This window comes from Acinetobacter sp. T_3_1 (assembly GCF_025377055.1).
In the GTDB taxonomy this organism is placed as follows: Bacteria; Pseudomonadota; Gammaproteobacteria; order Pseudomonadales; family Moraxellaceae; genus Acinetobacter; species Acinetobacter kookii.
Genome location: NZ_JACHVD010000001.1, coordinates 265,943 through 381,285, shown reverse-complemented (window position 1 = coordinate 381,285; position 115,343 = coordinate 265,943). Strand labels below are relative to the sequence as shown.

Annotated in this window: 104 protein-coding genes, 5 tRNA genes, 1 rRNA gene and 1 riboswitch (1 of these 111 cut by a window edge); of the genes, 54 read left to right on the top strand and 56 right to left on the bottom strand. The window is 44.8% G+C overall.

Going from position 1 to position 115,343, the window contains the following annotated elements; translation table 11 throughout:
• On the bottom strand, nucleotides 1–282 hold the 5' portion of the coding sequence (locus H4I94_RS01655) for an exodeoxyribonuclease V subunit gamma (RefSeq protein ID WP_261181169.1). 3,411 nt of this gene lie to the left of the window's left edge; 282 of the gene's 3,693 nt are visible here — the first part of the coding sequence; it begins with the start codon at nucleotides 280–282; its stop codon lies beyond the left edge, outside the window.
• Between the two features lie 183 nt (nucleotides 283–465).
• On the opposite strand from H4I94_RS01655, the gene H4I94_RS01650 reads away from it, so the two are divergent.
• Nucleotides 466–972 (top strand): hypothetical protein, encoded by a 507-nt coding sequence (locus H4I94_RS01650; protein WP_261181334.1) that lies wholly within the window; start codon nucleotides 466–468, stop codon nucleotides 970–972.
• Nucleotides 973–1,016: 44 nt separating this feature from the next.
• On the opposite strand, the gene H4I94_RS01645 is transcribed toward H4I94_RS01650, so the two are convergent.
• Nucleotides 1,017–2,435, bottom strand: coding sequence for a phosphate--AMP phosphotransferase (locus H4I94_RS01645; RefSeq protein ID WP_261181168.1), 1,419 nt, complete (start codon nucleotides 2,433–2,435; stop codon nucleotides 1,017–1,019).
• A 205-nt stretch (nucleotides 2,436–2,640) separates the two neighbouring features.
• Between H4I94_RS01645 and H4I94_RS01640 the strand changes: the two genes are divergently transcribed.
• The 16 genes from H4I94_RS01640 to H4I94_RS01565 all read left to right on the top strand — a co-directional run bounded on the left by H4I94_RS01640 (nucleotide 2,641) and on the right by H4I94_RS01565 (nucleotide 21,383).
• Nucleotides 2,641–3,342, top strand: a complete 702-nt coding sequence (locus H4I94_RS01640) for an FFLEELY motif protein (RefSeq protein ID WP_261181167.1) — start codon at nucleotides 2,641–2,643, stop codon at nucleotides 3,340–3,342.
• A 171-nt stretch (nucleotides 3,343–3,513) separates the two neighbouring features.
• Nucleotides 3,514–4,458: a bifunctional demethylmenaquinone methyltransferase/2-methoxy-6-polyprenyl-1,4-benzoquinol methylase UbiE gene (gene ubiE, locus H4I94_RS01635; protein WP_092819155.1), complete on the top strand. Its 945-nt coding sequence runs from the start codon at nucleotides 3,514–3,516 to the stop codon at nucleotides 4,456–4,458.
• 11 nt (nucleotides 4,459–4,469) lie between these two features.
• On the top strand, nucleotides 4,470–5,156 hold the full coding sequence (locus H4I94_RS01630; protein ID WP_261181166.1) for an SCP2 domain-containing protein: 687 nt from the start codon (nucleotides 4,470–4,472) through the stop codon (nucleotides 5,154–5,156).
• A gap of 12 nt (nucleotides 5,157–5,168) precedes the next feature.
• Entirely contained in the window at nucleotides 5,169–6,788 is a 1,620-nt protein-coding gene (locus tag H4I94_RS01625) for an ABC1 kinase family protein (protein WP_092819157.1), read from the top strand.
• A 202-nt stretch (nucleotides 6,789–6,990) separates the two neighbouring features.
• Nucleotides 6,991–8,454 carry a hypothetical protein gene (locus H4I94_RS01620; RefSeq protein ID WP_092819158.1) on the top strand — a complete coding sequence of 488 codons (1,464 nt, stop codon included), beginning with the start codon at nucleotides 6,991–6,993 and terminating at the stop codon, nucleotides 8,452–8,454.
• Between the two features lie 64 nt (nucleotides 8,455–8,518).
• Complete coding sequence (locus H4I94_RS01615; RefSeq protein ID WP_261181165.1) at nucleotides 8,519–9,619, top strand: hypothetical protein; 1,101 nt, start codon at nucleotides 8,519–8,521, stop codon at nucleotides 9,617–9,619.
• Nucleotides 9,620–9,758: 139 nt separating this feature from the next.
• A complete protein-coding gene (locus H4I94_RS01610; protein ID WP_131272950.1) occupies nucleotides 9,759–10,838 on the top strand; it encodes a patatin-like phospholipase family protein in 1,080 nt (359 codons plus the stop codon).
• A 230-nt stretch (nucleotides 10,839–11,068) separates the two neighbouring features.
• Entirely contained in the window at nucleotides 11,069–11,851 is a 783-nt protein-coding gene (gene hisIE / locus H4I94_RS01605) for a bifunctional phosphoribosyl-AMP cyclohydrolase/phosphoribosyl-ATP diphosphatase HisIE (protein WP_261181164.1), read from the top strand.
• A 15-nt stretch (nucleotides 11,852–11,866) separates the two neighbouring features.
• Nucleotides 11,867–13,372, top strand: coding sequence for a UvrD-helicase domain-containing protein (locus tag H4I94_RS01600; RefSeq protein WP_261181163.1), 1,506 nt, complete (start codon nucleotides 11,867–11,869; stop codon nucleotides 13,370–13,372).
• Nucleotides 13,373–13,402: 30 nt separating this feature from the next.
• Entirely contained in the window at nucleotides 13,403–14,770 is a 1,368-nt protein-coding gene (locus H4I94_RS01595; protein ID WP_261181162.1) for an ATP-binding protein, read from the top strand.
• A 388-nt stretch (nucleotides 14,771–15,158) separates the two neighbouring features.
• A complete protein-coding gene (locus H4I94_RS01590; RefSeq protein ID WP_261181161.1) occupies nucleotides 15,159–17,996 on the top strand; it encodes a monovalent cation/H+ antiporter subunit A in 2,838 nt (945 codons plus the stop codon).
• A 1-nt stretch (nucleotide 17,997) separates the two neighbouring features.
• Complete coding sequence (locus tag H4I94_RS01585; protein ID WP_261181160.1) at nucleotides 17,998–18,363, top strand: Na+/H+ antiporter subunit C; 366 nt, start codon at nucleotides 17,998–18,000, stop codon at nucleotides 18,361–18,363.
• Nucleotides 18,363–20,171 (top strand): monovalent cation/H+ antiporter subunit D, encoded by a 1,809-nt coding sequence (locus H4I94_RS01580; RefSeq protein WP_261181159.1) that lies wholly within the window; start codon nucleotides 18,363–18,365, stop codon nucleotides 20,169–20,171. The genes H4I94_RS01585 and H4I94_RS01580 overlap by 1 nt, the downstream gene beginning before the upstream one ends.
• 2 nt (nucleotides 20,172–20,173) lie before the next feature.
• Nucleotides 20,174–20,695: a Na+/H+ antiporter subunit E gene (locus H4I94_RS01575; protein ID WP_261181158.1), complete on the top strand. Its 522-nt coding sequence runs from the start codon at nucleotides 20,174–20,176 to the stop codon at nucleotides 20,693–20,695.
• Nucleotides 20,692–20,967 carry a monovalent cation/H+ antiporter subunit F gene (locus tag H4I94_RS01570; protein WP_131272956.1) on the top strand — a complete coding sequence of 92 codons (276 nt, stop codon included), beginning with the start codon at nucleotides 20,692–20,694 and terminating at the stop codon, nucleotides 20,965–20,967. The genes H4I94_RS01575 and H4I94_RS01570 overlap by 4 nt, the downstream gene beginning before the upstream one ends.
• An 11-nt stretch (nucleotides 20,968–20,978) precedes the next feature.
• Nucleotides 20,979–21,383 (top strand): Na+/H+ antiporter subunit G, encoded by a 405-nt coding sequence (locus H4I94_RS01565; protein WP_261181155.1) that lies wholly within the window; start codon nucleotides 20,979–20,981, stop codon nucleotides 21,381–21,383.
• A 70-nt stretch (nucleotides 21,384–21,453) separates the two neighbouring features.
• Here H4I94_RS01565 and H4I94_RS01560 read toward each other — a convergent pair whose 3' ends face one another.
• The 12 genes from H4I94_RS01560 to tpiA form a co-directional block, all read right to left on the bottom strand.
• Nucleotides 21,454–21,945: an SHOCT domain-containing protein gene (locus H4I94_RS01560; RefSeq protein WP_261181154.1), complete on the bottom strand. Its 492-nt coding sequence runs from the start codon at nucleotides 21,943–21,945 to the stop codon at nucleotides 21,454–21,456.
• Between the two features lie 148 nt (nucleotides 21,946–22,093).
• Nucleotides 22,094–22,501: a ribosome-binding factor A gene (locus H4I94_RS01555; RefSeq protein WP_092819170.1), complete on the bottom strand. Its 408-nt coding sequence runs from the start codon at nucleotides 22,499–22,501 to the stop codon at nucleotides 22,094–22,096.
• Nucleotides 22,501–25,206: a translation initiation factor IF-2 gene (infB, locus tag H4I94_RS01550; protein WP_261181153.1), complete on the bottom strand. Its 2,706-nt coding sequence runs from the start codon at nucleotides 25,204–25,206 to the stop codon at nucleotides 22,501–22,503. Before infB ends, H4I94_RS01555 begins: the two co-directional genes overlap by 1 nt.
• 10 nt (nucleotides 25,207–25,216) lie before the next feature.
• Nucleotides 25,217–26,701 (bottom strand): transcription termination factor NusA, encoded by a 1,485-nt coding sequence (gene nusA / locus H4I94_RS01545; RefSeq protein WP_092819172.1) that lies wholly within the window; start codon nucleotides 26,699–26,701, stop codon nucleotides 25,217–25,219.
• A 40-nt stretch (nucleotides 26,702–26,741) separates the two neighbouring features.
• The gene (gene rimP / locus H4I94_RS01540; protein ID WP_092819173.1) at nucleotides 26,742–27,266 is read right to left on the bottom strand and encodes a ribosome maturation factor RimP; all 525 of its coding nucleotides are present in this window, start codon (nucleotides 27,264–27,266) and stop codon (nucleotides 26,742–26,744) included.
• A gap of 211 nt (nucleotides 27,267–27,477) precedes the next feature.
• Nucleotides 27,478–27,554, bottom strand: a tRNA-Met gene (locus H4I94_RS01535).
• Between the two features lie 184 nt (nucleotides 27,555–27,738).
• Nucleotides 27,739–27,815: transfer RNA gene (locus tag H4I94_RS01530), tRNA-Met, on the bottom strand.
• Between the two features lie 184 nt (nucleotides 27,816–27,999).
• Nucleotides 28,000–28,076: transfer RNA gene (locus tag H4I94_RS01525), tRNA-Met, on the bottom strand.
• Nucleotides 28,077–28,260: 184 nt separating this feature from the next.
• Nucleotides 28,261–28,337 (bottom strand) — tRNA-Met (locus H4I94_RS01520).
• A gap of 46 nt (nucleotides 28,338–28,383) precedes the next feature.
• Nucleotides 28,384–28,468, bottom strand: a tRNA-Leu gene (locus tag H4I94_RS01515).
• A 53-nt stretch (nucleotides 28,469–28,521) separates the two neighbouring features.
• Nucleotides 28,522–28,851: a preprotein translocase subunit SecG gene (gene secG / locus H4I94_RS01510; RefSeq protein WP_092819174.1), complete on the bottom strand. Its 330-nt coding sequence runs from the start codon at nucleotides 28,849–28,851 to the stop codon at nucleotides 28,522–28,524.
• Nucleotides 28,852–28,864: 13 nt separating this feature from the next.
• Nucleotides 28,865–29,656 (bottom strand): triose-phosphate isomerase, encoded by a 792-nt coding sequence (gene tpiA / locus H4I94_RS01505; protein WP_261181150.1) that lies wholly within the window; start codon nucleotides 29,654–29,656, stop codon nucleotides 28,865–28,867.
• A 281-nt stretch (nucleotides 29,657–29,937) separates the two neighbouring features.
• Here tpiA and pilB point away from each other — a divergent pair, with 281 nt between their 5' ends.
• From pilB to coaE, 4 genes are read left to right on the top strand one after another with little or no spacing between them, the layout of a single operon-like run.
• Nucleotides 29,938–31,650: a type IV-A pilus assembly ATPase PilB gene (gene pilB / locus H4I94_RS01500; RefSeq protein WP_261181149.1), complete on the top strand. Its 1,713-nt coding sequence runs from the start codon at nucleotides 29,938–29,940 to the stop codon at nucleotides 31,648–31,650.
• Between the two features lie 26 nt (nucleotides 31,651–31,676).
• Entirely contained in the window at nucleotides 31,677–32,903 is a 1,227-nt protein-coding gene (locus H4I94_RS01495) for a type II secretion system F family protein (protein WP_261181147.1), read from the top strand.
• The gene (locus tag H4I94_RS01490) at nucleotides 32,903–33,763 is read left to right on the top strand and encodes a prepilin peptidase (RefSeq protein ID WP_180042611.1); all 861 of its coding nucleotides are present in this window, start codon (nucleotides 32,903–32,905) and stop codon (nucleotides 33,761–33,763) included. The genes H4I94_RS01495 and H4I94_RS01490 overlap by 1 nt, the downstream gene beginning before the upstream one ends.
• A gap of 15 nt (nucleotides 33,764–33,778) precedes the next feature.
• Nucleotides 33,779–34,369: a dephospho-CoA kinase gene (gene coaE, locus H4I94_RS01485; protein WP_261181146.1), complete on the top strand. Its 591-nt coding sequence runs from the start codon at nucleotides 33,779–33,781 to the stop codon at nucleotides 34,367–34,369.
• A gap of 19 nt (nucleotides 34,370–34,388) precedes the next feature.
• Here coaE and H4I94_RS01480 read toward each other — a convergent pair whose 3' ends face one another.
• From H4I94_RS01480 to H4I94_RS01470, 3 genes are all read right to left on the bottom strand, one after another.
• A complete protein-coding gene (locus tag H4I94_RS01480) occupies nucleotides 34,389–35,306 on the bottom strand; it encodes a DMT family transporter (RefSeq protein ID WP_261181145.1) in 918 nt (305 codons plus the stop codon).
• 44 nt (nucleotides 35,307–35,350) lie between these two features.
• Nucleotides 35,351–36,100, bottom strand: a complete 750-nt coding sequence (rlmB, locus tag H4I94_RS01475) for a 23S rRNA (guanosine(2251)-2'-O)-methyltransferase RlmB (RefSeq protein WP_131272963.1) — start codon at nucleotides 36,098–36,100, stop codon at nucleotides 35,351–35,353.
• 141 nt (nucleotides 36,101–36,241) lie between these two features.
• A complete protein-coding gene (locus H4I94_RS01470) occupies nucleotides 36,242–36,565 on the bottom strand; it encodes a pyrimidine/purine nucleoside phosphorylase (protein WP_261181144.1) in 324 nt (107 codons plus the stop codon).
• A gap of 523 nt (nucleotides 36,566–37,088) precedes the next feature.
• Between H4I94_RS01470 and recN the strand changes: the two genes are divergently transcribed.
• Entirely contained in the window at nucleotides 37,089–38,750 is a 1,662-nt protein-coding gene (gene recN, locus H4I94_RS01465; RefSeq protein WP_261181143.1) for a DNA repair protein RecN, read from the top strand.
• A gap of 64 nt (nucleotides 38,751–38,814) precedes the next feature.
• Here the strand turns inward: recN and H4I94_RS01460 are convergent, their stop codons facing one another.
• From H4I94_RS01460 to H4I94_RS01445, 4 genes are read right to left on the bottom strand one after another with little or no spacing between them, the layout of a single operon-like run.
• The gene (locus tag H4I94_RS01460; RefSeq protein ID WP_409976734.1) at nucleotides 38,815–39,798 is read right to left on the bottom strand and encodes a CsgG/HfaB family protein; all 984 of its coding nucleotides are present in this window, start codon (nucleotides 39,796–39,798) and stop codon (nucleotides 38,815–38,817) included.
• Between the two features lie 50 nt (nucleotides 39,799–39,848).
• Complete coding sequence (gene lpoB / locus H4I94_RS01455) at nucleotides 39,849–40,448, bottom strand: penicillin-binding protein activator LpoB (RefSeq protein ID WP_086174116.1); 600 nt, start codon at nucleotides 40,446–40,448, stop codon at nucleotides 39,849–39,851.
• A gap of 13 nt (nucleotides 40,449–40,461) precedes the next feature.
• The gene (locus tag H4I94_RS01450) at nucleotides 40,462–40,869 is read right to left on the bottom strand and encodes a DUF1425 domain-containing protein (protein ID WP_228143249.1); all 408 of its coding nucleotides are present in this window, start codon (nucleotides 40,867–40,869) and stop codon (nucleotides 40,462–40,464) included.
• A gap of 15 nt (nucleotides 40,870–40,884) precedes the next feature.
• Nucleotides 40,885–42,240, bottom strand: a complete 1,356-nt coding sequence (locus tag H4I94_RS01445) for a hypothetical protein (protein ID WP_261181140.1) — start codon at nucleotides 42,238–42,240, stop codon at nucleotides 40,885–40,887.
• 382 nt (nucleotides 42,241–42,622) lie between these two features.
• Between H4I94_RS01445 and H4I94_RS01440 the strand changes: the two genes are divergently transcribed.
• The 3 genes from H4I94_RS01440 to H4I94_RS01430 all read left to right on the top strand — a co-directional run bounded on the left by H4I94_RS01440 (nucleotide 42,623) and on the right by H4I94_RS01430 (nucleotide 44,524).
• Nucleotides 42,623–43,177, top strand: coding sequence for a YqgE/AlgH family protein (locus H4I94_RS01440; RefSeq protein ID WP_261181138.1), 555 nt, complete (start codon nucleotides 42,623–42,625; stop codon nucleotides 43,175–43,177).
• On the top strand, nucleotides 43,170–43,613 hold the full coding sequence (ruvX, locus tag H4I94_RS01435; RefSeq protein ID WP_092819185.1) for a Holliday junction resolvase RuvX: 444 nt from the start codon (nucleotides 43,170–43,172) through the stop codon (nucleotides 43,611–43,613). Before H4I94_RS01440 ends, ruvX begins: the two co-directional genes overlap by 8 nt.
• 134 nt (nucleotides 43,614–43,747) lie before the next feature.
• A complete protein-coding gene (locus H4I94_RS01430; protein WP_261181137.1) occupies nucleotides 43,748–44,524 on the top strand; it encodes an IclR family transcriptional regulator in 777 nt (258 codons plus the stop codon).
• A 182-nt stretch (nucleotides 44,525–44,706) separates the two neighbouring features.
• Here the strand turns inward: H4I94_RS01430 and H4I94_RS01425 are convergent, their stop codons facing one another.
• On the bottom strand, nucleotides 44,707–45,339 hold the full coding sequence (locus tag H4I94_RS01425; protein ID WP_261181136.1) for an alpha-ketoglutarate-dependent dioxygenase AlkB family protein: 633 nt from the start codon (nucleotides 45,337–45,339) through the stop codon (nucleotides 44,707–44,709).
• Nucleotides 45,340–45,486: 147 nt separating this feature from the next.
• On the opposite strand from H4I94_RS01425, the gene H4I94_RS01420 reads away from it, so the two are divergent.
• Complete coding sequence (locus H4I94_RS01420; protein ID WP_261181135.1) at nucleotides 45,487–47,289, top strand: ABC transporter ATP-binding protein; 1,803 nt, start codon at nucleotides 45,487–45,489, stop codon at nucleotides 47,287–47,289.
• A gap of 129 nt (nucleotides 47,290–47,418) precedes the next feature.
• Here H4I94_RS01420 and H4I94_RS01415 read toward each other — a convergent pair whose 3' ends face one another.
• The 4 genes from H4I94_RS01415 to H4I94_RS01400 all read right to left on the bottom strand — a co-directional run bounded on the left by H4I94_RS01415 (nucleotide 47,419) and on the right by H4I94_RS01400 (nucleotide 52,259).
• On the bottom strand, nucleotides 47,419–48,375 hold the full coding sequence (locus H4I94_RS01415; RefSeq protein WP_261181134.1) for a hypothetical protein: 957 nt from the start codon (nucleotides 48,373–48,375) through the stop codon (nucleotides 47,419–47,421).
• A complete protein-coding gene (locus H4I94_RS01410; RefSeq protein ID WP_261181133.1) occupies nucleotides 48,372–49,709 on the bottom strand; it encodes a glycosyltransferase in 1,338 nt (445 codons plus the stop codon). The genes H4I94_RS01415 and H4I94_RS01410 overlap by 4 nt, the downstream gene beginning before the upstream one ends.
• A 386-nt stretch (nucleotides 49,710–50,095) precedes the next feature.
• Entirely contained in the window at nucleotides 50,096–50,812 is a 717-nt protein-coding gene (gene phoU, locus H4I94_RS01405; RefSeq protein ID WP_092819188.1) for a phosphate signaling complex protein PhoU, read from the bottom strand.
• A 94-nt stretch (nucleotides 50,813–50,906) separates the two neighbouring features.
• On the bottom strand, nucleotides 50,907–52,259 hold the full coding sequence (locus H4I94_RS01400) for a TolC family outer membrane protein (RefSeq protein WP_261181132.1): 1,353 nt from the start codon (nucleotides 52,257–52,259) through the stop codon (nucleotides 50,907–50,909).
• A gap of 277 nt (nucleotides 52,260–52,536) precedes the next feature.
• On the opposite strand from H4I94_RS01400, the gene H4I94_RS01395 reads away from it, so the two are divergent.
• From H4I94_RS01395 to H4I94_RS01365, 7 genes are all read left to right on the top strand, one after another.
• Nucleotides 52,537–53,604, top strand: coding sequence for a hypothetical protein (locus H4I94_RS01395; RefSeq protein WP_409976730.1), 1,068 nt, complete (start codon nucleotides 52,537–52,539; stop codon nucleotides 53,602–53,604).
• A gap of 88 nt (nucleotides 53,605–53,692) precedes the next feature.
• Nucleotides 53,693–53,825, top strand: a riboswitch (TPP riboswitch).
• A gap of 111 nt (nucleotides 53,826–53,936) precedes the next feature.
• Nucleotides 53,937–55,832 carry a phosphomethylpyrimidine synthase ThiC gene (thiC, locus tag H4I94_RS01390; protein ID WP_261181130.1) on the top strand — a complete coding sequence of 632 codons (1,896 nt, stop codon included), beginning with the start codon at nucleotides 53,937–53,939 and terminating at the stop codon, nucleotides 55,830–55,832.
• A gap of 77 nt (nucleotides 55,833–55,909) precedes the next feature.
• Nucleotides 55,910–56,530, top strand: coding sequence for an NUDIX domain-containing protein (locus H4I94_RS01385; protein WP_131272973.1), 621 nt, complete (start codon nucleotides 55,910–55,912; stop codon nucleotides 56,528–56,530).
• A 10-nt stretch (nucleotides 56,531–56,540) separates the two neighbouring features.
• Complete coding sequence (cpdA, locus tag H4I94_RS01380; RefSeq protein ID WP_261181129.1) at nucleotides 56,541–57,350, top strand: 3',5'-cyclic-AMP phosphodiesterase; 810 nt, start codon at nucleotides 56,541–56,543, stop codon at nucleotides 57,348–57,350.
• A 209-nt stretch (nucleotides 57,351–57,559) separates the two neighbouring features.
• Nucleotides 57,560–58,087 carry an RNA polymerase-binding protein DksA gene (dksA, locus tag H4I94_RS01375; protein ID WP_092819193.1) on the top strand — a complete coding sequence of 176 codons (528 nt, stop codon included), beginning with the start codon at nucleotides 57,560–57,562 and terminating at the stop codon, nucleotides 58,085–58,087.
• Nucleotides 58,088–58,089: 2 nt separating this feature from the next.
• Complete coding sequence (gene gluQRS / locus H4I94_RS01370; protein WP_261181128.1) at nucleotides 58,090–59,022, top strand: tRNA glutamyl-Q(34) synthetase GluQRS; 933 nt, start codon at nucleotides 58,090–58,092, stop codon at nucleotides 59,020–59,022.
• A 55-nt stretch (nucleotides 59,023–59,077) separates the two neighbouring features.
• Entirely contained in the window at nucleotides 59,078–59,311 is a 234-nt protein-coding gene (locus tag H4I94_RS01365; RefSeq protein WP_261181127.1) for a zinc ribbon domain-containing protein, read from the top strand.
• 15 nt (nucleotides 59,312–59,326) lie between these two features.
• Here H4I94_RS01365 and ftsW read toward each other — a convergent pair whose 3' ends face one another.
• The 5 genes from ftsW to H4I94_RS01340 form a co-directional block, all read right to left on the bottom strand.
• On the bottom strand, nucleotides 59,327–60,523 hold the full coding sequence (gene ftsW / locus H4I94_RS01360; RefSeq protein WP_092819196.1) for a putative lipid II flippase FtsW: 1,197 nt from the start codon (nucleotides 60,521–60,523) through the stop codon (nucleotides 59,327–59,329).
• Between the two features lie 21 nt (nucleotides 60,524–60,544).
• Nucleotides 60,545–61,891 (bottom strand): UDP-N-acetylmuramoyl-L-alanine--D-glutamate ligase, encoded by a 1,347-nt coding sequence (gene murD, locus H4I94_RS01355; protein ID WP_261181126.1) that lies wholly within the window; start codon nucleotides 61,889–61,891, stop codon nucleotides 60,545–60,547.
• Nucleotides 61,892–62,068: 177 nt separating this feature from the next.
• Nucleotides 62,069–62,320: a DUF6587 family protein gene (locus H4I94_RS01350; protein WP_131272979.1), complete on the bottom strand. Its 252-nt coding sequence runs from the start codon at nucleotides 62,318–62,320 to the stop codon at nucleotides 62,069–62,071.
• A gap of 30 nt (nucleotides 62,321–62,350) precedes the next feature.
• Nucleotides 62,351–64,207, bottom strand: coding sequence for a ferrous iron transporter B (locus H4I94_RS01345; protein ID WP_092819199.1), 1,857 nt, complete (start codon nucleotides 64,205–64,207; stop codon nucleotides 62,351–62,353).
• On the bottom strand, nucleotides 64,204–64,464 hold the full coding sequence (locus H4I94_RS01340; protein ID WP_092819248.1) for a ferrous iron transport protein A: 261 nt from the start codon (nucleotides 64,462–64,464) through the stop codon (nucleotides 64,204–64,206). Before H4I94_RS01340 ends, H4I94_RS01345 begins: the two co-directional genes overlap by 4 nt.
• Nucleotides 64,465–64,635: 171 nt before the next feature.
• On the opposite strand from H4I94_RS01340, the gene xerD reads away from it, so the two are divergent.
• The 4 genes from xerD to thrC all read left to right on the top strand — a co-directional run bounded on the left by xerD (nucleotide 64,636) and on the right by thrC (nucleotide 69,095).
• The gene (gene xerD / locus H4I94_RS01335) at nucleotides 64,636–65,553 is read left to right on the top strand and encodes a site-specific tyrosine recombinase XerD (RefSeq protein WP_261181125.1); all 918 of its coding nucleotides are present in this window, start codon (nucleotides 64,636–64,638) and stop codon (nucleotides 65,551–65,553) included.
• Between the two features lie 95 nt (nucleotides 65,554–65,648).
• Complete coding sequence (locus H4I94_RS01330) at nucleotides 65,649–66,464, top strand: DsbC family protein (protein WP_092819201.1); 816 nt, start codon at nucleotides 65,649–65,651, stop codon at nucleotides 66,462–66,464.
• A gap of 124 nt (nucleotides 66,465–66,588) precedes the next feature.
• Complete coding sequence (locus H4I94_RS01325) at nucleotides 66,589–67,893, top strand: homoserine dehydrogenase (RefSeq protein WP_092819202.1); 1,305 nt, start codon at nucleotides 66,589–66,591, stop codon at nucleotides 67,891–67,893.
• A 62-nt stretch (nucleotides 67,894–67,955) separates the two neighbouring features.
• Nucleotides 67,956–69,095 carry a threonine synthase gene (thrC, locus tag H4I94_RS01320; protein WP_131272982.1) on the top strand — a complete coding sequence of 380 codons (1,140 nt, stop codon included), beginning with the start codon at nucleotides 67,956–67,958 and terminating at the stop codon, nucleotides 69,093–69,095.
• Between the two features lie 100 nt (nucleotides 69,096–69,195).
• On the opposite strand, the gene H4I94_RS01315 is transcribed toward thrC, so the two are convergent.
• Entirely contained in the window at nucleotides 69,196–70,242 is a 1,047-nt protein-coding gene (locus tag H4I94_RS01315; RefSeq protein WP_261181123.1) for a serine hydrolase, read from the bottom strand.
• Nucleotides 70,243–70,461: 219 nt separating this feature from the next.
• Between H4I94_RS01315 and H4I94_RS01310 the strand changes: the two genes are divergently transcribed.
• Genes H4I94_RS01310 through H4I94_RS01300 form a run of 3 tightly spaced genes read left to right on the top strand, consistent with a single transcriptional unit; the run spans nucleotide 70,462 to nucleotide 74,122 of the window.
• Entirely contained in the window at nucleotides 70,462–71,097 is a 636-nt protein-coding gene (locus tag H4I94_RS01310) for a response regulator (RefSeq protein ID WP_092819249.1), read from the top strand.
• Between the two features lie 27 nt (nucleotides 71,098–71,124).
• Nucleotides 71,125–72,690, top strand: a complete 1,566-nt coding sequence (locus H4I94_RS01305) for a sensor histidine kinase (protein WP_261181122.1) — start codon at nucleotides 71,125–71,127, stop codon at nucleotides 72,688–72,690.
• A 19-nt stretch (nucleotides 72,691–72,709) separates the two neighbouring features.
• The gene (locus H4I94_RS01300) at nucleotides 72,710–74,122 is read left to right on the top strand and encodes a sigma-54-dependent transcriptional regulator (protein ID WP_261181333.1); all 1,413 of its coding nucleotides are present in this window, start codon (nucleotides 72,710–72,712) and stop codon (nucleotides 74,120–74,122) included.
• A 25-nt stretch (nucleotides 74,123–74,147) separates the two neighbouring features.
• Here H4I94_RS01300 and H4I94_RS01295 read toward each other — a convergent pair whose 3' ends face one another.
• The 4 genes from H4I94_RS01295 to lptF form a co-directional block, all read right to left on the bottom strand.
• Entirely contained in the window at nucleotides 74,148–75,329 is a 1,182-nt protein-coding gene (locus tag H4I94_RS01295; protein ID WP_261181121.1) for a S41 family peptidase, read from the bottom strand.
• A 26-nt stretch (nucleotides 75,330–75,355) separates the two neighbouring features.
• Nucleotides 75,356–76,903, bottom strand: a complete 1,548-nt coding sequence (gpmI, locus tag H4I94_RS01290) for a 2,3-bisphosphoglycerate-independent phosphoglycerate mutase (RefSeq protein ID WP_092819208.1) — start codon at nucleotides 76,901–76,903, stop codon at nucleotides 75,356–75,358.
• A gap of 121 nt (nucleotides 76,904–77,024) precedes the next feature.
• Nucleotides 77,025–78,095: an LPS export ABC transporter permease LptG gene (gene lptG, locus H4I94_RS01285; protein ID WP_261181120.1), complete on the bottom strand. Its 1,071-nt coding sequence runs from the start codon at nucleotides 78,093–78,095 to the stop codon at nucleotides 77,025–77,027.
• 1 nt (nucleotide 78,096) lies between these two features.
• Entirely contained in the window at nucleotides 78,097–79,197 is a 1,101-nt protein-coding gene (gene lptF, locus H4I94_RS01280) for an LPS export ABC transporter permease LptF (RefSeq protein ID WP_092819210.1), read from the bottom strand.
• A gap of 159 nt (nucleotides 79,198–79,356) precedes the next feature.
• Here lptF and H4I94_RS01275 point away from each other — a divergent pair, with 159 nt between their 5' ends.
• Genes H4I94_RS01275 through H4I94_RS01265 form a run of 3 tightly spaced genes read left to right on the top strand, consistent with a single transcriptional unit; the run spans nucleotide 79,357 to nucleotide 81,866 of the window.
• Complete coding sequence (locus H4I94_RS01275; protein ID WP_261181118.1) at nucleotides 79,357–80,805, top strand: leucyl aminopeptidase; 1,449 nt, start codon at nucleotides 79,357–79,359, stop codon at nucleotides 80,803–80,805.
• A complete protein-coding gene (locus H4I94_RS01270; protein ID WP_131272989.1) occupies nucleotides 80,798–81,205 on the top strand; it encodes a DNA polymerase III subunit chi in 408 nt (135 codons plus the stop codon). Before H4I94_RS01275 ends, H4I94_RS01270 begins: the two co-directional genes overlap by 8 nt.
• Nucleotides 81,206–81,230: 25 nt before the next feature.
• Nucleotides 81,231–81,866 (top strand): hypothetical protein, encoded by a 636-nt coding sequence (locus H4I94_RS01265; protein ID WP_261181116.1) that lies wholly within the window; start codon nucleotides 81,231–81,233, stop codon nucleotides 81,864–81,866.
• A gap of 397 nt (nucleotides 81,867–82,263) precedes the next feature.
• Here H4I94_RS01265 and H4I94_RS01260 read toward each other — a convergent pair whose 3' ends face one another.
• From H4I94_RS01260 to glnK, 7 genes are all read right to left on the bottom strand, one after another.
• A complete protein-coding gene (locus tag H4I94_RS01260; RefSeq protein ID WP_261181113.1) occupies nucleotides 82,264–82,809 on the bottom strand; it encodes a VTT domain-containing protein in 546 nt (181 codons plus the stop codon).
• Nucleotides 82,810–82,921: 112 nt separating this feature from the next.
• Nucleotides 82,922–83,581, bottom strand: coding sequence for a riboflavin synthase (locus H4I94_RS01255; protein ID WP_261181112.1), 660 nt, complete (start codon nucleotides 83,579–83,581; stop codon nucleotides 82,922–82,924).
• A gap of 27 nt (nucleotides 83,582–83,608) precedes the next feature.
• Complete coding sequence (locus H4I94_RS01250) at nucleotides 83,609–84,901, bottom strand: DNA adenine methylase (RefSeq protein ID WP_261181103.1); 1,293 nt, start codon at nucleotides 84,899–84,901, stop codon at nucleotides 83,609–83,611.
• Nucleotides 84,898–85,998: a bifunctional diaminohydroxyphosphoribosylaminopyrimidine deaminase/5-amino-6-(5-phosphoribosylamino)uracil reductase RibD gene (gene ribD, locus H4I94_RS01245; protein WP_261181102.1), complete on the bottom strand. Its 1,101-nt coding sequence runs from the start codon at nucleotides 85,996–85,998 to the stop codon at nucleotides 84,898–84,900. The genes H4I94_RS01250 and ribD overlap by 4 nt, the downstream gene beginning before the upstream one ends.
• A 24-nt stretch (nucleotides 85,999–86,022) precedes the next feature.
• Complete coding sequence (gene nrdR, locus H4I94_RS01240) at nucleotides 86,023–86,481, bottom strand: transcriptional regulator NrdR (RefSeq protein WP_086174158.1); 459 nt, start codon at nucleotides 86,479–86,481, stop codon at nucleotides 86,023–86,025.
• A 138-nt stretch (nucleotides 86,482–86,619) separates the two neighbouring features.
• Nucleotides 86,620–88,026: an ammonium transporter gene (locus H4I94_RS01235; protein ID WP_261181101.1), complete on the bottom strand. Its 1,407-nt coding sequence runs from the start codon at nucleotides 88,024–88,026 to the stop codon at nucleotides 86,620–86,622.
• A gap of 59 nt (nucleotides 88,027–88,085) precedes the next feature.
• Nucleotides 88,086–88,424 (bottom strand): P-II family nitrogen regulator, encoded by a 339-nt coding sequence (gene glnK / locus H4I94_RS01230; protein ID WP_086174160.1) that lies wholly within the window; start codon nucleotides 88,422–88,424, stop codon nucleotides 88,086–88,088.
• Between the two features lie 279 nt (nucleotides 88,425–88,703).
• On the opposite strand from glnK, the gene H4I94_RS01225 reads away from it, so the two are divergent.
• The 3 genes from H4I94_RS01225 to H4I94_RS01215 all read left to right on the top strand — a co-directional run bounded on the left by H4I94_RS01225 (nucleotide 88,704) and on the right by H4I94_RS01215 (nucleotide 91,000).
• Nucleotides 88,704–88,931 (top strand): accessory factor UbiK family protein, encoded by a 228-nt coding sequence (locus H4I94_RS01225; protein WP_131272995.1) that lies wholly within the window; start codon nucleotides 88,704–88,706, stop codon nucleotides 88,929–88,931.
• Between the two features lie 68 nt (nucleotides 88,932–88,999).
• Complete coding sequence (locus H4I94_RS01220; RefSeq protein WP_261181099.1) at nucleotides 89,000–90,487, top strand: YifB family Mg chelatase-like AAA ATPase; 1,488 nt, start codon at nucleotides 89,000–89,002, stop codon at nucleotides 90,485–90,487.
• 6 nt (nucleotides 90,488–90,493) lie between these two features.
• The gene (locus tag H4I94_RS01215; protein WP_261181098.1) at nucleotides 90,494–91,000 is read left to right on the top strand and encodes a GNAT family N-acetyltransferase; all 507 of its coding nucleotides are present in this window, start codon (nucleotides 90,494–90,496) and stop codon (nucleotides 90,998–91,000) included.
• 115 nt (nucleotides 91,001–91,115) lie between these two features.
• Here H4I94_RS01215 and H4I94_RS01210 read toward each other — a convergent pair whose 3' ends face one another.
• Nucleotides 91,116–91,853, bottom strand: coding sequence for a TorF family putative porin (locus H4I94_RS01210; RefSeq protein WP_261181087.1), 738 nt, complete (start codon nucleotides 91,851–91,853; stop codon nucleotides 91,116–91,118).
• Nucleotides 91,854–92,247: 394 nt separating this feature from the next.
• The gene (locus tag H4I94_RS01205; protein WP_261181081.1) at nucleotides 92,248–92,457 is read right to left on the bottom strand and encodes a hypothetical protein; all 210 of its coding nucleotides are present in this window, start codon (nucleotides 92,455–92,457) and stop codon (nucleotides 92,248–92,250) included.
• Between the two features lie 872 nt (nucleotides 92,458–93,329).
• Here H4I94_RS01205 and H4I94_RS01200 point away from each other — a divergent pair.
• Complete coding sequence (locus tag H4I94_RS01200; RefSeq protein WP_261181079.1) at nucleotides 93,330–94,628, top strand: OprD family porin; 1,299 nt, start codon at nucleotides 93,330–93,332, stop codon at nucleotides 94,626–94,628.
• A gap of 90 nt (nucleotides 94,629–94,718) precedes the next feature.
• Here H4I94_RS01200 and ppa read toward each other — a convergent pair whose 3' ends face one another.
• Nucleotides 94,719–95,255 carry an inorganic diphosphatase gene (gene ppa, locus H4I94_RS01195; RefSeq protein WP_005233448.1) on the bottom strand — a complete coding sequence of 179 codons (537 nt, stop codon included), beginning with the start codon at nucleotides 95,253–95,255 and terminating at the stop codon, nucleotides 94,719–94,721.
• 124 nt (nucleotides 95,256–95,379) lie between these two features.
• Nucleotides 95,380–95,781, bottom strand: coding sequence for an MAPEG family protein (locus tag H4I94_RS01190; protein WP_092819223.1), 402 nt, complete (start codon nucleotides 95,779–95,781; stop codon nucleotides 95,380–95,382).
• Nucleotides 95,782–95,886: 105 nt separating this feature from the next.
• Between H4I94_RS01190 and H4I94_RS01185 the strand changes: the two genes are divergently transcribed.
• Complete coding sequence (locus tag H4I94_RS01185; RefSeq protein WP_092819224.1) at nucleotides 95,887–96,267, top strand: hypothetical protein; 381 nt, start codon at nucleotides 95,887–95,889, stop codon at nucleotides 96,265–96,267.
• Between the two features lie 47 nt (nucleotides 96,268–96,314).
• On the opposite strand, the gene H4I94_RS01180 is transcribed toward H4I94_RS01185, so the two are convergent.
• The 6 genes from H4I94_RS01180 to H4I94_RS01155 all read right to left on the bottom strand — a co-directional run bounded on the left by H4I94_RS01180 (nucleotide 96,315) and on the right by H4I94_RS01155 (nucleotide 104,814).
• Entirely contained in the window at nucleotides 96,315–97,991 is a 1,677-nt protein-coding gene (locus H4I94_RS01180; RefSeq protein ID WP_131272999.1) for an AMP-binding protein, read from the bottom strand.
• Between the two features lie 148 nt (nucleotides 97,992–98,139).
• Nucleotides 98,140–100,359: a DNA topoisomerase IV subunit A gene (gene parC, locus H4I94_RS01175; RefSeq protein WP_092819226.1), complete on the bottom strand. Its 2,220-nt coding sequence runs from the start codon at nucleotides 100,357–100,359 to the stop codon at nucleotides 98,140–98,142.
• A gap of 164 nt (nucleotides 100,360–100,523) precedes the next feature.
• Nucleotides 100,524–101,843 (bottom strand): MFS transporter, encoded by a 1,320-nt coding sequence (locus H4I94_RS01170; protein WP_092819227.1) that lies wholly within the window; start codon nucleotides 101,841–101,843, stop codon nucleotides 100,524–100,526.
• Nucleotides 101,844–101,978: 135 nt separating this feature from the next.
• Nucleotides 101,979–102,623, bottom strand: coding sequence for a trimeric intracellular cation channel family protein (locus tag H4I94_RS01165; protein ID WP_261181073.1), 645 nt, complete (start codon nucleotides 102,621–102,623; stop codon nucleotides 101,979–101,981).
• A 60-nt stretch (nucleotides 102,624–102,683) separates the two neighbouring features.
• Complete coding sequence (locus H4I94_RS01160; RefSeq protein WP_261181071.1) at nucleotides 102,684–103,151, bottom strand: YchJ family protein; 468 nt, start codon at nucleotides 103,149–103,151, stop codon at nucleotides 102,684–102,686.
• Nucleotides 103,152–103,236: 85 nt separating this feature from the next.
• Nucleotides 103,237–104,814, bottom strand: a complete 1,578-nt coding sequence (locus H4I94_RS01155) for a TerC family protein (protein WP_261181070.1) — start codon at nucleotides 104,812–104,814, stop codon at nucleotides 103,237–103,239.
• A gap of 341 nt (nucleotides 104,815–105,155) precedes the next feature.
• On the opposite strand from H4I94_RS01155, the gene H4I94_RS01150 reads away from it, so the two are divergent.
• From H4I94_RS01150 to H4I94_RS01125, 6 genes are all read left to right on the top strand, one after another.
• Nucleotides 105,156–105,776, top strand: coding sequence for a TIGR00730 family Rossman fold protein (locus H4I94_RS01150; RefSeq protein ID WP_092819252.1), 621 nt, complete (start codon nucleotides 105,156–105,158; stop codon nucleotides 105,774–105,776).
• Between the two features lie 292 nt (nucleotides 105,777–106,068).
• Nucleotides 106,069–107,460, top strand: coding sequence for a multidrug transporter subunit MdtD (mdtD, locus tag H4I94_RS01145; protein ID WP_261181068.1), 1,392 nt, complete (start codon nucleotides 106,069–106,071; stop codon nucleotides 107,458–107,460).
• Nucleotides 107,461–107,540: 80 nt separating this feature from the next.
• Entirely contained in the window at nucleotides 107,541–108,326 is a 786-nt protein-coding gene (locus H4I94_RS01140) for a glycoside hydrolase family 25 protein (protein ID WP_261181064.1), read from the top strand.
• Between the two features lie 61 nt (nucleotides 108,327–108,387).
• A complete protein-coding gene (locus H4I94_RS01135) occupies nucleotides 108,388–109,410 on the top strand; it encodes an MBL fold metallo-hydrolase (protein ID WP_261181062.1) in 1,023 nt (340 codons plus the stop codon).
• A 47-nt stretch (nucleotides 109,411–109,457) separates the two neighbouring features.
• Nucleotides 109,458–110,513, top strand: coding sequence for a DNA polymerase IV (gene dinB, locus H4I94_RS01130; RefSeq protein WP_261181060.1), 1,056 nt, complete (start codon nucleotides 109,458–109,460; stop codon nucleotides 110,511–110,513).
• 512 nt (nucleotides 110,514–111,025) lie between these two features.
• Nucleotides 111,026–111,385: a RidA family protein gene (locus H4I94_RS01125; protein WP_092819235.1), complete on the top strand. Its 360-nt coding sequence runs from the start codon at nucleotides 111,026–111,028 to the stop codon at nucleotides 111,383–111,385.
• A gap of 44 nt (nucleotides 111,386–111,429) precedes the next feature.
• Here H4I94_RS01125 and H4I94_RS01120 read toward each other — a convergent pair whose 3' ends face one another.
• The 3 genes from H4I94_RS01120 to rrf all read right to left on the bottom strand — a co-directional run bounded on the left by H4I94_RS01120 (nucleotide 111,430) and on the right by rrf (nucleotide 115,213).
• The gene (locus H4I94_RS01120; protein ID WP_092819236.1) at nucleotides 111,430–111,975 is read right to left on the bottom strand and encodes a DUF2726 domain-containing protein; all 546 of its coding nucleotides are present in this window, start codon (nucleotides 111,973–111,975) and stop codon (nucleotides 111,430–111,432) included.
• A gap of 351 nt (nucleotides 111,976–112,326) precedes the next feature.
• The gene (locus H4I94_RS01115) at nucleotides 112,327–114,729 is read right to left on the bottom strand and encodes a YgiQ family radical SAM protein (protein ID WP_092819237.1); all 2,403 of its coding nucleotides are present in this window, start codon (nucleotides 114,727–114,729) and stop codon (nucleotides 112,327–112,329) included.
• Between the two features lie 369 nt (nucleotides 114,730–115,098).
• Nucleotides 115,099–115,213, bottom strand: a 5S ribosomal RNA gene (rrf, locus tag H4I94_RS01110).
• Between the last annotated feature and the right edge of the window lie 130 nt (nucleotides 115,214–115,343).

Sequence of the window (115,343 nt, the reverse complement as noted above, 5' to 3'; positions counted from 1 at the left end):
CGGAATATTGGCTTTACGTACCTGTTCTTTTTGATCGACCAGTACCCATTGATAGGCGGACCACTGGAAACCGCGAATCCGGTGATGAAACTGGGTATTGGCACTGATGCCTTTTTGTTCGGCCAGTTTCTGGGTCAGCCAGGCTTCAACCGCATGCGAAGGCACAATAAAATGTTGGGTTTGCAGCACCTGAAAAGGCGTGGTGGCAGGCTTATTCACGGTCGTCAGCATGGCGTGCACCAGCACATCAATACGCTGACTTTGAATCACATGAATGGCCATTATTGAATTACCCCAATATTTTTTAAAAATGAAACGCCTACAAAAGCATAAAGATTATTTACTATACAATGGCATCTGTCTATGTCACTTTTAGGTGGATGCTGAATTTAAAAATGCTTTGAAATTCACACCTTAATGATGGTTGAATAGAACAAATAACACGAAATTTAAGGTATTTACATGATGAAAACAGACAAAACTCCAGACACAATCGACCCTAATTTAAACTTGGAAAGCATTCGGGCAGAATGCCTAGAACTTGTCAAAAAACGTGCTTACTGCTCTGCAGGAGCAGCCATCATTCCGGTTCCATTTCTGGATGTGGTCATCGATGTCGGAATTTTGTCACAACTCATTCCGGAAGTGAATGCACGTTTTGGTTTGGCTCCGGAACAAATCAGTGTCTATGATCCCAAAACCAAACAAGTGCACTGGCAGGAACTGCGTAAACGCGGGGTAGAATTTTCCGGCCTGGTGGTAGCCCGTACCGCGGTCAAAAAATCCCTCAACAATGTGGTAGCCAAGGTCATCACCAAACAGGTGACCAAATTTATTCCTCTGGGCGGTCAGATTGTTGCTGCAAGTTTAGGCTATATTGTGATGAAAAAAGTCGCAGGCGCTCACGTAGAAGACTGTTACAAAATTGCCAAAGGCATTCAACAAAAACAGCAAGCCCAGATGGCGAGTTAATCCCCCTCTCGATTTAATAAAAAATTCATCCTGCAGCTGAGAGCCTAATTGGCTCTCAGCTGTTTTAAAATGGCTCTTAATATTTCTAAGCGCGCGGTATTTTTGTCATCGTTGGCAATAATATGCCACGGTGCATAATCGGTGCTGGTACGTTCAAACATGTCGGCGGCTGCATCCAAATAAGCATCCCATTTTTCCCGATTGCGCCAATCCTCCGGAGTGATTTTAAAGCGCTTGTTTGGGGTCTCTTCACGGGCTTTAAAACGGGCGGCCTGTTCGTCCTTGCTAATCGCCAGCCAGAATTTGATCACCACGGTTTGACTATTGACCAGATCCTTCTCAAAACGGTTAATTTCCTCATAAGCACGCTGCCACCCATGCTCGCTGATCAGCCCTTCTACGCGCTCTACCAGCACCCGCCCATACCAGGAACGGTCAAAAATCCGGATGTCTTCATTGGTCTGCAACTTGGTCCAGAAACGCCACAAATACGGATGACGTTTCTCATACCGTTCTGGGGCTGCAATACTGTGAATATCATATTCACGCGGATCCAGATTTTTCACCAGCCGTTTAATGGCTCCGCCCTTTCCTGCCGCATCCATGCCTTCAAATACAATAATGGCTTTGCGGTCATCAAAACGTAGCGCCTCGGCTACTTTTACCGACAGTTCTTTCAGTTCTTTTTTATAGTCTTCCTTGGTCGTGGGCTGATTTTCAGGATGCAAAAGCAGCTCGGGAACAGCCGCCGGTTTCCATTTGCTTTTCACTTCGCTCACATGCTCTGGACAGTTTTTCATCGCCGCCAAAATAATCTGTGCAAATTGTTGATTACGGGCTTTTTCATCCTCACAATCAATGATGTTCCAATCCTTGATAAAACGCTGGCTGAGCTTTTGCAAACTGTCGTACTGCTTTTTATTACGCCAGTCCAGACCATGTAATTTATGCCAGCGCACTTCATGGGGATCCAGGTTATCCATTCGCTTCTGCAAGGACTTCCAGGACAGGTCAAACCAGACTTTTACCACATCAACATGATTATTTTTCAAGTCCTGCTCAAAAGCCTGCATATCGGCAATATAAGCATCAAACTGCGACTCATCCAGAGGCTTGGACACATGCAAAGCTGTGGCCAGCAAATCGCTATACCAATTGCCAAATAACACCATGAGCTGGCCTTCGGCAGGAATAGAGTTTGCATACGGCTGCCAGTAGGTCTGTTGATTGTTGAACATGTTGGCGGCATCGGCCTTGACCAGCAAATAACGCGGATCGACCCATTCACGCAGCTGCTTCACTGCCTCGCCCTTTCCAGCCAGCTCAATGCCATTGACCAGCACCAGCACACTTTTGGCATTATTCTGACCCCGGGTATTTCTTAGCAGGTATTGGGCTTCAATCAGATTCAGGGAAAGCTCATCTTCATCCAGCAGCGGATTTGTTGTTTTTTTCAGTGTCATCTGTTCCCCGTCCTTTATTCTAAATCTCAGTCTATTCAAGCATAATCCAAGGCTGAATTTGAACACATAGTGTTTATGTTGCTCATAATTGCTGCATTTTCTAGCAAACTGACTTAATTTAAATCATTTTTCTGGCTGTTTGTCATAGCGACTTTGTCCGTCTCGCTCTAATATTTAGCCATCTAAAAAATAATAGAGACACAGCATGTCTAAACTGGCTGCATTAGATGATCTTTTAGAATTGTATTATCAATTGAATTATCATCAAAACCCTGAAATTTTTCGGCGTCTGCAAGATGTACAGGCCTGGCAAAAACAGCGTATGCAGGCCACCCATAGCAAACAGTTTACTGAAAAGCAGAATGTGTTGATGTCGGAGTATTTCCTGAACCGTCTGTATGGTGGTCCGGATTTTGATGCACTGGCTGAGCAGATTGCCCGTTTGATGAAATATGCGCACAAGGCTGAAAAGCTGATTCCTGAAAATGCAGTGAAAACAGGAACATCAGGCGTATCTTTGGCCATTTTGGCGGTGCAGCTGGATGAACAGGTGGCGATGCAGCTCCTTGAAGATTATCATCCGCACGAAACTTTAAACGATGAGATGATGCGTTTGACTTATCTTAAACTCGATCAGGGGCAATCCCGTTTAAAACAGCTGGATTTACTCGACCAGCTGGGTTATAGCCTGGATAAGTACATGCGCTCGTTTATGGTTCAGACTGCATTTAAAATGTGTAAAGGTGCAGCCAGCAAATATAATTTCGACATTATGTATGAATTTATGCAGGATGGCTTTTTGGCCATGAAACCGTTAAAGTCAGCTGAGAAATTCGTGAAGGATTTTACCGCGGTTGAACGTCAGATTATCCATAAAGTTCATGCCGGCGATCCTCACCCGTTTTAGTCAATTATGTTGTGATGGAAATAACAAATTGAGCAGTGAATAAAAAATACAGAGCAGATTTCTGTATATTATTCATAACAATTGCATGCTGATTGCTGTACAACGTCCTAGAATCTGTCATCATGCAAGCACTGCAACATTAACCCTATTTTTATGTTAGGAGTGACTCTAATGTCTAACGAAAAGCAAACGCCTACCTCTGCCTCTGAGCTGGCACAAAATACAGACAAAGTGAGTCCTTTCTTAACTGAGCCTCTTCCACAAGGCACTGCCCAAGGTCAGCAACAATCTTTACAACAACAGTTGACCGATACGCCAGTGACCGGTTCAGTACCCAAATACAATCTGCCGCGTGGTGCCAATACCGGGAATGTCGGTCCGACCACCCACTTCGGTTACCAGACTGTCAGCAGTGAAGATAAAGCCCAGAAAGTCGCTGAAGTATTCCACTCGGTTGCCAGCAAATACGACATCATGAATGACCTGATGTCCTTCGGTATTCACCGTTTATGGAAACGCTTTGCCATTAATATGTCAGGCGTACGCCGTGGTCAGCACGTACTCGATATTGCCGGCGGTACTGGTGACCTGGCCAAAGTCTTTAGCCGTGAAGTCGGCCCGACCGGCCATGTGGTTCTTTCAGACATCAATGAATCGATGCTGAATGTCGGCCGTGACCGTTTAATTGATGCCGGCTGTACCAATGTGGACTTCGTTTTGGCCAATGCGGAAACACTGGAGCCATTTGCAGACAACAGTTTTGACCTGGTGACGATCAGTTTCGGTTTACGTAACGTGACCGATAAAGATGCTGCGCTGGCTGCCATGTATCGTGTACTTAAGCCAGGCGGCCGTTTATTGGTGCTTGAATTCTCTAAACCTGTATTCGAGCCATTTTCTAAACTGTATGACCTGTATTCGTTCACCGCTTTACCGATCATGGGTAAAATTATTGCCAACGATTCTGAAAGTTACAAATACCTGGCCGAATCCATCCGTATGCATCCTGACCAGCGTACGCTTAAAGGAATGATGGAAAATGCCGGCTTCCAGAACTGTGATTACCACAACCTGACGGGTGGTATCGTTGCCGTTCACCGTGGTTTTAAACTTTAAGGTTCCCATTCATGTGGTCAATTCTGGCACTGGGTGCCGTTGAACGTGTGATTCACCATTTCATTGATCTGGATGTGATTACCCGTATCCAGTTAAATGCATTGGCTGGCAAAATGCTGCGTGTGGTGATTGCCTCACCGCAGCTTTCTGTAGATGTATTCTTTGATGATGGCAAGGTTCGCCTAGAGCCAACAGCCACTGGACATACTGAAGCTGCTTCGATTTTTGAACAGCGGCCTTATGAAGCCAACAGCTCACAGATTTCTGAAGCCACTGCGACTTTACAAGTCGGCAATGTCGTTGAACTGCTGAAACTGCTGGTTTCAGATGAAATCGGCAATATTCCGCTGCAAGGGGACTACAAGTTATTACAGGAAATCCAACGTATCATGCAACAGGCTGAACCGGATTTGGCTTCGCATTTAAGTCCGTGGGTTGGCCCTGCCCTTGCCCATGAACTGGGCAAAATCCAGCTGGCACCGAAACATTTAAAACGTTCTTTAGAAAGTTATTTATTCTTTGCTGAAGATGCGTTAAAAGAAGATACAGGCTTATTTGCTGCACGTTGGCAAATGGATGATCTGCAACAAGATACCCGAATTTTCAATCAAAATTTAGACCGTGCTGAAGCCAAAATTCAACAGCTTCAGGCACAGATTGATGCTTTAGATACACCTCCTGCTTCACCTCAAGATTAGGTAATGAGATTTATGATTCCGCACGTTTCACGTTTACTCGAACTTTGGCGCATCGCCGCGCACTATAGACTCGACACGTTGTTTCCTGCGGAAGAATTACCGGAAAAAGCCCGTCATGCTTTAAATTTTATTCGCATGCACCCTGCGGCATGGTCAAGCCGTGAACGTAAAAATCCGCTCAAGCTGAAAGAAGCTCTGGAAGAAATGGGGCCGCTGGCGATTAAATTGGGACAGCTGCTTTCAACCCGCCGTGACCTGATGCCACCTGAAGTCTTACAGCAGCTGGTCTTATTGCAAGACCGGGTCAAACCCTTTGACAGCAATGTGGCTAAAACACGAATTCAGCAATCGCTAAAAGCCGATGTCAATACGCTGTTTGCCCGCTTCGATGCCCAACCGCTGGCCGCTGCTTCAATTGCGCAGGTGCATACTGCGGCACTGCATGATGGTCGCGAAGTGGTGGTGAAAGTTACGCGTCCCGACATTCGCACGCAAATTCTGCAAGATTTTAAAATTCTGGAATGGCTGGGTGCAGCGTTGGAAAAACGCCTGGAAGCCGCACGTGCCCTGCATTTATCGGAGATTATTCAGGACTATCGCCAGATCATTCTGAATGAACTGGATTTGACCCTGGAAGCCGACAACACCCGTCGTATGCGCCATTATTTCACCGGCTCAAGCATGATGTATGTGCCTGAAGTCTACATGGACAGCAAAGATGTGATGGTGGCTGAACGCATCACGGGGGTTCCGATTTCCGATACGGCGACTTTTGACCAGATGGGCATGAATCGTGCGGATCTGGCGGAAAAAGGCCTGACCATTTTCTTCACCCAGGTGTTCCGTGACAACTTTTTCCATGCCGACATGCATCCGGGTAACGTATTTGTCGAAACCATCAACCCGGCCAATCCGCGCTTTATTGCGCTGGACTGCGCGATCATGGGTGAGCTCTCCAAGCATGACCAGATGACTGTCGCGCGCATGTTACTTGCGGTCATGAACAGCAACTTTATGCAGCTGATTCAGATTGTGCACCAAGCTGGCTGGATTCCACCAGGCACCGACCAGGATGCCCTGGCACGTGAAATGCGTCGTACCGTAGGTCCAATGGTATCAAAACCCATGAGTGAGCTGGATTTTGCTGGCATTCTGATTCAGGTGATGGATATCGCCCGCCGTTTCCATCTGGAAATTCCTCCGCAGCTGATGTTATTGCTGAAAACTCTGGTGCATGTAGAAGGTTTGGGTACCGACCTTTACCCGGATCTTGATATCTGGAAACTGGCGAAACCGATTTTAACGGACTGGATCAAGGCCAACATGAATCCAGTGAAAAACATGAAGGAAATCGGCCAGCAGATTCCTGACCTTCTGCTGGGTGCACAGGATTTACCAAGTTTGATGATTGACAGCCTGAATGGTTTAAAAAACCAGTCCGCCTGGCATTCCAAACAATTGCATGAACTGCAAAGCATGCGTCTGCAAATGGAACATCAGCAAAAACGCAGCTGGATTTTTGGCAGCATTATGGCCATTTTGCTATCGATTGCGATTATTGCACCGTGGTATGTGTCTATTATTCTGATCATGCTGGCGAGCTTGCTGGCTGTCTGGCGAATTGCGAAATAAGATTCCCTATTCAAAAATAATATCAGTCCGTTTATGATGGGCTGATTTTTTCATAATATCTAAAGTGATTATTCAATTATTATTTATAATGATTTGTTGCATTTAGTTCAATTTAGATGTTTTTTTCACTTATTTTTTAACCATTTTTTTGTTATAAAGTTAAGCATCACTCATAACTAAAACTTAGGCTTTAGGGAATACTATGTTCAATCAGACTTTTAAACTAACAACATTAGCAATTGCAACTTCATTATTAGCGGCTTGTGGTGGGGGCGGTGGTGGTGGGAGTTCTGAAGCACCTTTTGCGCCGAAAACTATTTCTGGTACAGCTGTGGATTTTTATGTAGCTGGCGCAGATGTTGATTTTACTAACCCTGCTTGTCAAGAAGCCTATCCAGATCTGAAAACAGATGAAAACGGTAAATTTACTTTCAACACAACAGAAAACTGTCAGGAAACGGGTTTCATTATCACTGGCGGTATTGATACGGTTACCAAACTTCCATTTGATGGTCAATTGAAAGTTAAAGAAATCAATTATCAAGCTAATTCAACTAATGAAATTGTGGCGAGCCCACTTACCACCTTACAAGCTGAATTACCCGATGCAGAATTTAAAGCCATTCTTACAAATTTGGGTTTTGCTAACGATAAAAACGGACAGGGAATTACAGATATAACGACATTTGATCCAATTACCGAAGGATCGAATCAACAAAAAGCCGCTGTATTTATCTTGCAACAAATCTTAACTCAGCTTGAGAATGCCGGTTTAACTACAACTGAAGCAGCTAAGTCCGTTCAAACCACCATCGCGACAACTCCTCTACTGACTGGTTCAGGCGTAGACTCTGCTGTTATTACAACTATCTTTAATAATGCAGCAACTTCTTCACCTAGTCTTCAAGCAGAAATTCAAGCTAATCAAACCAAAGTAGAAAATGTAACAACCACTATTAATACCAGTTTGACTACAGCAGGCTCTTCTACTCTAGAACAATACTTAGCAGGCAATCCTACGATTGTGAGTGAAATTCAAGAGCAAGTTACTCCTGCCCTGTATAACAACTTTGAAATAGCAGGCTATAACATTACAAGTATTATCAATTCCGATAATACTCAACGTCTGGCGATTAATAAGACTTCAATTGATTCATTAGCACAAGTGAAATTCAATTTAAATAAAGCAGCTACAGGTACCGATTCTATTAAATTAGGCTTCCAGGCTACTGCTGCAATTGGTCAAAATGGCCAGCCTGAAACCTTGACCGCGTATATTAGCGAGGTAAATGTTTCGTTTGATAATACTACTGCTATTAACAAAATCATTATCCCTGCAGGCACTATTATTGAAATTGAAACTACGCTAGCAAATGCACCGAAAGGCTCATTTGAAGTTGCGGAAGATACAGAATTCCTAGGTGATTCAATTGCCCTAACAGATCTGGTCGCAGCTTTCCCGATTTTAAGTCAGCCGTATAATAATTATAAAAACTTGATCGTCTCAAGCAACCAGGTAAACGCTGAGGTATCTGTTTTTGTAGCTCCAACTACTTATCCAGTCTCTGCAACCTTAGGGTTGAACCTGGGTACATTTGGTCTTCCAAATAAAGCTGCAACTGTCTTTAGTGGATTTACTTCTACAGGCTACTTTGTCATCCAATAATCATAATTAAAAAAGCCAGTGATCATCACTGGCTTTTCTCTCACTTCCTATTGGGTAATTCAAGTTGAAAAATCAATCATTACTTTTTATTTCTGCAGCATTCATTATTTCTCATACTTATGCCGCACCCGATGATTTGTTTTTACAAGCCACGCCTGCTAAAAATAAGCTTACGACCAATGCAAGCCTGGATTTGGTTAACGATACTGTCGACTTTTTAGATTTACGAGAAAGCGAAGGTGTTCAAGGAGACGCAGGAGATTATATCGGTGCGCATATAAGTGCCCAATATCAATTTCATCCTGAATGGTCTATCAGTGCTAGCTATTGGCGTCGAGAAATTGAGTTCAGAGAAGATACCAATAAGTTAAATTCTGGAGCTTTAGGTATTACCTACTTTCCGGAAAGTCTTTCGACCGATCGATCTAATCTTGCTTTTAAACTGTCTTTCTGGGGCAACCAAGCGGATGAGTTAGCAAAAACCTCCCCTACCAATGTGAATGGCCGTACAATTAATGAGGTCGTTGTTTCCAATCCTCGTGACACTCAAATTCAGCTAGATACTATTTATACCCATAAAATTGACTTTATGAATCAAGTGAATTTATTTGGTTCTTTAGGATATAGCAAAGTCAAAGTGGATGAATTGGACTTGATGGTTCATTTGACCGGCAATGGACGCGATTGTAAGGCCAATATCAATATTGACTCGAACAATCAATTAACCGGAACACCCAGTGGTCGCTGCCTGATTGACGGTCTAATCGTACGGGATATTGATATTGCAAACTATGCTGATCGATTTGATCTTGATGTCCAAAAAGATCTTAACTATGATGCTTATTATGCAGGCTTGGGCGGTTCATGGAACTGGCGCTATAAACAATTTGAAAGCCAGCTTGCCTATCACTACCAACGCCTGTGGCGCGACAATATTGATGACCGTGTTGCTAATTTTGGCAATCAGGCGATTAAAGACAATCATACCATTGGGGCCAAGTTCAGTTATGACTTTACCCCTAAATTGACAGCTTACCTACAAGGTCAGATTTTCCAAAATAACTTAATTGGCTATGTACCCTTCTTATATAATGGGGTCACTGCTTCCCGTTTAGACAAACGCTATGGATTGGCTTCTATTGGCATTCAATACCGCGCCTTCTAAGCCTCAAAAAAAGCCTGAGCCCTTCAGGCTTTTTTATTGCCTATATGACTCCAAAGTCACCTTTGGACACTTCTCGCCATTGGGATCACTTGGCTTTCGCTTAAAATGAGTAGACATTTGTATATTTTAATGAGAAGCCATGACGCAAATCTTGCATAAACGCCCTGCTTCATTAAATATCCGTGCCGGCAAATTGGCACGTCAACTGATTGAAAAAGAAGGCTTGCAGGCAAATTTTGTCGATATTGTTCCCGGTGCTGCAGGTGGTCCCAAAGGCATAGGCATTCAAGGCCTCGATCAAGCCATTTTTGGCAATTTCCTGGCACAAGCACCACAGCGCAGAACCCTGATTGGCTCATCCATTGGCAGCTGGCGTTTTGCCAGTATTACGGCCTGGGGCGCAAAAGAAGGGACGGAGCGCCTTGCAGAGCTTTATACCAACCTGTATTTCCATAAAAAAATGTCTCGTCAGGAAGTCGGTAAGATTTGTCGCGACATGCTGCTCAATCTGGTGCAAGGCAAAGAACAGCAACTGGTTGAGCATCCCGACTATCACCTGACCGTCATCTCGGTCAAAGCCCAGCACATTTTCCAGAGTGACAAATCCCTGCCGTTAATGGCATCGGTGGCCGGAATCATCAGCAGCAATGCTTTGGCACGCAAACACAACCGTCTGTTTATGCAACGGGTGATCAGCCAGCCGGAGATGGGAACACAATTTAAAGTCAATGATGAATTTACCACGCATTATCAGCCCCTAAATCTCAGCAATGTTACCTCCTGGCTAATGGCTTCCGCTTCTATTCCCGGCGTGATGGCAGCCATCCGCGATATTCCCGATGCCCCGAAAGGCAGTTACCGTGATGGAGGGTTAATTGACTATCACCTTGACCTGCCGTTTCAGAGCCAAGGCATTGTGCTGTATCCGCATTTTAGCGACAGCATTACTCCGGGCTGGTTTGACAAGATGTTGAAAAAACGCAAGGCCAATCCGGAAAATCAGGCACGCACCTTATTGCTTTCCCCTTCTGCCGAGTATTTAGCGTCCCTACCGCTCGGTCGCTTGCCGGATCGTAAAGATTTCACTTTAAAAGGGCTGGACCAGAAACAGCGAATTCAGATGTGGAATCAGTCGGTAGCAGAAAGCCAGCGCTTGGGAGACGAGTTTTTGGAAATGGTGGAGAAACAGAATTTTCCGCAGTTTATGCAGGACTTATAAAATCAAGTAGAGGAAAAGCTATAGGTGCTAGATGAGTGAAGCAGCTGATTTTCCTAGGATTGGAATATTATAAAATTCTTGGTGAATAAAGCACATGAACCTTTTGAGTCAGAAATCAAAAGGTTCATGCGTATATTTTTTTCTCAAACAGCCGCTAATCACGTACACTATACAGCTGCGATTTTTTATTCGCTGTTTTCCATTTTGAACATATTTTTGGTGAAATTCTCATGAACAACGCGCAATGGCTCGATGAAGTAAAATTTAACGAACAAGGTCTGATCCCTGCCATTGCCCAGCATCATCAAAGCGGCCGTGTGCTAATGGTGGCCTGGATGAACCGTGAGGCTTTAGCGCTCACTGCCGAGAAAAATCAGGCGGTATATTTCTCCCGTTCACGCAACAAGTTATGGCACAAAGGTGAAGAATCCGGTCATTTCCAGTCTGTGCATGAAATCCGTCTGGACTGTGATGCCGACGTGATTATTTTGCAGATTGAACAGCATGGTGGTATTGCCTGCCACACCGGTCGTGAATCGTGTTTCTATCGCAAATTGACTGCGAATGGCTGGAAAATTGTCGATGCACAATTAAAAGATCCAAGCCAGATTTATGCTGGAAAATCAACCAACCCGCATACCCTGGCCATGAATGCCTCGACTGCCCGTTCGGAACAGGTTGAAGTACTGGACTATTTGGGCCAGATGATGGCAGAGCGCAAGAAAGCCGACCCGGATTCATCTTATGTCGCCAAGCTGTATCACAAAGGCTTGAATAAAATTCTGGAAAAAATTGGTGAAGAAAGCGTTGAAACCATCATCGCAGCCAAAGATTTTAAGTCTGAAGCCAATGCAGACAATAAAAACGACCTGATTTATGAAGTTGCCGATTTATGGTTCCACACCATTGTGATGCTGGGTTATTTCGACCTTGACCCACAACTGGTATTAAACGAGCTGGCTCGTCGCCAAGGCCTGTCTGGCCTGGTGGAAAAAGCCAATCGTCAGCATTAATTCAGTCTTTTTACCGTGTCAGTAGCCAAAAAGCCCAATCCCACCTATGAGCAAGCACTTGCCATAGATAATGCGCGTCTGGGCAATTCCTTCAAGGTAATTGCCTATGCTGGCACAGGTAAAACCACCACCCTGCAAATGATCAGCGATGCCATGCCCGAGCGCCGTGGCATGTATCTGGCGTTTAACAAGGCCATTGCAGCAGAAGCACAAAGCAAGTTTCAGCGCAATGTCGACTGCCGAACCTTTCACTCGCTGGCTTTTCGCAGTGTGCCACGCGGTGTCACCGACAAACTTCGCCTGCCGCGTTTAAGTCCGAGTTTTATCGCCAAGGAATACCGGCTGCAACCGATTACCCTGCGCCGGATGATGGGCGGCCGTTATGAAAAATATGTCATGATGCCGTCGCGTCTTGCCAGTCTGGTGGCCAATGCCGTCAGCTATTTCTGCTCGACCAGTTCGCAATATCCGGCACCGCGACATCTACAGGCACCGAGCTGGCTGCATCCGGACGATATTGAAGAACTCCAGAAGCATCTTTATCCCGCCATTGAACGGCGCTGGCTGGAGTCGATTGATCCCAATCATCAGGCCGGTATTGGGCATGATATTTATCTGAAACTCTGGGCGCTGTCTGAACCCAATATTCCAGCAGACTATGTACTGTTTGATGAAGCACAAGATGCCGACCCATTAATGCTCGGAATTTTGCTGCGTCAAAGAAATACCCAGGTGATTTATGTCGGCGATGCCCATCAACAGATTTATGCCTGGCGTGGTGCGGTCAATGCCATGCAACAACTGCCGCTGCCGGAATCACGCCTGACCACCTCGTTCCGTTTTGGTGAAGAAATTGCCTTGAATGCCAACGCCATTTTGGGTGCGTTAAATGAAACCGTGCCCTTGCTTGGCAATCCGCAACTGAATTCCAAAGTGGTGAATAAACCGCATACCAAACAGCGCGATGCGATTTTGTGCCGTACCAATGCCCGTGCAATGGAACTGCTGCTTTCCGGACTGGTGCATGGCGACAAAGTCAGCTTGCAGGCCGATCATGTCAAATTAAACCGTTTTGTCGATGCCGCGAGCATGCTGAAACAGGGCCGCCGCGTGACCGACGTGCCGGAACTGGCCTGGTTTAATTCCTGGCACGATGTACATGAATACTGTGAAACCAATGATGGCAGTGACATTAAACCCTTAGTGAAACTGGTGGATGATCACGGTACCGATCCACTCAAAAGAGCCTTGGCCAAAATCACCCCGATTGAACAGGCCGACTACATTATCTCGACCGCCCACAAAGCCAAAGGCCTGGAATGGGACCGCGTGCACATCGAAGATGACTATCAGTTCAAGGTGAATGAAAGAGACCATAAAATTAGTGACGAAGAGTTAAGATTGCTTTACGTAGCCTGCACACGTGCTAAAGTAAGTTTAAATATTCACCACATTTACGATCTGGTACAACAGCTGAAAAAGCAAATGCCGGTATCGCTGCGTAAAGCGGTGGGAGAATAATTTTAGCTTTAGCTGCAAGGCAGGTGTTTTATGAAAATTGACTCTATTCAACTCAAACACGCGCTTCATTTTGCCGATCTCAAGCTGAAATTTAATGACAAGCCCATCACCCTGATTCTGGGCGATCAAAGCTCCGGCAAAACCGGTATTTTAAAGTTTACCTATCAGGCACTCACCTGGTTTGCAGCCCGCTATAAAGACCTGCGCGCTGCCGGTGTGGTGATGCTGGATCAGGACATCATGTTCACCCGCCTGCAATCCAAAATTGATATTCGGGTTCATATTCCTCCCGATATCGGGACTTTAAATGCCGCTAGCGAATCTGGCGACAAGACCCTGACAACCTGTGACTGGCAAATTTATAAAACTTTAAACAGTCATGGCATTGGTACCAGCAAGGCCGAAACCCAGCAATTAGACAATCTGGTGGAACTCTATCATAACGCGCTGAAGCACGATCAGCAGCAAGGCTTGCCCCTGATTGCCTATTACCCGGCAGAACGCTTTGTCCATGAAATGAATATTCAGAGCAAAAATAATCCGGTGCTGTTTCAGACTTCACATGCCTATGAAATTTCCAGCATTCCCTATACCACCTTTAGCCGTTTCTTCGAGTGGTTTCGTGAAATCAGCGATATTGAAAATGCCCAGATTGCGCAGCTGTTTCAGCAGCTCATTACCAATTCGTCCATCCAGAAAAATAAAGACAAAGATTTTTTACAGCACTTGGTCAATGCCCAGAAGCAAATGAACGCGCCAAGTCTGGATGCCTTAAAACAGGCTCTCAGCACCGTTCTTCCCAATTTTGAAGATATTTATGTGCAGTATCAGCCCAAATTGCAGCTGATGGTGAGTTATGCGGGAAAAACCATGCTCTATCAGCAACTTTCCATTAGTGTTAAAAACTGGATCGCCCTAGTGGGCGATATTGTACGGCGTTTGTGCCTGCTCAATCCCAAAAGTTTATATCCCTGTCTGGAAGGCGACGGCATTTTGCTGATTGACGCGATTGATCACCAACTCGATCAAAATACTTCGCAAGTGATTTTACAGCGCCTGCATCAGGCGTTTCCGCGCCTGCAAATTGTTGCCACTGGCAACCGCATGGAATTACTGGAACATGCAGCCGAATATCAGTGTTTAAAACTGGAACATAAGCAGCTGTTTGATATGCAATTGCAACCGCTCAAGGAAGAATTTGATTCAATTTATGAAAATCTGGTGTTTAATGAGGAAGTAATTGAAGCCGATGACTTAAATGAGCCTGCATCAGAAAGTATTACCCCGCAAAGCCTGTTAGAGCAGATCCAGCAACATTTAACGCCAGAACAACAAGCAGAATTATTGCACTTAATTCAACAACAGGATGACACCTCTTCCTCTCATCCTATTTCCTGACACAAAAGATTGAAAGGTGTTAAAAATACCCGGTATGTTTAAAAGATTCAGTTTCAGCATTGCATCTGGCTAAACACGCTACGCCCCTCAAGCATAGAGGGGCGTATAATAAGTCGGGCAAGTATTTATGAAATGTCAACCAACCCGAGTGTGTGCGCAAAAATAATCGATGTTGTTTTACTCATGCAATAAGATCATGTATATTTAAAGTTTAATAGTAAAATCCGATTCTACTATGACTTTTTTACAGGTTGCGCAACACAGCTTGTTTTTCATTTTTTAACTCAAACCGGCTTTCAAGATTGAGAAGTTTGGATTGTTCTTTGCAGTCCTGTAATCCTTGAAAGATAAGATTCACGCTTAGGTGTTTATAGCCTAACTCACGACTTTGGATATGAGTGTGCTACCGATTATTATCTTGTTACCGTTAGTACTAGGCACAACCCTTGTCTCGTGGCTGAAATTTTCACGCGGGGTGACGGCTTTAGCGGCTCTAGGGGTCAGCCTGAGTAGTCTGACCCTGTTACTGCTGCAAGCTAAAGAGGTGTTTAATGGCGGAACAGTCACACAAACCTGGGCCTGGTTACCCCAGTTAGGCATCGATTTAAGCTTTCGTCTGGATGCCTTGGGCCTGTTATTTTGCTTGCTGATTAGCGGGATCGGAACGCTGATTTATATTTATGCCTATTATTATTTAAATCCTAGAAACTCCCTAAGCAAACTCTATCTTCTGCTGATGCTGTTCATGGCTTCCATGCTCGGCATTTCTCTTTCTAACAATTTAATTTTATTGCTTATTTTTTGGGAACTCACCAGTATTTCCTCTTTCCTGCTGGTTGGCTACTGGAGCAATTACGAGGCGGCACAACGTGGTTCGCGTATGGCTCTGACCATTACCGGCATGGGCGGTCTGGCCATGCTGGGCGGCTTCATTCTGCTCGGTCAAATCACCGGAACCTATCAGATTGACCAGATTTTGACGATGAAGGATCAAATTCAAAGTCACTCACTCTTTGTTCCAAGCTTGCTGCTAATTTTACTGGGTGCCTTTACCAAAAGTGCACAGTTTCCATTTCATTTCTGGCTGCCGAATGCCATGGCTGCACCAACACCGGTCTCTGCCTATTTGCACTCTGCCACCATGGTCAAAGCCGGTATTTTCCTGCTGGCACGTTTTACGCCAATTTTTGTCGGTGCAGCGCTGTATCACAATATCGTGACTTTTGTGGGCCTGTTCACCCTGTGTATGGCTGCCTTCTTTGCCATTTTCAAGGAAGACTTAAAAGGCTTGCTGGCGTATTCCACCATCAGTCATTTGGGCCTGATTGTGTGCTTACTGGGGATCGGATCCCCCCTAGCCGTTGCAGCAGCCATTTTCCATATTATTAACCATGCGACCTTTAAAGCTGCCCTGTTCATGCTGGCCGGGATCATCGACCATGAAACCGGAACCCGGGATTTGCGTAAGCTTAGCGGCATCTGGCAACTCCTGCCCTTTACGGCCACACTGACCATGATCACCGCCGCCTCTATGGCCGGTGTGCCCCTGACCAATGGCTTCCTGTCCAAGGAAATGTTCTTTACCGAACTTTTGGCCAACCTCTCTGGTCCGGTGCTCATTGTTTCCGCCATTATGGCAACGCTGGCCGGAATTTTTGCCGTGGCTTATTCGGTGCGTTTGGTGCATGGGGTATTTTTCGATGGTCCGATTGGCTTAGAGGTACCCAACCGACAAGCCCATGAACCGCCGCTGGGCATGCGCGTACCTGCAATCCTGCTGGCAGTTTTATGTATTTTGGTTGGCCTGTTACCGGCGCTGCTGGTGGAAAATATTGTCAATGCAACTGCACGTGCCAGCACTCAAATGCCTGACTTTGCCGGTAGCCATTTAGCCATCTGGCATGGTTTTAACCTGCCTTTGCTGATGAGTATTGTTGCACTCTTGGGTGGGGTAATTTTCTATTTTTCTTTGGCCAAAGGCGGTCGCATCCGGGAAATTGATCTTGATCCTATCTTGGGCAAATTCCAGGGCAGAGTGCTGTTCGATTTATTTTTAAAACATCTGTTACTGAGTTCACGCAAGTTCAAACGGCAAACTGAAAATGGTTCACTGCAAAGCTATCTGATGTGGATTGTGCTGTTCAGTGGCGCTTTGCTGAGCATTCCCTTTATCAATCAAGGCCTGAGCACAGGCACACGTGAACTTGTCCATGCTCCCGCGCTTGCCATTGTGTTGTGGCTGCTGTTGTTCTCAGCCTGCTGGATGATGCTGTGGTTTCACCATGAACGGATCAAGGCTGTGCTGATTAGCGGTGCGGTCGGACTTGTCGTGACTCTGGTGTTTGTGACCTTATCTGCACCCGATCTGGCCCTCACCCAAATTACGGTCGATGTGGTCACGACAGTATTGCTGCTGATGAGCCTTTCCCTGCTGCCACAGCTTACCCCTTATGAATCCAGTGTTTCACGGCGCTGGCGCGATGCCCTGATTGCCATTGGCGGTGGTCTGGGCATCGGCTGGATTAGCTGGCTGATGCTGACCCGTGACCACAACTCGATTTCATGGTTTTTCATGCAGCAGTCGCTTCCGCTCGGTGGCGGTTCCAATGTAGTCAACGTAATTCTGGTCGACTTCCGTGGTTTCGATACCTTCGGGGAAATTACCGTCTTGGGTATTGCTGCGATTGGCGCACTGTGTCTGATGGATGGCATGCGTGCACACGGCACCACCATCACCCAGGGACTGACCTACCGCTTTAACCCCTCTCCGCTGATGTTCCGTATTACCGCATCCTGGGTATTGCCTCTGGCTCTGGTGGTAAGCCTGTACATCTTCCTGCGTGGCCATAACCTGCCCGGCGGTGGTTTCATTGCCGGCCTCATTACCTCTTTGGCCCTGGTGATCCAGTACATTGCCTTAGGGCAGGATCAGGCTGAACAGATGCTGAGAGCCAAATCAGGCCGTTTATATGAAATCTGGATTGGTTCAGGTCTAAGCATTGCGGGGCTGACCGGACTCGCTGCCTGGTTCTGGGGACGTCCATTCCTGACCAGTGCCCATGTGCATATCGCTCCGCCCCTGTTGGGTGATATTCATTTGGCATCTGCAGCATTATTTGATGTCGGTGTCTATGTCACAGTCGTGGGTGCCACCATGTTGATGATTTCAGTTCTGGGTGACTCGCGCCACTCCAGCATGTCTGGTCCTGTATTGAAGGGGGAATAAAATGATCAGCCTAGAATTTTTACTTGCCTCTGCCATTGGCCTACTGGTTGCTACGGGAATTTACCTGATCCTGCGTGCACGTACTTTTCCTGTGGTTTTAGGGCTGGCCATGATTGGCTATGCAGTCAATTTGTTCCTGTTTGCCATGGGAAGAATTCAGGTCAATGCACCCGCTGTACTCACGGAAACCACAAAAGCGACCGATCCTTTGCCTCAGGCTCTGGTCTTGACGGCCATTGTGATTGGCTTTGCCACCACGGCTTTTATTGTCCAGCTGGCTTTGCGCAGCCGTTATGAAAGCGGTACCGACCATGTCGACTCAAAAGAAGAAATCAACCCGATTGACCCGCGCGAGGATGAGCCTTAATGAATGCCATCATCCAGTTCTGGACTGAACACACCCCAATATTCAGCATTTTAATTCCGGCATTTACCGGTTTTTTACTGGTGCTTTTGGGCAATCCCGGCAAAGGTTCATTAGCGCACGACTGGCGGCAGCCTTGGCGTCGTGGCATCAGTTATGTTTCTTCAATCCTGGGTTTAGGCACTGCCGTACTGTATTTAATTTTGGCCAGCAGCGGGCAAGTCACGACCTATAACCTCAGTGAATGGGCGGCACCGTTCGGTATTGTGCTGGTTCTGGACCAGCTTTCCGCACTGATGCTGGTGCTGACCTATGCCCTGGCAACACCCATCTTATGGTTTGCCAGTCACGCATGGGATACTCAAGGGCGTTATTTCCATGCCATGTTCCACTTTTTGCTCATGGGCTTGTGCGGTGCCTTCCTGACCGGCGATTTATTTAATTTATTCGTATTCTTTGAAGTCCTGTTGATGGCCTCTTATGTCCTGCTGCTACACGGACAAGGCAAGGCCCGTTTCCAGCTCGGCATTCACTATGTCACCATCAACCTGCTGGCCTCTGCGCTGTTTCTGATTGGTCTGGGCATGATCTACGGCAGTGTCGGCAGTTTAAATATGGCCGATGTCGCACGTTTAATTCCGCTGTTAGAACCGGACCAGCATATCCTGGCCGTTGCAGGCGGCCTGCTGTTATTTGTGGTCTTTGGCATCAAGGCTGCCATGTTGCCGGTCGGCTTTTGGCTACCGAAAACCTATGCAGTTGCCACCACTCCGGTGGCTGCCATTTTCACCATTATGACCAAAGTGGGGATCTATGCCATTCTTCGAGTCAATGGCACGATTTTTGATGACCGCTTAAGTCAGGGCATTCTGGCAAACTGGCTGCTTCCGATCGGTTTGATCACCTCGGTGTATGGGGTGATTGGTGCCATTGGCGCCGAGCGTTTACGCCGTTTTGTCGGTTTTATGATTTTATCTTCCATTGGCACCCTGCTGATTGCCATTTCATTATTCAATACCTTGGCCTGGGCTGCAGGACTGTACTATCTGGTACATAGCACTATTATTGGCGCCGCATTTTATCTGCTCTGCGGCTGGATTACCTCGCAACGCGGTACATTCAAAGACCATTTCAACATCGCCCCGCAAATGAAACAGCACAAAGCGGTGTCACTCACCTTCTTTTTCATTGCCTTGATGATGGCGGGCTTACCGCCTTTTAGTGGCTTTTTAGGCAAGGTTTTTATCTTGCAGGCCACTTCACATTCCCCTTATCAGGGTGTGATTATTGCGGTGGTGCTGCTGGTGAGTTTACTCAGCATTCTCGCCTTTACCCGGGTGGGGTTCATTCTGTTCTGGCGTGCCAGCAAACCTGAAAGCCAACCGGAAACCGAAGCCTTCAAAGCGTATCAAGCCATACCCAATCATGCACCAACACGCAATGACCAAACCATTTATCTGCTGTTGTCAGGCCTGGTGCTGTATATGGTTTGCGCAAATCCAATTCAGCAGTACATGTTCAAGACGGCGGAACAGATCCAAAATAATGCTGTGTATGAAGACGCGATTTTGCACCGGGATGACTTGAATCAGGTGATTAGCGTACAGCCCTTCAATCCTGAAAATTTACCTGAAACCAAATATGGTGGTGAAACCGTCGATCCGAATGCGCATCTGATTCCTTACATCATCTCTAAAGAAACTTTAGAAGGTGAGCACATTTCAGAATATAAGCAACGCCAGATCAGGCAGCAGCAAGATCAGCAAGCTGCTGATCCGGATGATGCCAAACTCAAGCCTATGGAGCCTTAAGCATGCAAAAAACATCGTTTTTGGACCGCTGGCTGCCGCATCCCTTCGTGTCCGTGATTGTGGCCTTAAGCTGGATCATGCTGGCACATAGTCTTGATCCGGCAACCTTGCTGATGGCCTTATTGCTGGGCATTGCCATTCCACGTCTAGTCAAACCGTTTATTGGCAACACACCCAATATTCACTGGATTCTGGCCATAAAATTATTCTTTGTGGTGTTATGGGACATTATTGTTTGTAATATTAAAGTGGCCAAACAGGTGCTTGGTCCCACCCATAAACTGCATCCGAAATGGTTTCGCGTGCCTTTGGAAACCCAGCATGAACAGGTCAATGTATTGCTGGCCCTGATCATTACCACTACGCCGGGTACCGTGACTGCCGGGATCGATCATGATCGTGGCGATATTCTGGTTCATGCCCTGAGTACCGATAATGCCGAAATCGATATTATCGAAATTAAAAACCGCTATGAAAAAGCACTGATCGAAATCTTTGATGTGGAATTAGGAGAAGATTCATGAGTATTTTGCCTTATGCACTGGGTCTGTGTATGGTCGCAATCACCATTTCCATGTTTCTTTGCCTGATCCGCATGGTGATCGGCCCTTCCATCGTGGACCGGCTTTTAGCCCTGGATACCCTGTTCCTGAATGCGACCTGTCTGGTGGTCATTCTGGGTATCTACTGGACCAGCACTTCCTTGTTTGAAGGCGCTTTACTGGTTGCCATGCTTGGATTTGTTTCCACCGCAGCCTTGGCACGCTACTTTACCACTGGCCATGTGGTCGATTAGGAGCAACAGCAATGCAACTTTTCATGGAAATCCTGGTCTCGATATTTTTGTTGATTGGCTCATTCTTCATGCTGGTGGGCGGCATTGGGATGGTGCGTCTGCCCGATTTATTTATGCGCCTGCATGCTCCGACCAAGTCCAGTACCTTGGGGCTGGGGAGCTTCCTGATTGCTGCCATGATCTTTTCAGCCTTTCAGGGACGCTTCGGTTTTGCCGAACTGTTATTGACCTTGCTAGCGTTCATTACTGCACCCGTATCGGCAAACCTGATGGCACAGGCAGCACTGCATTTACGTTTACGCTCAACCAGTGGTGAAGTACCCGAAGCACTTGAACGCCCCTTGCCCTGGCAACGAACTCGCCGTCGCCCTCCGTCTAAAGAGACTCACAATAACTCCCATGATGATCTCGGCTGAAATCAGGCTCATGTTCTGAGCCTGATTTCAAATTTTACTCATAAGGTTCCATCCGATTGAGTAAATTTATTTAATCTTCATCCAAAACTTTAGCTTTTTCTTTTTCAAATTCATGTTTTGTAAGAACACCATCATCTAATAGTTTTTTTAAGGCTGTAAGTTTTTCATATTTGCCTACTACAAGATTGTTATTTCTATTTTCAGCTTTCTCAATACACTCAAACACTAGCTCTATTCGTGGAAAATTCCCAAATATATAGGGTGGTCTTGCAGCAGTTTCAACAAGACCATGCATTATTTTATTTTTACGTTCGCAAAATGTACTTGAGGCTTGTTCCGCATTTTCTCGCACAGTTTGTAAGGATACAAAACCTGTAGCTGCTTTCCGGAAAATACGATATATCTCTTCACTACTTTTTGTCGGCTGATCCAATATCACAGTTTCTCCACCAAACGTTGCATTTTCAAATGGCGATTTACTTTTTGAAGCCAATTGAATAGGCGGCACACTTGCACAACTAGAAAGAAGAAATGTTATAACAATAAAACTGATTTTATGCATACGGTTGAATCTCAAAATAGAATACTTTTATTATCTCTGCTTGCTGATCGGCACATCATTTATATGTTGTTTAATTAATAAAGTTACCAGACTCTTGAAAAAACTTAAAATAAAAAAGCCACCCGAAGGTGGCTTTTCTTTTTAGCGATTATTCATCATCTTTTTTTGCATCATCAGCTGGAGGCAAATCCTTCACTGCTTCTGCAATCAGACCAAACATATAGTTGCCATATGCGTTGGTTTTGTCGTAATGGAAACGCAAGCGAGGCGTTATACGTGTCTTGATACGACGACTCAGTTCGTGGCGCAGGAAACCGGATGCCTTGTTTAAGACTTCCAAGGTATCTTTGTTTGCCGCTTCACTCTGCTCATCGCCCAGCTCACGCCCCATCACGGTCACATAAACTTCGGCATATCCTAAATCTGGGCTAACTTTCACCGCAGAGATGGTCACCAGACCACCCAAGCGTGGATCTTTCAGCTCTTGGCGAATCAGTTCAGACAACTCGCGCTGAACTGAATCTCCCATACGCTTCAGACGTTGACTACCCGCCATTAAAGACTCCGTTTAATCAATTGAACATCATACACTTCGATCTTGTCTTGTGCTTTGATGTCTTTATAGCCTTTCACTGCAAGACCACATTCCATACCGGCACGAACTTCTTCCACCACATCTTTATAGCGACGAAGAGATTCAAGCTCACCCTGGAATACCACCACATCATCACGAAGAACGCGGATTGGCTTATTACGGTGCAACACACCTTCAAGCACCATACAGCCTGCAGCTGCACCGAATTTGCTTGAGTGGAACACTTCACGTACTTCAGCAACACCCAGAATTGTCTCACGGTGTTCAGGAGCAAGTTTACCGCTCATTGCTGCTTTCACGTCATCAATCAATTGATAGATGATGCTGTAGTAACGAATGTCGATACCGTCTTCATCGGCTTTTTGACGCGCAGTATTGTCCGCACGCACGTTAAAGCCAAGCAGTACCGCTTCAGAAGATTCAGCCAGCGTTACGTCAGACTCGGTAATTGCACCGACACCTGAACCAATAATACGTACTTTCACTTCATCGGTTGCCAATTCAGCAAGTGCCACATGTAATGCTTCCAAAGTACCGCGTACATCAGTTTTGAGCACCACGTTGACAATAGGCACATCTTTTTTGCCCATTGATGCCATGATGTTCTCAAGACGCATTGCACTTTGACGTTCAAGACGTTTTTGACGTTCACGATCCATACGCGCATCGGCAACTTCACGTGCTTTTTTCTCGTCATTCACTACAAGAACTTCGTCACCGGCCATTGGTGCTTCTGGAAGACCCAGAATTTCTACAGGAATTGATGGACCCGCAGATTTGATACGTTGACCATTTTCATCCACCATCGCACGAACACGACCGTAAGATGCGCCTGCAAGAACAAGATCACCCACTTTCAATGTACCGTTTTGAACCAGGATAGAGGCAACCGCACCACGACCTTTGTCCACGCGAGCTTCAATGACCACACCTTGCGCAGCACCTTCTTCAGATGCTTTCAACTCTAGCAATTCTGCTTGAATTGAGATCAGGTCTAGAAGTTCATCAATACCTTGACCTGAGTGTGCTGAAACCATGGCAACCGGTACATCACCGCCCCATTGTTCAGGTACGATTTCTTTGGTGGTCAATTCGTTCAATACACGGTCCGGATCGGCAGACTCTTTATCCATCTTGTTGATTGCAACAATGATTGGAGTCCCGGCAGCACGTGCATGGTCAATGGCTTCTGCAGTCTGTGGCATTACACCATCGTCAGCTGCAACAACCAGTACCACGATATCTGTCGCTTTGGCACCACGTGAACGCATTGAAGTGAACGCTGCGTGTCCCGGGGTATCCAGGAAAGTAATAATGCCCTTATCTGTTTTAACGTGATATGCACCGATATGCTGGGTAATACCACCCGCTTCGCCTGCAGCCACTTTGGTACGACGGATACGGTCAAGCAGCGATGTTTTACCATGGTCAACGTGACCCATGATGGTTACGACAGGAGCACGAGTCGTTTGAGCACCACGCGCTTCTTCAGCCGCTTCAAGCAAATTGTCTTCAGCTTGGGTATCAGAAACCAATACCGGATTATGACCCATTTCTTCAACAACAAGCGCTGCAATCTCTTGATCAATCGCCTGGTTCTGAGTAACCAATTCACCCATTTTCATGAGTGCCTTGATCACTTCACGCACCTTCACCGCCATTTTCGCAGCCAGGTCAGCTACGATAATGGTTGAACCGATTTCAACATCATAAATTTGTTTTTTAACTGGTTTTTCAAAGCCATGCTTGTTCGCCTGACTTGATTTTAAACCGCGTTTATGCGAGTTATCACGGAAAGACTGCTCTTCACCACGACGGCCACCTTTTTTCGGTGCACGCGCATTGGTGGTGTTGCCACCACGTTTAATTTCACGGTCTTCTTTAGCAAAAGAGTCTTCATAAGCCTGACCGACAAGACCGGCAGCCAGTGGAGAATCATCAATCACGCGAATTGTTGCCGTGGTATCTTCAGAAGAGTACTTGGAAGCCATTTGACGCATTTGTTCAAGCGTACGTTGTTGTGCTTCTTCAGCCGATTTACGACGTGCCGCTTCTTCAACTGCTTTTAACTGGGCAGCTTGTGCTTCACGTGCTTTCTTCTGTTCTGGTGTTTCAGTCACTTTAACCGGCTGTTTTACAATCGGCTTGTTGTTTGACTTGCGTTTTACCACAACAGCGGCTTTCGGTGCTTCTTGCTTCGCAGTTTCTTGCTTCGCTGCTGCACGCATTGCTTCTAAAGCCTGTTTTGCTTTAGATTCAGGTTGTTGCTTAGGTTCTTCAGCTTTCGCTGCTGGTTTTTGCTCAGCTTCACGCGAATTTTGTTCAGCTTGCGCCTTCGCTAAAGCTTCAGCTTTAATCTGTTCCGGATCTGGCTTAACAAATGTATGCTTCTTGCGAACTTCTACATTAATTGTCTTCGCCTTACCTGATGTACTTGCCACTTTAGCAGTACTGGTTGTTTTACGTTTCAACGTGATTTTTCCTACATTCCCATCGTCTTGACCATGAACTTTCTTCAAATGGTTAACGAGGGTATTTTGTTGTTCAGTGGAAATAATATCTTCAGCTTTACGTTGCGGTAAACCTGCGTCACGAACCTGCTCTAGGAGCTTCTCAACGGGGCGATCCACGCTGAGAGCCAACTCTTTAATCGACTTGTCCGTCATATATTTCCTCCTAGTTAAACCATGATTCGCGCGCTTTCATAATAAGTTGACCCGCTTTTTCCGCACCTAAACCTTCAATATCTGCGATATCGTCAGTAGCTTGGTCAGCTAAATCATCTACAGTCACCACACCGCGAGCCGCAAGGGCATATGCGATTTCCTGCGTCATCCCTTGCATTGCAACAAGTTCTGCACTTGGCTCTTGAATGTTTTCTTGTTGTTTTAATGCGTCTGCCAATGTAATTTCTTTCGCACGGCTTTGCAATAATTCAACAGTTTCTGCATCCAGTTCAATTTCATCAAATGTTTCAGCTGGTACATAGGCAATTTCTTCAAGCGAAGTAAAGCCCATCTCAACCAAAGCCATTGCCAAGTCTTCTTCAATATCCAGACGGGTGACAAACATGTCTAGATATTGTTGAGCTTCATTTTGTTGACGTGCGTAGAATTCCTCTTCGAGCATCATATCCAGTTTGTAGCCAGTCAATTCAGAGGCTAAACGGACATTCTGACCTTGCGAACCAATGGCACGTGCCAACTGGTCGCTCGCCGCAAAAATGATATCTGCACTGTGAACATCTTCATCAATCACAATACTGGATACATCTGCAGGCTCTAGCGCACTAGCGATGTACTGTGCCGGATCGTCCGACCACACCACCACATCAATACGTTCACCATTGAGTTCTGACTGTACCGCCTGGATACGTGTACCACGCATACCAATACAAGCGCCTACAGGATCAATGCGGTGATCGTTGGTTTTCACAGCAATTTTAGCACGAACGCCTGGCTGGCGTGCAGCTGCTTTAATTTCGATGATTTCTTCAGAAATTTCAGGAATTTCTTTCTTCATCAATGCAATCAGCATTTCAGGACGTGAACGTGACAATAACAGTTGTGCACCACGACCTTCACGGTTCACGCTATACAAAATCGCGTTTACACGTTGCTTCGGACGAAGAATCTCTTTAGGAATCATCTCTTCACGGGCAAGATAAGCTTCAGCATTGTCACCCAAGTCAATAATAAAGCCATCTTTGGTTTGCTTTTTCACTTCACCGTAGATGAGTTCACCGACTTTAGATTCATAGGCATCAGCAACCAGAGCACGTTCAGCTTCACGAATTTTTTGCACAATCACCTGTTTGGCAATTTGCGCAGCAATTCGGCCGAAGTCGATCGATTCCACTTCGAGTTCACGAATGTCACCAATCGACCATTTGGCAGGATCAACATCCGAAATCGCATCCTGACATGCCGGCATTTCGTGATCTTCATCCGCCACCACTTCCCATTGACGGAAAGTACGGTAATCACCAGTTTTACGATCGATTTCCACACGTAAACGTGCTTCTTCCGAGTTTGTGCCTTCATAAAATTTCTTTTTAGTCGCAGCAACAAGCGCTTGTTCTAGCGCTTCAAAGATCGCTTCACGAGGTACACCTTTTTCGTTACTAACCGTTTCTACTACGGTAAGAATTTCACGTGCCATAAGTCACCTATTCGTTCAGATTCTTATTTATTTGGATAAATTAATCTTGGTAAATCAAATTTGCTTTGTCGATATTATGACTATCAATTTCAAGGACCTGTTGCTTTTCAACTTCCACTTGAATGAGTTCATTTTCAAGATCAACGGCAATCAGTTTGGCTTGAAATTTACGACGATTATCTACAGCACTGATCAGACGCAGCGCAACGGTTTGTCCGATATAACCCGCCATCTGTTCGAGCTGGAAAAATGGACGGTCCCAACCCGGAGAAGAAACTTCAAGTGAATACTCACCAGAAATTGGATCATGTACATCAAGCATGGCACCCACTTGCTGTGTTACGCGAACACAGTCTTGTACGCCGATACCTCGACCCTGCTCAAGCTCGCCATCTTCATTCAGGACAGGTTGCTCGTTATTTTCATCTGCTTTATCGATATAGATACGCAATAAAGAACGTTTACCTTGAGGAAGAAATTCAATTCCCCAAAGATCGACATTGCATGCTTGCACTGCAGGAGCGATTAGGTCTTGGAGTGCTTGAGTTTTATTTGATAGCTTCATTTACTCTCGTCATTATGCTGCGATTTAATGGTCGCGGTGACCGGTTCAGACTAACTCAACTATATTAGTAGTGAAACATGACGATTTGACCAATAAATGTCGGACACTACACGATAGCCAATAAAAAAGGGCGTAATCGCCCCTATTTACACAGAAAAACCAAAGTCCACTGTGCAAAAAGGCCCACCTTTTTGTGAGCCTTTTAGAAACTTGGTAGCGGGAGCTGGATTTGAACCAACGACCTTCGGGTTATGAGCCCGACGAGCTACCAGACTGCTCCATCCCGCAACAACATTACAAAAATTCCATCTCACCTTAATAAACCAGGTGCCTATTTCAGTTTGCATCTAAAATAAGATTGATTGGTAGCGGGAGCTGGATTTGAACCAACAACCTTCGCCAGTTTATGAAGAGTTGAGCCCGATGAGCAATCAACCAATTCTATAAATAGCATTACCAAACCATTAAAAAATGGTAGCGGGAGCTGGATTTGAACCAACGACCTTCGGGTTATGAGCCCGACGAGCTACCAGACTGCTCCATCCCGCAACAACATTACAAAAATTCCATCTCACCTTAATAAACCAGGTGCCTATTTCAGTTTGCATCTAAAATAAGATTGATTGGTAGCGGGAGCTGGATTTGAACCAACAACCTTCGCCAGTTTATGAAGAGTTGAGCCCGATGAGCAATCAACCAATTCTATAAATAGCATTACCAAACCATTAAAAAATGGTAGCGGGAGCTGGATTTGAACCAACGACCTTCGGGTTATGAGCCCGACGAGCTACCAGACTGCTCCATCCCGCAACAACATTACAAAAATTCCATCTCACCTTAATAAACCAGGTGCCTATTTCAGTTTGCATCTAAAATAAGATTGATTGGTAGCGGGAGCTGGATTTGAACCAACAACCTTCGCCAGTTTATGAAGAGTTGAGCCCGATGAGCAATCAACCAATTCTATAAATAGCATTACCAAACCATTAAAAAATGGTAGCGGGAGCTGGATTTGAACCAACGACCTTCGGGTTATGAGCCCGACGAGCTACCAGACTGCTCCATCCCGCATCAACAGATTTGCTGCTTACACCAACTTATGTTCTGGATTATAAGTTGGTGCGGAAGGGGGGACTTGAACCCCCACGCCCGAAAGCACTACCACCTCAAGGTAGCGTGTCTACCAATTCCACCACCACCGCAGCTGTGACGCATTCTAGTCGGATCACACCCAAAAAGAAAGAACTAAATAAATTTATTCGCCAGTTTTTGGTGCAACTGGTGAAGTTTCACTCGAATTTGCCGGAGCAGTGGTTGTTGTTTGTACCGATTTTAAGCTATAGGCATCAGTGGTTTGCTTTTTGGCAAACACCGCTAAACTTAGGCTCGTGACAAAAAATAAAGCGGTTAAAATTGCTGTTAAACGGGTTAAAAAATTAGCCGAACCCGAAGCACCAAAAACGGTTGCTGCACCACCACCACCGAAGGATGCACCTGCATCAGCACCCTTACCATGTTGTACCAGAATCAATACAATCATTAAAATGGCTAAGATAATATGTACTACCAGCACAAATGCATGCATGCTGAACTCCTAATTATTTTGTATTTGCAAAAGCCTGAGCAATTTTATAGAAAGACTCTGCATTTAAAGATGCACCACCAACCAGCGCACCATTAATATCTGGACAAGCAGCCAACTCTACTGCATTTTCCGGCTTAACACTACCACCATATAAAATTGCCATGCTGGCACCGAAAGGGGTAATTTGGGTTAAACCTGCACGAATTTTGGCATGCATCGCCTGTGCGTCTTCAGGTGAAGCTGTTTTACCCGTACCAATCGCCCAAATGGGTTCATAGGCCACCACTATATTTTTCCACTGCTCAGCCTGAACAATTGCGGCAATATCACAGATTTGTTGCAATACCACCTGCTCTGCCTGACCATTTTCACGCTGTTTCAGACTTTCACCTACGCAATAAATAATGGTTAATCCTGCATTTAAAGCATTTTTAACTTTTTCATTCAGAATCTGTGCAGTTTCAGCGAAAATTTCCCGACGTTCTGAATGACCAATCAGTACAAAATCAATTTGCTGATCTTTCAGCAGTTCGGCACTCACTTCACCGGTATATGCCCCTGTACCGGCAATACGGGAAACATCCTGCGCAACGGGATAAACAGGACGTACTGAACTTGCCAATTCTGCCTGCACACCACTCAAGGCCAGCATGGTTGGCGCAATACCCAAATAACAATCTTGTTCTTTAATTTCATTGTTTTGCAATAATTTTTTTAAATCTTGCAGCAACGCTTTTGCCTCTGCCTGCATTGGGTTCATTTTCCAATTGCCGACAACCCAAGGAGTAATAGCCGAACCCGACATACAGTAACCTATTAAAAACAATTCATTAAACCGCGCATATTCTACACGGAATTCAGCATTTTTTAGAAAATTTTCATATGGCTTTTTTATACTCTTCTTATTTTTGCAATCGATCTTCTTTTACTCTCCGGAAAAACTTCTCCCTGTAATTACGACTGGTTCAAAGTTTTATCTGATATTAAGTAGATGACAACATTTTAAGATATGGTATTTTTATATAACAAAAGTATAATTCAATGATACCAATTATAAACAGATTGATTAAGCAGGCATATTAAAGCATGGCAGCATTACAAGGATCACCAAGATTTACGGGTTTTATTCGGCGTTTAGTCGAAGATGGCTTAGTTTCTGCTGAAAATATGCAGAGTGCAATATTGAATGCGAAAAAAGCCAATCAAGATATTGTCCCTTTTTTAATTGATCAGTTGAAAATTTCCTCTCTGGATATTGCAGAAAAAATCTCTCAAGAATTTGGAGAACCTCTTTTTGATTTGAGCGCCTATGACTCTGCTCAAATTATCCGGGAAGGGCTGGATGAAAAACTCATTAGCAAACATTGCGTTTTGCCCATTTTTAAACGCGGGAATTTACTCTACGTCGCAACCAGCAATCCCACCAATATAGATGCCATGGATGCGATTCGCTTCAGCAGTAAAATGAATATTGAAGCGATTATTGTAGAACACCAGAAATTACACAAACTCATTGAACAGAACTTTACCCAGGCGGACAGTTTTGAATTTTCTGATGAAGATATCGATCTAGATCTAGAACAAGAAGACCTGAACAAACCAGCTGATGAAGATGATGGTCCCCAAGGGGATGAAGCGCCCATCGTTAAATATATTAATAAACTGTTAATTGATGCCATTCGTATGGGGGCTTCGGATTTACATTTCGAGCCGTATGAAAAGTCATATCGGGTCCGTTATCGTATTGATGGTGTGCTCCGCCAGATTGCCAATCCGCCGTTGCAGCTGTCCACACGCCTGGCCTCACGTTTAAAAGTCATGTCGCAGATGGATATTTCTGAAAAGCGCTTGCCTCAGGATGGCCGGATTAAACTTAAGCTTTCAAAAACCAAGGCCATCGACTTCCGTGTCAACTCATTGCCTACCCTGTTTGGAGAAAAACTGGTCCTGCGTATTCTGGATCCTTCCAGTGCCATGCTGGGGATTGATGCATTGGGCTATGAACCCGATCAAAAAGAACTGTTTATGCAAGCGCTGGAAAAACCACAAGGCATGCTGCTGATTACAGGTCCAACCGGTTCCGGTAAAACCGTATCGCTCTATACGGGCTTGAATATTCTAAACCGTGAAGATACCAATATTTCAACGGCAGAAGATCCAGTCGAGATCAATCTGGAAGGGATTAATCAGGTCAACGTCAATGCCAAAGTGGGCCTAACCTTCTCTGCTGCGCTTAAATCATTTTTACGTCAAGATCCAGATATTGTCATGGTTGGTGAGATCCGGGATCTGGAAACCGCTGAAATTGCCGTAAAAGCAGCACAAACCGGTCATATGGTGATGTCTACACTGCATACCAACAGTGCACCCGAGACCTTGACACGTTTACGCAACATGGGCGTTCCATCCTTTAACATTGCCACCTCGGTCAACCTGGTGATTGCCCAACGTTTAGCCCGTCGTTTATGCTCTCAATGTAAAGTGCCTGCAGATATTCCAGAGCCCAGCTTATTAGAAATGGGTTTTACCGAAGAAGATCTTAAACATCCAGAATTTCAGGTATATCAACCTGTAGGCTGTTCCGAGTGTCGTGAAGGCTATAAAGGTCGTGTCGGTATTTATGAAGTCATGAAAGTAACACCTGAAATTTCGAAAATTATTATGGAAGATGGCAATGCACTGGAAATTGCAGCAGCATCTGAAAGATCGGGGTTTAATAATTTACGTCGTTCAGGATTAATTAAGGTTATGCAGGGGGTGACTTCCCTTCAGGAAGTCAATCGTGTAACCAGTGAATAAATGAAATTTAAAATAAGGATAAACGCATGGCTGTCAAAAAAGCACAGATGATGCCCGTCTTCAGTTATGAAGGCATTGATCGCAAAGGGGAAAAACTTAAAGGGGAATTACCTGCACGTAATATGGCACTTGCCAAAGTGACTTTACGCAAGCAGGGCATCACGATTAAACATATTCGGGAAAAACGTAAAAACATTCTCGAAGGTTTAATGAAAAAGAAAGTGTCCACCCTGGATATCACTATTTTTACCCGCCAGCTGGCCACCATGATGAAAGCTGGGGTTCCTTTGGTTCAAAGCTTTGAGATTGTAGCAGAGGGTCTGGAAAATCCATCCATGCGTGAAGTAGTACTTGGTATTAAAGGTGAGGTTGAAGGCGGCAATACTTTTGCTGGTGCCTTGCGTAAGTACCCACAATATTTTGACAACCTGTTCTGTTCTTTAGTGGAATCTGGTGAACAGTCTGGTGCCCTGGAAACCATGCTTGATCGTGTCGCGATCTATAAAGAGAAGAGCGAACTGTTAAAGCAAAAAATTAAAAAAGCCATGAAATATCCGGCAGCTGTCATTGTAGTTGCCGTGATCGTGACCATTATTTTGATGGTTAAAGTGGTACCTGTGTTCCAGGACCTCTTTAGTTCATTTGGTGCCGATTTACCTGCCTTTACCAAAATGGTGGTAAATATGTCGGAATGGATGCAAAAGTACTGGTTTATTCTGATTATTGCCATTGGTGCGATGATTGCCGGATTTCTTGAAGCAAAAAAACGCAGTAAAAAATTCCGTGATTTTCTTGATAAAGCAGCCCTCAAAGCCCCTATTTTTGGCGACCTGGTCTATAAAGCCATTATTGCCCGTTATAGTCGTACTCTAGCCACCACCTTTGCGGCCGGTGTTCCCTTGATTGATGCATTGGAATCCACTGCAGGCGCAACTAACAATTGTGTTTATGAAGCAGCGGTGATGAAAATCCGTGATGATGTAGCCACAGGCCAACAGCTACAATTTGCCATGCGTGTCACCAACAAATTTCCGTCTATGGCTGTACAGATGGTGGCGATTGGTGAAGAGTCTGGGGCACTGGATGCCATGCTGGATAAAGTCGCAACGCATTTCGAAAATGAAGTCGACAATGCGGTCGATGGTTTAACCTCGATGATGGAACCCCTCATTATGGCCGTGCTGGGTGTGCTGGTTGGTGGTCTGGTGATTGCCATGTATCTTCCAATTTTCCAAATGGGTTCTGTGGTTTAATGCAAGATTTCATTTCTTATTTTATGATTAACCCAACTGCTTTATATATTGCCGTTGGGCTTTTTAGTCTCTGTATCGGCAGTTTTCTCAATGTCGTGATTTATCGAACGCCGAAAATGATGGAGCAAGAGTGGCGGCAGGATTGTCAAATATTGCTGCATCCCGAACAGGCCATTATTGACGAAACAAAAATCACCCTCAGCAAGCCAGATTCAACCTGTCCGAAATGCCAAACACCCATTCGCTGGTATCAGAATATTCCTATCATCAGCTGGCTGGTTTTACGGGGCAAATGCGGTTCTTGCAAAAATCCGATCAGTATTCGCTATCCATTCATTGAATTGTTAACTGCAACATGTTCCCTGATTATTGTGGCAGTCTTCGGCCCTACCCTGCAGATGCTGTTTGGCCTGATCCTCACCTGGGTACTGATTGCACTGACCTTTATTGATTTTGATACCCAGCTTCTCCCAGACCGCTATACCTTAACTCTGGCCGCCTTAGGTTTGGGAATCAATAGCTATAGTATCTATACCAGTCCAACCTCTGCCATCTGGGGCTATATTATTGGTTTCCTGTGTTTGTGGATTGTCTATTATCTGTTTAAGATCATTACCGGTAAAGAAGGTATGGGCTATGGCGACTTTAAACTTCTGGCTGCCTTAGGTGCCTGGATGGGGCCATTGATGCTCCCATTGATCGTATTGCTCTCTTCTTTCGTCGGTGCCGTGATTGGCATTATTCTGCTGAAAGTACGCAAAGAGAACCAGCCTTTTGCATTTGGCCCTTATATTGCCATTGCCGGATGGATTGCTTTTATTTGGGGTGAGCAGATTATGAAAATCTATTTGGGTCAGTAATTTTTAGGGACATCTATGACTTTTATCTTGGGTTTAACGGGAGGGATTGGTAGTGGAAAATCGGCCGCCAGCAACTGGTTTGAAACCCAGGGCATTACTGTCGTTGATGCCGATATTGTCGCGCGAGAGATTGTAGCCAAGGGACAGTCCGCCTTACAACAGATTCATGCGGCTTTTGGCGATTGGGTTCTATTAGACAATGGCGAGCTGAATCGTCGGGCTTTACGCGAACATATTTTCAAATATCCTGAAGCACGTAAAACGCTGGAAAATATTACTCATCCTGCGATTCGAGAGTCTATTATTCAACAGCTGCAGGCTGCGACCAGCCCCTATGTGATTCTGGTTTCTCCCCTGCTGTTTGAAACCAGCCAGCATGAACTGACTGATCATACCCTGCTGATTGATGCATCGATTGATTTGCAGATTCAGCGGGCTGCCATGCGTGATCACCAGTCAATTGAACAAATTGAAAAAATTATTCAGGCACAAATGCCACGTGAGCAGAAGCGTCGCTTGGCTGATGACATTGTGCTAAATGACGGTCATCTTGACCATTTATATAGCCATTTAAAACCGCTGCATGAAGCGTATTTAAAACGCTGAAATTAAAAAAGCAGTCGCCTTAGGACTGCTTTTTTTGTTGCTCGAGCTGCTTCTCTAAACTGTCCTGACGACCCATCCAGCGCCAAGGCTGTAATGCACCAATCGCCATCCCGATCAAGCCACAAATAATGGCCAGACTTAAAGGTTCACCCAATAGCGGCACGGCCAGAATGGCCGCAATAAACGGGGCCAAAGTGACAATACTCCCTGCCTTGAATGCACCCAGACGCTTAATGGCTTCTACATAAGTCAGTGTAGCGACAATGACCACAAAGATGCCGTGAAAAACCACCTGGAGCATTAAATGCACAGGTTCAGGTGCGGTTAAATTTTTCGGTAAAAACAGCAGATAGATCGGTACATAAACAATTGCCGACCAGATGGCAACGCCTGCCATAGAATGCCAGGCTGAGAGTTTCCATTGACGCAACAATACCGTAAAAACACCCCACCAGATCGCACTCAGGAAAAATAGCATGTCGCCAAAACCAAAAGCCACACCGGTTTCCTGATACATCAAGAAACTCATGGCAGTGATCGCGCTCAGCATAATCACCAAACTGATCCAGATGTGTTTATCCAAAGGCTGTTTGAATAATACCAATCCAGCTAAAGCTGTACACAGCGGGAGACAGCCATTCAGGAAAATGGCTGCATGTGCCGCCGGCACATAATGAAAAGCACTATAAGAAGTCAGGCAATACCCGACCCCGCCAATCATCGCCAAAAGGAAAGGCTCCTTTTTCCATAAAAAAGCAGTGTCTTTTTTATAGAGCAAAATGGGCATCAAAATACAAAATGCCAGTGCAAAGCGTAAGGCGGTAATATCCCAGGCACTAATTCCCCACTGGGCATTCAGGCGAGAGGTAATGGTAAATCCGCCCCAAATACACATGGTAATAGCGACATAAAGATAACCTTGAGACCGGGGAGACATAGCAGACAACTTTTAAATAGCAAATAAATAGCAAAGTAAAGAAATTACACGTTACGCTGACGACAGGCTTCATACAGTGCCATCCCCGTCGCCACACTGACATTTAAGCTTTGCAAGTTCCCTGCCATGGGGATATACACGGTCTGGTCACATTGCGACTGGGTAATTGGACGCAAACCTGTATCTTCAGCACCCATCACGACACATACTGCTGTACCGGTAAAATCAAATTTATCCACGGGTAAGGCTTTTTCATCCAGCATGGTTCCGACTACACGTACATTAAATTCATCTTTGATATGGCCCAAAGTACGCGCCAGATTGGTCACTTGAATGAACTTCACCTTTTCTGCGCCACCGGCCGCAACCTTACGTGCAGTTGGGGTTAGGCTTGCAGAACGGTCACGTGAAACCACCACGGCTTCAACCCCCATGGCAGCCGCTGTACGAATACATGCGCCCAAGTTATGCGGATCGGTGACCTGGTCCAGTGCCAGCAAAAGCGCTTGAGGATTTTGCTTCAATACGGCATCCAGATCCTGTTCATTCAGTACCGGATGCGGACGCACTGCAGCCACTACGCCCTGATGAAAAGGCTGACCGGCCAGTTTTTCCAGTTTGTCACGGCTGGCTTGTTGCACGCTAATGCCGAAAGGTTCAGCCAGAGCCAAGACGTTTTTCAAACGCTGGTCATCACGGCCTTTCAAGGTAAATAAAGTCAGTACGCGCTCAGGCTCGAGTTCCAATAATGACTCCACCGAGTGAACGCCATAATAATATTCTGGTTTTGCCATGAACGGCCTCTAAAATCTATGGTGACTATGGGTAACGATGCAAAAAGAAAAATCCTGCAAAGCAGGCTTTACAGGATTGATGCTTAAATCTAGTTTAACCGATTCAGGTTAAAATTTCTTTGTCTTATCCGGGACGAATGCTTAGCCTTCGAAATGGCAGACATAATCGAGGACTTCATCGGTCTCGATTTTAAAGCGGCTATTGCCTGGCACATAAAAAGACTGGCCGGCACGGAACAGTTCACTTTCAGTTTTGTCGCCAATTTGTACACGACATTCACCTGAAATAACTTCCATACGTTCAGGTACATGTGTTTGAAAGGTCAGTGCCTGTTCTGTTGGCAAAATCACCCCTAAGGTTTTTTTTGTGCCATCTTCAAACTGCACGGTATGACTGATACACAACCCGTCGAAATAAACATTCGACTTTTTGACAACCGAAACATGATCAAACTGATTTGACATGCGTATTCTCCAGATAATGCGCATTTATAATTTTTGCTCGAGCTAGTTTAAAGCTGAGCATTAAACTAATCAATCGCTGTTTCCTACCGCCAAATCAATATTTTTCAATTTTTTACAAATATTTTTTTGCAGGCTGAAAAGAACAACTGGCGATTTGTGCACGAACCTCTACATGAATGAAATTATAAGCATAAATTGCTGCTGATGTTGCCCCGACCAAAGGCGAATAGCATTCTGCAGCATGGATTAGGTCTTCAAATCATCAACAGTATAGGGTCTCTTATCTGGTCCAGATTTTGCGCAGCCGGATAAATTTGGACTCAAATTTTCCCTTTTTCTTAAAATAGACTGCAATTTATTCATGGCAAATTTTATCGGCTATTTTCACACACAGGTTTCATTTTCAGCGCCGAGATAAGGTAAGATATTGATGTTTTAAACCCTTTTAAAATAAAAGCTGTCTTGTGACCAAAACAAAATTTCACTATCTTAGACTAAAACTTTTCGCAGCTTGGATGCGTTTATGCTGACACATTTAACTCTGATCAATTTTGCTTTAGCCGATCACTTAGCCATTGATATTGAAAAAGGTTTCAATGTCCTGACGGGTGAAACCGGAGCGGGTAAATCGTTATTACTGGATGCCCTGTCTGCCTGCCTAGGTGAACGTACCGACACCAATTACGTACGTTTCGGTTCGGATAAAGCCGATGTGACGGCCATTTTTAGCTATCAGGAACACAGCCCTGAAGCCGAATGGTTAAAAGCACATGAGTTGGATGACGAGTCAGGCGAAATTCATTTACGTCGGGTGATTTTTGCCACTGGCCGCAGCAAAGCCTGGATTAATGGCCGCCCAAGCAGCCTGTCAGAGCTGAAAGAAATTGGGCGTTTGCTGGTACAGCTATATAGTCAGCACAGTCAGCAGCAACTGTTAGAACCGCCCTATCCCAAGCACTGGCTCGACCGTTACAGCAACTTTTATCAGCCTGCGCAAGAGGTCCGTAATGCTTATAGCACCTGGCAAAAAGACATTCGCCAGCATCAAGCCGCTTTGGATGCACAAGCCACCCGCAAACAGCGGATCGAAACTTTAGAATTGCAACTGGAAGAACTCGAAGACATTACCCAGATTGACTATAAAGAGATTGAACAGGAATTTGACCGTTTAAGCCATCATGAACATATCATGCTGGACTGCAGTTATAGCTTAAATGTGCTGGATGAAGCCGAACAAAACCTGACCCAGGAACTTTCTTCAATTATTCGTCGTCTGGAATCACATGCTGGTCGTAGTGAACAGCTTGCTGAAATCTATAATTCACTGATCAATGCACAAAGTGAAATTGATGATGCAACGGCAAACTTGCGTCAGTTTATCGATCGCCAAAGCTTCGATCCTGAACGGATGGAAGAATTGAACTCACAACTGGAAATTTTCCACCGTTTAGCCCGTAAATACCGCACTCAGCCAGAGACATTGAAAGAAGAATATCAGGCCTGGCATGCTGAACTGGAACAGTTGCATCAGCTTGAAGACCCGGAAACCTTGGCTGAACAGGTCGAGTTATCGCATCAGGAATTTTTAGCCAAAGCACAATATCTGGATGAAATTCGCCGTGAAGCCGCAATCCCCTTGGCAAAACAACTGACTGAACAGGTCAAGCAGCTGGCTTTGCCGGAGGCTTATTTTGAATTCAAGTTTGAGCCTTTAGAACAGCCAGGTGCTGAAGGTTTGAGCTTTATTCAACTGCTGTTTACTGCGAACAAGGGCATTCCGCCACAGCCTTTGGCACGGGTCGCTTCCGGGGGTGAACTGTCGCGTATTGCCTTAGTCATGCAAGTCATGAATGCTGAAAAAACCGAAGCAGAAGTGCTGGTCTTCGATGAAATCGACGTCGGGATTAGTGGCGGAACGGCTGAAATGGTTGGCCGTTTATTGGCTGACTTGGCCCAACATGTACAGATTTTATGTATTACCCATCAGGCTCAGGTGGCGGCACAATCCGATCAGCATCTGCTGGTGAAAAAGCGCCAGACTGATCCGGCCAGTAGTACCATCATCAATCTTGCAGAAGAACAGCGCATTGATGAACTGGCCCGTATGACCGGCGGCGTCGAAATTAATGACACTACACTGCAACATGCCAAGCAGTTACGTCAACTTAAGTTTCAACAGGTATAAAAAAACCAGTACAGCATGTACCGGTTTTGAACTTCAATGCAAATAACATTGCTTGGAGGCCGACTTACCATTTGATCGGTTTTTCACTCGATCCTGGGGTCATGTCATAGGTTGGAGTAAAACCTGCATCTTGATTCTGATAGGAGGCAGGTTGTAGTTTCATCCCGACCAACACCTCTCGGCTCAAGCTTTGTGCAATTTTATCTGTACTTGAATCATTCAATGAATTATTCAGCATGTTTTGAATTGCATTGTCTGCAATAACGCGGTTGAAGGTACCTGCTGCAACAACTTTACTGGTATTCGCCTCAATCACCCGCCAAGTTAAACGCACTTGATCTGCACCTTGATTCAGACCATACATCTGTTGGCCATTGGCAACCGAGACATCATTGATACGCCCCACCAACAAATAGTCTGCACCCACTTTTTGACCTATACGTGCCAATTCTTGCGGCGCACCATCCCAGTATAAAAACTCATTCTCGGACTGCATTTCGCTTAAATAATGACGATCCACCAAGCTCAATTGACCCGTTTGAGCCAGATAGACACCTAATTGATCAGACAATTCTGACGCAAAATCTTCTGCTGAATCCACCTTGGCAGAACGGTTATTTTTTTCATAAAATTGAAATGGCAGCACAGCAATGCGGCGTAAATGCTGATCTTGAACAGATGACTGGTACTGCACCACATGCGCACGTACTTTCGCACGGTAGTTGTTTTTTGATCCAGTCACGCTGAGCACCTGGAATTTGGTGACAGATCCTGAGCCAGTATTATCTACGCTAAAGACTGGAGAAACTTTACCCGAATAACTCCATTTATTATTGGAAACTGACATATTGACAGTTGTTTCATAATCTACACGTGAGGAAACAGTCGCACCATTTACCGATTGAACCGCAACCAACAAGGCTTCTGAAATCGCTTGATGCTGGGTAGCACCACTACCCGATGCTTCCTTAACCACTTCTTTTAATGCTGCAAATGCAGAAGTGGTCGCAGAACCAGCAAGCAATAAAGCTAAAAATATTTTATTCATCATTATTATCTTCTTAAGCAACTGTGCAATCGCACAGTTGCATATTTGAATTATAAACCGAAGGTCGAACGTTTCGACGATTTACGAATTTCTTTCTCGCTGGTCCATTCCACAATGCCGGTTTGTACATTTTGAAGTTTTAAAGTGAACTTGTAATACACATCACTTTTACCCCCTGCATTTTTTACAATGCTCGACAGGTTGCCGTTTAACATGTATTCAGCGCCAATATGACCACCGGCTTTTACCGAAGTTGCCTGGTTCACCAATCCGCTTTGCTTTTGGTATGCCAACTGCTGCGCTAATGCATTGGCAGAAGTCATATCTACAAAACGGAATTTGCCTGAATTGATGAGTTTGTTTTGAATGGTGTCAGTGATTGACTCGGTATCAATATGTTCTTGCGTTTTATTGCGGATGCGGTCTACAAACATCACTGGGCGGCGGTTTTGGGTCAATTGAACAATCACCGGAAAGGTCAACATGTCATCCACCATTTTGTCCGCAATCATCTGCAAATCGGTAGAACCGAAATCTTTAGTCAGGGTTTCAACTGACTGGGCATCTCCATAACTCACGTTATTCGAAGCACAACCGCCCAAGACCAAAGTAGCCAAAACAGTAGTAGCCAAAGTTAATTTTAATTTCATGGAAAACTTATCCTTAATCTTTTCTCAGATAGACAACAACATCAACAGCAGATGGGTTAGGTGCAATGGATTGAACGGTCTTTATTTCGCGGCCTGTTAACTGAATAGGCTTCCAGCGTGAACCTTCTGGATTCACTTCAAAGCCATTTGCATCTACCCAAACAATTTTGTATTCAAAATTACGGCTCACAAACCAGCGGTCCTTGATTGCAATCGAAGCTTTTTTCAAATCGCCAGCGTATCCCATACTGATCCGATCAACCGCAATTTGCGTGACCAGTTTTGGGTTATTGCTGACGGTTTTTACGCTATAGGTGCCATCGGCTGCAGTTTGGGTTGAGAGTGAGTTGGGTGCGGTACAACCAATAAGTGCAGCAGCCAAAAGGCTTGCCGCCCCCAGTTTTAAACATATTTTCATCATTACACTCTTTTAAAATTAACGAGTTACAGCACTTACACTGGCTGAAATTTTATTATTTATATCACTGACATAAACAAAAACGGTTTGGTTTGGATTTGCTTCAACATTAAGTGTTGTGCTCGAGGATTGTGGTCCGATAATTTTCAGATTATGTTTTCCTGGGCTCACCTCAAAACGTGCCACCTGTGTATTACTTGGTAGCGTCGACCATGCTCTTAAATCGGCACGTTCAGTGGCAACATTCATTAAGTTTCCAGCCAGCTGCCCTAAAGATCCCAATTGCTGGCCCAATTGTTGTTGCATCACGTATTTTGTCGTTGCTCGTACAATCTGGCTGGTAACGGTACTGATGGTTTGTTCTTTCAGGTTTTTTACTGCCAATGCACCAATATCACTAACCAGAGCACTTTGCTGTACTTGGCGATCACCCAGCTTAATTTTTAAGCTTTGCGGTGGCATATAAGTACTCGGTTCATAGGTGGCAAATGCAATATTAACCAGCCCATTTGGCATGGGAAAAGCAAGTTTATTTTCAATCTTTTTCGGTACCGTGCCCTGTTCAATAAACACAATGACGGGTACTGATTTCTGATTGTTACTTGATACTGTATCAACCCGGGTCACATCTTTGGCAACATTTGAATCACCATGTAATTCATAAGCTTTTTTAAAGTCCACCAAAGCATTGTTATAGTCGCCTGTGGCTTCCCACAAATTAGCTGCCATGTAAAAAGCATAACCATTTTGATAGGTATTTTTAATTCGACCTGCAATCGGATCCAAACCAGCAAAAGCTTCATCTAAAGTTGAATAATCAATTTGTTTATCTGTCTTCTGCTTATCTTTTTTCTTAGCAAACTCTTTCTCGTGCGCCAGTTCAATTTCACGCTGAATTTGTTGTGCAACACGCATTTCTACCCCTGCAGCTTCAGCATTATTCAGCAGAATATAATTTTTTGCCTGAGAAATATGCGCTAAAACCTGTTCATAAGGAGGAACCAAATAAGGTACAACGGACTCATTACTCACCATCGAAAGGGCTTTGAACCCCATCCGGGTTACACTCACTTTACTTCTGTTGTTCTGCTGATCGATCAGCTCAAATGCCTTTTTATAAATATCCAGACTTTCTTGATATTGTTGATTGACCTGTAAAATTCTTGCTTGCTCTAAATAATATAAAACCGCATCTTTAGAATTTTTCTTGCTGTCAAACTTCGCTGCTACAGATGAACTGAGTTCTGCATTTAAAGAACTTCTAAAAAGTGATCCCTCTTCTTCATAAGTTCCAAATACCGCTGCATGTGTTTGTACAGCCAACAATGAAGTAAAACATAAAGTGATAGCTTTTTTGTTTATTTGAACCGACATAATAATATTCAACTTACTTTTTATTACATACATCATACAAATCAAAACAATATGAATCAAATCAATATTTTTCTATAACACATGTAATTATTTGACTAAATTAAGATATTTTAAATATTGGTCATAAAAATTGTAAAAAATAAATAATAAATCACTATTTTATTAAGTTCTGTTAAATTAAAAATAGTGATTTTAATGTGACGTTAATCTCAAAATAGAATCCTAAGCGTGAGAAAAACATAAATTTATATATTCAGCCTATAATTCCTTATAGAAATTTGTAAGGTCAATGTTATAGTCAAGAAAGCTCTCGATAGAGTGATAGCTACACCAAATTTCAAACTTTTTTTCAGATGATAGACTAAAACTCGGAGATGCTTAGATGACTAAACAATATCTGACACATCGCTGTCTCATTGCACCTCCTGATTTAGCCGATGATTTTTTTGCCAATACGGTGATTTATCTGGCACGCCATGATGAAGACGGTGCTCAAGGCATTATCATTAACCGCCCATCCGGTCTTTCAATCAAGGAATTGTTGAATGACCTGGAAATTGAAGCGAACAATGTCAATCCTCATGCAGTCTTGCAAGGTGGGCCTTTGCGTCCTGAAGCCGGATTTGTACTGCATACCGGTCAACCGACCTGGCATTCATCCATCGCTGTGGGTGAAAATGTCTGTATCACCACGTCTAAAGATATTCTCGATGCCATTGCCCACAATGAAGGGGTTGGACGCTACCAAATTGCCTTGGGCTATGCCAGCTGGGGTAAAAATCAACTGGAAGCAGAGATTGCCCGTGGTGACTGGCTGATCTGTGATGCTGATATGGATTTGATTTTTAACTTACCTTATGACGACCGCTGGGATGCTGCCTATAAAAAAATGGGCCTGGACCGCACCTGGCTATCATCAGAGATTGGACATGCCTGATTTATCCCAACCACACATGATTATGGCATTTGATTTCGGTACCCAGAAAATGGGCATGGCGGTGGGTCAATCCTTGATTGAAAGTGCCAATCCGCTTGCCCTGTTTCCGATGAAAGATGGCATTCCAAACTGGGATGCCTTACTGAAAATTATCAAGCAGTATCAACCGACTCTATTTTTAGTCGGTTTACCCCTGAATATGGATGATACTGAATCTGAACTTTCCGCGCGTTCGCGCAAATTTGCCCGACGCTTACGCCATCAGACCAATATTGAAACCTTGATGGTGGATGAGCGCCTGACCACCCGTGAAGCACGTGATGAACTGGATCAATACCAGTCTCAAGGTCGTGGCAAGAAACTGGCGGCAGACAGCATTGCAGCTGCACTGTTTATAGAAAGCTGGTATCGCAATCCGGTAGGTTTAACCCCTTAAAGATAAAAAAGCATCTTTCAGGATAGTTAACAAATACCGCATTGCCGCAACAAAAGCCCTGCTCTGCCTGATTTTTTGTTATAAAGTAAGACTTATTCGTTTCTCTTTTATATGCTTTGACCAAGCAGGTACTTATGGCACTTTCTAGTTTTGGTAAGATTCTTACCGTTTTGGATCTCTTTTCAGTGTCTCGCCCAATCATTAATGTCGATATCATTAGTGAGGAATTAGGACTCTCTAAACCCACAAGTTACCGTTATTTAAAAGAATTGGTTTCGGCAGAATTATTACAACGCCTGAGTGGAACTTCAGGTGACTATACTCTCGGCTCTAAAATTGCCGTACTGGATTACATTTCCCGTACCACGGATCCTTTGGTACAGATCAGCATTCCCTTTATGCAGCAAATTGTAGAACGTACCGAATTCGGCTGTCTGCTCACGCATTTAAATTACGATTCATGTATCGATATTCATCACGAACTGTATAAAGACCTGACCACGCTTATTTATGGTCGCGGTTGTCCTCGCCCAATCTATAAAGGCTCTTCTGCCAAGGTGATTCTGGCCCATTTACCCAAACAGCGTATCTTGGATTATTACCAGCGTTTTGCGACGGAACTGTCTGAAGTTGGCTTTGCACAGAGCGAAGAAGAATTCCTGCTGCAAATGAAACAGATTAAAAAACAGGGCTATTATTTCTCGAGTGGAGAGGTCGATCTAAACCTGGCCAGTCTTTCTATTCCAGTGAAATTTTCCACTAAAGAACCGCCTTTGGCCTTGACCCTGTTAGGCTCCAGAAACCGCTTTGAATTTACCAATTTTCAGAAGTTGATCGAAATATTGCGCGACAATGCCGATTTAATTGAAAAGAAATTTACGACCTTGACCCATCAGGAAGATACATTTTAATTTGAGGAATAGCAGTATATTTTAATCTAAAAATGTTGAATTAAACACTATATTCTCATAATATGATTATTGTTCTTCAGCATCCCTTGTTCCATGATAACGTGATGCGATCTTAAAAACTCTCCTCAAGTTAAAAAAGCTCATTACAAGATGGGCTTTTTTATGCGCTTATTTCCAATACCCTACTGCTTCTGATGCGGATAAAAATAACGGAAAGTCAGGTTTACCCGTGGCTCAATAATTTTCACCGATTTTCTTAAAGTATGCTTCCAGTACTGCTGGGTCTTGCCACGCATCACAATCAATTGTCCATGCTGTAACAGCAGATCGACTTTGTCTGGCTTTTGCTTGTGCTTAAAACTGAATTTTCGGGTAGCCCCGAAACTTAAGGAGGCAATTACGGTTTCCCGATCTGCCTCAGAATATAATGCCGGCTCGTCATCGCTATGCCAGCCCACAGCTTGACTGCCATTTTCATATAAATTGGCAAGGCAGGAATTAAAAGAATGGCCGACCAACTTTTCAATGTGTTGCTTTAAACGAAATAATCCGGGAGTCCAGACATGGGCCTGCTTGAATGTGCCTGAATAATGATATTGGTAATTTTCATCGCCATACCAGGCCACTTTGCGTGCCGTTTTATAATGTTGCCCATACAGCACCACTTCATCATGCTGCCAGGCCAGATGAGTTAAAAAATACTGCAAATATTGCTCGCTCTGCCCAGCCGTCAAAATCAGGCCAAAGTCTTCTACCACCCCATCACAAGGTAACAGATTGGCTCGGGCTTCTGGCTCAAACAATTCAAAGTTCATCGGCAAAAATGCATCGTCTAAAATAAATGTAAAATTCACTTTATTTTAGCGGATGATTTCTGTTCACAATTCAAAACATTGTATGCGCTTGTGACAGGGGAAGATCGGGCTTAGACTCAAATCAAAATTGAAAATAAAAAATTGCATATGAATATATGGCACTTATTTCAAAAACTTCGCCCTTTTGTCCAGCCTTATCGCTTACTGGTCGTCGCCACCCTAATTTTAACCCTGATTGGCTCCTTCACGGCTCAGGTCAATGCACTTACTTTACGCTATGCAGTCGACAGCATTAACCGGCTGATTGAATCCGGATTGGGACTGGCTGAGGGCTGGCATATTCTGCTCACCATCTCTGCCATTTTATTGGCTAAGGAAGTCATCAATGCCTTGGTGCAGTTTGGACAAAAATTTTATGGTGAAAAGCTGCGTATTTTTGTTTCACAGGACTTGGCTCAAGGCATTATTGAAAAATTCCTGACTTATCGGCTGGCTTTTTTTAATGCAGACAATAACCAGGCCGGTAAATTGCAAACCCGGATTGACCGCGGGATTGGCTCCCTCACCCGGCTGGTTCAGATCTTTTTTATTGATATTTTACCGTTATTTAGCAGCGCAATTGTGGCATTAGGCCTGATGTTTTATGCCAATGCCTATGTCGGTCTGGTTGCGCTGTGTATTGTGCCCATTTACTTCTGGCTGACCTATAAACAGGCACAAAAACTCGGCGGGTGGCGGCGTAATTTACGTGATGGCCGCGAGAAAAAGAGCCAGGGAATCTTAAGTATTATTAACTCGATTACCGTCATTAAATCCTTTAACCGCGAGTCCATCGAGTCAGACAAACAGCTTAAATTACAAAAAGAACTGACCCAGAATCAGATGCAGACCCGACAAACCAGTTTTTTGTTTGATGGCTTAAAGACCTTTATTGAACAGATTGGCATCGTGCTGATTATTATCCTGACCGCTTATTTTGTGCTGGATGGGCAAATGAGTATCGGCATGATCATGTATCATGTGCTGCTATTCAACAATGTTTCTGCCCCGATTCGCTCGTTGCATCGCATTTATGATGAAGTGAATGATGCCATGATTTATTCGGAAAGCTTTTTCAGGATTCTGGAAGCCGATCATGAAATTGAGCCAAGCGGCACTCTAAAGCCCGCCATTCATGGACTATTTGAACTGGAAAATGTCGAGTTTTATTATCCCAATAGTCACCATGCTTTAAAAAATATCAACATGCTGATTCAGCCGAATAAAATCACCGCCTTGGTGGGATTGTCCGGCGCAGGAAAATCCACGCTGATCAGTTTACTGGATAAATTTTACCAGCCAGCTTCTGGACAGATCAAACTGGATGGTATCCATATGGAACAGTTCGATACCCAATATCTGCGCGATCACATTGGTTTGGTGCTACAAAAAAACCATATTTTTCAGGGAAGTATTTTTGAAAATATCCGTTATGGCAAGACCGATGCAAGTCTGGAACAAGTGATGGATGCTGCCAAAAAAGCGTCTATCCATGAACAGATTTTACAGCTTCCGCAAGGCTATGATGCAGATGCCTTGCAGCTTTCCGGTGGACAGCAGCAGCGCATTGCGCTTGCCCGCATGTTCCTGAAAAATCCGCCGATTATTTTTCTGGATGAACCCACGGCCAGTCTGGATGCGATTGCCTCGGAGCAAATCAAGCACAGTCTGGACCAAATCAAGCAAGGCCGTACCGTCATTATTATTTCGCATAGTTTATCACAGATTATTGATGCCGATTACACCTATGTGATGAAAGAAGGTCATATTGCCGAGCACGGCGAACATGAGGCGCTCTACCATCAGGACGGGGTGTATAAGCAAATTTTTGATGCGATGGCCAAAAGCCTGAATATTGAAAAGATTGCCAAGACCTTTGAAGAAGATGCCGAGGAAGAAACCCATAGCTAAATACCTAAGACGAAAAGCCTTTTCATCTCCAGTATGATCCCTATGGAAAGGTCTTCTCCAAAAATAACTTTCCGCTAGTCAGAACAAGGGAAGCTGATAAATCGATGAAATTCATATCCTGGGCCTGGATTAAAAACGCATAATCCATTCCCCTTTGATATAGCGATAATTGTAATCTGGACCGTAGAAAGAAGCACTGCGGTTGTAACCGGCATTCATACGAAGAAACTGTGACCCGTGAACAGGGCTTTGCAGGTTCAGTTCAAATAATCGGGTAGATTGGCTTGATTCCTGATTGATTTTTTCACGCCCAAAGCCTGCCGTTAAACCTGCTGACCATCCGGCAAAACGCTGACGCCAACCGAGGGCCAGCATCGATTCTTCATAATCCTGAGGGTTGAAATATTGCCTGCCCACATCTTCTTCAGTACTCCGGTAGGTGCGATATCGCGCCTGAAGCGTCAGTCCCAAGTCCAGTGAAGGCTGATAGATCAATCGAAGACGGCCATGATCACGGCGGTTATCATCTGAGAAGAATTGTGTCCCTGCAACACCAACGAGGGTGACATGCTCACCGATTCCCTGATCCAGTGCAGCACCCACAAAGGTAAAATTCGTTCCAGCATCGAGGGCGGCTTGGGTTTCAACCCAGTCACGATTGGCAAAAAGCTCTAATGCAGTTTTTTCTGCAAGCGCTGTACGGTAACTGCCATCAAAGGTAAACAAGGTATGATCCCCTTGGTTAAATACCCCTGCTTCCACTGCCCAGCCATTCGCTGTAGCGGATTCAATGTGACGTCCAATAAATGAAATTTTCTGGCCATCTCGCTGCCATTCATCCGCCCTATACTGATAAGCACTTCCCCGGACACCTAAATAATGGTCAGCATCTTCATATCGAGGCAAAAATTCAGCTGATAATTTACGGGTCTGGAAGCCTTCGCTATCATCACTGAAAAAGAATTCCGTTCCGGCCGCACGTTCACTTGGGGCCTGCTCTTGCTCTAATTCGCTTGCCAGGCTGGGTGTCGTGATGCTGATAAGCAAAGGAACAAGCATATAGATGGTAATTTTTGTGTTTTTCATTTTGTTCCCCATGTTTTTCGTGTTCTTAATAATTCATCCAGATACCCTAAAATACTGGCAGGCTGTAGCAAGAAACTATACATGAGTACATACAGCAAAAAGCCACTGAAGTTTTTCCGTACCTTGAGTTCGAGATCCTCAAACATTCTGCGTTCAATCGAGTAATTTAATAAGCCGAGCAAAAATGCCATAGGTAACAATGCCAGGGTCATAATACCCACAATCCAGTAATGTCCAAAACAGGCCAGAATGATTCCGGGTATGAAGCCAAAGGTAAAAGCAATATCTAACCAGGGGAAAACCAGGTTCCAGTAAATAAAAAACGTGGATAATCTCGGTTTGATTAAAATGGTGGGATGTTTGATAAAGGCTTCAATCATGCCACGTGCCCAACGCTGACGCTGTTTAATAAACACTTTAAGTGTTGTGGGCGCATTGGTAAACATACAGGCATCCTCACAATGCCCCACACGATAGCCGGCCTTCAACAAGGCCCAGGTGAGTACAATATCTTCACCGACACATTCGGGCCATCCACCGACCTCAATCAAGGCATTGCGGTCATAAATAGAGAAAGCCCCTTGAGCCACCAGGGTCCCCTGATACAGGGACTGCATACGCTTGGTCGCCGCAATCCCCAGAAAATAGTCCCATTCCTGAGTTTTGGTCAGCAAATTCTCACGCGAGTTGCGCACCAGAATCTTGCCCGCGACCGCACGTGTGTTGGGTGGATCGGCCTTATAACGTTCGACAATATTGATTAATGCGACTCGATGTAAATAAGAATCGGCATCTACGGTAATCACCAAGTCATGTTCCGCAAGTTTCAGACCTTCATTTAATGCATGCGCCTTACCTGCATTTTTCTTTAAATCAAGTAAAGTCAGCCAGGGATATTTTTGCTGTGCCTTTCGGACAATGGCTGCGGTTTCATCCTGAGAACCGTCATTAATCACAATGACTTGCAGGGGACCCGGGTATTTTTGGAGACCAATACTCACTAAAGTATCTTGTATTGAGGCGGCTTCATTATAAGCAGCGACCAGCATGGTAATACCCGGATAAGTAGACAATGGCTGTCTTTTGGGTCTTCGATCCATCATCAAGCTTAAAGCCGCAAATGCATTCATGAATCCCGGAATAATGGCAATGCCATAAATCAGGAAAACAGCTGCAAAATGGCCTATATGTCGGCTGAGATCATACATCCAGTTCTGGGCAATCCATATGGAAAAGACTGTCCAAAAACAGGCACCGATGAGAGCGACAATAAACTTTAACTGCACAGAAAAGTAAATTTGAGAAGCTTCTCTTTTACTTTCATCAATGATCATGAATATTCTCTAAATATTTCACCCAATAAAATTTGTGCAGAATTATTTTTAGTAAAGTCCGGAAGTGTTACAACAGATCATGACTTTAGGTGCCTATAGGGAGTTTTAGATACCCATGAAATCATTATTTCGCCAAGAGCAAATTTTGCTTTCTATTAAAAACAACCTGCATTTTGTATAATAATATATCACTTTGTATATTTTTTGATAAATAAGTCACACTTTTTTAAGATAATTTGTATTGCCTATTTCAAGTTATTGTTTTCTATACACTCTATTAATAAAGATTTTTAAGCTAGGGAGTTATTAAGCCCCCTGCTGATAAAGAAATTTTTGAAACAAAAAAGCCTGCAAATTGCAGGCTTTTTATTTAATTATTCTAGTAATTAACGCTGAACTTTTTGTTCAATCTCTTCTACGCTAGTATGGCGTACATCTAAACCCTTGACCATATAAATGACTTGTTCAGAAATATTGCGGGCATGGTCGCCAATCCGTTCCAGAGAACGCAGCACCCACATCACATTGATGACCCGGGAAATATGCCGCGGATCTTCAATCATATACGTCATTAAAGTACGGGTCGCAGACTGGTATTCACGGTCAATATCGGCATCGGCCAGCAGCACACGCAAAGCCTGATCGACATCCAGACGGGCAAAGGCATCCAGGGCGTCATGAATCATCACCCGAACCTGATTGCCAATATGACGGGTTTCCATATAACCACGCGGTGAACTGCCCTCTTCACATAAATTTTGTGCAATACGGGCAATTTTTGCCGCTTCATCACCAATACGTTCCAGGTCAGTATTGGCCTTGGACATGGCAATGACCATACGCAAATCAATTGCAGCAGGATGACGGCGTGCCAGAATCAGGGTCAAGGCTTCATCAATCTCGGTTTCCATACGATTGACCACATTGTCCTGAAATTGCACCTCAATCGCTAAAGTGGCATCGGTATCCAACAAGGCATGAATACTGTTGGCCACTTGCTGTTCGACCAGCCCCCCCATGGTCATGAATTTGGTATTTACATCTTGCAAATCTTCATTAAATTGCGAAGAAATATGGTGATTTAACACCGGATTATTTGGCAAGGGACGTACTCCACAACAGCGATTTTAAAATGAATGATTGAGTTCAATATTAAAGCATATCAACTATGAAGTTTTTATGACAAAAACTGCAAGATTAGCCGGCCGGCTTGAACGACTTGTCAACCAGCCAGGCATTCATTTCTTCAAGGTCTTTTTCGGTCAATTTACCGACCGATGCTTTTAAACGCAGCACATTAATCAAATAATCATATTTTGCGTTTAAATAATCCTGTTTGGCAGAAAAAGCATTGCGTTGGGCCAGCAGCACATCGACCATGGTTTTTAAGCCTTCCTGATATTGTGCCTGAGAGGCCCGGGAAACCACTTCCGAGGAATCCATGGCAGCTTTTCGTGCCTGCAATTTGGCTTGATCGGTTTCTACCTGCATATAAGATTTTTTCACATCGGTATTGGCCTTGCGAATCGCAGCATCCAGTTGAGATTCGCTTTTTTTCACGTTCACCGCGGCTTTTTGAATGGATTTCTGTGTTCTGCCCCCGGTATAAACGTTCCAGTTCATCTCTACGCCAATCTGGTCAAACTTGCCATCGCTGGACACCACATTTTGCGGGGACTGCTTGATATAACCATACGTCCCTACCGCCTCAATTTGTGGATATAAGGCGGCTTTTTCTACCCGCTTCTGGTCTTCTGCATAATGCTGCTGTATGCGTGCCTGCTGAACAGAAAGATTCTGGCTGAGTGCCTGCGCTGTCCAGGCATCCAGATCTGCTGGATAAGGCTTCTGAAATTGAAAATCGTCCCGGAGTACGGCTAGACTTTCTTGATAGGGTCCGATTAACTGGGACAGTTGTTCCTGTGCCAAAACCAGTTGCACATGCGTGGCAATTCGGTTGGCCCGGGCACTTTCATATTGTGCATTGGCCTCACTGACATCGCTTTTTGCCACCAGGCCTTCTTTCAGTTTGGCATTCATGACATTCAGCTGTTCGAACAGAGCTTTTTCTTCCTGAAGATTGGCTACGGTTAAACTCTGCTGACGCAATACATTAAAATAACTTTCAGAAACATTTAAAATGTGTTCCTGGCGCTGCAATTGTAAAGTGATTTCACTCAGGCTGACGGACGTTTTGACCTGTTTTAAACCTTCCCAGGCATCCCAGCGGAAGATCGGCTGGCGTGCAGTAATGGCAATTTGTCGAGTATTGGACGATGAAGCCGCAAATGCATCGGAAGGAAAACCCGGAATAGTGCTGTCACTGGTCTGCTGGCTTTTACGCGCCACATTTCCAGAAATAGTCACCGTTGGCAGTAAATTCCCTTTGGCAATGCCCAAATTGAGTTGATCTGCTTCATACTGTAAAAGATTGGCTTGCCAATTGGGATCGCTGTTTTTTGCCCGCTGATAGGCTTCCACCAAATCTAAAGCATGACTCCATGAGCTGAACAACAACGCACATGCACCAATGACTATTTTAATATCCATTTTTTATAGTAAATCCCTACTAGCGACCCGCGACCATCCATAGACACGCATATTTATAATAAAAACTATGCAATATTAAAATGATCTTCTCAATTTTCCGTATGATTTTTATTAATTTTTACCTTCCGTACATGCGTGATCCATCGGCCTTCATCGAACTTGTCCATCATCACAGCGCGTAACCAAAACCCTCCACAACACTACAAAAACAAAGACTTTTTCGGTTATACAATACCCGCATACCCTACAAATCATTGCCGCATATACCCGATATAGAATGACTGTGCCTTTAAAAACAAATTTTTCTGTTAAGCAATGCTTTCCTTTGTTTATTTTTATCCTTCTCATCGGGTGTCAAAAACCCGAGCCTCAACCTATCCCAGAACAGGTACAAAAACAATCACAACAAGATGAAACGGTAGATTTAACGTTATTATGCAAAAATCTTGAAAAAAACATGCTGGCCATTAATGCCGAACGCACCACTTTTGCACTGGAACAGATTAATCAGGATCTCAAGTTATGCTTGCCGCTGTCGACATTAGCGGAACAACAACATTTATTAAAACTGTCCAATCAAATGTACGACAGCTTTCTCAGCGTGGATAGAACCGCGTCACAACAAGTCGCTTTTGAAGCATATGCTTTTGATTTATCGCAGCATCCGACCATTCAACAACACCATTTTGAACAACTGAATTTACGTGATCAATATCTATTAAAACATAAAGGGCAAGCCTATATAGAGTTATATGATCGCGGTAAAGGCCAGATTAATTATCGCCGTAGCCCCGAATATTTAGCCAGAATTTTTGCACCTTATATGCCGCAAGCCGAACAGGTCTTTATCGAAAATTTGGCTAGCCAAAATATGCTACCGGTATTTTCAGATCAAATCCTAATTATTGAACCGCACGAAATTGTGTCCCGAGCTTTATTTTGGGAAGATTATTTAAATCAATATCCAAAGAGCAGCTATCGCAAAGATGCTGAGTATCTTTTACAGATGTATACCCTGTTTTTATTTAAAGGCATGAGTGATTCACCTGTCTCGGATACTTATCTGGATCAATATGCCATCCAAAGTAGTTCGTTGGATGAAATTGAAAAATTAGCCCAGGTCAAAAATTCACATTTAGCCGTTCAAGCGAACAAGTTTCTGCAATTTCTGCAATTATCTGAACAGCAGCGTTTAAAAGAAATTCCAGTCCAGCTCAGCCCTAAAGAACAACAGTCGATGTCTGAAAAGCAGCTTGCACTCAAACAGTTAGATGAATATTTAGGTCTACAAAATCTAAGCCTTTCCAACCCGCGCGACTGTTTTAGTGATGCGGTTTGTCTTTAAGCCTGGGTCGCTCTCCCTGATCAATACCCCAGGCAAAAGCGATATTTTATGTGAATGTTTTTTTGTGGTTCGGCATGTTAAGATGACGCATAGCTTGACGGAGCGCGAGTAATAACTTGCTGAGATCACCTAAATTCTATATGCAGCTATGGCATTTGATGGTGAGTACCGTTGAACCTGATCAGGTTAAGACCTGCGTAGGAATCAAGCCATCAAAAAACCTAAGCCTTCAATTTGTTCATGTAGATTTTTATAATCAATTTACCTGGATGAAACAGCCACGTTTTTGGTCGTGCTTGATTCGTTGATGTCATTTCACAAGGATCACCGCAATGGACCAATTAACGAATCGCTCTGCAACAGATATTTCCGCTCAACATGAGCAAGATGCCAAAGATCTCACCCGAATTTTACCCGCTTCCAGAAAAGTCTACATTCAAGGTTCGCGTAGCGACATTCAGGTTCCCATGCGTGAAATTTCCCTGACCGAGACCCCAACCGGTCTGGGTGGCGAACACAATCCGGCCATTATGGTCTATGACACGTCAGGCGTTTATACCGACCCGAACGTGGCCATTGACCTGAATAAAGGTTTGCCCAATGTGCGTGAAACATGGATTGAGGAACGTCAGGATACGGAACGTTTAGATACCCTGAGCTCTGCTTTTGGACAGGAACGCCTGAAAGATATTCGCACGGCAGATATCCGCTTTGCCCATATTCAAAAACCGCGCCGTGCCAAAGCGGGCAAAAATGTGACCCAGATGCATTATGCACGTCAGGGCATCATTACCCCGGAAATGGAATATATCGCCATTCGTGAAAACCAGCGCCAGCAGGAAGGTGTGGATGCACGCCAGCATGCGGGGCAAAACTTCGGGGCCAAAAACCTGACTGAAATTACCCCTGAATTTGTGCGTCAGGAAGTAGCGGAAGGCCGCGCCATTATTCCGGCCAATATTAACCATCCTGAAATTGAGCCGATGATTATCGGGCGTAATTTCCTGGTGAAAATCAATGCCAACATTGGCAACTCCGCGCTCGGTTCCAGCATTGATGAAGAAGTGGCGAAAATGACCTGGGCAACCCGCTGGGGTGCAGACACCATTATGGATTTGTCGACCGGCAAAAATATTCATGAAACCCGTGAATGGATTATCCGCAACTCTCCTGTTCCAATTGGGACGGTTCCTATTTATCAGGCACTGGAAAAAGTTGATGGTGTAGCCGAAGACCTGACCTGGGAAATCTTTAAAGACACCCTGATTGAACAGGCAGAACAAGGCGTGGACTATTTCACCATTCATGCCGGCGTGCTTTTAAGATATGTACCACTGACGGCCAATCGCTTAACCGGAATTGTTTCTCGCGGCGGCTCTATCATGGCACAGTGGTGTCTGGCGCATCATCAGGAAAACTTCCTGTATACGCATTTTGATGAGATCTGCGAGATCATGAAGGCCTACGATGTGTCCTTCAGCCTGGGGGATGGCTTACGTCCAGGCTGTATTCAGGATGCCAATGACGAAGCACAGTTTAGTGAACTGCGTACCTTGGGCGAACTGACCCATCGTGCCTGGGAGCATGATGTACAGGTGATGATTGAAGGTCCGGGGCATGTACCGATGCACATGGTCAAAGAGAATATGGACTTGCAACTGGAAGTCTGTAAAGAGGCGCCTTTCTATACCCTAGGGCCTTTAACCACCGATATTGCTCCGGGATATGACCATATTACTTCAGCGATTGGCGCTGCCATGATTGGCTGGTATGGTACCGCCATGCTGTGCTATGTCACGCCAAAAGAGCATTTGGGCTTACCGAACAAGAAAGATGTCAAAGACGGCATCATCACCTATAAAATTGCAGCCCATGCTGCCGATCTGGCCAAAGGCCATCCGGGTTCGCAGGTGCGTGATAATGCCCTATCGAAAGCGCGTTTCGAATTCCGCTGGGAAGATCAGTTCAATTTGAGTCTGGACCCGGATACGGCACGTAGCATGCATGATGAAACCATGCCGAAGGAAGCACACAAATCTGCGCATTTCTGTTCCATGTGCGGTCCTAAATTCTGTTCGATGAAAATCACTCAAAATGTGAGGGATTATGCGAAAAATCAAAGCAACGAGGGACAGCGCCAAGAACAGGATACAGAGATTGAAGCAGGTTTGAATGCCATGAAAACCAGCTACCATGAACATGGTCAAAAATTGTACCACAAGCTGTAATTCTTAAAAAAAAATCTTTTATTTTCATAAAATTCTCAGTTAGGATGAATGTATGCTTTTCATCCTGACTGAGCTATATGAACATTATTAAACAAGCGACATATAACCGCGACCAAGTCAAAATTCAGTCCCGTGAATATCTTTTTCGTGGCTTCATTCAGGTTGAAAAAGTCAATCTCTGCCATCGTTTATTTAACCAGAGCGAATTCACTCCGGTCATGCAGCGTGAACTGATTCACCGCCCTGAAGCGGCAGGTGTACTGATTTATGATGATGCCCAGCAGAAATTTGCCCTGATTGAACAATTCCGTGTCGGTGCAATGGATGATCCAGAATCTCCCTGGCAACTGGAAGTGATTGCCGGTGTACTCGATGGAGATGAATCGCCGGAAAGCTGTATACGTCGTGAGAGCCTGGAAGAATCAGGCTGTGAGATTGATCAGTTGCAGCTTTTATTCAGCTTTTATCCTTCGGCTGGGGCCTGTGCCGAATTGTTCCATTTATACAGTGCTGAAGCGCATCTTCCTGAACACGGTGGCATATTCGGCATGCCGGATGAAGGAGAAAACATTCAACTGCATATCATTGATTATAGTGAAATAGCCACCTTACTGTGTAATGGTCGCTTAAAGAATGCACCGGTCATAATGGCCTTGCAATGGCTGCAACAACATATTAAAACAACAAGGAATGTCTAAGGAGTCGGACATGACTTTATACCAGCACAACGAAGATCAGCAAGACTGGACCATTATTCAAATTTCAGACACACATTTGATGAATCAGGAAGATTTAGAATTTGTGCACATGAATCCAGAACACAGCTTTCAATCGGTTATGCAGCAAATTCGACAGCAATATCCAAATGTCGATGCCATTATCAATACGGGTGACCTGGCTCAAGTCCCGGTTGCAGAAACCTATAGCCGTTATCTGTCTTTCATGCAGCGGCTAGGAATCCCGTTTTATCAAATTCCGGGCAATCATGACAATATTGATCTCTTCCCTTTTTACCAAAATAAGGACGAGGTGCAGGCCATTCATTTTGGCAGATGGAGCTTTGTGCTGTTAAACAGTGCTGTACCCGACAGAATAGACGGCTGGATTGAACAAGAGCAATTGCAACAACTGGATATACTTTTAGCAAAACTGCAACAGCAATCCGTGATCGTGGCATGCCATCATCATCCTTTTGCAATGCAATCCAAATGGATCGATCAGCATATGCTGAAAAACACTGAAAACCTGACCGACATTCTGGCCAAGCACAGCAATGTCAAGGCAGTTATTTTTGGTCACGTACATCAGGATTCCTGTCATGAATGGCAGCACATCCGGTTTTTTTCTACGCCATCCACCTGTGTTCAGTTCAAACCTTTCAGTGAAGATTTTGCCCTGGATAATGAAATGCCGGGTTTTCGTGTCCTGCATTTAAAAGCCAATGGTGAACTTGAAACCCAAATTCACCGAGTCCAAACAGCACGACAACAAATTAATGGTGAAATTTCAGGTTATTAACTTTTCATTTTGCTTTTTTTCTATTACTTTATGGCTTCTGAAGGAAGCATGATCGATAGAATCCAAGCATCAAAGACTATCAAAAAGCACAAAAAGTCTATATGATGACGACCCTCGAAGGAAAATCTCCTTAGGGTTGGATAAAAACACTTGCATATCACCATATTTTTTGCGTATAGATAGTACGCATATGATGAGGAATGCCCTATATGGCGAATGACAACCAAAATCAAGTCTTGGACGAACAAACTGATGTTGTAGATGAAAAATCTACCAAACGCGTGCGTAAAACAAAGCCAAAAGCGTCAGAAAGTGGTTCTACTGCTAGCTTATTTGGTATTGCACCTTATCAGCCTAAAAAAAATGAAGAATACATGTCTGAAGGACAGCTTGAGCATTTCCGCCAGATCTTGATGGCATGGAAAGCAGAGTTGATGTCTGAAGTAGACCGCACCCTAAACACCATGCAAGACGAAAATACCGCATTGCCTGACGTGAATGACCGTGCCACACAAGAAGAAGAGTTTGCCATCGAACTCCGTACCCGTGACCGTGAACGCAAGCTGATCCGCAAGATTGAGCAATCTATCGAAGCGATTAAAAACGACGATTACGGTTTCTGTGAAACATGTGGTATTGAAATTGGCCTGCGTCGTCTTGAAGCACGTCCAACGGCTACCCTTTGTATTGACTGCAAAACCCTGGCAGAAATCAAAGAGAAGCAAAATAACGGTTAATTGTGACTGTTGAGAATTCTCCAGCCGAGCACAGCTCAGCTCTTGCGCAGCGGCGAAACGATGTTTCGCTGATTCGCTACTCAGGCCGGTTTGCGCCATCGCCAACCGGCCCTTTGCATTTTGGTTCACTCATTACAGCGGTGGCCAGTTATTGCGATGCCCGTGCCCATCAGGGTCAATGGCTGGTCCGGATTGAAGATACCGACATTCCGCGCATTTATCCCGGTAGTGAAGAACATATCCTGCGCTCAATCGATGCGTTCCAGTTTGAGCCCGATGCCGAGATCATTTTCCAGAAAGATCGCCTCGATATTTATGAATCTGTCATAGAACAGCTGCATCAGAAAGGCTGGGTCTATGCCTGCCAGTGCACCCGTAAAATGCTCGGCTCCAATCATATCTACGTCGGAACCTGCCGCGATTTAAACCTGCCTTTCGAGCAGCAGGCCATTCGTCTGAAAGTATCAGATCAGACCATTTGTTTCACCGATCGCCTGCAAGGAACCCATTGTTCCAATCTGCAACACGACCTGGGTGATTTTGTGTTGAAGCGCCGTGATGGCATTATCAATTACCAGCTGGCAGTGGTGGTCGATGATTATCTGCAAGGCATGACCCATGTGGTTCGCGGTGCCGACCTGCTGGATAATACCGAAAGGCAAATCTGGCTCGGTTCGCTGCTGGGTTATCCGCAACTTGAATATATGCATCTGCCTTTAGCAATGAACGCTCAGGGACAGAAACTCTCTAAACAGAATCTGGCCCAAGCACTCGATCTCAAGCGTGCTCCCGAATTATTGCAACAAGCCATTCGCGCCTTGCACCAGCCGGAAGTCGATTTAGACCTACCGGAACATATGCTGAAACAGGCCATTGCCCAGTGGAATACAGACTTCATTCCACATACAACTGAGCTACACGGCAGCTATTTATAAACCTCGGATTATCGTTAAGCTAAAAATACCTACAGCAGACAATGGCAGACTCAAAATGTTTTTTATATTTGGCATTGGTCCTAAAACCAAAGTGGTCGAGAAAAGTCAGTTTTTATGTCCGGTATGCAGAACCCGAAGTGCTTATGAATTGAAACAGCAACGCAATTATTTTTCTTTATTTTTTATCCCGCTGATTCCCCTGTCCAAGGCAAAAGGAGAATTTGTGAAATGCTTACATTGTGGAACGGAAATGCCGAGCACAGTGTTAAACCATGCTCAGCCAGACTGATCGTCCGAATCAACGCTAGAAGCTTGACTCTTCTTTGCTTGGATTGGCTTTTTGTGTAGTGGCATCAATTTTCAAAATCAGGCTGATCATCACTGCACACATAATTAACGATGAACCGCCATAACTGATAAACGGCAAGGTCAAACCTTTGGTCGGCAACATGCCCATATTCATCCCGGCATTCACCAGAATTTGCAGCAGGAAGATGATACTGATGCCATAGGCCAGATAACCTGCACGCAAGTATTGATACTGCAAGGCACGATGTCCAATCTTGATACAGCACACTACCATCATGAAGGACAGGATCAATACCGTGCTGATCCCGAAAAAGCCGAATTCCTCACCCAGAATCGCCAGCATAAAGTCCGTATGCGCTTCAGGCAGGTAAGACATTTTCTGGATACTATGACCCAGCCCTACCCCAGTCCATTCACCCCGGCCAAAGGCCATCAATGCATTGGAAAGCTGATAGCCGGTGCCCAAGGGATCCGCCCAGGGATTGGTAAAAGACAAGGCACGCTGTAAACGGTAAGGCTCGAAAATAATCGCTGCAGCCAAAGCGCATACAATCGCGATCAGGAAGAAAATAAACTGGATCGGCGGTGCCCCCGCCAGGAAGAACACACCTAAAATCATCAGGACGATCACCGCAGTCGCACCCAGATCGGGCTCCAGCAGGATCAAGCCTACCGTGATGATCATCACGCCGACCAGTCGGTACAGGCCGGAAGCGCTGTTTCTCACTTCTTTCGCCCGTCGTACTACATAATCCGCAGTAAAGATGGCCATCATGACCTTAGCCACTTCGGAAGCCTGCAAGGTAAAGCCAGCCACCTTAATCCATCGGGTGGAGCCGTTGACCTCGGTACCGGCAACCAAGACCACTGCCAGCAGCAGAATGGTCATGATCCACAGCGGGAAGGTATTATTAAACCAGACATTCAGCGACACTTTATAAGCCAGAAATGCAGCTACGCCTGCCGCAAAAATGGAAATGCCGTGTCGAATTACAAAATGAAATGGATTTTCATGTAAGCGGTCGGCATAGGGCATCGATGCCGATGCCACCATGATGGAGCCAATACACAGCAAGGCAATTACACAGAAAATCAGTACATTACGTGGCGTTACTTCCGCGGGAATTTTCGATCCCCACTCATTGTAGACCTGATTAATTTTATTTATGGTCGTCTGAGCTAACCCAGCCATACAACTTTCCTTATCGTTCTTCTAAGCAAGTGTGTTCACACATTCAACAAACTGGTGTCCACGTTCACTATAACCCTTAAACATATCAAAACTTGCACATGCAGGTGACAATAACACCACATCATTGGCTTGGGTATGTTGCTGGCATAATTCCACCGCTTCTTTTAAAGATTCGGCATGAAGCAATGTCGTGGTGCCTTGAATGGCTGCTTCAATAATCGGACGATCTTCACCAATTAAAACCGCGACTTTGGCATATTTGCTTAAAGACTCGCGTAATGCAGTGAAATCCTGACCTTTACCCTGCCCACCCAGAATGATCGCGACTTTACCCTGTTGTGGCTCAATCGCTGCACCCAAACCATCAATGGCCGCCAGTGTTGCGCCAATATTGGTCCCTTTGGAGTCATTATAATAACGGACGCCATGTACTTCTTTGACAAATTCACAGCGGTGTTCCAGGCCTTTAAAGGTTTTTAGCGTTTCCAGCATGCTGTCCAGCGGTAAACCAATGGCTTCACCCAAAGCCAGGCAAGCCAAGGCATTGGCTACGTTATGTGTTCCTTGAATGTACATGTCTGCACTTTTCAACAGGCGCTCACGACCACGTGCCAGCCACATCGTGCCATTATCTTCTTTCAATATGCCGTATTGATTTAAATCCGGTGCATTCAGGCCAAAGCTCTGCATGGGTGTCGTATCGGGAACCAGCGGACGAGTAAGTGAATCATCACGGTTAAACACGACTTTTTTCACGCCCTGGAAAATACGATGTTTTGCAGTGTGATAACCAAACATATCGCCATGACGATCAAGATGATCTTCACTCATGTTGAGTACCACGGCCACTTCCGCATTCAAATTCGAGGTGGTTTCCAACTGGAAGCTGGACAATTCCAGAATATACAGTTCAGGATCATCTTTGGTTAAATCCAGCGCCGGACGACCTAAATTACCGCCTACCGCCACTTTCTTGCCGGCATCTTTGGCCATTAGGCCAATCAGGGTCGTTACGGTACTTTTGGCATTTGAACCGGTAATCGCCACAATCGGTTTATCGGTGGCACGTCGCAAAATCTGAATTTCACTGACCACCGGAATACCTTGGGCAATCGCCGCCTGAATTTCCGGAATCTTTGGATCAAGCCCCGGACTGATCACAATTTCTTCTGCTTGCAATAAGAGCTCTTGATCAAGCTGACCAAAACTGGTCTGAACATCGGCAGGAATCTGCTCATGCCCGGGAGGTGTCTTTCGAGAATCTGTTACTGCAACGCGGTAGCCATGTTCATGTAAGAAATTGACTGCTGCAACACCTGAAATTCCGAGTCCTGCAACAACTTTTAATCCACCACGCTGTATTAACATTTTTGCCCCATTTTATGGTCTGTTTTTAAAACTGACAAAATGTTAGCACTTTGCTGTTTTGAATGCTTTTTCTGTTTTGACTTTATCTCGGCTTTTTTGTGTCAGCGCGTAAAAAAACCGTCATAAAAATGACGGTTTTGCAAAATTCTTATTGAAGAGGGAAATATAACTTGAAAGTTATTTCCATTTTACTGCCTGGACTTCAGGTTTTTTCGGAACCTGTTCTTCATTTGCAGCACAGCCACAGCTCCCTCCGCAACCTGAAACCATCGCCGGCTTTAACCACTTCGCCAACGCTGTCCAGCCTTGCTTTGCACAGTACTGGGACAGTGCCGTGAAGACCGAGTTTGATGTTCGGGGAAAAACTTTCTTGAACACCACGACAGCACTCCAAAGGACCAAAGCAGCCACTATCAGAATTTCAATCATTTCAGTCTCCTTTCACAGCCTTAAATCACACTATCCAAAGTAATGTGAAGCAATTTGATAGGTCAGGAATGACATCAGATATGCCAGACCAAACAGGTAAAGAGTCATAAAAGACATGGTTTTCCACGACCCTGTTTCACGGCGTACCGTGGCCAGCGTCGCCAAACAATGCGGCGCATAGATAAACCAGACCAGCAGGGACAAACCGGTCGCCAATGACCAGCCCAGTTCACCTGTACTACCAATAATAGAGGCCAGACCCTGTGACATGGCATCCTCATCTACCGCAGAAAGTGCATATACGGTACCCAGTGCAGCCACCACCACTTCACGAGCCGCCATCGCCGGAATTAAAGCAATGCAGATTTGCCAGTTAAAGCCCAGTGGGGCAAAAATTGGCTGCATCAAATGACCCAGCATCCCTGCAAAGGAATAGTCAATTGCCGGGGCAGTCGCACCTTCCGGAGCTTGCGGGAAGGTACACAGAAACCACAGTAAAATAGACAGGGCAAAGATGATGCCACCGACACGTTTCAGGAAGATCTTGGCGCGATCCAGCAAGCCAATCCAGACGCTTCTGATATCGGGGAAACGGTAGCTTGGCAATTCCATTAACAACATATGCTGTGATTTGTCTTTCTGGAAAAATTTCAGCACGGTTGCCACAACCAAGGCACTGACAATCCCGGCCATATATAGGCCAAACAGCACCAAACCTTGTAAATTGAATATGCCCCAGACCATTTTTTCAGGGATAAAAGCCGCAATCAGCAAGGCATACACCGGCAAACGGGCCGAACAGGTCATCAGCGGTGCCACAAAAATGGTGGTTAAACGGTCACGCGGATCACTGATGCTGCGGGTGGCCATAATGCCCGGCACCGCGCAGGCAAAGCTGGACAGTAATGGAATAAAAGCACGACCTGACAGACCGGCTTTAAACATCAGCTTATCCAGCAAAAATGCTGCACGTGGCAGGTAACCCGATTCTTCCAGCACCAAAATGAAAAAGAACAGGATTAAAATCTGCGGCAGAAACACCACAACACCACCGGCACCGGCAATGATTCCATCCACCACCAGACTATTTAGCAATGGATGAGCTATATACTCACCCACGGTCTCTCCCAACCATCCGAAGGCTGCTTCAATACCATCCATGAAGGGGGCTGCCCAGGCAAATACCGCCTGGAACACAACAAACATCATCAAGGCCAGACTGACCAGACCTAAAACAGGATGCAAAAATATTTTATCGAGGAAATCTGAACGTTTATCTTCCTGCTCTACCGAATGCACTACATCATGCAAAATGGTTTCAATCTTATGATGGCTGCTGCCGCTTAAACCGCTGAGTTCGGTATGTGGCGTTGAATATTTACCTTGATCCAGCGCATTCATCAGGTTTTCAATGCCTGCATTACGGACGGCCACGGTTTCCACGACTGGAATGCCAAGACGCTCTGACAATTTCTGGGTATTAATTTGCATACCACGACGGCGCGCTTCATCCATCATGTTCAATACCAGTAAAATCGGACGGCCCAGCTCAATCATTTCCAGAACCAGACCCAGATGCAGTTTCAGGTTAGTCGCATCGACCACACACAGGAATGCATCTTGCTGGCCTTCTTCTGCAATTTTGCCTTGTACCACATCGCGGGTAATCGCTTCATCCGGACTGGTTGCATCCAGACTATAAGTTCCCGGCAAATCCAGCACGCGTACAGCTCGCGCTGAAGGTAAAGTAAACTGACCCACTTTACGTTCAACCGTGACCCCGGCATAGTTGGCTACTTTTTGTCTTGTTCCGGTTAAATGGTTGAATAATGATGTTTTACCACAGTTAGGGTTACCTACAAGGGCAATACGTAGCGCATCACTCATGCAGTGATCCCCTCTTCAATTTCAATCTTTTCAGCTTCAACTTTGCGCAGTGCGAAACGGGTAAATCCCACCTGAATCAGGATAGGATCACCCCCAAAAATACCTTTGGTAATGACCTGAACTTTTGTTCCCGGTACAAAACCTAAAGTTTCTAAACGACTCGCCACCAGATCAGTCTGAGCTGTATCATCATCCAAAGTACGATTCACTTTGCGAATGATGGCCGTTTGTTTCACTTTCAAATCAGATAATCGCACCGCATCTAATCCTAAAATATTTGCTACAGTATACAAACAAATGAGAATAATTACCAAGTAAGGTTTATTCCAATTCTCATCTTGTGTGCCGTGTTCGACATTGCAAAAAAATTGGTCTACATTGATGCAGGCCAAGAAAAACTTGGATTTTTCATTCAATGTAGAAGTGACATGCTCAATAAAAAGCCGCGTATTCCTGCACCCGTCAACATTCCGGAACATTTAAGTTTTTTACAGGGCTTTCGGGATTACTTAATTGCCCAAACTGTCAGTCCGCATACTCGCAACGCTTATCTGTCTGATTTAATTCAATGTAGTGAATGCAAGGCTATTTCGATGCAGGACTGGAACAGTGATGACATTGCCGATGTGTTACTGAGCCTGACCAAACAGGGCAAAAGCCCGCGCTCGATTGCCCGCTCGCTTTCTGCACTGCGCTCCTTTTATAAATTTTTGCGTGAACAGAAATTACGCAGCGATAATCCGGTCGCGACCCATAAAACACCTAAAATTGGTCGGGCCTTGCCTAAAGATTTATCTGAAGCCGATGTTGAAGCCTTGATTAACGCGCCCGACATTAATACGGCACTGGGCTTACGTGACCGGGCGATGTTTGAAGTGCTGTATGCCTGCGGGCTGCGGGTATCTGAATTACTGAATTTAAGACTGGAACTGATTAATTTAAAACAGGGTTATTTGCGTATTGTAGGCAAAGGCAATAAGGAACGTCTGGTGCCTTTGGGACAGGTCGCTTGCGAATGGATTGAAAAGTATCTGCATGAAGCACGTGCCAGCCTTTATAAGTCCGCCACCGACTATGTGTTTTTAACCCAGCATGGCGGCATCATGAGCCGGCAAAATTTCTGGTACGCCATTAAGCGCTATGCACTGCAAGCCGGAATTCAGGCCGAACTTTCGCCGCATACCTTGCGTCATGCTTTTGCCACCCATTTGCTCAATCATGGTGCCGACTTGCGTGTGGTCCAGATGCTGCTTGGGCATAGTGATCTGTCCACCACGCAAATTTATACCCACGTGGCTCAGGTTCGCATGCAACAGTTACATGCCACTTATCACCCACGCGCTTAACGGCAGCAAATATCAGACCAAGAAATTTTATCGCAGGCATTTTTTTTTGTTATGCTTACTCACCTGTTTTTTATACCTACAAGAAAGGGTTGTTTATGTTATTTACCCGTTCAAAAATTTTTCTCGCATGTACACTTGCTGCAGGCTTGGGATTAACGGCCTGCTCCAATTCGAATAATGATGAAAAAAAACAAAGTACTTTAACCGCTAGTGCACCTGCAACCGGGGAAGCATCCAACCTTTCAGAACGCAATGCGCAGCAGAGGCTGATCAATACGCTGCAGCAGCACTTCAAGAAAGCCAATATCAATGCCAAAATTTTAAACATTAAGGCGACCGAGGTTCCCAATCTGTATTGGGTCAACCTGGAAGGCATGTCCTCTGTCTATGCCACTGCCGATGGCAAATACATTATTCAGGGTGACGTGCTGCGTCTAGGCGACAGTAAAATTCACAATGTCAGTGAAAGCCTGCAATCCGAAGCCAATAAAAAGCTGCTGGCCAACTTAAAAGCCGAAGACTTGCTGATTTATAAAGCGCAAGGTAAAACCAAACATGTCGTGTATGTGTTTACCGATGTCAGCTGTCCGTATTGCCATAAACTGCATGAGCATATGAGCGAAATTAATGCCAAGGGCATCGAAGTACGCTATATCGCCTGGCCACGTGGTGAGCAGTTCATGCCAGCCATGGAAAGCGTGTGGTGTAGTGAAGACCGTCAGGCGGCTTTTGACCAGGCCATTGCCGGTACACCGCTTGCTCCAGCGACCTGTAAGAATCCGGTCAGAGATCAATATCAGCTGGGGCTGAATATGGGCGTCAATGGCACTCCTGCGATTTATAATAGCGAGGGTGTTTATCTGGGTGGATATCTATCGCCTGAAGAATTGGTAGAGCGTTTAAATAACTAATTTTTATAAGTTCGTTTACTAAATTTAATAGGTAGAGATAAAGTGATTTCTACCCTAGAGTCTGGCCGTTTTTTTAGCTATGATCTAGATTCGCTTAAAGTTGAATACATATTTGGAGTGTGACGTGAAACCAGTTCGTCTGGCAATCCTCGGTCTAGGTACTGTGGGTGGTGGTGCCCTTAAACTACTAAAAGAAAATGCTGCTGAGATTAAACGTCGCACCGGTCGTGAAATTGAGATTACCCATGTCGGTACTCGTCGCCCTCGTCCTGATCTGGATTTGCCTGCTTCAGCGAAGCAAAGTGCTGATCTGCTCGATATCGTTCGTCAACCGGATGTCGATGTTGTGGTAGAAGTCATGGGCGGCATTCACCCTGCTTATGAAGTCATCATGGAAGCGATGAAACACGGCAAGCACATTGTGACGGCCAACAAGGCCCTGCTTGCTGAACATGGCAATGAGCTGTTTAAAGCAGCCGAAGACCATGCCGTGCAAATTGCCTATGAAGCAGCCGTTGCCGGCGGTATTCCAATTATTAAAGTGATTCGTGAAGGCTTGGCGGCCAACAAGATTGACTGGCTGGCTGGCATTATTAATGGTACAGGCAACTTCATTTTAAGTGAAATGCGTGAAAAAGGTCGTGCTTTTGCAGACGTGCTGAAAGAAGCACAGGAACTGGGTTATGCTGAAGCCGATCCAACCTTTGACGTGGAAGGCATTGATGCCGCACATAAACTGACCATTCTGGCTTCATGTGCTTTTGGTATTCCGCTACAGTTCGACAAAGTCTTCACTGAAGGCATCAGCAAAGTGACTGCTCAAGATGTAAAATATGCAGAAGACTTGGGCTTCCGTATCAAACATTTGGGTATTGCAAGACGCACTGATACCGGGATTGAATTACGTGTCCACCCGACCCTGATTCCGGAAGACCAATTGATTGCTAATGTTAATGGCGTGAAAAATGCTGTGCTGGTTCAAGCCAATGCAGTCGGTCCAACACTGTATTACGGTGCGGGTGCAGGTGCAGGACCAACAGCTTCTGCTGTGGTCGCTGATGTGGTCGATATTGTCCGTGACATCATCTATACAGAAGATGGTGCCGGCACCATTCCACAGCTTGCGTTTGAAGCTCTGACCGATTTACCCATTCTGCCACGTGAAGAAATGACCACGGGCTATTACATCCGCATTAATGCCGAAGATCAAACCGGCGTTCTGGCCGATGTCACCACCATTTTAAGCCGTGCCGGCATTAGCATTGACGCGATCATGCAGCAGCCGCGCTTAAAAGACCTTATTCCTATCGTGATTCTGACTGATCCAGTCAAGGAATCAAAAATGGATGAAGCCCTTCAGCAAATTCAAGCATTGCCCGTCATTCATGGCGAAATTGTACGAATTCGTTTAGAATCGCTTGATAATTAATCGGGTCGAGGGGAGTATTTCAACTCCTCTCGCCAAGCTCTACACACAATTGGAACATCATCATGTCTAATGCCAATCGTTATACTGGTTTAGTTGACCGCTATCGCGACCGTTTACCAGTGTCTGCAACAACTCGCGCAATCTCTTTAGGCGAAGGCAACACGCCACTGATCAAGCTTGAGAATATTCCTCGCATTATTGGCAAAAATGTTGAAATTTATGTGAAGTACGAGGGCTTAAACCCGACTGGTTCATTTAAAGACCGTGGTATGACCATGGCGGTAACGAAAGCGGTTGAAGAAGGCTCTAAAGCCATTATCTGTGCGTCTACGGGTAACACTTCTGCGGCTGCAGCTGCTTATGCTGCACGTGCCGGCATCAAGGCGTTCGTACTTATTCCTGAAGGCAAAATTGCCATGGGTAAAATGGCACAAGCGATGATGTACGGTGCAGTCACCATGCAAATCCGCGGTAACTTCGATGACGGTATGCGTCTGGTAAAAGAAGTTGCTGACCAAGCGCCTGTGACCATCGTGAACTCAATCAACCCTTACCGTTTGCAAGGTCAAAAAACCATTGCTTATGAAATCGTGGATGAGTTAGGCCGTGCGCCTGATTATCACTGCTTGCCTGTGGGTAACGCAGGTAACATCACTGCACACTGGATGGGTTATACCGAAGCGGTTGCCAACCAGCCTAAAGAGCAGTTTGAGCAAGTGGTTTATGATGCTGAAACTGATCAGTTCACCGGTCCTAAACCTGAAGGCTTGCCAACCATGGTCGGTTACCAGGCATCTGGAGCTGCGCCGTTCCTGCGTGGTGCACCGGTTGAAAACCCTGAAACAGTGGCAACTGCTATTCGTATTGGTAACCCGCAAAGCTGGAACCATGCCAAAGCAGTGGTACGTGATTCAAATGGCTGGTTCGATGAACTTCAAGATGCTGAAATTCTGGAAGCGCAGCGCCTACTTTCGATGTACGAAGGTGTATTCGTAGAACCTGCTTCTGCAGCGTCTATCGGTGGTGCGATTCGTGACATTAAAGCAGGTAAAATTGCTGAAGGTTCTGTCATTGTATGTACAGTAACCGGTAATGGTTTGAAAGACCCTGACACTGCCATCAAACAGTGCCAAGATGCTGTGATGCTGTCAATTGATGCCACCATGGATCAAGTTAAAGACTCTATTCTTTCTAATATGTAATGCATATTTAGACAGAATAAAAAAACCCTGCAATTGCAGGGTTTTTTATTTAGAAGCATTCAAACGTTGAGTAGATTTGAAAACTTCCCCAAATTCAGCTTTAAATACGCTTGGGTAACTGGCTGACCCAGGTCATTAAACGGGTTGCATCATTGGTACGTGCCGCAGAAGAATCTGCTCCAAGAAGTACAACCACCGCTGGACGGTTATTTAAAGTGGTATGCATTGCGACACAACGTCCTGCTTCATTGATATAACCGGTTTTTGAAATATTGATATTCCAGCCACCATTACGCACTAAGGCATTGGTATTATTCGATTTCAATACCCGGTAACCGAGGTTAAAGTCATAGCTTGGAGTGGTCGAGAACTGACGAATTAGACCGTATTGCGATGCCGTATTGACCAGAATACCGAGGTCACGCGCTGAAGATACATTACCTGGATGTAAACCAGTTGACTCTAGATAATGAGTGGAATGCATACCTAAGGCTTTAGCTTTGGCATTCATTGCAGAAATAAAAGCTGCACGGCCACCCGGGAAAGTGCGTGCCAATGCAGAAGCAGCAGGATTCTCAGACTTCATCAATGCAAATAACAGCGCCTCGGCTCGATTCATGCTGTCACCAGCACGCAGCGTCGAGCTTGAACTCTTGCAACCTGAACAAGAAAAATCCGCCTGCTGCAAAGTAATTTTCTCGGACATGTTTAAACGGGCATCTGCAATCACAACAGCAGTCATGAGCTTGGTCAGGGAAGCAATCGGAAAGGCAGTATTACTGTTTTTACTGTATAAAACCTCGCCTGTCTGGCCATCCATCACCAAAGCAGCACGGGCATTTATAGAAGGCTGATTGCCATAATTGGAATTGTTTAAAACCTGTACCGTTTTAGGTGCAGAATGAGTGACCCCAGCATTGGAACTGCGGACAGAAGTCGTGACTTTTGTTGAACCTTGCGGAGAGACTTCTTCAGCCGAAGCATCACCGTTTAATAATTGACTCACATCTTCAGAGGACCAGTTCAACGTCGCTTGTCCCGTCCCTTTAGAAGTGTCCATCACCAGCTCTGCAAAACTGGTTGAACTCATGCTTAGCAGCATTGACATGCCTAGCACATGTATTACAGATTTTTTCGAATTTTTCACGGTGATTTACTCAACTCAAGGAGGCAATATACATTTGTATATTTTCTCAAAAATGCTTACATTTAGACACAAAGACCAACACTTTTAGTTGCTCACAACATTGTGTATAACATTTAATTGAAAGATATAGAATAGGATTGCTAATTTTGTCATTTCATTGCAAGCTTATTTTGCTTTATGTAACAAAAAAATGCTTTTTTTGATATGAGGGAGAATCAGGTGATCACAGTTTTAGTGGTAGATGACCATGAATTGGTACGTACTGGAATTTGCCGTATGCTCGAAGATCATGCGGATGTTCAAGTGATTGGTCAGGCTGAATCTGGTGAAGAAGCGATTAACTTGGTTCGTCATCATCATCCTAATGTCGTTTTGCTTGATGTCAACATGCCGGGCATTGGCGGGGTGGAAACGACCCGACGCCTATTGCAAACAGCACCTGAAACCAAAGTACTGGCCGTCAGTGGCCTGGCGGAAGAACCCTATCCTTCATTATTACTGAAAGCCGGGGCTAAAGGCTATATCACCAAAGGGGCGCCAGTCTCCGAAATGGTTCGCGCCATCAACAAGGTCATGCAGGGTGGAAAATATTTCAGCGCAGACATTGCTGAACAACTGGCCAGCTCCTATCTGTCCGACACCCAGCAGTCTCCTTTCGATGCCTTGTCGGAACGTGAAATGCAGGTCGCGATGATGGTGGTGAATTGTATTAGTGCCCAGGAAATTGCCGATAAACTTTTTGTCAGTGTCAAAACGGTAAACACTTACCGTTACCGCATCTTCGAAAAGCTGAATCTGGATAGTGATGTCAAATTGACCCATCTGGCTATCCGTTATGGACTGATTAAACCTTGATGCCCTTAGGCTTGCTAGAAGACCTGCATGACGCAACCGACCCAGACCTTTGAGTTTAACCAATATCATTTAGGCATTTGGTATAGTACTTATAGACTCATTATTGCGACCAGTCTTCTGCTGATTTTTTTGTTAACTTATCAGCGTTTAAATACCGATTATCACTATCCACAGCTTTATCTTTACGCCCTGATAGGTTATGTATCAATCAGCTGTATCCAGTTAATCACGCTAAAAAGCATAAGTTTAAAAATTACTCAGCAACTCCCCCTGTTATTTGTTGTCGATGTTATTGCTTTAAGCTTGCTCACCTTGGCGGTAGATGGCCCGAACCTGCAATTGAGTTTGCTGTTTGTGATTACTATCTTCGCCGCCTCGTTATTACTTAATGCCCAAAAGGCGCTGATCATTACCTTGATTGCCGTGATCAGCGTGATTTATCAGCTTTTTATAGGCAGTATTTTTGATTTTTCTTCACTGAATAATATTGGCAATAGTGCGGTATTGGCCTTTCTGTTTTTAGTGGTGTATGGCAGTGGTCAAATTGCGGTAAAACGCTTTCAAATCCTTGAAAATTTAAATTTTTCGCAGTCTTTAGAATTAAACCGACTGCAAAACCTGAATCGCTATATTCTGGAACAGATCGAACTCGGTTACCTGGTTTTAGATGAAAACTGTCATATTGTGCTGAGCAATCCTGCTGCCTGCCTGCTTTTAGGCATTCCTCCACTGTATGCCTATGACAAATATCCCTTATATAAGGCACAGCCGGATTTATTTGAATTGCTTAAATTTGATCAACTGCAAGACGGAGAAAAATTTCAGTTTGAATCGCAGCTCAGCCATTATCATATGCATATTGAAGTGCAAAAGCTCATGGTGCCACAACAAACCCTGACGCTACTGGTATTGCAGGATGCCACCAAGCTCAATCAACGTGTCCAACAATTAAAACTTGCGGCACTCGGACAATTGTCCGCCAGTATTGCCCATGAAATTCGCAATCCTTTAGCCGCCATTGTTCAGGCCAATGAACTTTTGATTGATAGCGACTCGCATCAACAGGCAACCTTAAGCCGGATGATTTCGAAACAGACACAGCGGATTGACCGGATTATACAAGACACCCTGAATATGGTGCGCAATAAAGAAACCCATCCCTCAACCATTGAGCTGAAACAGTTTATTCCCTTACTCATTCAGGAAGATTTGGCTGATATTGCGACCCAAATTAAATATACTGTTCACAGTAATATTTTTGTTCATTTTGACGAGGCACAACTTCGTCAAGTGCTGATTAACCTGATTCGCAATGCCATTCGACACAATTCCCCAGAACATTCACATATCGAATTGAATGTTAACTTACATGAAGCCAATGTGCGCATTGATGTTCGTGATTTTGGGGCGGGCGTTGCTTCCAAGGACTTGGCTAATTTGTTTCAACCTTTTTTTAGTACCGAAATCACGGGAACTGGTTTAGGATTATACTTATCACATAGTTTTTGCGAAGCCAACCAGGCAAAACTGAACTATGTAAAACAAGAACAGGGAGCATGCTTTCGAATAGAATGCCTGCGAGTCGCTTTATAAATGAAAATTGCTGGGGTGTATTGTGGAACAACAACCACTTGTTTTATTGGTGGATGATGAGGAAGACTTGTGTACCCTCATGCAAATGTCTTTATCCCGGATCGGGATTAAAACCCATATCGCCTATCGTCTTGAACAGGCCAAAAAATTCTTGTCTGAATACCGCTATGATGCCTGTTTAACCGATTTAAATTTACCGGACGGCAATGGCCTGCAACTGGTGGAATGGATTAACCAACATTATCCATCCATACCCGTGGCGGTACTGACCGCATATGGCAATATGGAAATTGCCATCGCAGCACTTAAAGCGGGTGCCTTCGATTTTGTTAGCAAACCCGTGAATCAGAAGCATCTGGAACAGCTCCTGCAAAAAGCCTTCAACAAACCACAAGAACTGTTGCAGATCAAGGAAGATAGTCTGGAGCAAAAATTGCTGGTCGGACAATCCCTGCCGATTCAACAGTTACGGGTGACCTTAAATAAAATTGCCCGCTCTCAGGCACCCGTCTTTATTACCGGTGAATCCGGAACGGGAAAAGAAGTCATTGCCAATCTGGTGCATCGCCTCAGTAACCGCAATGAAGGCCCTTTTATTGCCATTAACTGCGGAGCCATCCCGACTGAATTAATGGAAAGCGAACTGTTTGGGCATAAAAAAGGCAGCTTTACCGGTGCCACTCAGGACAAACAGGGTCTGATTCAATCTGCCCACGGCGGCAGTTTGTTTCTGGATGAAATTGCTGAACTGCCTTTAAGTATGCAGGTTAAACTGCTGCGTGCCGTACAGGAAAAACGGATTCGTCCAGTCGGTTCAGACTGTGAAATTGATGTCGATTTCCGCGTGATTAGTGCCAGCCATCAGGATCTGGAAGCCCTGGTTCAGCAAGGCCGCTTTAGACAGGACTTGTTCTTCCGTATCCATGTCATGGATCTGGTGTTGCCTCCACTGCGTGAACGCGGTGACGATATCATTTTATTGGCCCATCACTTTATTCAGAAAATTTCTCAGGAATGGGCTATTCCGCAAAAACAGCTGACTGATCGTGCGAAAAGCTTTTTACTGAGTCAATATTATCCCGGCAATGTGCGTGAACTGCGCAATATCATTGAACGTGCGATTACCTTAAGCGATGATGAAATCATCGACTTGCAACACTTGCAAAGCGCACCTTTACGCTATCCTACTGCGGCAGCACCAGAGATAACGGAAGACCAGCACAGCTTGCGCAGTGACATCCTGATATCTTCCAAGAAATTGCCTGATGAAGGTCTGGAGCTTTATCTGGAAAATATTGAAAAAGATATTTTACTCAATGCACTGAATTTAACCCATTGGAACAGGACCCTGGCAGCCAAGAAGCTGGGCATGTCTTTCCGTTCCTTGCGTTATCGTCTGAAGAAATTTGGTTTAGATACCGACGAGGACTAGGCTATTTTTTAAGGATTAGGCCGTTTTATTTATGGCTTAAAATGATCTCTGCAACATGTTCCAGATAGTTTTCTTCTTTCATGTCATGTTGCAGCAGATAGGGTTGATTGGGCTGAATCCCCACCCCCTCAATCATTTGCCCTTTAGGGGTGTAGTAATGCGATACCGTCATCTGTAAAGCCGCGCCATTGGAAAGTGGAAACAGTTTTTGCACTACGCCCTTTCCATAGCTTTTATCACCCACCACCCAGGCACGGCCATGATCTTTCAACGCTGCAGTAAACACTTCAGCAGCAGAAGCAGAACGGTTATTGATTAAAATACCCAACTTTAAATTCTGAAATTCAAAACTGGGTAAGGCCTGAAACTGCTGGTCGCCTTCAGAACGGCTTTTGGTCGAAACGATGATGCCCTGATTCAAAAAAAGATCGGCCGATTCAACCGCAGCAGACAACAATCCGCCCGGGTTATTTCTTAAATCCAGCAATACCGCTTTCAAGCGTGAAGAAGAATGCTCTTCAATCAGGCGTTTGATTTCATTGGCTGTATCTTGCTGAAATACCTTGACTTTGATCACCAGCACCTGATTATGCAGCAGGGTTGCCTGAATATCGGTTTCTATTTTTTTATTACGGACTAAAATCAGCGGCTTGCTACTTGGTGCCAGCTGTAAACTTAAGGTAGAGCCAATCGAACCATTCAGCAAGCTGTTCACCTGATCATGATTGAATTTTTTCAGTTCCTGATCATCAATCTTAAAAACACTGACCCCATTGCGCAAACCTTGCTTGGCTGAATCCGCATTTTCCTTTAATCTTCGAATGACCCATTGATGCAACTGTGAGTCATAAGCCAGTTCAAAATCGACAGAGGCGATATCACCTTCGGTATATTGTAACAGCTGCTTATAATCTTCTGGACTTAAATAACGGGAATAACGATCCAGGCCACTGACCAGACCTTTAATGGCCTGTTGAAACAAGGCTTCATCATTTTTGGCATCGACATAATTTTCTTTGACAATGCTGTAAATCTGCACGAACTGCTGAATTGATTCCACCGGAACTTCAGCATAATTCTGTTCCACTTCATCATCAAAATCTAGAACTGGCTGAACCTTGCCTTTTACCGCGGCAAGGGCGGAATGGCTCACACACATGAATAACGTTGTTAAAATGACAACCTTGTTCCAGCGCTGTAAAGCCATCCATCCACCTGTTTATACGAAAATTTTTATGATTTTAAAGTAATCAAATTACGACCTTGCATTTCTGCAGGTACAGGAATTTGCATGAGATTCAACAATGTCGGTGCGACATCTGCAAGCACCCCCCCTTCAGCAATCGTGGCAGAAGTCGGGCCTGCATAGATAAACGGAACCAGTTCAGTGGTATGTTGGGTATGTACCTGACCGCTCTGGTAGTCCTGCATTTGCTCTACATTACCATGATCGGCAGTAATCAGCATATGACCTTTTTGTGCCATCACCGCTTCATAAACACGGCCCAGACAAGTATCCACCGCTTCCACTGCTTTCACTGCGGCATCAAATACACCGGTATGCCCAACCATATCACCATTGGCATAGTTCACCACCAAGAGGTCGTATTTACCTGAATTAATTGCAGCAACCAGTTCATCAGTCACCTCATAAGCACTCATTTCCGGTTTCAGGTCATAAGTCGCCACGCTTGGAGATGGAATCAGAATGCGTTTTTCACCCGGGTATTCATCTTCACGACCACCACTAAAGAAGAAGGTCACGTGGGCATATTTTTCTGTTTCCGCAATACGCAGCTGGGTTTTACCCAGACTGGATAAATACTCGCCAATCGAGTTTTTCAGCCCTTCCGGCATGTAAGCAACCGGCGCATCAATGGTCGCCTGGTAACGGGTCAGCATCACAAATTTAGACAGGCTTGGAACCACTTTACGCTCAAAACCGGCAAAGTCCTTTTCTACAAAGGCTTTAGTAATTTCACGCGCACGGTCGGCACGGAAATTCATGAACACTACACTGTCGCCATCCTGAATTTTCGCCACATCACCAATACGGGTCGCTTTGACAAATTCATCACTTTCTTCAGCTGCATACGCCTGTTCCAGACCTTCAACAGCTGTTGCAGCGGTACGTACGGCTTCACCTTCAGTCAGCAGACGGTAGGCCTGTTCTACACGATCCCAACGGTTGTCACGGTCCATGGCAAAATAACGGCCGATCAGGGTCGCAATACGACCCTGGCCCGGATATTGGGCAAATAACGCATCTAATTTTTCAAGCGAAGGCTGCGCACTTTTAGGCGGTGTATCGCGACCATCCAGAAAAGCATGCAGATAAACTTTGGCACTGCGTTTCAGTGCCAGTTCAGCCATGGCCACAATATGGTCTTCATGCGAATGCACGCCACCTTGCGACAGCAAGCCCATAATATGTACTGCACCATTTGCAGCTTTGGCTTTTTCAACGGCATCGACCAGCACTTCGTGCTCAAAAAAAGCACCGGTACGGATGTCTTTGGTAATACGAGTGAAATCCTGATACAGCACACGGCCTGCACCCAGGTTCATATGACCGACTTCAGAGTTGCCCATTTGACCATCAGGCAGGCCGACATCTTCACCTGAACCTGAAATCAAACCATGCGGATGCTTTTGTTGTATAGCAGTTAAATTAGGTCGTTTTGCTGCCAGGAAAGCATTGTCTTCGACCGCTTCGCGATGACCCACACCATCCATGATTACCAATACGTGAGGGATTTTGCCAGCAGTTGCATCCGTCATAATGAACACTCTTTTGTTTACAATTTCATCGTCATATCTTACCGAATTTTCGGTCAAGACTCTATGTGCAGATCATGACTAAAGCTGATCATGCACATTGTTTTTATCACTGTCGGGTCTGTTAACGTGCGCGGCGCAGTAAATAACCGCCGACCAGCATCATCAGCACAATCGGTACAAACACAAACCAGGCCGGCGAAGGTGAATAGACCAGACTTGCATAGCCCATAAAATCTTGCAGGTAGAAGAATCCCAGACCGATAAATAAGGCAATGACCAGACGGAAACCCATCGACTGTTGGCGTAAAGGACCAAAAATAAAGGAACAGGCAATCAGTACCAAGGCAATCAGCGCAAAAGGCGAAGCGACTTTTTGCCAGAATGCCAGCTGATAGGTTTTCGGCACCTGGCTATATTCATGCATGTAGCTCATGAAACTCACCAGCTGACTTGGAGATAAATCTTCCGGGTCAATGGTGACCATATGCACATATTTCGGTTGCAGGGCTAAAGCCAGCGGTAGCTGTGCTGTCTGTGCCAGAGTAGCATTGCCTTGAGGCAGAATATCTATCTGGGTTGCCTGCTGCAGCTTCCAGTCACCATCTTTAATGAACTGGCCCTGTTCCGCATTCAATACACCTTTCAGATAATAATTGTCATCAAAGTCGACCACCTGAACATGCTGAAGCTGGCCTTGTGCATTGGCATAATCAATATAAATAAAACGCTGACCTTCCCGGGTCCAGTAGCCCCTCACCTCGCCCAATGCACTGGTACTACGGTGATCCTTGACACTTTTGGCCTGTTCATTGGTATACGGAATCACCCACTCACTTAAGACAAAGGATAAAACCACCAGAATCAGCGCCGAACGGATGACCCAACCCACAATACGCCACAGGCTGATTCCCACCGAGCGCATCACCACCAGCTCACTATTGGAAGCCAGGGTGCCTAAACCCAGCACCGCACCAATCAGGGCAGAAATAGGTAAAATTTCATAAAGATAACGCGGTGCACCCCATAACACATAGAGAAATGCCTGCCAGGCTCCGTAGTTCTCGTTCAGTGAACCCAATTCACCCAAATAGGTAAACAGCACCTGTAAAACAGAGAGTACCGCGGTTGCCCCCAGCATGGCGAGTGCCGTGGTTTTGGTCACATGTTTGGCGACTATTCGACGTGCTAACATTTTAAGACCTCACCTGCTGAATTCGTTTCTTGATTTTGGGTGCCAGCTTCTGTTTGCGGGAAAACAGTGCTGCCGCAACAGCATAGGCCAGCAACACCAGAGGATAGGCCCATATGCCCATTTCATCTTTACTGATGCGCGTTTTAACCGCCATCAGGGCGACAATCAGGCTGGCAAAAATCAGTAAGGCCGGGAACAGTTTTAAATAACGTCCCTGACGCGGACTCACTTCACACAGGGCAATCGCCAGCATTAAGGCAGCCACAATGGAAAAGGGTACGAAGATCCGCCAGCCCAATTCACTCGCAACGACAGGGTCATTGCGGTTGGTCCAGAGCTTGGCAATTGGCAAGGCTTCCACTTCGGCGCTTTCAAATTTGGCTTCTTGATCATTTTCCAGACGTAAACGGTAAGACTGGAATTCGGCCTGGGTATACTTGGGGGTGCCGGGGAAAATCTCATAACGGCGCCCTTCTACCAAATCGACAATACTGGCGGTTTCATTGGCCACTTCAACACGGGTAGCTTCTTTGGCCAAAATCATGATGTCAGGTTTGCCCGGTTTCTGGGCACGCTGATAGAAAAACACATCTTTCAGATTTCGACGGTCTTCGGACAGGTCTCCGGCATAAATGGTATAGGGACCCGAGGAAATAAACTCTTTGGGACGGACCAGATCGAAACCGGTTCTCACTGCCTGCTTGGTAGTCAGCTCTTCAAACTGACGCAGTCCCCAAGGAGACATCCACACCATTAACACCGTTTGCACGGCAAGAAAAACCACCGTCAACGGAATCAGCAAACGTCCCAACTGGTTACGGCTGATGCCACTGCCATTCATGACCGCCATCTCATGATCGACATACAATCGGCCAAATACCAGCATCAAACCGATAAAGAAACCTAGTGGAAGAATTAAGGTTAAAAATTCCGGTAGCCGATAACCAATAATACTAAACAAAATACTGGCATCCAGACGGCCTTGTGCCGCAACACCAAAGTACTTGATCAGTCGACCACCCATCATAATTAAGGTCAATAAGGCAATTACCACCAAGGATGTAGACAGCACTTGCTTGACCAGATAACGCCGAATAATCAAATTAATTCTTCCAAAAAAAGGGCAAATAAAAACTAGCGCTAGTTTACCCGAATGGTGAAAATATAAAACCTATACTGTTGTTGCGCATTGAAACTCTATTCATAGAAATGTTTCAATGGTTTAATGGTTTGCAATCTTTCCAAGGCATGAATACAGCACATGAAACTGACAATTAATACGTCATTCCAAGAGAATGCATCTAGCCCATGTTTATTGATATTAGTAGATTCCGAGCAGCTTCAAAAGGCTTCTACCACTTATCAAATCAATAATTTAAATAGTTTAGTCGAAGCAGCACAATTCAAGGCGAGCCTAAGCGAATCTTTAGCCCTGATTGGGAAAGTGGCGGCCTGTACCAATACCACGCTGATTGGCTTGGATAAAGCCGCTGAAATTCAGCCGGCTAAATTAGCAAAAATCGCACAAACCATTATCAAAGCATCACAAAAAAAATTCAAACAGATCAGCATTGATATTTCTGCCCTAGCCCCTGAACAGCATTATTTGTTTGCACTGGCGCTGACTCAGGCCAGTTACGCATTTGACGAATACAAATCAAAGAAAAATGAATTTGTGCTTGAAGAAATTCATCTGATTGCCGACAACAGCACCTTAAACCCGCAACAGTTATCTTTGATTCATGCGGTACAATCCGGCCAAAATTTGGCCCGCGATTTAGGCAACCGTCCAGGCAATATCTGTTTTCCTGAATATCTGGCTGAACAGGCCCAAACCTTGGCAGCACAATATCCGGACTTACTGAAAGTGACCGTGATTAATGAACAGCAAATGGCCGACTTGGGCATGAATGCCTTCCTGGCCGTGAGCAAAGGTTCAGACCGTCCGGGCCGTGTCATTACCCTGGAATATAAAGCCCATACCGAACAGGCACCTGTGGTACTGGTCGGTAAAGGCGTAACCTTTGATACCGGCGGTATTTCCCTGAAACCGGGTCTGGGCATGGATGAAATGAAATTCGACATGTGCGGCGCAGCATCCGTTCTCGGCACCATGCGTGCATTATGTGAGGCCAAACTGCCGATTCATGTGGTCGGTGCCATCGCCGCTGCGGAAAACATGCCTTCAGGTCATGCGACCCGTCCGGGTGATATCGTGACCAGCATGAGCGGACAAACGATCGAAATTTTAAATACCGATGCGGAAGGCCGTTTGGTGCTATGTGATACCTTAACTTACATCCAACGCTTTAATCCGGCGCTGGTGATTGATATTGCCACCTTGACCGGTGCCTGTGTGGTGGCCCTGGGTTCAGTATTGTCAGGTTTATTTACGCCAGATGATGAATTGGCTGCCGAAATTAGCGCTGCAGGCCAGGCTTCATTTGACCGGGTATGGCGCATGCCGGTGATTGAGGATTATCAGGAGCAGCTGGATTCTCCATTTGCCGATATTGCCAATATCGGTGGACCGAAAGCCGGTTCCGTGACGGCTGCATGTTTCTTGCAACGTTTTACCCGTGAATATCGCTGGGCACATTTAGACGTTGCCGGTACGGCATGGAACTCAGGTACGGCCAAAGGTGCAACCGGCCGTCCTGTACCGCTATTGGTTCAATTCCTGGCAAACCGTGCGCAGTCGAATGGCTAAAGTCAGCTTTTACCTGTTTGAAAAAAGCAATGAACGGCAAGTGCAAAGCACTTGCCGTTTGTGCCGCAAGATTCTGAAACAGCCGGCACAGATCTGGTTGTATTGCGACAATACCGACTTGCAGCAGCAGCTCGATGAACAGTTGTGGACTTTTGACCCCGGCAGTTTCATTCCGCATGGCATTGACCAGGAACAGGCCACTATTTGCATTTCATCCCGGCTGCCGCAACAGCCTGACTGGATTGTGTTTAATTTTAACAATCAAGCCCTTGAACAGATTGATAAATTTAGTCACATTATAGAAATCATCGAAAATAATGAATCAGCAAAACAACTGGGTCGTGAAAAATTTAAACAATATCGACGCTTAGGTATTGAGCCGCGAACGTTCAAGCTTTAGCCGATCAATTGAAATAAGGAGAGATGTGGTGGCATTAAATGTCGGTCAAGATTTTAAACAGCGCTGGTTAAATGTACCTGAGGCTGTTCGTCAGGCATTTATTGATGACCTACACCGCGTCTGCAATGTCCTCAAACCTGAAACCAATATTCATAAGTGGCTGGAAAAAGATAAAGAAGCCCAGCAGCAGTCTTATGAAAAAATTGAACGTGCCTATGTCGAACGTAAGGCCCAGCTGATTGAAGAAGCGCGTTTGCGCAAGCAACGTGCCCTGGAACAGTCGCTGGAAAATAAGCGCGCCGAGCAGGCTGCTTATGCACGGGCATTACAGTTAGATGAAGAAAGACAATTTGCCGAACAAACCCATACCCTGGCTTTGATTCGTCAAAATATAGAGCACGAAACGCAAACCTATACTGCACGTTACCACAAGAACCCTGCCGGCCCGGCCCTGAATTTTGCCAAGGGCATGTTCCCGATGGCTGACCATGAAATATTATCGGAGCTGGAAAGCCTGCGTTTACGTCTGGAACTGGAAGCGGAAACGCTGATTGAGCAAGCGGTGACCGTGTTTCGTGCCAAGCTGCATCAGGCCAGTCAGGAAGAAATTGAATATATTTTAAAGAATTCGAATTTATCTTCGGAAAAACCTGCATCTTGAGGTTTCATCCTCGGTATTTCAGGTCTTCTTTAAACAATCCCTTTCGGTCACTGCTGTCCCATAGTTGAATTCCAGGTGTTAGAGTTGTGAGTGTGGCAAGGATGCCACACAGTCCCCATCACGACAGGACGTCGTGTATGGGGAATAAAGACTTGTGCCTACTTTTGGTCTGTCAAAAGTAGGGTTCAGCCTACACAAAGTTACTTAAACTTTTAAAGAAAAGACAAGGCTGTGAAAAAATTAAATATAAATAAATATCAAATATTTAAATATAAAATACCATCATATTGATTCCGTGCTGAAATAAAATTCAAATTATGGAATAGCCCTGCAATTTTGGTGGGCTTTTTCTTGGCTCTATAATGTGAAATGAGGCTGAAATCCAAAGTATTCAAAATTAAAACAGGTCCACGGCAAGACCCAGCATATTCCCGGCGCCGTAACCTATCCCCAATAACACGGCAATCCAGATGAAACCGCCGGCCACGTTATACAGCATAAAACTCCAGAGATTCATATGCCCTGCCCCTGCAGCGAAGGGTGCAAACGAACGTACGAACGGCACAAATCGGGCCACCAGAATGGTTTTACCGCCATGCTTGGTAAAATAATGGTTGGTTTTTACAATATAGGCCGGTTTTAAGTAGCGTGAATGTTCATGGAAAAACTTAAATCCCAAGATTTGCCCGGTATAATAATTGACGATATAGCCCAGTACCGCAGCACTAAACAGCAACAATCCCATGGTGTTTAAATGGATCACATCTGTGGTTGAGCAGAGAGCCCCTATCGCAATCAACAGGCTGTCCCCCGGCAAGAAGAACATAAACACAGAACCGGTTTCTGCAAAGATAATCAGAAATAAAATGGCATAGATCCACAGACCATACTGATCCAGTAAAGTCGGTAACCATTGTTCGATATGCATTATAAAATCAAGCATTTACCGATACCCTTTGCCATCTTGATATGTGCATCACAGATTAAAAACCATCGCTCATCAATAAAAAAACAGCCTGACTTTTCAGTCAGACTGTTTTCTATTTTAGGATGTTTTACTTCAAGAAGCCATTTTCTGCCAGAAAAGCCATACTTATTTTTGACTGTTCTGTGGTGTCGGCAGCCTTGTCACCCAGCATTAAACGCTCGATATAACGCGCTAACACATCGACTTCCAGATTCACTTTTGCTCCGGTTTTCCAGGTGCCAATATTGGTACGTTCTGCCGTATGCGGAATCAGGTTCAGGCTAATAATATTGCCACGCAGGTGGTTAATGGTCAGACTAATGCCATCTACCGTGACCGAGCCTTTCTCTGCCAGATATTTGGCAATTTCCGCCGGAGCCGTAACCTCATAATAAATGGAACGAGCATCTTCACGTACCAGCGTGATTTCACCGACCGCATCGACATGACCACTGACGATATGTCCGCCAAAACGGGTGGTCGGCAACATGGCTTTTTCCACATTAACCGGCTGCCCCACTTTCCAGGTACCTAAAGTAGTTCGATTCAGACTTTCACGTGAAACGTCAGCGGCATACCAGTTTTTGCCCCATTCAATCACAGTCAGGCAGATCCCGTTGGTGGCAATCGAATCGCCCAAATGCACATCAGACATGTCGAGGTCGGTGCCAATACGCAGACGCACATCACCACCCACATTTTGCAAGCTTTCTACTTTACCTAGACTTTCAATAATGCCTGTAAACATAACTTTTTCTCTAATTCTGCCGTTGTTTTACCACAATGCCAGTTGCGTACTTACACCGGTCGTATCCACACCGCCAAGTTCAGCAAAATGATACAGCTGACCCAAGAGTTGGCGTAATGGCGGACCCGATTTGGCATGGGTATCGGTGATGACAATAAATTCTAGCACACGTGCGCGCTCTGACTGGCGCTGCTTGCTCACCCGGTAGCGCGGTACATCTTGGGTCAGCAAGGTGACGCGACCACGCTTCAAGTTAGCCTGCAGCAAATCGCCCGCTTCAATATTACCATCGGTCGAATAGCTGGTCAGAATATAACGTGCATTAATGGTTGCCAATAATTTTTCATAGGCTTCTTTGGCATGCTTGGAAGAATTGTACTGGCTCGGACGCTCTTTACGCCACGCCCGGTCAATCCCGCTTTTAAAGCCTTTGGTGTCTGGACTCGGCAAATCGACCTGATCCCACAGCGTCAAGGCATTCAATACATGATAGTTACTGCTATAGGCATGCTGGTTATACGGCGGATCCAGATAAGCGATATCGACTTCAAAATGACTCATCTGGTTGGCCAGATGCTGGGCATCAACACACCACATTTCCGCGGCCGGTTTTTTCGGGTCGCCGATTTCACAGAAACGGCTTGGGGTCAGCCAGAGTAAGGATTCAATCCGTTCCAAAGCAGTTTGGGTTTTACCGCCCCAGCCATGGTGGAAGCTTTTAAATACCCCAGAAGTATTACTGACGAAACTGGCCGAATACAGCAAGGGAGCCAGCAATGCCGACATTTCCACATCATCAATCGCACCTTGTGCCTGCCAGGTGGCAATCTGCTGGCGGATGGCATCAATACGCATGCCATTACGGCGTTTGAAGAACAGCCGGTCGCGAGTCGGATCATAGATTTCGTCATTGCGCGGACACAGGTTATGCGTCACCCAACCCTTCACTTCAGGCAAACGGTTCAGATAATCAATGGCTTTTTGATAACCGCCCAACTCTTTAAATGCGGGGGCTTCGACACAGGATAAAATCGCATTGTTCAAAGCATGACTGTAGGGTTCCCAGTCATTGGCAATGACCCGATAGCCATTTTGTCGCGCCAGACGCGAAACCACACCGGAACCGGCAAAAAAGTCGGCAAAAATCGGGGCCCGGCCATTGTGGCTATTCAAGGTTCCCGTACTCTCAAGGGCTTCCAAAATCAGATGCAATAAACGGCGTTTATTCCCCAAATATGGAACAAGCTGATTGAAAAGGTATTCATCTGTAGTACGCGCTGAATGACGACGTTTATGATAAACCGAAGACTCTGAATTCATACTGTCTCTTGAGAAGGGATTAACCTTAAGCGCACATCATTCCCGACTTGGGTCAGGTCTATGAGCTTAAATCGAAGTTGCTCTGCCATGCGGTCAAATTCCGCATTAAACATCGCACGAGCGGTTTGACCTAAAAAGGTCGGTGCAACATAGCTGATCATTTCATCCACCAGCCGCTCCTGCAAAAAGGCCGTGGATAATGTTGCCCCTGCTTCCACCAGCACATCATAAATTTGATGCTGGGTAAATAAGGTCTGTAGCACGTCTTTTAAAGGCTGTACTGCAAATTGTAGCACGCCTAAATCGGCCAGTTCCTGACGGAAAGGCCCCATCACCATGACTGTTTCAGGTTGCTGGAGTATTTTTGCATTCAGCGGTAAACGTCCCTGACGATCCAGCACCAGACGTTTGGGCTGAACCACCGTGCTGATATCTGCAACACCATTCAGCTGACGCACATTCAGCTGACAGTCATCGGCAAGTACCGTTTCTATGCCCGTAATGACAACACCGGAAATGGCGCGCCAGTGCTGTACATCCTGACGGGCCTCGCTTCCAGTAATCCATTTCGATTCACCAGAAGCCATCGCTGTGCGGCCATCCAGACTGGAAGCCACTTTTAGACGTACATAAGGCATGCCGCTGGCCATGGCTTTTAAAAAACCGCGATTGAGCTGTGCTGCATCCTGTTCACAGATACCCATTTCAACTGCAATGCCGGCATCTTTTAGAATTTGTACACCCTTGCCAGCGACCAAAGGATTCGGATCAGGACAGGCAACAATGACTTTTGCAATTCCAGCTTCGACCAGGCCTTTGGCACACGGCGGTGTACGGCCATAATGCGCACACGGCTCCAAAGTCACATACGCCGTTGCACCTTTGGCTTGTTCACCGGCCTGGCGCATGGCAAACACTTCCGCATGCGGTTGCCCGGCCTTCGGATGAAAGCCCTCCCCAACCAGTTGACCATCTTTCACGATGACACAGCCGACATTAGGATTGGGTTTAGTTGAATATTGTCCGAGTCGTGCCAATTCAATTGCACGTTGCATCCAGGCTTGATCTTGTTGGGAGTTTTGATTTAACTCAGACATTAAATTGCTCTTGGAAAATAAATCTTAGTGTTCGCGCTGTTGCATCTGTTCAATTTGACGACGGAAGGCTTCAACATCCTGGAAATCCTGGTAAACCGAGGCAAAACGGACGTAAGCGACATGGTCTAAGGCAAATAAAGCCTGCATGACAATTTCACCAATGGTACGTGATTTGACATCCCGCTCACCTAAACGGCGAATCTGTAACTGGATATCACTGAGGACGGTTTCGATCTGTTCCTGGGTCACCGGACGTTTTTGCAAGGCATGCATCAGGGAACGGCGCATTTTTGCTTCGTCGAACGGTTCGCTCTTGCCATCGGATTTGATCACCCGGGGCATGACCACTTCATAAGTTTCAAAGGTGGTAAAACGTTCTCCACAGCTGATACATTCACGACGTCGACGAATCTGGCAACCTTCGGCAGCCAAACGCGAATCGATCACTTTACTATCTGCGGCGTTGCAAAATGGACAATGCATAGCGGTTTAATTGAACAAATCAAATCGGATTTAGAGTGTAGCAAAAATTCTGCCCTTTGTAGAGGCTTACGCAAGATATGGAAAAAAAACAGCCCTGACGGGCTGTTTTACACAATATATTGATTATGAGTTTTTATCTTATTCTACACGTTCGCCATGTTGACTCAGGTCAAGACCCATACGTTCGTCATCATTCGCCACACGGATACCCATCACCAGATCAATCACTTTCAGAATGATGAAGGTCAATACTGCAGAGTAAGCGATGGTTGCCAATACACCTTCAAGTTGTACCCATAATTGATGCATCATATCTGTCGGTACTTTATCGCCCATAATGAATTCACTGGCAAATACCGCAGTCAGGATTGCACCCACAATACCACCTACACCATGCAGACCAAAGGCATCCAGAGAGTCATCCGCTTTCAGTGCACGTTTAAGCGCTGTAATACCCCAGAAGCACACCACACCACCGATCAAACCCATCGCCAATGCACCGCCTACAGTCACGAAACCTGCTGCCGGCGTAATGACCACCAAACCTGCAACTGCGCCAGATGCACCACCCAATACAGAAGCTTTACCACGAATCACTTTTTCAGTGATCAACCAGGCAATGGCTGCTGCCGCTGCTGCAACTTGGGTTACGATCAAAGCATAACCTGCTGAACCGTTTGCGCCGAGTGCAGAACCGCCATTGAAGCCAAACCAGCCGACCCATACCAGACTTGCACCAATTACGGTTAAAGTCAGGTTATGCGGAGCCATCGATTCACGGCCCAAGCCCATACGTTTACCCAGCATGTAAGCAGCAACCAGACCTGCAACACCCGAGTTGATATGCACCACCGTACCACCAGCAAAGTCGAGTGCGCCATCATTCGCTAACCAGCCGCCACCCCATACCCAGTGGGTAATTGGCGCGTAAACCACGATGCTCCAAATGGTAATGAATGCCACGAAAGCTCCAAATTTCATACGTTCTGCAATCGCACCGGTAATAATGGCTACAGTAATGATGGCAAAGGTCATTTGGAAAATGACAAACAGAATTTCTGGAATCGTTCCTGTTAAGGCATCTGTGGTAATGCCGGATAGCATGATTTTATCCAGATTACCAATAAAAGCATTGCCACTGCCAAAGGCCAGGGTATAACCAATCACCACCCAGGTAATACTGACAACGGCTGCCGCAACAAAGCTATGTGCCATGGTGCCCAGTACGTTTTTCTTACGAACCATACCGCCGTAAAATAATGCGAGTCCCGGAATGGTCATCAATAAAACCAGAGCTGTAGACACTAAAATCCATGAGGTGTCACCTGTATCTAATTTTGGTTCTTCTTCGGCAGGTGCTGCTGGTTCAGCTGGAGCAGGGGCTGCAGCCAATTCGGAATTTGTTGTTAAAGATGGATCAGTAGTTTCAGTGACTACTACATTTTCAGAAGGAGTGGATGCTGCTGTTAGCGCTTCTTCAGCCCATGCAACAGAACCACCTAAAAGTGCGCCAGATAAACTCAACGCAATGAGCATTTTTTTCATTCGTATCCCCCAACCTAGTTTTTTTGAGTTATTAGCTACTCAGCAAACTTCATGCCAAATTAAACAGCATCTGCACCTGTTTCACCGGTACGGATACGGATGACTTGTTCTAAATTAGTAACGAAAATTTTACCGTCACCAATTTTACCTGTGCTTGCCACACGCGTAATCGATTCAATGACTGAATCCACCATTTCATCGCTAATCGCGATTTCAATTTTTACTTTAGGCAAAAAATCAACAACATATTCTGCACCACGGTAAAGTTCAGTGTGACCTTTTTGACGACCAAAGCCTTTGACTTCAGTTACGGTGATCCCTTGAACACCAATGTCAGAGAGTGCTTCACGCACGTCATCCAATTTAAAGGGTTTTACAATTGCAGTTACGAGCTTCATGTTTGTTTTCCTTCGGCTTCTTTCACCAGTAAGGTTTTATGTTCAAATTTCGTGCCAAAAATTCTAAGGTTGGGGGAAATAGAAACTTTGACACGAGTTTTCTTTATAACCTATTTTATACTTTTAGATGTAGTCTGAGTTTTAAAAACTAGACATTTTTACTATAAAATTAACGATTTTACACATCGGATAAAGCTATATCCGGTCGAGTGGGGCTATGGTCCGGGTAGGAGCGATGTTACACTAGCGCCACTTCTCCATCCTTATATGGACACTGCAATGATTGAAACCTTATTACAAGCCATAATGGAACAACTTGATCAACCGAAAAAAGATGTCGAACATAATTTACGGGCCTTACTGAATGAAGCCGTCAGCAAGATGGATCTGGTTTCCAAAGATGAAATTGAACGTCAACGTACTGCACTCAATAATGCCAATTTACGTTTGAATGAACTGCTTAAACAAGTTGAAACTTTAGAAATTAAAATCAAGAACAATAAATAAGCACTTTTCTAGTGCACAAAAAGACCAAAAACGATTAAAAATAACGCACTACAATGGAACAATAATAAATGTCTTTTGCGAAAATCTATACTCGAGGTCTGCTTGGACTTCATGCGCCTTTAATTGAGGTGGAAGTTCATGTCAGTCAGGGTTTACCCTCTTTAACCATTGTCGGACTACCTGAAGCAGCAGTTCGTGAAAGTAAAGACCGGGTACGTTCTGCCATTATTAATAGTGGTTTCCAGTTTCCCACCAAACGTCTCACCATCAACCTGGCGCCTGCAGACTTACCCAAAGATGGCTCACGACTGGATTTGCCGATTGCTTTGGGAATTCTTATTGCGTCAGGGCAACTCCCTGAAAATGTGACAGATCATTTGGAATTTATTGGTGAGTTGGCCCTGGACGGTCAACTTCGTCCCATCAGCGGTATTTTAAGCATTGCCATTGCCTGCCAGCAGTCTGGACATCAACTGATTTTGCCGCAGCAGAATGCCCAAGATGCCTCGCAACTGCCCGGTTTTGAAGTGTTTGCGGCCCATCATCTGAAAGATGTCTGTGAACATTTATCTAGCCAGTATCCGCTTCCACAATATCAGGCCAATACCACCAGCCCTATTGACCAATATAAATTTGATTTAGCCGATGTCAAAGGCCAATTGCGTCCGCGACGTGCTTTAGAAATTGCTGCAGCGGGCGGCCATTCTTTATTGTTTAAGGGACCTCCAGGAACCGGAAAAACCCTGTTGGCTTCACGGCTGGCCAGTATTTTACCGCCTCTGGACATGCAGGAAAATCTGGAAGTTGCCAGTATTTACTCGGTTGCCAACAGCTCACATCCCTTTGGGCAGCGCCCTTTTCGTGCACCGCATCATACCGCTTCCGCGATTGCCTTGGTCGGTGGCGGTTCACATCCCAAACCCGGTGAAATTACCCTGGCGCATTTGGGCGTATTGTTTTTAGATGAGCTGCCTGAATTTGATCGCAAGGTTCTGGAAGTATTAAGACAACCGCTGGAATCTAAAGAAATTGTGATCTCACGTGCCTCCAGGCAAATTACCTTTCCGGCAAACTTTCAACTGATTGCTGCAATGAATCCCTGCCCTTGTGGTTATGCCTTTAATCAGGATATACGCTGTCAATGTTCAGCGGATGCGATTAAACGTTATCAAAATCGCATTTCAGGTCCACTCCTGGACCGGATTGACCTGCATATTGACGTGCCGCCTTTACAAGCACATGAATTGCAAGATACATCACCGGTTGAAAATTCACAGACAGTGCGACAACGGGTGATTCAGGCCTATGAACAGCAGATGCAACGGCAACAATGCCTGAACCATGCTTTAACGCCCCAACAGCTGGAGCAGTTTGCCTGTCTCGATGCACAGGCACAGAAAATTATGGAAACCGCACAGCAACGCCTAAACCTGTCTGCCCGTGCTTATCATCGGGTATTACGCGTTGCGAGAAGCATTGCCGATTTATCGCAACATACCGCGATTCAAAGCCAGCATTTAACCGAAGCGTTGTCCTATCGGGCACAACAGGGCTAATCCCAAATGCATAATTTACTGATTCGTAGTGAACATCCTGCTGATCATGCGGAAATTGCCCAGGTGATTGAACAGGCCTTTAAAACGCAGCCCTATTCCAGTCATAACGAACAATTCATTGTCGCCGCACTGCGCAAGGCCAATGCGCTGACCATTTCTTTGGTGGCTGTTTTAAATCAGCAGATCGTCGGACATTTGGCTATTTCACCGGTACTGATTTCTTCCGGGGTGCAAGGCTGGTATGGCTTGGGGCCTGTCGCTGTTTTGCCGGAATGGCAACTGCAAGGAATCGGTTCAGCACTCATCCGGTCGGCTTTGGTTCAATTAAAAACTCATGCAGCCAAAGGCTGTGTAGTTTTAGGTGATCCGGATTTTTATTCTGAATTTGGTTTTAAAGCTGTATCTGATCTGATTTTAGACAATGTTCCGGCCGAATACTTTCAGGCTTTGTCTTTTGATGAGGATATACCTCAAGGTCATGTGAGCTATCATGCTGCATTTTCTGCCCCATGAGCAAAATAAAGCATGGCCTTGCGGTTAGTGTAAGGGACAACATGTCAGCCCCCTCAATCATCTCCATAAAAAAACCTCCAAAGTACAACTTTGAAGGTTTTTTAATCATTTCAAATTAGAATGCTTTGGTTAAGGTAAAGACCGCCCCTGTCTCTACACCACGATTTTCAGGATCAATATCCGTACCAATCGCAGCCAATTCGGCAGTTAGGCCCTCAACGGAAGCGAATGAATAGGTTACCCCAGCTTTCCAGTCAAAATAGCTGTCCTCACTGCCAAAATAATTTTCATCCGCCAGCGTATAACCCAGTGCAGCAACACCGCCAAAGCCAGCAGCAAAAGGTACAGAATACGTTGCATTCAGGTACCATGCATCAGTGTCTAAGCCCAGGAAATCATTGGTATAGTTCACTGCTGTTAATAGACTTGCACCTTCTGTCAACACGTCATTGAAGGTCAATTTACCGTATAATTCCAACCAGTTTAAGTCACTTTCACTTGGATAGGCGTAATACCACAAACCTACATCCAGTAACGGTTTATTGGCAAAGCTATCTAAAGTCGTTGCAAAACCGATGTAAGGGTCTAGCTCAATGTGTGCTGTACCGCCAAAATCAACATTTGAACCCCACACCCCTGCATATAGGCCGGAGTCATGAGATAAAACAAAACCTGCTTGTACGGCTGGATCATTGAAGGTTTGCGTCATACCACGATAACGGTAGTCCGAGGTTATTGCTGCAGTTCCACTTACAGATAAGCCGAATGGTGAGGCTGGTGTTTCATCTGCAAAAGTGAAGCTAGACGCTGTTGCAACCACAGCTAAAGATAATGCTTTAAAAGTAAATTTCATTCTTGGATTCCCCCTACATCGTAGCACGATGCTATGTTTGGTTATTTCGTTAGACTCATATCAGAGTTAGCAATAGCTATGCCAAAAACAGAATTCAGCCTTTAAAAAGACAGTCATAAAAAAATATATAATTTTAAATAATTGTTTTTATTATTTTTTTATTTATAAAGATAAATTTCCTATATCTGCAGAACAGCCAAGAATGCTAACCACATAGGACTGATATGAGCTTGACTCGACCATCCTATAAAATTCATATTTACTTACATCACGCCTCTTTTTAAGGCTATTTTTTCACCTGTTTTTTTAATTATGCATAAAAAAAGTGCACAATTTTAAGGCAAACTGTACACTTTCAATTATTTTAACCTGTCAGGAAGTTATAAATTAAAAATTAAAGCCCAAACCACTGATGGTCAAAATCTGTATCAAAATAGTCCTTGCCTCCCATCCCATAATCTACAGAAGCAGTCACTCCAGAATTGGCTATTGCTTTAGTTAAACCGAAACGCACTTCCTTGCAAGCCCCATCACTTTTCGTTTCAATCCTGCTGTCATCACGGCTGTTCTTATCAATAGACGTACCAACCGAAGTGTTCAACATAAAATTTGCGGTAAAGTATAACGATAAGCTGCTGTTAAATACCTATCTCCTGCATGACCCAAAGAAGCCTCCATCAACATCACTGCCGTGCTTAACGTTAAATCCTTATAAGCCAGTTTGCCCAGTACATCAAATGCGGTGGTTTTAGGTTTATCGCTATGTTCACCCTATCCCGTACCGCCATTTTGATCGTTATAAACGGCAGCTTGAACTTTATAGCTCCAATCCTGGTTCAGTGTCGTGCTATACACGACATAAAAATAACGCAATTTTGTGTGAAATTTTCAGCATTACATCTTCTTATAAAACCTGCTTGAGATTCTTGTTTAATGATAAATTCAGCTGTGAATTCTAAAAACTTTTATACTTTTTGGTTAATTTCTTTAAATCATTATCTTCTTACTTCTCTGCTACTAAAAACCAATAAAACCACCTAATATTGAATTAAAATCGAGTGTATTTTCAAAAAAATGAGATGACTTTTACACAAATATGAAATTTTTTAAAGTTTAAGGCTTTTCCTCTCGCTTTCTACCGAAAATCAATCATTCAGCCTCTCGAATCAATATTAGACTAAAGTTTAAAGCAGAAAAATTTCATAAATTTACCCTTAAATAGGGAATTTCGACTCGCTATTAGTGATCAGAATTACACGACAAATTATTTATACTTTAAATATATTATTGTTTTATAAAATAATTTTTAAAAATAGCAAACCTTAAATATTTTTATTGACTAAAAGATATAAAATCACATTAAAAAATATTTAACTTTAGTTAAATAAAATGTATTAAAAAATGATTTTTTTGCGATACATTATGTATACAATTCCTTTCATTTCCTTCTCCCATTTTGTATAAGGCTCTCTCCCAATGCAAAAATCACAAAAACTTACTTTAGCAGTTTTAATTCAGGCTGCATTAATCTCAACAGCATATGCAAGCGAGCAAAGCGAGTCTAAAGGCTTTGTTGAGGATGCTGAAGGCTCTGTACTTTTCCGTACCGGTTATATCAATCGTGACAAGAAAGCACCTGGTGTTAAAGATCAAAGTTCTGCTGCACAATCTGCTATCGTCAAACTCGAGTCTGGTTTTACCCAAGGTGTGGTAGGTTTTGGTGTAAATGTGGTTGGTGATGCTTCATTTAAACTGGGCGAAAACAAAAATGCGAATAATGGCATGATTCCTAAGCATGCACCGACTGCAGAAAATCCAAATGGTGATGCTTATGATCATTGGGCTCGTGGTGGTGCAAGTGTCAAAGCACGTATTTCAAATACAACTGTTGAGTACGGTACTCAAGTATTAGATATCCCTGTTCTTGCAAGTAATACAGGCCGTATGGTTCCTGAATATTTCACCGGTGTGCTTGCAACAAGCCACGAAATTGAAAATTTGGAAGTTATTGCGGGTAAATTCACTAAAAACCAGTATTCAGATCAAATCAACACTGATGGTGAAAACTTAGACCGTGCAGTAGTTTGGGGCGCAAAATACAAATTTAATGATGCTTTAAATGCATCGTACTATGGCTTAGATAGCAAAAATAAATTAGAGCGTCATTACGTAAATGCCAACTATAAACAAGCCTTGGCTAACGACAGCTCACTCACTTATGACTTCAGCGGTTATCACACTGAGTTTGATGAACAAGCCGCTACTTATTCTTCAACAATTGGCAATAAAGATGTTTCCGGTCGAAGCAACAATATTTGGGCAATTTCAGGCACTTATAATACTGGTCCACACAATGTCATGTTGGCTTACCAACAAAATACTGGCAACACTGGGTATGATTACGGCCAAAATGCTGACGGCTACCAAAGTATTTACTTGCCAAACTCTTACTTGTCTGACTTCGTCGGCAACCATGAGAAATCAGCACAAGTTCAATATACCTATGACTTTGGCGCAATGAAGGTTCCGGGCTTAACCTGGACTACTGCTTATGTCTATGGTTGGGACATCAATGTTGCTGGTAAAACAGGCGAAGGTAAAGAAAATGAATTCTTTAACCAAGTGAAATACACTGTTCAAAGCGGTTTTGCCAAAGATGCCAGCTTGCGTGTACGTAACTCAATCTATCGTGCCAACGATGTGTATGACAGTGCTTACATTGGCGATACCAACGAATGGCGTTTATTCTTAGATATTCCTGTGAAATTATTCTAATTCCACAGCTTTATTTAAGGGAAATAAAAAACCTGCACAATGTGCAGGTTTTTTTGTGTAAGCCTTTCAGGCTAAATTCGAAACAAACAATTATTTGTTTGCTTCTGCATAAGCTGCAATTGAGCTAAGCACTTCTTGTTTTGCAACGTCAGCACCTTCCCAACCACTTAACTTCACCCATTTTCCTGGCTCTAAGTCTTTGTAGTGTTGGAAGAAGTGTTCGATTTGGCTGATCAAAAGCGGAGGAAGATCGGTATATTCCTGAACGTCTTTATAGATTGGCGTTAATTTGTCGTGTGGAACTGCAACCAGTTTCGCATCAACACCACCGTCATCTTCCATGTTCAATTTGCCCACAGGACGGCAACGAATCACTGAACCTGGTTCAACCGGGTGTGGAGTCACAACCAATACGTCTAATGGATCGCCATCAAGAGACAAGGTGTTTGGCACATAACCGTAGTTTGCCGGGTAGAACATTGCAGTACCCATAAAGCGGTCTACAAATAATGCATCAGAATCTTTGTCGATTTCGTATTTGATTGGTGCTGCATTTGCAGGAATTTCAATAATTACATAGATGTCGTTTGGTGCATCTTTACCCGCTGGGATATTGCTGTAGCTCATAGCATCACTCTTTAACAAGTTAAATCTTTTTTAAACCGCAACGATTATAACGGTTTTTGCGTATTAAATAACTTTTCGATTATACATCTGCTGGATGAAAATATGTATTTGCACATTTTCAGGCTCAGGTGGTTAATTTAATCACCAGCAGCAGCAGGAAAATCGGACAAAGCAAGGACAAGGTCCAGATAATGGAACGCAAAGTGGCCCAATTGGCTAAATAGCAGATGCCGTAGAAAATACGGAGTAAAATATAGGCCATACCAAAGGTCATGATCAGGTTTTGAGAAACCACCATATATTCTGCCATTAAAATCGAGGCAATAAATAAGGGTAAACTTTCAAAACTGTTTTGTTGTACCGCATTGGCACGTGCGGCCAAACCTGTGGTTCTAGCCAGAAATTCACGCGGGTTCTGGTTATCTCGTGCTTTAAAACCTGCTGCTTTTTTTGCAATTGCGGTAAAAACGTAAGGCAATAAACATGCGATTAAGATGAGATAAATTATTCCGCTAATGCTTTGCATCTCATTTTTCTCATTAAGATTTTATGCTGCCTATCATAGCATGGTGTTTTCGCAATATTTTTTGTAAATTATAGTGTTTTTATAAATGAGCAATAAGGATCCATGATGGTTAATCCTGATCAAGAGAAAATGTTTGATGTACTTGAAAAGCAGCGCCAGCATCAACTTAAAGTGGATCGGATACTCAAAGTCGTATTGCCGATTGTCGGATTTTTACTTTCGGTCATGTGCGCCAATTTCAATCGGCTTTCCCTTATTTTCACCATTGTTATTTCAATTCTCGCGCTTTGGATGGTGGGAATTAAACGTCAGGCCCTGTGGATATGGACTACCGTCGTTGCGTTCTACTGCTTGCTTGATAATTTATATAGTTTTGGTGCATTTGATTTAAAGCGATACGTTTATCAATTCGGTAGCATCACGACCTTTCTATGGATTACGGGTATAGCACGTCCCTATATTGATCGATGGATGTTGAAAGATTAAAGCCCAAATAAAAAAGCGCCGATCACGGCGCTTTTTTATTGCAGTATTTATGCAGTTTTACGCAAGTCTTTACGCAAGATTTTACCCACGTTGGACTTTGGCAATTCATCTATAAACTCAACATAACGTGGGCGTTTGTAGCCGGTTAAGTTTTCTTTAGCGAAAGCAAGTACTTCTTCTGTGGTGAGTGACGGCTCTTTTTTCACTACAAACAGTTTAGGCACTTCACCTGATTTTTCGTCAGGTACACCAATCGCAGCAACTTCCAGCACTTTAGGGTGCTTAGAAATTACTTCTTCAATTTCTGAAGGATAAACGTTAAAGCCAGACACCAAGATCATGTCTTTTTTACGATCGACAATCTTGATATAGCCGCGAGCATCCATGATACCGATATCACCGGTACGGAAGAAACCGTTGATCATCACTTTTTCAGTTTCATCTGGACGGTTCCAGTAACCTTTCATGACTTGTGGACCACGAATAGAGATTTCACCCTGTTCGCCAAGCGGCACTTCATTGCCGTCATCATCCAAAATAGCCACTTCAGTCAACGGTAATGGAATACCAATGGTACCGCTAAATTCAGTGGATTGCGGTGGATTGGCTGTTGCAACAGGTGAAGTTTCAGATAAACCGTAACCTTCAATAATATTCGTACCGGTAACTTTCTTCCATGCTTCAGCAGTAGAAGGCAATACCGCCATACCACCGCCCATCGCCATTTTCAGTTTGCTATGGTCAAGCTGTTTGAATTCTTCATTATTTACCAAGGCATTAAACAGGGTGTTTACTGCCGGGAAGAATGACGGCTGGTATTTACGCAGTTCTTTCATTACCGCTGGCAAGTCACGCGGGTTTGGAATAAGCACGTTCGCCTGACCTTTATACATGCCGTACAATGCACATACCATGAATGCAAAGATGTGATAAAGCGGCAAGGCACAGAAAATGCGGTCATCCGGTTGCCCATCTTGAGCACCAAATTTACTTTGGAAAATACCGTCACACTGCAACATGTTCGCAACCAGATTGCGATGCGTCAGTTCAGCACCTTTCGAAACACCCGTGGTTCCGCCGGTATATTGAAGTACGGCTGTATCACTCAGTGTAAGATTAGGACGTTTATAGTTGCTTGGATTCACTTTAGACATTGCCGCGTTAAAGCGGATATGTCCTGGAATATTCCAGGCTGGAATTTGCTTACGTACCGAACGTAACACAAAATTCACTAATGTACCTTTTAAGGCACCCAGCATGTCGCCCACAGAGGCAACAACCACGTGCTTCACAGGAGTTTTACCAATAATCGCCTGGTAAACAGAGGCAAAGTTTTCAATAATCACCAGCACTTCAGAACCAGAGTCATTTAACTGATGCTCAAGTTCACGAGAAGTATAAAGCGGGTTCACGTTTACAAGGACTAGACCTGCACGGAAAATCCCCAATGCGACAACAGGATATTGAAGGACGTTTGGCATCATCACCGCCACACGTGTACCTTTTGCCAAACCTAAACTTTGCAGATAAGTCGCAAATTTACGGCTTGCTTCTTCCAACTCACTAAAAGTGAGAACTTTATCCATAAAAATAAAGGCGTCACGTGAGCCAAATTTCTGGAAATTGCGCTCAAATACATCAACCAATGAGGTATTTTCAGCTGGTAATTCTACAGTTTCCGGAATCCCGGTCTTCTGGTATTCAGCGAACCAAATCTTTTCCATAATGCCTATCACTCCAATCTTAATCCTTAGTTTTTAAACTGTTTTTTTCTTTGCTGAACCTGGTTTTTTCCTTTTGTATTGTTCAACAAAGCATCCATTTGCACGAATTACACCATATATAGCCTATTTCGTATTGGGGATGCTAGTTTTATCTTTGAATGAACAGTTTATTTGCTTTTTGATATCCTCGTGGTAAGAGTTGACCTTTAGTGCCTCGCTTACCAATATATTTTTGAAGATCATCACCTTTTAGTTTTAATTGTTGCTGTCCAGCAACCACTTGAATTATTTCATCTAAATTTAACATTGTCATGGATACGATTTGATCTTTTGCCTCGAGTTGTATCAATTTGTTACCTTTACCCTTACTCAGGCTTGGCAATTCTGACAAATCGACCACCAGCATTCGGCCGGCTGAACTGAGTAAGGCCACATGAGTCGCCTGTTCTACTGCTTGCAGTGGCATCGCTTTGCTATCGTCAGGCACAGTCAGAAAGGATTTACCTGCCTTGGCATTGGTATCCAGTTGTTTCGCCTGGGTTTTAAAACCATAGCCTTTGGAACTTAAGGCCAGAATTTCAGCTTCATCCTCGGCAATAAACACCTGAAGGAACCCCACCCCGCTGGCCGGAGAAAGTTTGGAACTTAAAGGTTCACCCAAACCCCGTGCCGATGGCAGCGTGTTAATGGCCAGTGCATAACTGCGACCGGTTTCGTCCAGCACATAGACTTTCTGATTGGATTTACCTTGGGCATGACTTAAATATTGGTCACCGGCACGGAAATTCAGGTTTTCGGCATCGACCTCATGACCTTTGGCAGAACGGATCCAGCCTGCTTCAGACAACACGACCGTTACAGGATCGGCCGGCAACATGTCCTGTTCATTAATGGCAAGTGCCTCGGCACGACGCACGATTGGTGAACGGCGGTCATCACCGAATTTTTTCGCATCTTCTTTCAGCTCATTAATGATCAATGCTTTTAAAGATTCAGGATTGGCCAGCTGCTCGCGGATAATGGCAGCACGCGCTTCCAGCTCTTCCTGTTCACGGCGCATTTCCATTTCTTCAAGTCTGGCCAAATGACGTAACTTGAGTTCTAAAATGGCTTCGGCCTGAATTTCGTCAATATTGAAATGGGACATCAGCACCGGTTTGGGCTGATCTTCTTCACGAATAATGCGAATCACTTCATCAATATTTAAATAGGCAATGATCAGACCCGCGAGAATGTGCAGGCGTTTTTCAATTTTATTTAAATGGTATTGCAGACGGCGCGTCACTGTGGTTTTACGGATTTCAATCCATTCCAGCAAAATGCGGCGAATCGATTTCACTTGTGGACGGCCATCAGCACCAATCATGTTCATGTTGACGCGATAGCTGGATTCCAGATCGGTCGTCGCAAATAAATGGCTCATCACTGCTTCGGCATCAATGCGGTTGGAACGCAGCACGATCACCAGACGGGTTGGATTCTGATGATCCGATTCGTCCCGCAAGTCACTGACCAAAGGCAGTTTTTTTGCCTGCATCTGATCGGCAATCTGGGTAATGACCTTGGAACCCGACACCTGATACGGCAGGTCGGTAATCACGATTTCATTTTTTTCAACTTTATACACCGCACGCATACGGTAACTGCCACGTCCTGTGGTCTGTACTTTAAGCAGTTCTTCAGGGGCAGTAATAATTTCGGCTTTGGTCGGCAAATCTGGGGCTGGAATATATTCCGCCACTTTTTCATCGGACAGGTTCGGATTGCGAATCAGGGCAATGGTGCCTTTCACCACTTCACGCAGGTTATGCGGTGGAATGTCGGTAGCCATCCCCACGGCAATCCCGGTGGTGCCGTTCAATAAAATATTGGGCACACGCGCAGGCAAGTTCACTGGCTCTTTCAGGGAACCATCAAAGTTGTCCTGCCAGTCACAGGTACCCTGCCCCAGTTCAGACAACAGCACTTCGCTGTATTGCGACAGTTTGGCTTCGGTATAACGCATTGCCGCAAAGGATTTCGGGTCATCCGGCGAACCCCAGTTGCCTTGACCTTCAATAAAAGGATAACGGTAACTGAATGGCTGTGCCATCAGCACCATGGCTTCATAACAGGCAGAATCACCATGCGGATGGTACTTACCCAGTACATCACCGACGGTACGGGCAGATTTTTTCGGCTTGCCGCTATGCTTTAAGCCCAGTTCACTCATGGCATAGACAATACGGCGCTGTACCGGTTTTAAACCGTCACTGATATGCGGCAATGCACGGTCCATAATCACGTACATGGCATAGTTAAGGTAAGCTTGTTCAGTAAATTCGGCTACGGAACGATTTTCTGTCGCATGATGCACAAGGCTGGTCATAAAAGCGTGAAATCCTAAATAATTCGTTTTTGTATCTACGTTGTTATGCTATGTCGCAGCTGCGGACTACACAAGGGCAGTAACCCACACTCTGCGACAAATTGTGTCTTATGGACTAAAAATATCCATTTTATAAGGGTCAATCAACTAAAAAATCGGCAATTTTATAAGCCAATCGACTCTAAAGTTTTACCTTTAGTTTCTTCACCCAGCAGCAGAATGATCAGCGCTACGGCAATTAAAACGGCGGTAAACATCATAAAGACATAGCTGAAACCTTGCTCCATAACCATCATATGCGTCACAGCAAAGGGAGCCAGAATACCGCCAATACGACCAATCGCTCCGGCCCAGCCTGAACCGAAGGCACGGATATTGGCTGGATACTGTTCTGGTGTATAAGTATATAAAACGCCCCACGCGCCCAGGTTAAAGAAGGACATCAAACAGCCCCACAGCACAATCTGGGTCACATTGTCGGACTGGCCAAAGAAATAGGCCGACACCGCACACATGGCAATGAAACCGGCCAGGGTTGCCTTGCGTCCGAGTTTTTCCACCAGCCATGCTGCAGCAATATAACCCGGCAACTGGGCCAGAATCATTACCAGCACATACTCAAAAGACTGCACGATGGTATAGCCTTCTTTGACCAGTAAACTTGGTAGCCAGGTGAAAATGCCATAATAAGAAAATACGATACCAAACCAGATTAACCACAGCATGAGGGTACGGCGGGCAAAAATGCCGGACCAAAGTTGAGAGAAGCTAATGTCATGCTTTTCAGCCACCGGTTTGACTTCAAAAATTTCAATGACTTCCACGCCACATTGCGCTTCAATTTTTTTGACCAAGGCATGCGCTTCTTTATGTCGCCCCCGGTTAATTAAATAGGGAACGGATTCAGGTACTATTTTCCAGATCACGATGGCATACAGTGCAGGAATACCCCCAATCAGGAAAGCGGCATGCCAGCCAAAATCGGGAATCACAAAACGTGAAACCAGCGCCGCAACCAGCCAGCCCAAACCCCAAAAACTTTCCAGCAGCACAATAAAGCGTCCGCGGACATGGGCTGGAATATATTCACTTACCAGCGTTACGGCCACAGGTAGCTGACCACCCAATCCAAGCCCCACAATAAAACGAAACACCAGCAGCCAGGTCAGGTTCGGCGCAAAAGCGCAAGCCGCAGTTGCCAGGCTATAAATGACCAGAGTGGAAGCAAAGACTGTTTTACGTCCCCAGCGATCCGCAAGACCGCCTGAACACACCGCCCCAATCGCCATTCCAATAAAACCAATGGAAACCACCCAGCTTTTATCATCCGGCGTCATGGCCCAGTCTTCGGCCATTTTGGCCAGAATAAAGGAAATTAATCCGGTATCCATGGCATCAAACATCCAGCCCAGACCAATCACCCATAGCAAGGTATAGTGAAACTTACCAATCGGTAAACGCTGTATACGTGAGACTAAATCCATAACAAGAGCTCTGATTTGGTGAAAGAATGCATGCTGCTTTCCCAACAGGATTTATTGTTGTATTAATTTTTATACGCCAATTTGCAGATGATGACCGCTCATTTCGTCGGTCATTCATCATATTAAGGCAATATTCTAGGAAGCATCTTTGGAAGATGCAGACTGGTCGTCGTCATCTTTATAGATAAATTTCGGCATTTCCAGACCAAAATAAATAGCGATGCAGCGCAAAGAGAAACCGAAGATCAAGGTCGAAATGACCGTGATTTCCAGCGAGAAGCCAATTTCCTGACAAATCCAGTAACAAATTACGGAAACAAAGGAAATACTGGCATACAGTTCACGGCGGAACACCAACGGCACATCGTTACACAGAATATCGCGCAGAATACCGCCGGAAACGCCGGTCAGGACGCCAGCGACTGCGGAAACCACAAAACCATGCCCCATCTCCAGGGCAATCTGACAGCCAATGATGGTAAAACCGATTAAACCCAGGGCATCAAGAATCAGGAAGATGGAACGTAAATGGCGCATCCATTTGGCAATCAGGATGGTGACAAAGGCAGCACAACAGGTCAGCACCAGATATTCCGGATGCTTGACCCAGGTCAGCGGATAATGCCCAAGCAATACATCCCGGACCGAACCACCGCCCAGCGCAGTCACGCAGGCAATCAGCGTTACCCCAAACCAATCCATACTACGCCGACCTGCCGACAGTGCTCCTGTCATGGCTTCAGCCGTAATCGCAATAATATAAATGACCAATAGCAACATTGCCCTGCTTCCACTGAGGGTTATCGATGCGCGCTATTCTAAGGCAAATTCAGGTGAAAATTACAAAAATTGCGCACAACATTGCTTAAATTTTTTGCCTGAACCGCAAATACACGGCTGTTTCATGGTGATTTGCATGTTTGTGGTCGGATCAAGGAAATACCAGGCATCTGCATGCTTCACAAAATGTGAAACTTCATGATGAACCTGCGCCTGATTGCCATCATGATAATGGGCCTTGAATTCGACCTGGGCATGGTTCTTGTCCAGTTTTTCCCGGGCCTGAACGACTTCCAGCTTGAGCCACTGATTGGCCTTGCTCCAGTCACGAATTGCCGCCACATCCAGCGCCTGTTGCTGGCCTAAGGCTGTGGTTTTCACAATATAGTCAATTTCATGCCGGGCAAAGGCACTATAACGCGAACGCATCAATTGTTCTGCACTTTGTGCTTTGAGCTGCCCCAAATGCAAGGGCTGGCAACAGCGGGCATACTCCCCTGCACCACATGGACACTTTGCTTCTGACATCAATTTTTTTCCAATAAAATAGCCCGACTCTGCGGGCTATTTTAATTCAATCTCGGGGTTGAAAGATCATCTGTGCAGGATGAAATTAACTTTCAGGTTCATTTTGATTGAGCGGGATAATATGGACCTTATCAATTTTATGGCCATTCATCGTCACCACTTCAAAAATGTGTTCGTCGGCTTCCAGTTTCTCGCCGCTTTCCGGCAAACGTCCCAGATGGAACAGGATATAACCGGACAAGGTCGAATACTGTTCGGACTCATCCACCAGATCACGGTTTAACAGTAAGGAAACATGACGAATATCGGTAGAACCTTCCAGGATTAAAGTTCCATCTTCCAGACTTTCTGCTGCAGTTTCAAATTCATCTTCATCCGGGAATTCACCAGCAATGGCTTCCAGCACATCAATCGGAGTAGCAATCCCTTCAATCGAACCGTATTCATTCAGCACAATCGCCATTTGCAGCGGTGCCTGACGCAATTGCTCCATCACCATCAATACCTGGGCATTTTCATGCATGATGACTGGCTCGCGTAAATGGCCTTCAAAATTCAGTTTTCCGGTTTCAATATATTCGTTCATGACTTTATGGGTCAGTACCACACCGGCAATATTGTCCAGCTCACCATGCGCCACAATCAAACGCGAATGGGTCGTGCTTAACAACTGCTCTTTAATGGAGTCTTCATCTTCATCCAGATCAATCCATTCCAGTTCCGGACGCGGTGTCATCACCGATTTGACTGGCCGCTCCGACAGTCCCAGCACACCTTGCACCAGCACACTATGGTAAACCCCGTTGTCTTCATTAAAGACCTCATCGGCAAAGGCACGGGTCGCCAGCACATCTTCGGCTTCATTGTTTTGTGATTCGCTTTTTCCCCCCAGCATGCGCATGACGGCAGAAGCGGTGCGGTAACGCAGGTCCGTCGTGGTCACCATCCGCTCCTGGTTACGGCGCATGGTCTGGTTGATAAATTCGACAATCACCGAGAAACCAATCGCGGCGTATAGATAGCCTTTAGGAATATGGAAACCGAAGCCTTCTACAATAAGAGAGAAACCAATCATCATCAGGAAGCCGAGGCACAGAATCACCACGGTCGGATGTCTGTTGACAAAGGTCATCAGCGGTTTGGATGCCCACAGCATGATCCCGACTGCAATCACCACTGCAATCATCATCACCGACAGGTCTTTGACCATGCCGACTGCGGTAATCACGCTATCCAGAGAGAATACGGCATCCAGTACCACAATCTGGACGATCACCATCCAGAACGCTGCATGCACCGGGTTTTCTTCTTTCTGCGGTTGGGCACCTTCTATGCGCTCATGCAGTTCCATGGTGCCTTTAAATAACAGGAATACACCACCAAACAGCAAAATCAGGTCACGGCCGGAAAAAGGATGATCCAGAACGTGGAACAGTGGCTGGGTCAAGGTCACCACCCAGGCAATCGAGGCCAGCAAAACCAACCGCATACACAAGGCCAGAACCAAGCCGATGATACGGCCTGCATTACGCTGTTCCGGGGGCAGTTTTTCCGCCAGAATGGCAATAAAAACCAGGTTGTCGATACCCAGTACAATTTCTAAAACCACTAAAGTTGCCAGTCCAATCCATGCCGATGGATCTGACATCCATTCAAAGATCATTGGATGTTCTCCTGTGCAGGATGATGAAGGACTGATTTTTGAAGGTTCATATTAAAATCGCTGAATATGCGATGAACAGCATTCTTTGTATTTTTTACGGAAGCATTGAAGTGTTCAGAGCGAGGACAACCACTACTCATGTTAATTCATTTATTGGAAAACAGATTTTTAGTATAGCAAGATGAAGTAGAAATTCATCCCTTTTTGCGTACCGGGCTGTTTTTCGCTCACCCAATATCAACAAATCTTTGCAAAGTCAGTATAAGGCTGATCACGACCTGTCATATTTAACCATTAAGCTAGAGACTGAAAAAATAAAATGCTATGGTAAAAATATAATGATGAACAGTGTATTAAAAATGACTCCCAAACATAACAATCCTACTCCCAAAACAACTCAACCTTTAATTGCACTCTACTGTGGTTCACGTTCAGGCAATAAACCGATTTATCAGGAAAAAGCCGTGGCTTTGGCTCAGGCACTGGCGGACCTGGGTTTCGGAATGGTATATGGCGGCGCAAGTATAGGCCTCATGGGGCAAGTGGCAGATGCCGTCAGACAGCGTGGCGGTGAAACGGTCGGGGTAATTCCTGAATTTATGCTGGATTATGAGATTGCACATCACCAGCTGACCGAATTACACATTGTACAAAGCATGCATGAACGCAAGGCCATGATGGCGGAACGTGCCAGTGCTTTTGTCGCTTTGCCCGGCGGCTTGGGCACTTTTGAAGAAATCCTGGAAATTGCCACCTGGGGGCAGTTAAATCAGCACCAGAAACCCATGATGCTCTATAACGTGAATGGCTTTTATGATGCCCTGATTAACCAGCTCGATCATGCCGTCAGTGAAGGTTTTTTACCGCCGCAGCATCGCGCCAAACTGATTATCTGCAATCATGCCGATCAGATTATCAATGCCATTAAAAATCTGGATGCACCAAAGCACTTTGCCATTTAAACCGATGTCCGAATACAAAAAGCGAGCTTACGGCTCGCTTTTTTTAAAGTTCAATTGAGCAGCTGTAAACATTAATCCCGAAGCCCTGTATCAAGCTGCGAATACTGAATTTGATCTGATCGAGTTTTTATTTGATTTAACTTTCAACTTTTTTATAACGCTGATCTTGTGCATGAACACCCCTCCCATTTCTGGACCAATTCATCTTCCTGGCTATGAATAGCACAACTTTTTCTTACACCCTCTTGAACGGATTGCTTTAAACTCTGTAAAAAATCGCTTTAATATTGTTATGAACGCCACCCCTTCGCATCAAGCCCTGCAACCTGAATTCCGACTGCTGGTTCTGTTGGTATCAATCGGTTTTTTTATGCAAGGTTTGGACACCACCATTGTCAATACCGCAATTCCGGCCATGGCAGCCAATCTGGCTGAAGATCCGCTGCAGATGCATAGCGTGGTGGTGGCTTATGTGCTGTCGGTAGCAGCCTGTATTCCCCTAAGCGGCTGGCTGGCCGACCGTTTTGGCGTGCGCAATACCTACTTTGCCGCCATCATTATTTTTACTCTTGCCTCACTGGGCTGCGGACTGTCCAGCAGTTTAAACCAGCTGCTCTTTTATCGGGTGATTCAGGGCATTGGCGGTGCCTTGTTACTTCCTGTAGGCCGGCTGGCGATGCTCAAGGTCATTCCGCGTACCCAGTTTTTATCTGCCATGAGCTTGATGAGCCTGGCCGGCCTGATGGGTCCCCTGATTGGCCCGACACTGGGCGGATGGATGGTCGAAATGGCAACATGGCACTGGATTTTTTTAATTAATATTCCGATGGGGCTTTTAGGGGTTCTCATCACCTTTAAAGCCATGCCCAACGTGACCGAGCCTGGCGTCAAGCCATTTGATTTTTCAGGTTTTATTTTGCTGGTGATTGCCATGGTGGGCCTTTCACTGGGCATTGAAAATTTTGCCAGCCCGCATCAATCGTTATGGTGGAGTATGGGTCTGGTGCTTGCGGGTGTATTGGCAGCGATTATCTATGCCATTCATGCCCATACGCATCACAACGCGCTGTTCCGGAGCACATTATTCAGCAATCGCATTTATGCCATTGGCATTATAGGGAATTTCTTCGCCCGCCTGGGCGGCAATGCCATGCCTTTCCTGCTCCCCCTGATGTTGCAGGTCGCCTTTGGCTTTGAACCGTTTATTACCGGCCTGTTGATGATTCCAACCGTGCTCGGTTCGCTCGCTTCCAAGCCGATTATCCGCCAGATTATTCAACGCTTCGGTTATCGCCAGGTATTGCTGGTCAATACCTTATTGGTCGGCGCATGTATTGCCAGTTTTGCCCTCACCACGGCGGATACGCCGATCTGGTTAAGAGCCTTACATTTCTTTGTCTTCGGCATGCTGAATTCTCTGCAGTTTGTTTCCATGAATACCCTGACGCTCAAAGATTTACCACAGCAGGATGCCAGCAGTGGCAACAGCTTTTTATCCATGATCATGATGGTCTCGATGAGTATTGGTGTGGCATTAGCCGGAACCTTGGTCAATGTCTTTAGCGCCTATTTCGGTAGCGAGCAGATCGTGACGGCTTTTCACAGCACCTTAATTTTCCTCGGCTGCATTAACCTGATTACCGCAGCCATTTTCTGGCAAATTCCACGTCACACTCCAATATAGTCAGACGCTATCAGAAACAACGTGGTCTGAATGTTCAGATCGCGTTATCATGTATTTGATAAATCACGCCTAAATTATCTATGCCTAAAAAACGATTCGCCAAAAACAGTCATAAAAAGCTCTACGCCTCTTGCATGGGCTTGGGACTGATTTGCGCTGCAATCGTATTGTATGTTTTTGTCTTGCATCATAATCCTACTTCGGCACAGGAATATCCGGTCAAAGGTTTTGATGTTTCACATCATCAGGGTGACATTCAGTGGCAGCAGATTTCCCCGCAGCGTTATCAATTTATCTATCTGAAAGCCACAGAAGGCGGTGATTTTAAAGACCGAAAATTTCAGGACTACTGGTTGCAGGCACGTGAACATGGCTTTCTGGTCGGTGCCTATCATTTTTACCGTTTATGCCGGGGTGGCGAAATTCAGGCGCAAAATTTTATTGAAACCGTACCCAATAAAGCCGATGCCTTGCCCCCGGTGATTGATCTGGAATATGACAGTAACTGCATCAACACCTATACCCGGGAACAACTGCTGAAAGAAATTCAGGTCATGCATGATCGGCTGTATCAGCACTATGGCAAGCAACCGATTTTCTATATTTCCAAGTCATTCTATAACATTGTTCTGGCGGGAGAGTTTTCAAAAACACCGCTGTGGGTCCGTGAATATCAAGGCAAGCCCGATTTAAAAGGCAAGCCAAAATGGCTGTTCTGGCAGCATACCAATCAGGGCACCATCAAGGGCATTAACAAAGCGGTAGACTTAAACGTGTTTAATGGGGATGAGGATGACTGGACACGCTTTTTAGAATGCAATGGAATCTATCCACTTAAAAAAGTTGAAAAATTACCAAAAAAATAACAGGATAAGTCCCTACCTTTAACCACAATAAAAAATAAAACTGCATAAAAACGGGAAATTTATGGCAAATCAAAAAGGATTTTGGCGCGTGGCAGTAGGCATCAGCATACTCGTTGGAGTGGCTGCTGTCGTTTTGCTCCTGCAACCTTCAGGTCAGATGTCAAATTTTCAAAAATGGCAATATCAAGCCTCTGAAAAAGCGGCTGCACCTGCAACGCTTCAGGTCAAATTCTTTGGCGTTTCCACCCTGCTTTTTGATGATGGCAAAACCCAAGTTTTAATTGACGGTTTCTTTAGTCGTCCTTCCATTGCAGAGGTGCTTTTCACCAAAATCCAAAGTCTGCCTCAAGTCGTTCAACATATCGTGCAACAGCAGCAGTTACAAAGAACCCAAGCCATACTGGTGACCCATTCACATTATGATCATGCGCTGGATATTGCCGAACTTGGGAGACAGCTTCCCCACGCTAAAATTATTGGTTCCAAAAGCAGTCTGAATATTGCAGGTGGCGGCCATATTGCAGAACAGCAACTCATCCAGGTTCAGCCTTTTAAATTCATCAGCTTTGGGCAATTCAAAGTAATGGCCATTCCCTCCCAGCATACGCCACCCACTGCCGTGAATAATGACCTTGGTGAAGAAATTACCCAGCCGCTGCAACTTCCTGCCCATTTCTCGACATTTAAAGAAGGCCATAGTTTTGACTATCTGATTGAACATTCAGGTCAGCGCATTTTAGTCAAAGCCAGTACGGGTGCTGTACCGGATCAACTGAAAAATTTAAAAGTGGATACTTTATTTTTAGGCATTGCCCAGCTGTCACGCCAATCGGAACAATTTCAGCAAAACTATCTGGATCAAACCCTGAGAAGCTTAAGACCTAAAGTCGTGGTACCGGTTCATTGGGATAACTTTTTCCAGCCGATTGACCAGCCTTTGGAATTTTTACCGTACCTGGCAGACAATACTGAACAAAGTATAAAAATACTGATTCGGGCAGCCGAACAACAACGCACCCGGCTGGTTTTACTTAGTCAACCTGTGTCGTATCCACTTGATCCTGCTCTACAATCTGATCGGTGAAGATGAGATACTGAAGCCCAGCATGTACAGGCAGAGTTTGGGACTGCATGAGAAAAATCATTCACATCGATATGGATGCCTTTTTTGCATCCGTAGAACTCAAAGACCGGCCGGAGTTACAACATTTGCCGGTGGTCGTGTCTTCACATCATCCACGGGCAGTCATTTGTGCAGCGTCCTACCCTGCGCGCGAGTTCGGCTTGCGCTCTGCCATGTCGATGGCACAAGGCCGAAAGCTTTGTTCCCATGTAGTCATCATTGAACCCGATTTTGAAAAATATCGTGCCATTTCTGCGCAAATTCATCAGGTATTTCAAGATTATACCCCGATGATTGAACCCTTGTCTTTAGATGAAGCCTATCTGGATGTCACAGAAAATCTGAAAAATATTCCGAGTGCCACAGAAGTGGCCATGCGTATACGGGAAGATATTTTTAAAGTTACCGGTTTAACTGCCTCTGCCGGGGTCGCACCCAATAAATTTTTAGCCAAAATTGCTTCGGACTGGAACAAACCGGATGGCATTTGTGTCATTAAGCCTTCTCAAGTACAGAGTTTTATTCAGGATTTACCGCTAAAGAAAATTCCCGGTGTAGGAAAAGTGATGCAAGAAAAGCTCAAGCGGCTGCAATTGCAAACGCTGGGAGATTTACAAAAAATTGAGCAGAATGTATTGGTTCAGCATTTTGGCAAATATGGCAAACGACTTTTTCTCTATGCCCAGGGGATTGATGAACGGCCTGTACAAGTTGAACGTGAACGCCAGCAAATTTCCAAAGAAACCACCTTTGATGATGACCTGACCTTAATCCAATGCCAGAATGCTTGGCCTCGACTGATTGATCAAGTCTGGAGCAGTTTGGAGAGAAAACAACTCAGTGCACGCGGGGTTTCAGCCAAACTCAAGTTAAAAAATTTTCAGGTCTTGCAACACAGCAAAAGTTTCAAACAGCCTTTACAAAATCGGCAACAACTGGAACAGGTACTGCAACAGCTAATCACTGAAATGCATATTCCGGAAAGTTATCAGTTTCGCCTGATTGGCGTTGGGCTTTACCAGCTTTCGGAGCAGCAGGATCAGTCACAGCTTTCACTCTGGTAGTATTTGCACGTTTTTCAATCAAAAGAATAAAATTAGACCAATTAATGATACACAAACATGATTTTTGCGGTACTCTATGGGCGCGATACATTTATCCATGTAAACGCCGAGATGCTAAAAATCACCTTTACTTTTAGCATGCTGTCCTGTGATTGGCGTGACGATCAAATCCGAATGTTACAGGGCAACTCTGTTGAACCGCATGGACTCTCCATCACATCTCTTCTGCATTTTTTATACACTCTCAAAAAACAGCATATTTTCATACTCTACTGAATCATTTTATCAATGCTGCTGTAAATCCGTCTGATTTTTTCCGGTATGTTCTGATTTTCCTTCCTGTTAATTTTAAAAAATCTCTTCCGTTACTGTTTCAGCTTCATCATGGCTGCCCCGATAAATGATTTACGCTAAAGGCGCATGGCATTATGATATTGCCATTTACTAGGCTGCAGGCTATGTGTCCACAATATGGCGCTTAGCAACTATGCCGAAAATAAAGGACTCTTATTATGACAGTACAACGTCTGCACGTTGAAAAGCGCTTTTCTGAAATTGCCATTTCAGGCAACCTGGTCCATCTGGCGGGTCAATTGGCTGCGGATACAACGCTAGACATTAAAGGTCAAACCCGGCAAACCCTGGAAATTATTGATCGCTTGCTGGCCGATGCCGGTACAGACAAGAGTCAGATTATGTCGGTGACCATTTATTTAAAAGATATTGAAAATGACTACGCAGCGATGAATGAAATCTGGGATGCCTGGGTCGCTGATATTGAAGCCCTGCCTCGCACCTGTGTCGAAGCCAAGCTGTATGCCCCTGATGTTTTGGTGGAAATGACCGTCACTGCTGTGCGTGCATCAAATTAAAAGCAAAAAAATAAGCATGAACAGTCATTCATGCTTATGCTGATTTAACCTAACATTCGGATTTTCTTTCGTCCCAAATCTGGATAAAACTCATACTTTTTTATTGTAGCTTCTGTTAACTCATCCAGCTGAAAATCAGCAGGGTTTTCAATTAAAAAATCTTGTCTTAACTGAAAATATTCCGGTACATCTTCATAGCGAATCACCCGATATCCAGCCATCGCCAACAGCGCATCCTGATATTGGGCATTTTGCGGATGCCTTAAAGCCATCGGATCATCCAGTGCAATAATGGCAGAAACCTGATGATGTTCATCTAAAATCACAAAATCTGCCACCATGTTACGATATTTATGGCGGGTACGGCTGTATTTGGTCGTCAACAAGGCATCAAATGAAACATGCGTCAACACTGTGCTGTGCGGCAATATTTCTTTGAGACGTGTAAAAGTTATCTGTTCACTAATATTAAAAATAGCTCTTTGTTTTAAAGCACTATCTTGCTGTTTAGCACTACCTTCCAGACTTTTCCAAGCCTTCAGCAGAACGCCAAACAGAAGTAAACTTCCGACCAAAATATAAATTATCATCCTCTTAATCCTTTAATTTTTTATAGTCTTTTCCGGTGTCACACCGATGATTGTTATAAAATTCAGTATACAACAATTATTTTTATTAAATATTTCAAGTAAACAAACTGCATTTAATCATGACAAAATCATCATAAATGCTGACAAAAAGTTGTACTGATTTTATTTTTACCTCTATGTCCAAATTGAATCCATTTTCAGACACAAAACAACTGTATCGCAAGGCACAGTAGGGATGCAAGATTACTTTTTGAGATTGTCCTACAATTCCGACGAACTGTTTCATTCGCCATTATTTTTTTAACTTAATGATAAAAAAAGAACGCCGGAGCGCTCTTTTTTATTTTTAAATCAAGCTTTTGATTTAGGTTTAGATTTAGTTTTGGATTTAGAACCCGCAAATGGACGTTTTTCCCCGGTTTCACGTGGTGGCAAGCCGGTATGTTGAGTCAAAATCTGGCCTTTTTTAGGACGATTATTGTCATTTGTATTGGCAACATTACGTGATTGATTACGTGCAGTATTTTCACCTGTACGTTTTGCAGAATCTCCCGCCAAGGTCGAGTTTTTCTTGCGTGCAGACTGATATTGCCCTTCTGTGCCTTGTGGTTGATAGCTCGGAATCAGATGTTGTTTCGAATTACCAATCAAGTCTGAGCGGCCCATTTCTTTCAAAGCTTCACGTAACATTGGCCAGTTATTTGGATCATGGTAACGCAAGAAGGCCTTATGCAAGCGGCGACGTTTCTCACCTTTCACAATATCCACATTTTCAGTATAACGCGCCACTTTCGCCAGCGGGTTTTTACCGGTGTAATACATGGTCGTTGCTGTGGCCATTGGCGATGGATAGAAGGTTTGTACCTGATCGGCACGGAAACCGTTCTTTTTCAACCAAATCGCCAAATTCATCATGTCGTAATCGGTCGTTCCCGGATGCGCCGCAATGAAGTAAGGAATCAGATACTGTTCCTTACCTGCTTCTTTACTAAAGCGGTCAAACATCTGCTTGAAACGGTCATAAGTGCCAATACCCGGCTTCATCATCTTCGACAACGGACCTTTTTCGGTATGTTCAGGCGCAATCTTGAGGTAACCACCAACGTGATGGGTAACCAATTCTTTGACATATTCAGGGTTTAATACCGCCAGGTCATAACGTAAACCTGAACCGATCAGAATTTTCTTGATGCCCTTAATCGCGCGTGCTTTACGGTATAATTGCGTCAACGGTGCATGGTCGGTATGCAGGTTTTGACACACGCCCGGGAACACGCACGATGGTTTACGGCAGTTCTTTTCAATCTCCGGATCTTTACAGTGCAAACGGTACATGTTGGCCGTTGGACCACCCAAGTCCGAAATAATGCCGGTAAAGCCCGGTGCGGTATCACGAATCTTTTCCACTTCACGAAGAATTGAGTCTTCCGAGCGGTTCTGGATAATACGGCCTTCATGTTCCGTGATTGAACAGAAAGTACAGCCACCGAAGCAACCACGCATAATGTTGACCGAAAACTTGATCATGTCAAACGCTGGGAAACGTGCATTGCCATATGCAGGATGTGGCAGACGTGCATAAGGCAGATCAAACACATAATCCATTTCTTCTGTGGTCAATGGAATAGGTGGCGCATTCAACCACACATCACGTTCCCCATGCTTTTGTACTAAGGCACGTGCATTTCCCGGATTGGTTTCCAGGTGCAAAATACGGTTGGCATGCGCATACAGCACAGGATCATTCACTACTTCTTCAAAAGCAGGTAAACGGATTACCGCAAGTTCACGTGGTGGCAATTTATGTTTAATGGCTTTAGAAGCAGGTTGTAACTGCACAATTTGCGTATCGGCATCCAGATTGTCGCCTTCACGAACAACTGGATTTGCTACATGTTCTTTCTGGAAACCTTGGTATTGGCTTGAGTCTTTCCCCTGTTCAATCTCACAACCTTCAATATCTTCAGTCATGACATAAGGGTTGATAATCGGATCGACACGACCAATCGCATCCACATCATTCGATGCAATTTCAACGAATTTGGCTTTAGAGGCCCTGTTATGTTTATTGACAATAAATGCCGTACCACGGACATCCGTGATGTCGGTAATTTTTTCGCCTTTGGCCAAACGGTGCATCACTTCGACAATCGAGCGTTCGCCATTACCGTACATGAGAAGATCAGCTTTAGAATCCATCAATACCGAACGCCGAACTTTGTCTGACCAGTAGTCATAGTGCGCAATACGACGTAACGACGCTTCAATACCACCGAGCAATACCGGCACATCAGGATAGGCTTCGCGCACACGCTGGCAATACACGGTTGCCGCGCGGTCAGGGCGTTTATTCGGCACATTGTCTGGTGAATAGGCATCATCTGAACGGATTTTACGGTCGGCCGTATAGCGGTTAATCATCGAATCCATATTACCTGCGGTCACACCCCAGGCAATATTCGGTTTACCCAATACACGGAACGCATCCACACTGGTCCAGTCCGGCTGAGCAATAATCCCAACACGGAAACCTTGAGCTTCCAAAGTACGGCCAATGATGCCCGAACAGAAAGAGGGATGGTCAATATACGCATCACCGCAGACCAGAATAAAGTCACAACTGTCCCAACCGAGTTGATCCATTTCCTCGCGTGACATCGGCAAAAATGGCGCAGGTTCAAAACACGACGCCCAATATTTGTCGTAATCAAACAACGCTGTAGGCGCTGTCTGCATGGTATAAGCAGTAGACATGGCTAGCAATTCTCGGCTGGCAGATGATGGAAGACCTGAAAATTAGATCAAAGATGAAAGCCGAGTATTTTAGCATGAATTCGGCTGAGGTTGCTTGATTATAATTTGTACAAAACCAGTGATTTAATTTATCTTCCCAAAATAATCACTTCAGTTGAAAAAGCTTCTCCAGTAAGTGATCACCTATAGGGTTAAACATACTCATTCTTTGAAATATGCAAATTGGATGGGATAAGATTTGAAATATTTTAAAGTCAGCAAACTCCAAAATCTGATGATTAGAATGTTTAGACTCGAATCTTAGGAGCTAAATATTTCCCACGCATAAAAAAAGCCCCCTGCTTATGCAGAGGGCTTTTTCGAATAATGAGCTGGCGATGACTTACTCTCACATGGGTAATCCCACACTACCATCAGCGCTAAGAGGTTTCACTTCTGAGTTCGGGAAGGGATCAGGTGGTTCACTCTTGCTATGGTCGCCAGCACAACTGTTTATGACTTTGCGTTTGGTCTTATCTTTTCAGTGCCGTTGCTTGGTCAAATGAGTTATTAACAGGTTATATCTGAGTTTCGTATTTTGTTCTTTAGCGTTCACTAAATCAAGTATTTTACTG

Coding starts and splice junctions, on each gene's coding strand:
- H4I94_RS01400 (WP_261181132.1), bottom strand. CDS start 52,259: ATGGATATTAAAATAGTCATTGGTGCATGTGCGTTGTTGTTCAGCTCA.
- H4I94_RS01650 (WP_261181334.1), top strand. CDS start 466: ATGAAAACAGACAAAACTCCAGACACAATCGACCCTAATTTAAACTTG.
- ubiE (WP_092819155.1), top strand. CDS start 3,514: ATGTCTAACGAAAAGCAAACGCCTACCTCTGCCTCTGAGCTGGCACAA.
- H4I94_RS01150 (WP_092819252.1), top strand. CDS start 105,156: ATGAACAGTGTATTAAAAATGACTCCCAAACATAACAATCCTACTCCC.
- H4I94_RS01205 (WP_261181081.1), bottom strand. CDS start 92,457: ATGTTGAACACTTCGGTTGGTACGTCTATTGATAAGAACAGCCGTGAT.
- H4I94_RS01630 (WP_261181166.1), top strand. CDS start 4,470: ATGTGGTCAATTCTGGCACTGGGTGCCGTTGAACGTGTGATTCACCAT.
- H4I94_RS01445 (WP_261181140.1), bottom strand. CDS start 42,240: ATGTCGGTTCAAATAAACAAAAAAGCTATCACTTTATGTTTTACTTCA.
- H4I94_RS01620 (WP_092819158.1), top strand. CDS start 6,991: ATGTTCAATCAGACTTTTAAACTAACAACATTAGCAATTGCAACTTCA.
- H4I94_RS01260 (WP_261181113.1), bottom strand. CDS start 82,809: ATGCTTGATTTTATAATGCATATCGAACAATGGTTACCGACTTTACTG.
- glnK (WP_086174160.1), bottom strand. CDS start 88,424: ATGAAGCTCGTAACTGCAATTGTAAAACCCTTTAAATTGGATGACGTG.
- pilB (WP_261181149.1), top strand. CDS start 29,938: ATGGCAGCATTACAAGGATCACCAAGATTTACGGGTTTTATTCGGCGT.
- H4I94_RS01235 (WP_261181101.1), bottom strand. CDS start 88,026: ATGAAAAAAATGCTCATTGCGTTGAGTTTATCTGGCGCACTTTTAGGT.
- H4I94_RS01120 (WP_092819236.1), bottom strand. CDS start 111,975: ATGATAATTTATATTTTGGTCGGAAGTTTACTTCTGTTTGGCGTTCTG.
- H4I94_RS01305 (WP_261181122.1), top strand. CDS start 71,125: ATGACGCAACCGACCCAGACCTTTGAGTTTAACCAATATCATTTAGGC.
- H4I94_RS01585 (WP_261181160.1), top strand. CDS start 17,998: ATGATCAGCCTAGAATTTTTACTTGCCTCTGCCATTGGCCTACTGGTT.
- coaE (WP_261181146.1), top strand. CDS start 33,779: ATGACTTTTATCTTGGGTTTAACGGGAGGGATTGGTAGTGGAAAATCG.
- H4I94_RS01125 (WP_092819235.1), top strand. CDS start 111,026: ATGACAGTACAACGTCTGCACGTTGAAAAGCGCTTTTCTGAAATTGCC.
- H4I94_RS01595 (WP_261181162.1), top strand. CDS start 13,403: ATGAAAATTGACTCTATTCAACTCAAACACGCGCTTCATTTTGCCGAT.
- rlmB (WP_131272963.1), bottom strand. CDS start 36,100: ATGGCAAAACCAGAATATTATTATGGCGTTCACTCGGTGGAGTCATTA.
- H4I94_RS01250 (WP_261181103.1), bottom strand. CDS start 84,901: ATGAATTCAGAGTCTTCGGTTTATCATAAACGTCGTCATTCAGCGCGT.
- H4I94_RS01185 (WP_092819224.1), top strand. CDS start 95,887: ATGGTTAATCCTGATCAAGAGAAAATGTTTGATGTACTTGAAAAGCAG.
- mdtD (WP_261181068.1), top strand. CDS start 106,069: ATGAACGCCACCCCTTCGCATCAAGCCCTGCAACCTGAATTCCGACTG.
- H4I94_RS01625 (WP_092819157.1), top strand. CDS start 5,169: ATGATTCCGCACGTTTCACGTTTACTCGAACTTTGGCGCATCGCCGCG.
- H4I94_RS01645 (WP_261181168.1), bottom strand. CDS start 2,435: ATGACACTGAAAAAAACAACAAATCCGCTGCTGGATGAAGATGAGCTT.
- ribD (WP_261181102.1), bottom strand. CDS start 85,998: ATGTCTGAGTTAAATCAAAACTCCCAACAAGATCAAGCCTGGATGCAA.
- H4I94_RS01415 (WP_261181134.1), bottom strand. CDS start 48,375: ATGAAAAACACAAAAATTACCATCTATATGCTTGTTCCTTTGCTTATC.
- secG (WP_092819174.1), bottom strand. CDS start 28,851: ATGCATGCATTTGTGCTGGTAGTACATATTATCTTAGCCATTTTAATG.
- murD (WP_261181126.1), bottom strand. CDS start 61,891: ATGTTAATACAGCGTGGTGGATTAAAAGTTGTTGCAGGACTCGGAATT.
- tpiA (WP_261181150.1), bottom strand. CDS start 29,656: ATGTCGGGTTCGGCTATTACTCCTTGGGTTGTCGGCAATTGGAAAATG.
- nusA (WP_092819172.1), bottom strand. CDS start 26,701: ATGGCACGTGAAATTCTTACCGTAGTAGAAACGGTTAGTAACGAAAAA.
- gpmI (WP_092819208.1), bottom strand. CDS start 76,903: ATGACGGATGCAACTGCTGGCAAAATCCCTCACGTATTGGTAATCATG.
- H4I94_RS01480 (WP_261181145.1), bottom strand. CDS start 35,306: ATGTCTCCCCGGTCTCAAGGTTATCTTTATGTCGCTATTACCATGTGT.
- H4I94_RS01225 (WP_131272995.1), top strand. CDS start 88,704: ATGATTGAAACCTTATTACAAGCCATAATGGAACAACTTGATCAACCG.
- H4I94_RS01385 (WP_131272973.1), top strand. CDS start 55,910: ATGAACATTATTAAACAAGCGACATATAACCGCGACCAAGTCAAAATT.
- H4I94_RS01460 (WP_409976734.1), bottom strand. CDS start 39,798: ATGAATAAAATATTTTTAGCTTTATTGCTTGCTGGTTCTGCGACCACT.
- H4I94_RS01470 (WP_261181144.1), bottom strand. CDS start 36,565: ATGTCAAATCAGTTTGATCATGTTTCGGTTGTCAAAAAGTCGAATGTT.
- H4I94_RS01160 (WP_261181071.1), bottom strand. CDS start 103,151: ATGTCAGAAGCAAAGTGTCCATGTGGTGCAGGGGAGTATGCCCGCTGT.
- parC (WP_092819226.1), bottom strand. CDS start 100,359: ATGACCAGCCTTGTGCATCATGCGACAGAAAATCGTTCCGTAGCCGAA.
- H4I94_RS01295 (WP_261181121.1), bottom strand. CDS start 75,329: ATGGCTTTACAGCGCTGGAACAAGGTTGTCATTTTAACAACGTTATTC.
- dinB (WP_261181060.1), top strand. CDS start 109,458: ATGAGAAAAATCATTCACATCGATATGGATGCCTTTTTTGCATCCGTA.
- H4I94_RS01640 (WP_261181167.1), top strand. CDS start 2,641: ATGTCTAAACTGGCTGCATTAGATGATCTTTTAGAATTGTATTATCAA.
- lptG (WP_261181120.1), bottom strand. CDS start 78,095: ATGTTAGCACGTCGAATAGTCGCCAAACATGTGACCAAAACCACGGCA.
- H4I94_RS01575 (WP_261181158.1), top strand. CDS start 20,174: ATGCAAAAAACATCGTTTTTGGACCGCTGGCTGCCGCATCCCTTCGTG.
- H4I94_RS01210 (WP_261181087.1), bottom strand. CDS start 91,853: ATGAAATTTACTTTTAAAGCATTATCTTTAGCTGTGGTTGCAACAGCG.
- ruvX (WP_092819185.1), top strand. CDS start 43,170: ATGCCTGATTTATCCCAACCACACATGATTATGGCATTTGATTTCGGT.
- H4I94_RS01395 (WP_409976730.1), top strand. CDS start 52,537: ATGACTGTGCCTTTAAAAACAAATTTTTCTGTTAAGCAATGCTTTCCT.
- H4I94_RS01170 (WP_092819227.1), bottom strand. CDS start 101,843: ATGGATTTAGTCTCACGTATACAGCGTTTACCGATTGGTAAGTTTCAC.
- H4I94_RS01425 (WP_261181136.1), bottom strand. CDS start 45,339: ATGAACTTTGAATTGTTTGAGCCAGAAGCCCGAGCCAATCTGTTACCT.
- H4I94_RS01155 (WP_261181070.1), bottom strand. CDS start 104,814: ATGATCTTTGAATGGATGTCAGATCCATCGGCATGGATTGGACTGGCA.
- H4I94_RS01180 (WP_131272999.1), bottom strand. CDS start 97,991: ATGGAAAAGATTTGGTTCGCTGAATACCAGAAGACCGGGATTCCGGAA.
- ppa (WP_005233448.1), bottom strand. CDS start 95,255: ATGAGCTACAGCAATATCCCAGCGGGTAAAGATGCACCAAACGACATC.
- H4I94_RS01440 (WP_261181138.1), top strand. CDS start 42,623: ATGACTAAACAATATCTGACACATCGCTGTCTCATTGCACCTCCTGAT.
- dksA (WP_092819193.1), top strand. CDS start 57,560: ATGGCGAATGACAACCAAAATCAAGTCTTGGACGAACAAACTGATGTT.
- H4I94_RS01420 (WP_261181135.1), top strand. CDS start 45,487: ATGAATATATGGCACTTATTTCAAAAACTTCGCCCTTTTGTCCAGCCT.
- H4I94_RS01350 (WP_131272979.1), bottom strand. CDS start 62,320: ATGATTGAAATTCTGATAGTGGCTGCTTTGGTCCTTTGGAGTGCTGTC.
- recN (WP_261181143.1), top strand. CDS start 37,089: ATGCTGACACATTTAACTCTGATCAATTTTGCTTTAGCCGATCACTTA.
- H4I94_RS01140 (WP_261181064.1), top strand. CDS start 107,541: ATGCCTAAAAAACGATTCGCCAAAAACAGTCATAAAAAGCTCTACGCC.
- thrC (WP_131272982.1), top strand. CDS start 67,956: ATGTCTAATGCCAATCGTTATACTGGTTTAGTTGACCGCTATCGCGAC.
- nrdR (WP_086174158.1), bottom strand. CDS start 86,481: ATGCATTGTCCATTTTGCAACGCCGCAGATAGTAAAGTGATCGATTCG.
- rimP (WP_092819173.1), bottom strand. CDS start 27,266: ATGAAGCTATCAAATAAAACTCAAGCACTCCAAGACCTAATCGCTCCT.
- H4I94_RS01345 (WP_092819199.1), bottom strand. CDS start 64,207: ATGAGTGATGCGCTACGTATTGCCCTTGTAGGTAACCCTAACTGTGGT.
- H4I94_RS01200 (WP_261181079.1), top strand. CDS start 93,330: ATGCAAAAATCACAAAAACTTACTTTAGCAGTTTTAATTCAGGCTGCA.
- H4I94_RS01560 (WP_261181154.1), bottom strand. CDS start 21,945: ATGCATAAAATCAGTTTTATTGTTATAACATTTCTTCTTTCTAGTTGT.
- cpdA (WP_261181129.1), top strand. CDS start 56,541: ATGACTTTATACCAGCACAACGAAGATCAGCAAGACTGGACCATTATT.
- H4I94_RS01135 (WP_261181062.1), top strand. CDS start 108,388: ATGGCAAATCAAAAAGGATTTTGGCGCGTGGCAGTAGGCATCAGCATA.
- H4I94_RS01490 (WP_180042611.1), top strand. CDS start 32,903: ATGCAAGATTTCATTTCTTATTTTATGATTAACCCAACTGCTTTATAT.
- H4I94_RS01450 (WP_228143249.1), bottom strand. CDS start 40,869: ATGATGAAAATATGTTTAAAACTGGGGGCGGCAAGCCTTTTGGCTGCT.
- H4I94_RS01165 (WP_261181073.1), bottom strand. CDS start 102,623: ATGTTGCTATTGGTCATTTATATTATTGCGATTACGGCTGAAGCCATG.
- H4I94_RS01220 (WP_261181099.1), top strand. CDS start 89,000: ATGTCTTTTGCGAAAATCTATACTCGAGGTCTGCTTGGACTTCATGCG.
- H4I94_RS01565 (WP_261181155.1), top strand. CDS start 20,979: ATGCAACTTTTCATGGAAATCCTGGTCTCGATATTTTTGTTGATTGGC.
- lpoB (WP_086174116.1), bottom strand. CDS start 40,448: ATGAAATTAAAATTAACTTTGGCTACTACTGTTTTGGCTACTTTGGTC.
- H4I94_RS01365 (WP_261181127.1), top strand. CDS start 59,078: ATGTTTTTTATATTTGGCATTGGTCCTAAAACCAAAGTGGTCGAGAAA.
- H4I94_RS01255 (WP_261181112.1), bottom strand. CDS start 83,581: ATGTTTACAGGCATTATTGAAAGTCTAGGTAAAGTAGAAAGCTTGCAA.
- H4I94_RS01275 (WP_261181118.1), top strand. CDS start 79,357: ATGAAACTGACAATTAATACGTCATTCCAAGAGAATGCATCTAGCCCA.
- H4I94_RS01115 (WP_092819237.1), bottom strand. CDS start 114,729: ATGTCTACTGCTTATACCATGCAGACAGCGCCTACAGCGTTGTTTGAT.
- H4I94_RS01555 (WP_092819170.1), bottom strand. CDS start 22,501: ATGGCGGGTAGTCAACGTCTGAAGCGTATGGGAGATTCAGTTCAGCGC.
- H4I94_RS01570 (WP_131272956.1), top strand. CDS start 20,692: ATGAGTATTTTGCCTTATGCACTGGGTCTGTGTATGGTCGCAATCACC.
- hisIE (WP_261181164.1), top strand. CDS start 11,069: ATGAACAACGCGCAATGGCTCGATGAAGTAAAATTTAACGAACAAGGT.
- H4I94_RS01410 (WP_261181133.1), bottom strand. CDS start 49,709: ATGATCATTGATGAAAGTAAAAGAGAAGCTTCTCAAATTTACTTTTCT.
- H4I94_RS01215 (WP_261181098.1), top strand. CDS start 90,494: ATGCATAATTTACTGATTCGTAGTGAACATCCTGCTGATCATGCGGAA.
- H4I94_RS01495 (WP_261181147.1), top strand. CDS start 31,677: ATGGCTGTCAAAAAAGCACAGATGATGCCCGTCTTCAGTTATGAAGGC.
- thiC (WP_261181130.1), top strand. CDS start 53,937: ATGGACCAATTAACGAATCGCTCTGCAACAGATATTTCCGCTCAACAT.
- H4I94_RS01190 (WP_092819223.1), bottom strand. CDS start 95,781: ATGCAAAGCATTAGCGGAATAATTTATCTCATCTTAATCGCATGTTTA.
- infB (WP_261181153.1), bottom strand. CDS start 25,206: ATGACGGACAAGTCGATTAAAGAGTTGGCTCTCAGCGTGGATCGCCCC.
- H4I94_RS01330 (WP_092819201.1), top strand. CDS start 65,649: ATGTTATTTACCCGTTCAAAAATTTTTCTCGCATGTACACTTGCTGCA.
- H4I94_RS01610 (WP_131272950.1), top strand. CDS start 9,759: ATGACGCAAATCTTGCATAAACGCCCTGCTTCATTAAATATCCGTGCC.
- H4I94_RS01580 (WP_261181159.1), top strand. CDS start 18,363: ATGAATGCCATCATCCAGTTCTGGACTGAACACACCCCAATATTCAGC.
- ftsW (WP_092819196.1), bottom strand. CDS start 60,523: ATGGCTGGGTTAGCTCAGACGACCATAAATAAAATTAATCAGGTCTAC.
- H4I94_RS01430 (WP_261181137.1), top strand. CDS start 43,748: ATGGCACTTTCTAGTTTTGGTAAGATTCTTACCGTTTTGGATCTCTTT.
- xerD (WP_261181125.1), top strand. CDS start 64,636: ATGCTCAATAAAAAGCCGCGTATTCCTGCACCCGTCAACATTCCGGAA.
- H4I94_RS01270 (WP_131272989.1), top strand. CDS start 80,798: ATGGCTAAAGTCAGCTTTTACCTGTTTGAAAAAAGCAATGAACGGCAA.